Origin of the sequence: Bacillus cereus group sp. MYBKT14-1, assembly GCF_051915185.1 — a bacterium.
Classification (GTDB): Bacteria; Bacillota; Bacilli; order Bacillales; family Bacillaceae_G; genus Bacillus_A; species Bacillus_A cereus.
This window is the reverse complement of sequence record NZ_JBQAEF010000015.1, coordinates 1-100,822: the sequence shown is the minus strand read 5'-3', so window position 1 is coordinate 100,822 and position 100,822 is coordinate 1. Positions and strand designations below refer to the sequence as shown.

Genomic DNA, 100,822 nt, shown 5'->3' with positions numbered 1-100,822 from the left:
ACGCTTCTTTCCGTTCAGCTAACATTCTGTTATACACGAAACGTACACAACCGAAGGTTTTACGCATAAGATGTGCTTGGTCTTCTGTTGGATACAAACGGAATTTATATGCTTTATTCTGCTTTGTCATATCATTTCACCTCACTTTTCACTTTGATTTTCAATATATGTTTTTACTACGTCTATTGGCGAACCACCAGTAGTTAGCAAGCAAAAACTTCTTGACCAAAACATCTCTTTCCAAAGTTTCTTTTTCACTTGTGGAAAGTCTCTTTTAATAAGTCGAGAACTTGCACTTTTATAAGCATTGATGAATTTTGTCATTTCTGTATTAGGGTGTGCCTTGAACAAAATATGAACATGGTCTACATCATGATTCCATTCAACTAACGTGATGTTATAGTTTTCAGATAGTCGAACAAACATATCTTTTGCATAGTCTGACATATCATCATTAAACACATTTCTTCTGTATTTTACGACCAACACAAGGTGATAATACAACAAGAATACTGAATGATTATTACTATCTAATTTCATTTATATACCAGCCTTTATAATTTATAAGACTGATTATATCAGAGGCAAAATAAAAAGGAAAACCTTTTGGCTACGCTAAACTGAAATTCATCTCCCACCTACCGTTGGGCTACGCCCTTCACACGCTTGAGGAAGGAGAATTCTTTCGGGAAATTCGTTAAAAAAAGTAAGAGAATATTGATGTATACACAAGAAAACATTTTATAAAAAATTAATAGAGACACAAAAGGAAAAACAAATTTTCTAATCAACGGAGTTAGAATACCTGGAATCATTATTACTGTAGATAAATTTTCAGGGCTGATCCCCCCAGCAATAGAAATCAACAATTCCCTTATAATCAAGCAATTTCAATAGTTGTTGTATAAACTATCTTAAACTCTAGTGGCTCATTATTAATATATGAGGCACTAAAAAAGGAATCCTTATTAAAAGGATTCACCACAGAAAGATATACATCAATAAAAAGAATTAATTATAATATAAAAATAAAAGAAATATATTGAGAAATATATAATAAAATTGAATATTCTTTCTTTTTATCGTAAAATCAATATGAGTCAAGTGACAACATCTCTCTAACTCTCCTAAAAGAATCCTTTATGACATGGGGATTCTTTTGCTTTGGACAAAGTATTCTTATTTTAACATTTGCAAAAAACCTCTTTTTAACCAACTACTCAACAAATATAAGTAAGGATTTAGTTTTATAAATATTTTTTTGATCTAACCAACAGGTAATAGTCTTCAATATTTGTTAGATGTAAAAATATCCTAAAAAATAAAAAGATGCTCTATCAATACTGTAAGAAGACTTGCTGCTAAACATGCATTTTTTCATTGTACCTTTTATAATCTGAGCTTTTTAACACTAAAGAATTAAGTATAGATTTATAGCCATGAATTCTTCTATTTGTACATATAATATTCTTTATATCTCTCAAAATTTGTTTTTTTTGTTCGTGTTGATGTTATGGGTGATTTTAATGATTTAGATACTGCTACCTGCTTTGGGGTTTGTAATGTGCCCCGTTTCTTAAGTTCTCTATACAAACTACTCACATTGCACCTCAGATTTTTTGCAATAGTTGGATATTCCTCTCCTTGATTAAATAATTGTACTGCTTTTTTACATTTTATGTCCCATTTTTCTTCTGACGTTTGAAATTTTTGAGTTCTTTTTTTAACTCTATTTTTTTCTAAATTAATACCCTCTCTTTCTATTTTACATCGCTTGGAAGAATACTGTTCTGCGTCTGCCTTACGCCCGGAATGCTCCTCCTGTAAACGTATCATTTGTACTTTTTTCGCAATTTCTCTCAAGTTAAAGTCACCTCATTTCGTTTGATAAATTCTATCAGTACTTGATCACCCTATTGTCTGTATCCCCAATCATCGTTTATAAATAAGCTATAAATACTCAAATTCCCCTTATAATAGTTTTCAATCTAATATTTACGGAAAATTATAATCAATTCTATCTTTACACAATTGGAAACTATAGTAAATTGATAATGTTGACACAGAATATTCTAAACTTTAATTCAAACTATACAAATCAGTAAACTAAACATTTTATTTGCTTAAAAAGTCAAAAATATCGTTTTCGCTTAGCAAAACACGGTATTCCCTATTCAGAGTCATGCAAAACAAAATACTTTATCTACTGTAGCTATGGCACAAAGAAAAAGAATGCAGACATGTACTGCACTCTTTTTTAGTAACCCCTATATCAATTTTTCACCGCAGTCAGCTCCTCCATTATTAGAAGAACTAGACTTTACGCTTGTGAATTTATTATTCTGCAGTACATCAGCTTTTGCAGCTATATTTAACAACACTCTTACTATCATCCTATTTCAAGTTAAATTTAAAGACCTAATACTCCGACAATCTGACATGCCTTAGAATTCACAATATGATAATACATCTCTAATCCCCTTCTTTCTGAGCGAAGAATTTTCCCACGCATTTTAGATAAATGCTGAGATACGGTAGATTGAGGCACATCTAATAGCTCTGTTAACTGTGTTACATTACAAATTTTGTGGCGTTCTAGCTCTTTCACAATTTGTAATCTAACTGGATGGGCCATGATTTTTAATAGTTCTATATCCGCCTCTGGAATTTTGTACATTTCATTACTAACTTGCATTGTTGTCATTTTTTATTTCTCCTTTTTTAACTCTTTTTATTTTTTATCTATTTATAGGTATTTTGTGTTTATTCGAACATATTGTTCATAATCACTGTATTGTTTAATCTTTTGTCTCTCTCAGGTTTAATATATAGAAGTATTATGATAGCTAAAAATCCAACAAAAGATAGCATAGGTATCAAGATGAAACCGAATAAATTTAAGTAATCTTTTGTGCAAGAAACTCCTACTGAACAAATCTGCATCTCACTATTAGGAAACGCTTGAATTGTAATTTGATATACAGATAACATTAAACCAATACACGCAAATGGAAATGCATACGTGCTTACGTGCGAATCTTTTCTATATATCCCTATCCCCAATATTAATACTAATGGATACATGGCCATTCTTTGGTACCAGCACAAATCACATGGCGGCAGCTTCATCCATTCACTAAAAAATAAACTAATTAACATTGCACTAGTAGCTATCGTCCAAGCAATTACAATGTGATACTTTTGAATGATCAACATCTTATTTTCATCTCACCTATTTTTTTAAATACAAAACATTTGCTAATATATGACTAGTTTATTTCCTTGTTTCGAGTACCCTGTTTCAATAGAAAGTATCCAATCATTGATATCTTCCCAGTCATATCCCCTCTCTTTTAATTCTAGAGGGAAAAGATTTTCAAAATCACCACGCATTTCGTACATGGTTTCTAATGCTTTTTCTAGCGGACCAAATCTATATACGATGTGTGTATGTACTTTTTTGTATTTCTTTTCTGCTACAACTAAATATACATACCGTCTTTCATTCGCTAAAACAAACTTTAAAAATCCAGGTACTTGACTCACCTTTCACACTCCTTTTCGGTTTTCCTTACCAAACTTAAAAGAATATGAGTAAGGAAAACCATTTAGCTTTAATTACTAATTTAATAAATGTTCCGTTTTTTTGCTTTGAAAATACAAGAAAACGCTCATCATCACAATATTTATTACACCAGCTGCAGCACCAATTTTTGAGATAACATACACATATTCATTATTACTAACTGGCAATAGACTCGCGAAAATAAATAAAATTGAAATGATAAAGGATAAGAGCATATTTCTTTTGTTTTCATTCATTCAAAAAACCTCCATTTTGCACAAATATTTGTATTGCAATGGGTTAGGGTGTTAATCTGCATCATTACGGTTATAATGCCGGTTCTTTTCATCTACAAAGACTTTAATGCTCCATACGCCAACCTTTGATTCTTTTGCTTCGTTTTCTGCTTCTTTCATTTCATATAGAAATGTAATATTAGGTCTAGAAATATAGGCTATAATCCCATAACCCGACTTGACCATTAATTCGTAGATGTGTATTCCATCGCAAAATACATAAGCCAATTTCCTATGGTATTTGTCTTCTTTTGGTCCCCGATCATAAACAAATAATAGCTACATCTAATAAACAAACGGACTCTCTATTGTATTTACTTCTCGATAATTACAACATAGGCAAAACTCTATCCATTTTGGATAATCATTATAAAGTGCTCTAAATGAGCGTTTCTTACAATTCGGACATATTGACACTATGTTTTTTTCATTTTCTTCCTGACTTTTCAATTTTTCAAAAGAAACATTAGTAGATGCTATATTACTGGTACACAATATACATCCCTCTTTTGAGTCTTGAAATCTTAAAAACAAATAAAAAAGGACACACCTATCGCATATGTATGCGTAGGTGTGTCCTTTTGCAAGATAGTTTTAGAAGTATTTTGTTACTTTCATCATATCACAATTCTCATTAATTTTATATATGAAATTTAAGATTTTACGATATTATTTCTTTTTCTTATGTATAAACATAATGCGTTGTTTTTGTATAACATAGCTTAATTTTGCATCAAGTTTTTCTCCTTTATTCCTATTTTCAAAACTTGAAATTGTATTGGTCATATTCTTTTCTAATAACCTTTTTTATTTCGTGCTAGTTATTTTCTTTTTCAACATAATGTTATTTTTCTTTTATTTTGGGTAAACAAATATTACAGGTAGAAAAACGTCTCTTATTCTAAAATAATTCCCTCCACACAAAGATACTGTCTCGGACAAGCATACAACTTAATAAATATATTTTAGGAAGGTTAGAAAAAATGGATATTTTATTAGCGATTTTACCAGCCTTATTTTGGGGAAGTATTGTACTCTTCAACGTTAAACTAGGAGGCGGTCCTTACAGTCAAATACTTGGAACTACCCTTGGCGCTCTTGTTTTTTCTATTGTGGTTTATATTTTTATAAAACCCGTTTTGACGCCCATGGTGATAATTATCGGGATTATATCAGGCCTATTTTGGGCATTAGGACAAGCCAATCAATTAAAAAGTATTAATTTAATTGGGGTTTCTAAAACAATGCCTATTTCAACAGGGATGCAATTAGTTTCGACTACTTTATTTGGGGTCATTGTATTTCATGAATGGTCAACAACAACATCTGTTGTATTAGGTGTTCTGGCACTTCTTTGTATCATAATCGGAATCGTTCTCACATCCCTCCAAAGCAAAGAAGAAAAAAACGATAAACAAACAGGGAATTTCAAAAAAGGGATTGTGATTTTATTAATTTCAACTCTTGGTTACTTAGTATATGTGATAATTATCCGCCTATTCAGTATAGACGGATGGTCAGCGCTATTACCACAAGCCATTGGTATGGTGTTAGGTGGAATTCTACTAACCTTTAAGCATCAACCATTTAATAAATATGCGATTCGCAATATTATTCCTGGTTTAATTTGGGCAGCAGGAAATATGTTTTTATTTATTTCCCAGCCGCGTGTAGGGGTGGCAACAAGTTTTTCCCTTTCCCAAATGGGGATCGTGATCTCAACTTTAGGTGGAATTTTTATATTAGGTGAAAAGAAAACAAAACGACAATTTATTGCGATTGTCATTGGAATTATCTTCATTATTGCAGCTGGCATTATGTTAGGAATTGCTAAAGGATAAAAAGGAGGAAAAAATTATGTATACAGATTTAAAAGGGAAAGTTGTTGTTATTACAGGTGCATCCACAGGATTAGGAAAAGCGATGGCAATTCGTTTTGGAGAAGAACAAGCCAAAGTTGTAATTAATTACTATTCAAACGAATCAGAAGCAAATGAAGTAGTACAAGTAGTTAAACAAGCAGGTGGAGAAGCGATTGCGGTAAAAGGAGATGTAACAGTTGAATCAGATGTTATCAATCTCGTTCAATCTGCTGTGAAAGAATTTGGTACACTGGATGTCATGATTAATAATGCGGGTATTGAAAATTCAGTACCTTCACATGAAATGTCATTAAGTGATTGGAATAAGGTAATTGCTACGAATTTAACAGGGGCTTTCTTAGGAAGCCGGGAAGCAATTAAATATTTTGTTGAGCATGATATTAAAGGTAGTGTTATTAATATGTCAAGCGTTCACGAGCAAATTCCATGGCCATTATTTGTACACTATGCAGCAAGTAAAGGTGGCGTTAAGCTAATGACAGAAACATTAGCACTAGAATATGCACCAAAAGGAATCCGTGTAAATAATATTGGGCCTGGTGCTATGAATACGCCGATTAATGCTGAAAAATTTGCGGATCCAGAAAAACGTGCCGATGTTGAAAGTATGGTTCCTATGGGATATATCGGAGAACCGAAAGAAATTGCAGCGGTAGCAGCATGGCTTGCTTCTTCACAAGCGAGCTATGTAACAGGTATTACACTGTTTGCTGATGGTGGTATGTCACTATATCCATCTTTCCAAGCTGGACGTGGTTGATTAATATATAACTAAATTAGTTATTTTCAATATGTTTAAATGCGGCAGTTAGCTTTTTTATTGAATAACTTTTTAATTATTCGTGACATCACATACATTTTGTAAGAAATACACTTTTCTTTCTGTAGAATTATAGAAAAGGATAATGTTATTTTATTTTAGGTTTACAATTTCGCTTTAGTTAAATGTCGATGGGTAAAGAAGCCCTATAATAAATTTAATATTATAATCAAAAAAAGGAATACCTTATAATAAAGGATTCCTTTTTTTTGATTATATAGCTGCTATTTAAAAACAAAAAATGTTATACAAGCGATCTTAATCCAAGACTTCATCGTATTAACTATTAAAAAATTTAGATGTTAGCTATATTTCTGAAGTATACAATGTGACCATTCCATGTGTTCTATTTTCACTTGATATAATTAATTTGGTAATATTCTTAGGCGTAAATCGATATATAGAAATAGTTGGACCAGGATTATTAGATTTAAAGTGAATAACTTCTTCATTATCAATAAAACCTTGAATATAGCTTTCACTTCCTTCAAAAAATTGAAAATGAGCTGACACTGATATAATCTCGCCAGTGTTCTCAAATAAAATTATTGAATTTCTATATGTATCAAAATTAATAAGTTTCATTTTTGACATAATTAGGATGCTCCCTTCTATGAAAGCATGATGATTAAAGCATACTACCATTTAAAGCAATTCTTTTATTACCATGTGTAAGTTCTAATGTTTTATTGAGAAAATACAAGCCATCTTGCTGATGTGAAATCATAATTAATATATTACAAAGATTGTAATTTTGAAGTATCTCATACATAAGATTTCTTGTATCAATATGTAAATTAGATGCTGCTTCATCTAATATTATTATATCCCTTTTTGTGAGGATAGCCCTTAAAAAGGCTATGAATTGTGCTTGACCTCCTGAAACACTGGAACCATCTTGTACAATTATAGTATCTAATCCATTCTCAAATCTGTTGAGATGTGATGTTAAATGATACCTTTTCATTAACTTAACTACATCTTCTTTCGTTTTATTTGTTTGTCCATATAATATATTATCTAATATAGTTCCTTTAAACAAAAATATATTTTGTGAAACTATACCTATTCTATCTCTAACACTTTCTTTATGTATTAAGTTATAGTCAATATTATTTATCAATATCTTTCCACTTTCAGGTTGATATAAACCTGTTAATAATTTTATAAAGGTAGATTTTCCTGATCCATTTATACCATCAATTAATAACTTGTCACCCTTTTCAATTTGCACGTTTAAATGATCAAATATCAAATCACTATTTCCATTATATTTAAAACAAACATCTTTAAATTCTATTGAATTAATTGGTTCTTTCATTATATTTGTACCTAGTGTATTTTCAACATCTAAATTGAAGAACTCCTTAATTCTCTTAATACTAATACACACGGGTTTTAGAGTTATATCTAAGCTGCCTAAAGCTTGGGTAGTCGCAAGGAGTTTAGCCATATAAATTGAAAATGAAGTATACACCCCTATAGTAAGCTGGTTTTGTAAAATTAAAATACCTGATACCAGTAATACTATTACTGTAACAAAGTTATTTGTTACTATTAAATTTTGCATAAAGAAAATAAAATGTAAACTTTGTTTTAGCGCACTTTTAATTACATTATTTAATTTACTCTTAATCTTATTGGTTTGTATATTTTTACCGTTTAATAATTTTATATCCTCTATTCCATTTAAGGTTTCATACATTTCTGCGTTTAATACTGCCGATGACTCGTATACGTTTGTGGTACTTTTTGATATCATTTTAGAAGAATGTTTGGATATTATAAAATATATTGGGATAATAATTACTATGATACCTGTAAGTTTAACACTTAAATTAAACATTATAAATAAAGCAAAGAAAAAATCGAATATACCTGAAAAAACCCTTAATAAATTTGGAGAAAATAATGCACTTACATTACCAGTTTCAGCAATTCTGCTAAGAATGTAACCTTTCTCCTTCTGATTAATATAAGAAAGAGGCGCATCTATAATATTACTTATCATAGATAATCGAATTTCATTAACTACATTTTGTTGTACACGAGTAAATAAATACTCATAACCTATCGATATCAAATAGTTAATACAATAAATTAATAAGAGTATAAGAGTTGTTTTTAATAATTGATCGTAGCTTTTGTTTAATAGTATAACTTTATCAATAATGTAGCCAATAATATATGGTATCGGTGCGATAATCAAAGAAGCTATAACCATCCCAATTAAACCAAAAGCTAACAAAGTTTTTGTATTTTTCAAATACGGATATAAAAATAATAATTCTTTATAAGAAATTTGAATTTCATCTTGTTTATTTATCTTCTTATTCACCCTCTTTCTCCTCCTTTGTCTATTTATTATATTAATTTACGAATCAATATAATGAGGTTTATATAATTCCATAGATATCTTGAGACCTTATCCCGACGCATTATCTATGGAATTATATTGGTTTATCCTCAGAAACTTAACAATATTCATCTCATCCAATCATACTAATTTTGCCCTACCATTAATGGCTCCTTAATTATTTCAGGGACATGATTTTTAAACCATTTACATTTATCGCCAATTTCTTGTGCTTTTATAAAGCTTCTTAAGAAGCATGTACTACAAAAACGTTTATTTTCACACTCTTTACATTCCTCAGAGTCCATTTGAGGTGCTTGTAAGTTAAAAAATGCATTAATGTATTTGAATTTTTCATCATAAATATCTTTAATATTCTGTTCAAAAACATTACCTATACTGTTTTTCAAATCATCTAAACTATGCATAGTACACATTTTAATTTCACCATCAGGCGCAATCACAATATGTGATGTTATTGCACCACAATTCCTAATCTCAGCGCGCGCACCTTCATATAATGAAACAAATTTAGGATATTTTTTATTTATTTTCAACAATGCTTCACCATATGTTTTAACATCCTCTTCATTTAAATAAAGATCACTACATCCTAAGGCTCTTCCCATGGGTATTACTGGAGATACCCCAATACTATCAATCCCTAAATTATGTACCCATTCAGCTATATCTTCTACCTCGTGCACATTCAAATGTGTAACTATTGTGGCGATCCGCAAACGAACATCATTTTCGGCTAATTTCATTATGTTATTTTTAATTTTATGAAGTGTATTAGGAACTTTAAAGAACCAAGTCAAATAATTATCATCTAAGCTATGCATATCAATTTGCACAAATGTTTTCGACTTATTTTTTATTATTATGTCCATAACTTTATCAGAAAGAGCTATACCATTGGTCAACATTGTTATTTGAGAAAAATCCAAGTTAAGTGCATATAACAATATCTCTTTTAGATTTGGATGTACTGTTATATCACCGCCCGTAAGTTCAATTAATTTCACTCCTATATTATTTAAGTCATCTAATAAGGATTTTATTTGATCTAAGCTCATTACTTTTGGCTTTACTGCTCCAAAATCTCCATAGCAATGACGACATCTTACATTACATCTGTTTGTGATTTCAATTGAAGCCACTTTTGGATATATAGTCTGTTCTTCAATTAAATTAACTGGTACATTTATAGGTTCTTCTTGCGTACCAATGTTCATATTGTAAACTTTGGATACATTATTTAAAAATGCATTTAATTTCTTTTCAATACTTATTGGATCTTCACTGTATTTTAAAGACAAGAAAGATACAACTTGTCCATATGTTTTAGTACCATCAATTAACTCAATAATTTCAGTGGCGGTTTTATTTATCGTAAATGTATTTTCGTTTTTGAGTGTGGGAGCGCTTTCGTTTGGGTTTTTATGAACTACCAACATAGATTCATAATTAGATGTGAATTTTCTTATTTCTAGCTTTTCTTTCCAAAATAAATAGCCATTCACTTTAATCATCTCCTATAAAATTTAAATTTGTTTTTAGTTTATGTATTACAAAAATCCCATACTCGTTTTCGATAAATTTATAGGACTTATTCTTAACATAACTGTTTGTCATTAGAATAAGTCCTAATTTAATTTCACCATAAACACTCTCACATTTTTAAATTTTAACTTGCAGTACTAGCTCCGGTTGCCGCAGTAACTAGATTTAATAACTCTACAGAACATGCTGCACATACTAAGCAACTCCAACAAGTCCAATCCCTTGGTTGTACTACTGGTGTTTCCATTTAGAACATCTCCTTTTTGGTTATTTATTTTTCTTCTAGAAAATTCATTTGACCAAAAGTGCTCATTCTCTTAGTGCCTTTAACCAAAAAACTTCTAAAAGGATATTAGCTTGCAGTACTAGCCCCTGTTGCCGCAGTAACTAAATTTAATAATTCCACAGAACATGCTGCACATACTAAGCAACTCCAACAAGTCCAATCCCTTGGTTGTACTACTGGTGTTTCCATTTAGAACATCTCCTTTTTGATTATTTATTTTTCTCCTAGAAAGTCTAATTTGACCAAAAGTGCTCATTCTCTTAGTGCTTTTAACCAAAAAACTTCTGAAAGGATATTAGCTTGCAGTACTAGCCCCTGTTGCCGCAGTAACTAAATTTAATAATTCCACAGAACATGCTGCACATACTAAACAACTCCAACAAGTCCAGTCCCTTGGTTGTACTACTGGTGTTTCCATTTGACCTACCCCCTTTTCTGTATTGTGTGGTGCGACTAAAGTATAACTCCCTATGTTTTCTAAAAACAATCAAAAAATTTCAAACATTTTGTGTGTGTTTCTTTAATATTTTGTGACATATATTTACAAAACTTTCTTTTTGGTTTATTTAAAATAACAAATATCTTTATTAACTGATACTAAAAATTTTATTTATGAAAAGTTATTTAATCGCAGTATATCTTGTTAAACTGCTTTTTATAATTTATAATGTTAACTGTGTATGGTGTGTATGGTGTGCATTACATAACATAACACTCATCGATAGAGAGGTTGTTTAATGAAAATAGTCTTAAGTAATGTATCAAGTCTGCCTTTATATCAACAGATAAAGGAGCAAATTAAGGAATCCATATTTAACAATGAATTAAAAGAGGGTGAACAATTACCATCAATCCGCTCACTTGCTAACGACTTACATGTAAGTGTACTTACTACAAAAAGAGTTTATGCAGAATTAGAAACAGAAGGCTTTATTATTACAAAGGTTGGAAAAGGGACCTATGTAGCTCCTACAAATTTAGAGTTGTTAATGGAGTCCAAACGCCGGATGGTAGAAGTTAAACTTACTGAAGTTTGTCAAATGGCTCGTAGTATAGGTATTCATGCAGATGATCTCCATTCAATTTTAGATTTAATTTTAGAGGAGGAGAATGAAAAATGAATGTTGTGTTAGAAGTAAATAATTTAAATAAATCTTACGGAAATTTTTCGTTAAAAGATGTTACCTTTTCACTTAATACAGACTGTATAACAGGATTTATCGGTACAAATGGTTCTGGAAAGACCACTACAATTAAAGCGATTTTGGGTCTTATTTTAAAAGATTCTGGGAAAATTAATTTTCTAGGAAAAGATATGGATAAGCATGAAAGAAAGTCTAAAAACAAAATTGGTATTGTGCTAGACGAGGGCTATTTTTATGATGAATTAACAGTAAAGGAAATGAAAAATGTTATTGCTCCATCCTACACTGAATGGGATGAAACAGTTTTCCAAAATTATATTAAAAAGTTTAACTTAAATCTAGAACAAAAAATCTCTACTCTATCCAAAGGAATGCGAATGAAATTTGCAGTTGCATTAGCCCTATCCCATCATGCAGATCTATTAATAATGGATGAACCAACAAGTGGCTTGGATCCATTAGTACGGAGTGAATTAATGGATATTCTCCTTGATTTCATGAAAGAGCCGGGGAAAAGCGTATTTTTTTCCACTCATATTACATCTGATTTAGATAAAATTGCTGATATGATTATTTTAATTGATGATGGGAAAGTTTTAGTAAATGATGAAAAAGATGTTTTAATAGATACACATGCATTGGTAAAGGGCGACAACCGCTTAATTAATAAACAAACAAGACCTCTTTTTTTAAATTTACATCAAACTCACTATGGATTTGAAGGGATTACTAATAAAAAAGATGATGTACGTCGACTCATGCCTGATGTATTAATAGAAAGACCAACTATTGAGGAGATTATGCTTTCATATATTGGGGGGAACATCCATGTTAATTAACCTAGTGATGAAAGACTTTTTGTTAGTCAAAAAATATTTTCTAATCTTACTCGTTTTTGCTGCTATAGCTCCTATTTATCTTTCTTCACAATTACAATTAAACGATGGCGGTCTTGTTAGCTTTCTTTTAACCGTTATTTTGATGGAATATATTTTGTTCGGAACGGTATCCAAATTTGAGGATCAGTACAAGGGAGCGGCTTTACTTTGTGCTACCCCATACACACGAAGCGCATTTGTAAAAGCGAAGTACCTTTTTCTTTTTGTAATTTTTATTTGTGCAGCTATTATCCGTATAATCATTTCAGTTGTCGCACCATCGGGTATAGAAAGCCTGAGCGCTAGCGCTCTTGGAATAACTTTTTTAACTCTAAGTATTTTATTTGGTGTACTACTTCCTGTTCAGTTTAAATTTGGTTATGACAAAACCAAAATCATATCACTTTTAACTGCTTTTTTAATACCTTTTGTTGCTCCTACTCTTATAAGGGGACTACAATCAAGTGATATTGATTTCAAAAGTATTTTTCCATTCTCACCAACTGTCCTAACATGGATGCCTTGTTTCATCTCAATTATTATTGGTTTTATATCAATGATAATATCTCTGAAAGTATATGCAAAAAAAGATTTATAATTTAAATTTGAAATCATAGGAATGAGTAATTAAATACTTTATATATTTAATTACTCATTCCCTTTTATTTAATTCTCTTCTCTAATGAACTTATTCCTAAAATACATTTTATCGATATCAAAGTGAATAAATTTTTCAAATCACTAATTCCCTTAACATCTCTTTTCATTAACGATTTAGTAAACTAAGGATTATACATAATATATCAAGAGGTGATTTTATGAAAAAAATAATTAAATTCCTTTTGTTAATTAACTTGATTTCCGGAACTTTCATACCTATTACTACAGTTCATGCTGAAAGTAAATCACAATATTACACTATAATGTTGAAGAATTATGAAAATAACCAAAAACTAGCTAGTAAGTTTCAAAAATATGATATGCAAGTAGTCTATAGTGTCCCAGAGATTGGTGTTATACAAGTGAAAGCTACCGAAAAAGCAATGAATATTGTTCATTCGGATCCTAATATAGATTCATATAATAAGTCATTACAATCGTTTAATTCAAGAGAAGTAGCAACCAATGTCTCTTCCCCTCTACCCTTAAATGAAATATGGGAGAATCAATGGGATATGCAACAAGTAACCCATAATGGTGATAGCTATAGACTATATCCAGGAACTAAAAATGTAACTGTTGGTATCATTGATTCAGGCATTGATATAAATCATCCTGATTTAAAAGATAACATTTCACCTGGATCTAAAAATTTAGTACCTAAAGGCGGATTTAGAGAGCAAGAATCTCAAGAAACAGGTGAATTAAATCGCCTAATAGATCTAAGAGGACATGGAACTTTTACTGCTGGACAGGTTGCAGCTAATGGTTTTATGAAAGGGGTTGCTCCTGGTATTGGAATTAAAATGTATAGAGTGTTTGGTAATGGAGCAGGTGAGGCTATTTGGGTTATTAAAGCCATAGTTGAAGCTGCGAAAGATAATGTTGATGTTATCAATTTAAGTTTAGGCGAATACCTCATCAATGGTATAGTATCTTCTTCAGACGGTGAATCTAGTGAGGAATTATCCGAAATTAAAGCTTATAGAAAAGCCATTAAATATGCTAAATCAAAGGGAAGTATTATAGTTGCTGCGGCTGGTAATGATGCTCTTGATGTTACTAACAAGCAGGAAATGAATGATTTTTTCAGAAAAAAAAATAAAAATACTGGGATAACATTTACTGGAGAAGTATTAGATGTTCCTGCTGAGTTGCCAAATATAGTAACAGTTTCATCTGTTGGTCCATCTAAATTACTCTCCTTATTTTCAAATTATGGTGAAAGTTTTATAGATATTGCTGCACCTGGAGGAGATAATAGATTATTTCAGCAATATGGTTTAGAACAGTGGGTAAAAAATAAGTTAATGTTAAAAGAACTAATATTAACTACCGCCCCTGGTGGTGGCTATGCTCTCTCTATAGGGGTTTCACTTGCCGCTCCAAAAGTGTCAGGTGCTTTAGCATTAATTATTGATAAAAATAATTTTAAAAAAAATCCAGATAAGGCCGTGAGATATCTTTATAAAAATGGAGTTAGCAATGATACCCCTACTAATAAAAGTTTTTTTGGTAATGGTTTGCTTGATGTCTATAAAGCGATTTCCCAATAAAATATATACACTTCAATTTGGTTTTAAACTAACAATTGATAGTGATTTGTTGATGGAACCTTTATTTAAAGCAAGTCTAATTGCCTTAAATAAAGGTTTTTTATTATATTGAATTAAATTTTTCCATATCCATCTATTAGATTCCCTATTTAGTCATTCTTGGATCCCACTTTTACTAATAACCTTAACAAGTGGTTATTTGCATAATTAGACTATTGTATCCAAAATTAAAAAACACTATTCTTCCTTTATATTTCCACAGAGAGAAAGGCGTTTTCCCCTCAGATATTTCTCTAAACTTTTGAGAGAGATATTAATGGAAGATTGTTATTCCCTATGTTCCTCTACCACCTTATAGTAATCAATTTTTTCTTCAATAAACATTATACTACTCGGAGTATACCGAGTGTATTTTTGTAAATAATAAGATTGTTAAATGTTAAATCGAGGAGGGTTTGTATGCAAGATCGTAAAAAATCTATAAAAAGTCCTGGTTCTGTTATGAAACCAGATTTTGCTGAAACAGATGCACAAAAAGTGAAACAAGAAATTCAAAATGATGTAAGAGCAGGACAAGGAGCAATGACTTCCCGAGAGGCAGGGGCAATGCGAGATTAAGAAAACACTCCTTACTGTTTTTTTCTTCTCTAGAACTTTAACTAGTAAGGAGTTATTCCAGAACTATTTTAGCTTTTTACGTTTATCATTTAGAAACATATTGCGTTTCTTTTGTAGATCACAGGTTAATTTTAAAGCAAATTTTTCTCCATTAAATCTCTTTTTTCAAACTAAGATTATTTTCTTTTAGATAATTTATTGCATCTTTGTTCACCGTTCGTAAATCTATACCTTGTTTCTCTGCTGCAAATGAACATCCACAATAACACTGACGGAAAACATCATATTCATTACACATTTCAATTGAACGTTGATATCCATTACTTTTTTTGAAATCACTTGGTAAATAACGCGGATCATAATTTTTTTGCACACCGATTCCAAGTTCATTTATTAATTGACTATTTTTATTTTTAGAAAGAGTAATGGCACTCCCAAAGTAATCAAAACCTTTTTCTTGTGCTACCTCAGCTGAACGATCCAATCTCATATCAAAACAAGCTGAACAACGAAGCCCGCCTTCTGGCTCTTCTGCCAAACCTTCTTCTTTTACCATTTTAAAAAATACATTTGAACGGTAGTCATCCTCAAGAAATCCTACTGTGTGCCCAGTACGATCATTGAACTTTTCTACAAAGATCTTTTGTTCATTAGAGCGTCGCATGTACTCACTTTTCGGATGGATATTCGAATTCGAGAAAAAAATCGTAATATCTGCATGTTCTGCAAGAAATTCTAAAGAAGCAGTACTACAAGGAGCACAGCATGAATGAAGTAACACCTTTGGTCTTTCGTTCCTTGCTTCCCAATCATTAATCATTTTTCTTAATACTTTATCATAATTTATTTTCTGATTCTTCATTTTCTTTAAATACGTTTCTACATCTAACACTTCTTTCACAACTAAACCTCCTGTTTATTTTTATTTATTTTATCACTTAAATTCATTAATAAAATATAGTAATGTATGTATTTATCGATCGTAAAACGGTTCTTATGACCTTTGATGATGGCTAAAATACTATATGTATTCTATTACCTCTATTTCTAAAATAAATCCTTAATCCTTCTTTTTCATCACAAAATCTTTTGGGTTACCTTTTAACTGGTAATACTTCACGTTAAGACGAATAACTACTACGATGATTACCAAAAATCCTATTATATATAACATTGTTCCTTTCTCCGTTTCTTATTGTTTAGCGAACTTATTCTGTAAATACTTCACTTGTTTATTTTCATTATTTTTATGAGTAATATTTGCTTGCAAAATAGTTTGGTAAATATGCTCGACCTCGTCTTTTGTTAATTTCACATCAATATAGGATTCGATACATTTTTTTAGATCGTTATAATATAGGACATGTTTATCTTTAGAATGAACATTTACTCTTTTTAGGCTGCATTTTGGATGAAACACTGCAATAGAAATACACGGCAGCTGCTGTTCCATCACCCATTCAATTGCTTTCATGTGTTTATAGTTTTGTCGAAATGGATTTTGAAAAGAGTGTTTCTTTCTAAAAATACCTTGTGTCCATCTTGCTGCCTTCTCACTTCCATAGATCCAGCCCTCATAGTTCTTCGTCTCTATAACAAATATACCTGTTTCTGCGATTACAATATGGTCAATTTGAGTTGTATCACCATACTCTGTATGAACCGTCACATCATGTAACACCCGATACCTTTCGTGATCTAATTTGCTTAATTTACGTTTTATCATCTTTTCTCCGGCTTTCCCTTTCCATTTTGGTACATGTTTTTTTACCATAATATTTATCGGTATCAGAAGCACAATTAGAATTAATTCAAATATTAATACTTTCATAATATAAGCCTCCTTTTCACACTCTTGTATTTCTACGCATTAAACGATATACATGAGTTTCTAATCCTAAAATATAATATGAGATACATAAACCTTTTATCACCATCTCTATGAATCCTAATGCTAATGAAACAATGAGTCCGCCCCGAAATTGAAACGGTCTTGTCACCCTCCGATTCACTGGCTTTTCAATTACTCCAAAATTAGCCCAGGTTGGCAAACGCTTTTCTACATTTTTTACAGTGCCCATTAATCCATATTTCAATGACAAAATGAAACATCCAATTAGTAAATATACAATAGAAGAAAAAAAGATAGATAGGCCCATAGCGATAATTGTGAGCAGCCAACCTATCAAGATAGAATTTCGTAAAGCGGCATATTCTTGATTTCTTTTCAAAACAAGCAATCCTTTCAAAATAAATTAAGGCATTTTTAAACAGGTGAAATACTTTTCTAAGTTAAATATTATTTTAGTTTCTATCTTCCTCGTCTGTTTTGTAGGCATACCAGCTCTACTACAAGGAGTGTTCATTCTACAAATAGAAATCCTTTACAACAAAAAACGATTAAAAATCGAACGAATTATCCCCTATATCAGAGGAGATATTTGCAGAATACGAAAGGAAAAATCAGATGGGTAGATAAAAGGTACTGAATGAACATTCAGTACCTTTTGCATCTATATATATTTCTTTACATATTCGCAAATAACCATGGAGCCAGTAAGGCTAACATACATAGTAAACAAGATCCCGTTATAACGCGATTAGACCAACGATAATACTCAGGTTGTTTTGTACTCTCATGAATTCTTCGTAAACGAATTCCTGCAATTAACATAAAGGGTGTAAAAATAAGTGCTGTTGCTTTAAACAGGTCTAAAAAATCCGTGAAAATGTTCATAAACGAAAATACATCCGAACTAAATAAGAAATATACACTTAATCTCATTGTCATCATACTAACGAACGAGAAAATCATACTCCCTGTTGCCCATTTCATCCATTGACCATTCTTTGTAATTAACGCCATAACCATGACAATAACACCTAATATGAAAGAGATAGAAAAGATATTTACCCCTACTTTAAAAGCTGGTGCATACATACCCTCAACTTTTTGTATAATTGATGACCCAAATGAATCGTCTTTCTCTGTCGTTTTTGTTCGATTGTTTAATCCTTCGTTAAAAGATGAAGAAACATCATTTCCTTTCAATTCATTAAAATCCACTTTTACAGATGCATGAGCTGTATGTAAAGGTATGAGTACTAGGATCATAAAAACAAATGTACATAAAACTCCAATCATCCCTTTTTCTCGCTTCACAACACATCACCCGCTAATTTTGGCTTAATGCTCTTTAATTTGATTTCATTTCCTTCTGCAACATAACGGAGATCTGCGGAATAATAGATATTGGCTTTTGTATATGCCCCCATAATCGCATTTGCAATTTCTTCTTTTTCTACTGCTACATATGTTTCATTTTCATTATAAAACTCTATTTCAATTCGATTAATATTATTATTTAATACTGTTATATGTAACTCTTTTAAGCTATTCAAACGATTTCCTAAACCACACACTAGCTTAAATACCTTACTCGCAAGTGTAGGTGGCTTAACATACGTCGTATTAAAATGAATCGTTTCATCATCTATAACACCATCTTCCTCAACTGCGCACGTCATAATGAAAGAATGATTTTGTTTTTCAATTTCTTGTTGATTTAACTTGCGATCAATGACATATTTCAGACTTGTTGATAGATTTTCTATATATTCATCCAGTTCAGTATTTGAAATTTTAACCTCTGAGAATTCTGGGAAAATCATGTAAGCGTGCATATTAGAACTACTTTTACTTACACGTAATACCTGTACCTGTTTCTTTTCATAGCGCACCGTTTGTTCCAATTTTTTTACTACATTGTTGCTTATATGATCTATTATCATATTTCATCAGCCTCCAGTAATTTTAATAAAATAATTTTTACAATCTCATGTATATAAAGCATTGCAATATTTTGCTGAGGTCTCGAAACTCATATTTTATGACTAATAATCACTTTAATCTTAAAACATCTTAATATTACAATGACGTACAGTGTTTCATTATAGTCGAATATTCTTATATGGTGAATCGTTCTGTTTCACTCATTTGCATAAAAATAAAAGGCTATTTTATCCTTATACAAATGAGTGAGAACATACTGTATTTCATGCTATTTATCTAAGAAAATTTAACTGGGAAATGGATGTTATACACTCCCTAGTCATCTATTATTTGATTCAACTAATGTATAGAAAATAGGTGGATTCACCTCAAATTTTATATACATTCATATATTTTCTGGTATTATCCCTCCTTCTGTATAAATCCGATAGCACTTCTTATTAGATATCTTTATAAATAATGTTAATCCTTGTTCTCTTTCTGTCACTTTTGCAGTCCACTTTAACGCTTGTGCCTCTTCTACTTCTGATTTTCACTATTAACAAAAAGCACAATTGTTCAAGTTTTAGAAATGTCATTCATGTTCTCACTTAGCATTTACTTCTCCATCCAAATTCTTTTAGACCGATGTAACAAATAAATTGTAAACACTGACAGACCCTTTTCTAATGTAATTTCCTTTGTGAGAGTAGTAATACGCTCTTACTCCTTACTAATCATCCTGCATTCCCTTGGCCAGCAAGAAACAAGACGTTTCACCAATACATTTCCCCTCTCAATTATTTAAATGAATCGTACTTAAACTAGCCCTTTACGAATTTGTTTTTTCCTTTTTCTTCTATGTATTGAAATTAAATAAAATTTTTCCGCTAAATCATTTTTATATGCATAATCATCTACCAGATTTCTAACTGCAATAAAAAAGGAAGCTCCAAGTATTCATATCACTTAGTTCTTCCTTTTCCCCTGTATAAACTACCATCACATGATTTATATCGTAGTTCTTCATTTGCACTCCCTAATAACTTATCTATATCAATCAATATATCATCCGGCTCTTTAGATTACTCTTTTAGATCAACTAATACTATTCAAACATTATTTTATTTCATTTTGTTATGAATCATAAATAATCCCACCTGCAACTTGAAAACAACATAAAAAGGACTTCTTCAAGTCGATTAAAAATGTGCATAACAAAATAAGCTATATATGCACTAATCGGCTCAAAGAAGCCCTTTCAAAATTGAAACAAGAACACAACTTGCTTCTGCAACTCAACCACAACACATAAGGCGTGGGAATAAACGGAATTCAACAAATAACAATATACCTATATATTATACAATTTAGATTTTTGTATCAAGAATTTTTTTATTATCTTTAGTCATTTGTCAGATGTTATACAATCAATAGCATTATCTAATAAGTTAATTCCAAGATCAAATATTATAATATTAATAGTAATCACCAGTGAAGTTTTACTAATAATGATAAATAAAAGACGCCAACTAGCGTCTTTTATTTAATCTTCCATATTTTGATTTTTCAATAATTCAAATTCCTATCTATGAAATATACTCCTCGTACTATTTAGCTTTTTTAGTTTACACTTTACACTCTTTTTCTTCATCTCACTCTTGTATTTCTTCGTACATACGCTGCCTTTCTTTGTTAACAGCTCTAATTTGATCGTAATCAATTAATTCCTGTTCTTCGCCCCTAATTTGTCTTTTTCGCTCTTCTCTCTTTTGTTGTAGTTGATATCTTCTATATGCCTTCTTACCAGTAATTTTTTCACAGTCGTGCGCTAGCTCCTTCGTTTCGTCATGTCCATGTCCGCAAAAATCGTTTGGAATTATAGCACTAGATTTCTTAACAGATTCAGGATTAGGGTCTTCATGTTCTTTGTTCGCCTTCTCCTCTTTAACTACAGTATTACTAAGACCATCTTGCTCTTTGTTCGTTACATTTCTATTAGAATCAAACTTTATTGTCATCGAACCGTGTCCACCGTGACCTAAATATATGTAGATAGAGAACAATTTAGTTGTTTCGCTGGATCCAGGCTTTCCTGCTATCTCTATAACTTTGTCCGCAGACATTCCAACCTTGATTTGATTATACTGTTCTAGTGATACTGTTGATGCGTCATCATGTACATCTTTATAATGCGGATATTTGTCATTAATTTCCTCATCTTTATTCTTAGATTCCTCCACTTGTTGTACCTTTTTTTTCTTCTTAGGTTCTTCTGTATCCTCTTTGACCTTAGGCAGAGTGGACTTCTTCTCTATAATCTTAGGGGGATTAGACTTCTCCTCTTCGACCTTTGCGACTTCTATAGAGTCTTGTTCCTTATATGGCTTGTAATCCCCATCTTCCTTTGCAGAGCAGGCACTGAAAATTGATACAGACGTTGCACTTAATACAAGTAATTTCTTTAATAATTTCGTATTAAATTTCATAATATTATTCCCCCGTTACATATATTAAATTGCCCCCTCATGCTTCCTCCTATAAACGTTATCCTTTCCCTTCGCACATAGACTCACATATAACTTTGCGTCAGCCTCTTCGATATTCATTACAGATCACTTTTTGGCTGTAGTACTTGTACACCCCTATAACATTTCAAGTTGATTAATGTAACCCACAAGTCAGCATCTTTCTCATTATTCGCACTCTATTTCTATCAAATGTCTTAATTACGTATCTTATGCTGCGGAAAGAATTGTATATTAAATGTACTTCGTTATTTACCTTACTCCATTAATCAACGGCTAAGCGTTCAATTAGTGATATGTAAATTTTTTATCTTTCTATTATATAAATTACTGTATATTTAATTATTATAATATTATTTTAGCAAATATTGTTAATCTATTCAACGTTGATTTAAAGGTGTTAAAAAACGAATAAGTGGAATTCTTAACGAATAGAGATGAAATTTCTTTTGCTAATTCACGTAATTTTCACACATTAAAACGCTGCATGTTAATATTTGTTATATAATGAAACCAAGCCTTAAGTAAGATAGTTTCCCTGTTACGAGTAATGAGATAGTTTGTTTCACCTTTTTATATTATCTAAAAAAGAACTTGTAGTGATGCCTACAAGTTCTTTTTGCATTTTTTATCATTTTAACCAAGGAGACACCTAACAAAATGAAGGTGAATCAAATGATGATTAATAAAGCCTATAAATTTTGAATCTACCCACATCTAGCACGAGCAATTCTAGGCAACAAAGTTAATGTTATCTCTTTTCTATCAAGCGAAGGTTTTATAGTACCCTCAGAACGAAATTTTGTGCTAACTTTTACCCATCCAGCTCATTTTTTCGTTTTAAAATATTTCAAAATATGAGCTGGATGGGTACGTATAGTGACCTTCACTTAATTATCAGAAAAACCTTAGCCTTTAATTGCGTACACGCTAATTACGATGATTTCCCAATACCAGCACCATAATGAATCTCTCCTTCTCCCCTTTTTATCAATATTGATAGGTAATAGAGGGGCCAGACACAAAAACAGGTTGTGGAGAAAGTCTTCTTCACAACCTGAGAGTAAGTTATATATCCAAATATGACTTGTTCTTTTAACTATTAAGTCTTTTATAATCTGTTATAGTCGATATAACTAGAGTCATAATAAATCCACTGCCCTGTTCCAATTCTTAGCCAGCCGTTCTCTTCTTCATATACTGTAACTTTTTCGCCTTTACTTGTCTTTCTAACAATAGAATAGTTTGTACCCGATCCGCTTCGAACATTTACGCCAATACCATTAATTTGAGCCGTTCCAATTACCTTTTCAACACTACCATTTTCAATTACTTGTAGCATATTTAGAATGAATGTTGCTGTTTCACCACGAGTTGTTGTTCCTTTAGGGTCGTATTGATTGTCACCCTTACCTCTTACAATACCTAGGCCATACAGTCTTTGTACGTCTTCTTTATAAATAATTTGGTCTGTGTCTGAGAATGGTAGGTTTACAACTGGTCCCCATATACCTTTATACTGTAAAGCCTTGTTTACAATAATTGCTGATTCTTCTCTTGTAATAGGTGTGTTTGGGTCAAAATAACCATCTCCTCTACCTTGAATGATACCTGCACTTGCAGCACGTTTAATACCATCTCGTAAAGTTGAGTTTGCATCGTTTAGGTCTTTAAATGAAGTATCTCCAGCTGGCAGGTTTAGAGATTTAGAGATTAGTTGAGCAAATTCGGCTCTTGTTATCGCTCTATTAGGTGCGAAAACTCCGTTTCCTTCCCCTATCATAATACCCCTTCTATTTAACTCTCGTATAGCTTCTTCATACCAACCTCCAGTAATGTCATCTTTTGGTTGATAAAGATTATTATAATACCCACCAACACCATTTACGAATGCATCCCATTGTCCATTATTAATCATATTAGCAGGGCAGATTTTACCACTCCATTTTTGGTGTTTTACAATGTTATTTAACGGTACACCAGTTTCTTTCATTAAATAAGCTACAAGTTTCTTAGCATTATCTACCGCTTTACTATAGTTACCGTCACTGTTAACTGCGATTTCAATTGCAATAGATTCTCTATTACCTGGACCATCACCGTCTCCTGCGTGCCATCCGTTCTCGTTTAATGGTAGATGTTGATAAATTTCTTTATCGTCTACTGTAAAATGCCACGATGCAGCTCGGTCTGTGTTGCCTACTGCTTGGTTATATAGGTATTGGGCGTGGTTTCTAGCACCTGCTCCTACACTTGTATTATCAGTCTCATGAATTGTAATGTACTTTGGATTCATATAGTTTTGAGGACGAATATTATCGTTACCTGCTGGAACAATCCATTCAGTGAATGGAACACCATTTATTGTACTAGAGGTGCTAGGTGATATGGGAGACAGACTACGTTTTGTTCTGTTTGAATTGTTAGGAACAGTTAGTGTACCCGTTTCTTCATGAATACCTTCTGAACGTTGAAGACTATCTACTTTCTTATTGTCGACAGTACCTCCACCACGTCCATCTACCCCTTCAAAACTAGCTTCAATACTTTTTAAAGCTTGTTCATCTGATGTTGTTTTACTTTGTTCTTGAACGTTTGTAGGTTGCTTATTGTTTACTAATTGTTGTTCCTCTGCAAACGATACCAATGGTGAAGATAATACCGTTAATCCTGCCGTGAATGCTACTACTTTTTTATTAAATTTAATGTTCATTTCTAATTTGGTATACCTCACTGTTTTAATAGATATACCTTCCTCCTTGTACTTCTTTTAGTGTGAATGTTAGTTTAAATAATGGTAGTCTGAACCTTAAAAATAACGGATTGATTTTACATTTCATATGTCAAACCGACATCTATAAGTCCTACATGAAATATCAGTACTTTAGAAGTATAACACAGCACGGTTGCAGTCATCCCAGGACTCTTACAAGTAATCTCCTAATCTTGGACATACTGATAGCATGAGTCTAAAAAAAGGGCATTATCACATCGCTATCAATCTAAGGTTTTACACTACCCATAAAGCAAAAATACGTTATCCTTTCTGTAGAATTATAGGAAAGAATAGCGTATTTTTCATTTGAGGATAATTTAATTTCGTTAGATTAATAGCAATTTAGCGAGATTATAACACAATCATCTCTAAAGTATAAATCATCACCAATTCAGTTAACTTTTTGATAGTAGGTATCGCTGCAATTAATCAATTATTATACAGTAGTTAGTATTTTATTTTTAGTCTCAGGTTGAATCATGTATGTAAAATCAAGGATGATTAAAGAAGATTCTTTATTTCAATAATTGGGTAATTGCTGCTTCAAAATCACATTTTCCATATCCTGCATCAATACCTGCTTTCATCTGATTTTCCATAACTTCACATACACTGGTATCAATGTTATTATCCTCTAATGTTTTCATTACCGTTTGGAGTCCATGCGTATGAACATCCAAAGATGCGACGATAGCATCTTGGAATTTGCCAGTGTAATTTTCTAGATTATCAGGCAAGTGGGTAACCAGTTGGTGACCCACCACTGGAAGTGCTGCCTTAATATGTTTGCAATACTCGGAGATAGGTAATTTGTTTCGTATACAAAGCGCTGAACCTAGTAGGGCAAACCAATAAAGACCAAATTGCAGAGCTGACGTGCTCATCTCAATTATTTCTGCAAAGCGAATGTCTGTCCCAACAAAATGTGGCGAAGAAAGTGCCGAAAGTTGATCTTCAATTTGGTCAAAAGCCTCCTTGGGGCCAGAATATACAAGATATGCGCGATGTGTGCCAATATCGTGAGGATAACAAATAATCACACTTTCAAGGGCGATAGCGCCTCTGTCTTTAATCATTTGCTCAAAAATTTGGGCTTGAGTTGGGGTTGTTGTAGTAGTGTTTACAATTATTTTTCCTTTGATAGCTTTCGATTTGCATTGTTCAATAACCTGCATTGCTATCTTATGATCTGGTAAGTTTAACAGAACGAAATCGCAATCTAGAGCTTCATCCAATGATAATTTAAACGTAGCTCCTTCAGCTACAAATGGCTTGGCTACCGTGGGATTTTTATCGACAATGGTAATAGTATGACCTGCTTTCATAAACGCGCGAATCAGAGCGCTTCCCATAACACCACAACCAACTACAGTAATTTTTGACATAATCGACCTCCAATATGATTTATTTAGTCCGCTTGGACTAAATAAATCATATTACTCACATCAAATTTTGTCAAAGTTTTTTGAATAATAAAAAAATCAAAGCGTAATATTTGCTAGCACAGCATCTATTCTTGACTCATCTATCTTTTCGTGAAGTGAATAAATAAGAAGCCCATCGATAATGATTAAAACTGCTTCTGCCTTATATACCATGTGGCCATCCTCGCCTCGATAAATCTCTTCCAAAACACGTATGATGGACTCTCTCCAATCGTTATAAACATTTTTGATTGCAGACCTTATTTCCGTATTGTATTGACCCATAGTGCTTATTTGCGTGAAAGCCCACGATTGGTTTTGATGACTTATCAAAACCATATCTTTAATGAAATGTTTTACTATCGTTTGTGAACTTTCGTTGAGATTGGCGTTATTTTGTTTATACTTTATGTACCAATGCTCAATCTCCGTTTTATATGAAATAGCAAAAAATTCGATATAAGCCAGTAGAAGTTTCTCTTTTGTATTAAAATAATAGTTGATTTTTGAATGAGCAATTTTGGCCTTTGCTGCGATATCTCGCATAGAAACCTTTAGAAGAGGCTTTTCCTCTAAACATTGCTGAAGTGCATGCAGTATTTCTTGCCGTACCTGTTCTCTGTCAACAATAAGTGGCATATCCTTCCTTCTCCTTTTCTAATTTAATGTGCCTGATATCTTTTTCCTATCGATACCTCAACACATGAGATTATAGCACATTATTGACCTGTTTGATCTTGAGCATTTTTGCTTTTAGATCCCCATCAATCCAAGATTATCTAACTTTAATTTCACGTAAGTTTTTCTTTTTTTAATATCAGTCCGTTTTATTTAAAAATAGGAAAATCCCCATCACCATCCACTTAAGAAATTGATTGTTGTCCAAAACTAAAGAATTGAGCCTAATTTTCATGAATAATTGTAAAAAGTTGAAATTTTCGTTATGGGAATAATTAAAACACCTTAGGTTGATGGGAATTGGGCGGTACTCCTTAAAGGCTGAAACATAGCTGCATAACTATTGAAAATAAACATAAGAAAGACGTTCTACTCCATATAGATAGAACGTCTTTTCACTTTATCTCATAACATATAAAGATTTTTTACTTACTTAAATCGCATTGTACTTAAAAAATCGATAAATTCATCTTCATTTACAGGTTTACTGTAGTAATACCCCTGAATTAGATAACATGCATTACGCTGTAACACTGTTAATTGTTCCTTCGTTTCTACCCCTTCTGCGATCACTTTCATGTTTAAAGTATGTGCTAGTGAAATAATGGTTTGTATAATTTCATTTCCATCCGTAGAAGTTCCGATCCTGTTAACAAATTCTCTTGGAATTTTCAAGGTATCAATTGGATACAAAGAAAGATACGCTAATGAGGAATATCCTGTACCAAAATCGTCAATTGATAAATGTACACCATATGATTTCAATGCTTTTAACTTCGATAAGGTTTCTTTTTCATCTACCATTGCTATTCGCTCTGTTAATTCCAAATCAATCGAATTGGCAGGTACTCCTACCTCTTTTATGGTAGATATGATTGTTTGAACAAAACCTTTCTGTTCAAACTCTATAGCTGATAAGTTTATCCCCATCTTTAGATTTACATAGCCCGCTGAATGCCATTCTTTCAGTTGTCGACACGCTTCCTGTAACGTCCATTTCCCAATTGAAATAATCTGCGAAGTTTCTTCCGCGATAGGTATAAACTCAAAAGGTGAAATTAGCCCTAGCTCTGGATGTTGCCAACGTATTAAAGCCTCTGCACCAATAACGATACCCGTCTTACTATCAATTTGTGGTTGATATAATAAAAATAACTCATTATTTTCTAATGCATTCGGTAAATCCTGTTCTAATCGCAATCGTCTTGTTATTTTTTTTGATAATGTTTCGTCATACATGCAAACAGCATTGTTACCTTTTTCTTTTGCACTATACATAGCAATATCAGCATGTTGTAAAAGTGTAGTAGTATTTATTCCTCCAAACGGATACACTGCTATTCCTATACTAAGAGTTAAGTAAAAACTATGTTGATTAACTAAAAATGGTTCTTCAGTTATAGAAAATAGAGTTTCACATAAATCCAATAGCTGTTGCTCTGTGCGGTTATGGACAATGATCGCAAACTCATCTCCACCTATTCTTGCTAGAGGAATAGTCGGTGACAGACACGTCCTAAAACGTTTGGCAACTTCTTTTAAAACCCTGTCACCAATCGAATGACTCAGTGTATCATTAATAGTCTTAAAGCGGTTTAAATCAATATACAGGAGTCCAAACTTATCCTGTGATTTTTGTGCATGCTTAATGGATCTATCTAATTCTTGTTGGAAGAATGTTCGATTTCCAATCTCCGTCACCGTATCATGGAATGCTAGATAATTTATCTCATCCTGTTGCTGTTTCATCTTCGTTATGTCTTTTACCATTACATAACTTCCAAAAGCTTGTCCTTCTATCATAATAGGAACAATTGTGACATACCAAAAATGTATGTCCTTCACATTGTTATTTTTTACACGTAACTGTAACGAAGACGAACTACATCGTCTCCCCTTCTTTATAGCCGCCTCCAATTCAGATTTATCTTCATCTAAAAAAATAGAGAAGCACTCTTTTCCTATTAATGCAGCACTGTCTCCGCCTAATAACATACTTCCAGACTGGTTTATATTTAATACGATACCATTTGAATCAATTGTTAATATAGGATCTGGATGATACTCATATAAAGACTTAAATCTCTCTTGATTTTTTACCAAATCATTAGATTTGTTTATTAAATCCTTTGTTCTTTGAGATACTGTTTGTTCTAGTTGATTATTAAACACTTTTAAGGTCTCGGTTAAATCTTTGTTTTGCATTCGTACAATTGTATGACGAATCAGTACAAATACAAAAGCAATACAATTCCCCGTAATCAATGTAGCTGAAGAAGTTTGCTCTTTCAAAGTAAAGCCAATTAAGACTGCAACTGCAAGATAAGGGAATATGACAAGGAGTTTCTTTCCAAATATCGGATTTATAATAAAATAATTTCTTTTAGAAACAGCATCCTTTGGGATTGTAGCAGCAATGGCGATACATAATAGGAAAACTCTATACAAGCACCTTAATAATATAACGGAACGGTCTGACAAATCATCTTGTAAGTAGAAATACAGATAGTCTGTAATAGCCAATCCAGTTAATACTAGGATAAAAATAAACAATTTACTTTTTGCATTGAAAATAGCGGGTCGAAAGATTAAGGTAAATCCAAGTAATAGAAGCAATAAATCTATAATCGGAAAAATAAATGAGAGAAAAACATCTCCAATTGATAAGAATAAGATATTTGCAGAAGGTTTATTAAATAAATACCACTCTAATGTAAAAATAGCAGTAACAACAATACATAAATCACAAAGTAAATATGCTTTCTCCCATTTGTTACATTCCATCATGATTTTATAAAAGAACGCAAAGAGGAAGAAAAATAAGAAAAACAGTAGAAACACATCAGAAATATTAAAATTTTGTATTGGTAATTCTACATTAAGTACTTGAAAAGCGGATATGAAATTCCCTATCAAAAAACACCCTATTGCAATAGTAATGCAAACCCAGAATACTCCTAACTTAATTTTTTTGGATAATATAGAATACAGTAATGAGATAAATACAGTAGTTTCAACGACTAAAGATGATAGTCGGATATTAAAATCTGATATGAAATAATGATTCGGAAAAACAAATAAAAATATAAAGCAAAAGCTTATATAAGCTATTAAAGCCAATATCAATACATAAAATTGCACATATACATGTTTACGCAATAAGCTCACCTTCTTGATTTTTTCTATACTTTTATTAAAAAATGGCTTGATAGTGGCACAAGTCCTACTAATTAAAATGTGTGCACCTATTATCCATATTATGACCTTTTTAAAAGATTTCTTTCTACATAAAACAGTCTTGTTAACTTTTTGTAGATGTTTACAATTTTTAATACTGAGGATTCCAAAAAGGATAAGTTGAGAAATGGAGTTTTTTTAGTATTTGGGTATCTTGAATTTGGATGGTTCAACTTATCTACTCTTTAAATACGAGATAGAATATAATCCTCTATTGGATTATAGTTAGTTGCTAACTGTCACACTTAAAAAGGAATGAAAATATACTATCAATAACATAGAAATTTGAGTTAGTTTACGAAACCAACTGTAACTATTATAGTTACAACGTAAATTGATGTCAATTTCATATTACTCCCCTTTTTATGGATAAAAGACACCTTTGAACTTTACAAGAGACAAAAAAAGAAGAGGGATTTCTTCCCTCTTCACCAATAAAATCGAACATATTTACAATTAAGGAAGGGCATACATCCATCAAAAGATGAAAGGAACAACAATAGTTCACCTAGTGAATTATAACACAAAAATACTCCCATTAATAGATAATATTAACATTTACGGAATAGTTGTGACGGAATTGTTAAACATCAAAATATTAAAAGGATTTATATGAATATAAATTCCCCTGAAGCTGAGCAAATAGTACCTCCTTACTGCTCTTTTTGTTTTTATTGTCACCCTTTCAAATCATCTTCATATGTTGTATATAGATATCTCCTTTTGGATTGTCAATGATGCCTCTTTCTAGTCCTAATGTATGCCTTACAAAGAGCACTTTTGACAAGTGCTCTTTGTCCTTTGTAATACACTCAATCTATAATAAAGTAATTTTAATGTATGAATAATTTACAGCTGCCTTATTGTATGAATTGTAACTATTTGCACACACTATAATTGGAAAGCTTGAATCATTGTCATTAAAAAATGTTCAGCACTTCCGCTCCTTAAGAGAACAGTCTACGCAACTGTTCTCTTTTCCTTTTTTACAAAAAAAACAGAACAAGCACAGTTAACTACGCTACGATTAATTGCATTGCAACATTCTCAACGTTCCCTCAACAATTCCTCAATATTTTTCATGGACAATAGCACACTTCCTCAACGTTAATAATATCTTAATATTAAATACTGCAAGGAGGTGCTAGAAAATGACTTGGTTCATTATTTTAGGATTTATGCTTATTTTAAGTATAGGCGGCTTTCATACACATAGTATTCATATCATTTTCAAAATAGATTCAGATACAAAAGCTATGCCAAGTTGGTCTTTCGTTAATAAAATAAACTTTCGAACATTTAAAGAGTTGTTAAAAAAACCAAACAGGAATAAACTCAAAAGCCTTACAATAGGAGAACTGTTTATCCCTTTAAGTCTATTCAATAAATTATTTGGCAAAACATTAATTTTTCTAATCCTATTCTTCTATTCTCAATTCTTAAACTAAATATAATATAAGATGAGTAAAAGAATAGCAGTCGCCGACCATAACAAACAACAGACCGCCCATTATAGACGGTCTGTTTTAAAACAAATTGACTACCGAAACAGATTTGTTTCGGACTATTCTCGTTACTATAATTGTACGTAGAATGATAGACTAGAACTTCCACTTAGTCTTGTTCTGTAATTACTTCTCTTTTTGAAGGAAGGCCTTTAACTTTTTTAAATAATCAATTTCCATACGTAAACATTCATTTTCATCTTTTAATGTCTCTATAACCCCTTCAATAGTTGCATTATTTAACTTTGATCTTGTCTTTTCCATAGCTGGACCCCCTTTCTTCTTTTTATATAGGAATTCCACGCCTTTTAAATCATGTATTTCCCTTCACCTACGAACTATTGCAATACATTCTTTAACACAAAAAATCCATTTATTTCATTTGTTTGTATTTTATTTCTCAGAATTTGAGATATATCTTTTGAAAAATCCCCTGTTTTCCTTCTATATTTATCTCTCCTAAATAAATCGTAATACATATTATACCCAACAAATTTGTAAGCTTTAATCTTATTTTTAACAAAGCATTCTTAATTTTAAATAGACATAACACTTCATACTGTCAACTCCCCCTATATTGATAAATACGAATCATCTAATTTATTTGACATTCCAATGAATTATGACAGGAAAATATATACATTAAATTAAACCTAATGTATCTTTGGTTTGTAAGTCGTAGTTAGTTGGCCAACTTTCAATACAATTTAATAATTAAGAATAAGGGGGATTTAAAAATGAATCAAGTATTAAGGAAAAATAAGAAAAAAATGATGTATCTAGTCGGTTCACTTCTAATTTCTCTATCAATGTTTTCAACTACAAGTTTTGCAGCTACAGAAGGTGCTATAAAAAGTGTTACAAATAGTAGTTATACTGGAATTGCAGCCGATATAAATCTACCAAAATCAGTTGTTGTTAAGGATGGATATGTAAATTGGTATTTAGGTATTGGAGCATCTAAAGTTGAAGGTGGTATTTCAAAAACACCAAGTGGATATAAAGTATTTCTTAATTCAGGATATAATGAATCAGGTCAAAACAATAAGTATTGGAACACACAATATGATACATTAATTAAAGATGGTGATCGAGTAAACCTTAAAATAATTAATAACGGCAATGGTACGGTTACTATGTATGTAAATGGAATTCCTAGATATGAAAATCAGCCTGTATATGGCTCATTTTCTCAATACGAACCAGTAAAAATGGTTCAAGGCGTTGAAGATACTGGACGTAATTCTTTTAGCCAAGCTAGCTTTTCAAATGTACTTCTAAGAGCAGATACATCTGGATCTATCTACAAAAGTTGGAACGGTTCAATTTCTTCCTCATTTTCTAAACACGGTACTTATAGTAACAATTTCACAGTTTATTCTCAAGTACCATTAAGCGCAAGTTTACGCTAAGATTGTTCTTGTATTCGGATGTTTTTGTAAAAAAAGATAGCTGTACTTTTGTACAGCTACCTTTTTTCATATGGTGAATTTTTTAATAGATATTCTATCAGCCATAAGTTACGTTCTTCATATTTTAGCTTCTTTGGATTCAATAGTACTTGATCAACATGTCTTATTCCTCCACTTAACGTATCGAGATTCAGCTTATAGCAACTATAACACGCTTTATTATTAATAATACTACTCTTCTTATTTTAACTTTAATTCCATTGCATTGATTTTTTAATAATAAATATACAACTTAGTAATGATAATAGATATACAATAAGAATAATATACAACTGTTTTGGTTCAATGCTATCGATATAAAGACTCATAATTGGATATGACCAAGGAAATAGTATCCAATAGTTTGTATGAGAGATAAAAAAGCTACCCAACCCGCCTATAACCCCTACTAATAATGAAAGTAACGGAATTTTATAAAATATTATATTTATTAAAAATTGTAGATTCACAATAGTTAAAGAGCTAATCACCATAAAAAGTATAGAAAAAATTAATCTTTGATAAACAGTCCCAAGATTATCAACCGTTAATACTATAGGTATACTAGTTATGACTAAAGCACATATTAAATAACCAAAAGTAATTATTAAGCAAAACAAAAACTTATTACTTAATATAGTTTTTAAAGTGATTCCATGATAAATAGCAGACATATATCCTTTTCTTCTGAATTCGTTTACAAAAGAAAATGACACTAATAGACCTATCGCAATAGGTAAAAATAATCTACAAAAAAGGCTTAGAATCGCTATATGCATGAAAACTCCATCTTTTAATTGAGGTGATACAGTTAGAAAGATTTGAAAACTTATTGGTATCAACAGAAACAATAATAACAGAATATACAATCCATTATGAAGACTTTTTTTATATTCACCTAATATACCCACTTATTTCACCCTTTATTATTCATATGTATAATATTTAAAACTCATAGTCAATAACATAATTCCTAAAATATAGATTGAAGAACTTGCAAGATATAGTAAAATAGTTGGTTCTTTCATCATTACGTCACTTACTATATTCAATGCATAAAATATTGGAAATGTCTTTGTGAATACTGCAGGGAATAATCCATATGTTACGCTAAAGAAAATCCAAATAACTGACAAGGATGCCGCAAGAATTCCCTTTTTTATAATTAAATGAAAAAGTAATTGAGAATATGGTATTGCTAAAGATAGACTTGTACAAAGCATCAACATTTTCAAAAAATAAAGTATAGGTATTTCATATCCATTTATAAAAATATAGATACCCATAACTGAAAAATTTAAAATATTAAAGATTAAATAAAACAGTATAAACAATAAATTTTTAGCTACCAATAATTTAAACTTTGAAATTGGCTTTGTATAAATAATGGCCCAAGTGCCATATTTATTTTCAGAAGAAATGATAAAATACCACATACAAGCAGAAAAAATGCTTAATGTTAGTGTATTAAAGTTTACTGTAATTGCTATAAGATTCGTAGATTGAAATATGTCGGGATTATTCTTGTTAAAAATAAAATAACTTATACACAAAAAGCTTGATAATAATGAAAAAAACAAAGAAAATAATAATAATTTTCTCCCACCAATTTTCCTCATCTCACTATTCACACTTTTAAAGATAAATTGCATTATGATAGTAACTCCTTTTGTTTAGTTAAAGATAAAAATACTTCCTCTAATGTTAGCTTTTTAGGGCTAACTTCAAAAATATCTATATCATTTTTAATTAATATTCTGGTTAAATTAGGAACACTATTTTGATCTATCATTAGTTTGAATACCCCTTCTTTTTCTAGGCTATAAGGTATATCCTCTGTATTTAAAATCCTTTCTGTGGCAGTAGTGTCATTAACATGAACAATATATTCTCTAGAAGTAATAATACTGTTTAAATTCCCTTCATAGAGTAAGTTACCCTTATGTAGTAATGCTATGTGATCTGCTATCATTTCAATTTCAGCTAAATTATGACTAGAAATAAATATTGTCTTCCCCTCATTTTTTACTAAATGAAGTAATAAGCGCCTTATCTCGTGTACTCCCTCTGGGTCTAATCCATTTGTCGGCTCATCAAGAATTAGTATTTTAGGATCATTAAGAATAGCAAAGGAAATACCTAGCCTTTGTTTCATTCCTAAGGAAAAATCTTTCACTTTTTTATCTTTTGCTTTATATATTCCTGTAATTTTTAATACTCTTTCTATTTCATCTAAAGGCTTATTAATCATTTTTTGTACATAGGCTAAATTTTCATATGCTGTCAAATTAGGATAGTAGGTAGGTGAATCAATAAAACAACCCACATTTTCAAATAATTCTTCTTTCCATTCTTTGATATCTTTATTATTAAATAATATCGTTCCTTTATCTAATGGAATTAATCCTAATAGCATTCGCATTGTTGTTGTTTTCCCTGCACCATTTGGTCCAATAAAAGCATATAAACTTCCTTCAGGAACAGATAAGTTTAGATTTCTTACAATGGATTGATTATCAAAAGACTTAGTTAAATTTTTAGTTTGGATTGCTAATTTCATTTTGTTCCTCACTTTCTCATTCTCAAATAAAAGTAAGTATCTATTAAATTCTTGATCTATTAGATATTCTATTTACCCTTTACCTAATGTTTGCAATTGGGGTTTAGAAAATACTTCTCGTTGTTCTAATTTTTTATCAGTAAGTTCATAGACTTTATCTACGCGCTCTAAAATATTTTCATCATGAGTAATAATAATCTTGGTGGATGGCATGGCAAATATATTTTCAATCACAGTATTTGCTGTTTCCCTATCTAAATGATTAGTTGGTTCATCTAAGATAAGAATCGGATATTCTTTCATAAACAGACGTAACATAGCTAATCTTTGTCTTTGACCACCGGAGAAATTTGTTCCTCCCTCAGAGATAAAAATATCATTTATACTTTGAAATTGAATATAATTACTTAGATTTAATTTAAGTATAGCATTCTGGATTTTTGTAGGATCATAATTTATATCAAAGTAAGATAAATTCTCAGATAAACTACCTCTAAATAAAACTCCATCCTGAGTCATTAGTCCTACCTTTTTTCTTAGTTCCTCACTGTTCCAATCTTTAATATCTCTATTATCTATTAATATATTCCCCTTATCGGGAGTATGCAATTTTAATAATAAATTAGCCAAAGTGGACTTACCACTGCCACTTTCTCCAACAATAGCAATACTTTCGTTGTTTTTAATGTTCAAACTTAAGTTTTCTATTATTTTTTTGTCATCAAAACTAAACGAAACATTATTAAATTGAATTGAGCCTCTAAGAATGTTTACCTTAGTATCAAATCTATCTATCTCCAATTCCTCTTCCAAGATGTCTAAAGTTCTTAATAAAATTGGTTTAACTGAATTCCAATTTAAAATTGATCCTATAATTGTTGAAACCGGAGAAAATATAATACTAGATATGGCAATAAAGAAAAAAATATTACTTAAATCTCCTTCTCCTTTACTAAAATTATAAAATCCTACAGCAAGCATTATGATAATAAATATTGTTGATAGGGAACTATTAAATGATTCTAAAGCATTTTGTTTTAGCACTCGTTTATGCACCGTATCTAAGTATTTATTATAATCTTTTTTCCATACAGATTTAATTTTAGAAAAAATCCCCGTGGCCTTTACATAATACATTGCTTTTAATGATTCATTAATTTTACCTCTATGTTCCCCTAGGTAATACGTTTCGACTAAATTAGCATTATATATAAATTTCCCTAAGGAAATATTGATAAATAGGGAACTAGCAATAAAAAACATCAATATTAAAGTATAAAAAGTCTCAGTATATAATAGATACATCAATAATGGAATGATAACTACTATTGATATAATCATTTCAATTAGATCTTCTAAAATATATCCTCGTATTGACTCTAGACTCATAATTCTTACATTTAAATCTCCTGCATGACGTGAAGTAATCTTTTCTATGGGGATATTAAACATATGCTCAAAAACTTTTGTTGTACTTTTTCTATCAATTTCTTTTTGAAATCTTATTTTTATAATTGAAGTTATAGATTTTATCCCTATAACAACTATTAAACTCCCCAATATAATTAATAGATATCTTACATCCACTTCCTTTGAAGCATTCAAAATATCCATAAACTTTTTCAAAATAAACGGGAAAGTAAAAATTGAGATTTGTGCTAATAATGTTAGTAGTGCTAGTAAAATCATCTGACTAGGGGATACAAAATGATCAATATATCTAAGTAGTATATGTTTTTCACGCCTTTTAATATCTGGCTGTATATCTTCTTTGTTTTCTATTACTAAGATATAGTTACAGAACATCTCTTCAAAACTTCTTATATCAATTACCATGGGTCCTGCCTTAGGATCTACAATATAAAATTTATTTTCTTTAACCCTTTCAATAATTACAAAATGATTAAAGCCCCAAAATGCTATCATCGGCTTTTGTATCCTTTTTAAATCAGCTGGATTTTCTATTCTATATGCAGTTGCAGAGAGTCCGTACGATTTACTAACTTTTTTAATATCCAACAAACTCCATGACGATTTTTTATTGATAATTTTACTATTTCTAATTTCCGAAGCTTGTACTGCTAAACCATAATAATGCATAATCATCGCTAGACAACTAGGCCCACAATCAAAAGAGGTCATTTGCGGTATAAACTTAATTTTCTTTCTTAACATATTTATCACCTATTCTAGGCATTAAAGTATAAAATGCTATTTAGTTTATTATTTTCTAACCTTTGCAGAAAATACAAAATACTTCCTAAACCTGTAAATAATGCGATTTTATGAGGATTAAAATCTTCTATATCAAAATTATTCAAAAAGTTATTTGTTACTTTCATAACAATTTGTTTTTCATTTCGCTCTAACATACCTCTATTTTCTAACTCCAATAAAAAGTCTAGTTTCCCAATTAAACCATGACATAAACAATAATCACTGTTTACATGTAACGTACTTAAGATTTGATTTTTAAAAAAGATTAAATCTGATTGTATATCTTCATTTTGATATGATTCTAAAATTTTAATTCTTGATATTCCCATTCCACTAAACCCTTTACACCAGCTGTCTGTATATTCATATTCACTGATACTCATTTTCTCACTTTTATGTATACCATGTATTACTCTATCGTACTTATTGGTTTTTAATATGTCTTTTAACTTATAAAGTGCGAGAAGTTGACCTGATAATCCATGAACAAATCCCTTTAAAGAATCTTCTAAATTTAGAGTATCGTGAGCTTTCCAATATAAAAATTCGTCATTTGTTTGCATATTATTGACAATGTAGTCGCCGAGATTTTCAGCCACTTTAAGCAATATTTTATACTTAGGATTAACTTGATAGAACTTAACTGCAGTTAAAACTAAACCAGCTGAACCACCTAATATATCAAAATGTTTATCGTTATATCGGCCTTTTTCAATATCAGAGTTGATATCCATAAATATTTGCAATACTACCTTTTCATCAATATAGGCTTTTTCTGGAAAATTTGTTAAATAATAAGAAATGATAGCATTAACACCATTTACAAAACCATAATTATTTTTATTTCTGTTTAGTATTTCTTGCAATGCTTTTTGTTCGAGTTTATTTATAATTTCAATGTGATTAGGGTCAGCGTTATTTCTCAATAATGTACTTATTCCCAATACCCCATCATATATTCCATTATTCAAATGGTTTATCTCGAGCTCCCCTTGCCAATTTGTTTTTAATCCAATAAAATCTACATCACCGTCTTTTGATATATAACAACCATCAAGAATTTTCTCTGTAATTACCTCCCTTATTTTATTTGTAGGTAAATTAGTCTGAAAATTAATTGTTTCCTTTACTGTATTCAGCTTATATAGATTATCATTTTGATTAGAAAGAGACATTTCGATGATTTTTCTTTGTAATAAAAAGTCAGCATATGAAATTTTTTTGAATTTCATTTCTAAATCTATTTCATTACTTGATAAACTCTCGTAAGCCCCCCATTCATACTTATTAAAGAAATATGGAACATCATAAGATAATAGTGCCTCTATCTCTTTTTGAATAATATCTTTCCTAGTAGCCAAGTAGATATTTTTCTCAAGTATATTTTTTAAATACTTTATAGTCTTTGATTTATTCTCTAATAGATCTGGAACATTTAGTCTATCTAATAAAAGAGAATAAATTTTTGTATTTCGATATACTTTTCGATAATTCCATTTAGAAACACTATTTTTCAATATATACACATATTCCTTCTTATTTTTTAAGACTGTATTATATGCATCCTCAAAACCTTTAATAGTATCTTTTATATAATTATCATACTCGTATATATCACCGTTAAAAAACGGTAAATTCTGAACTGTATCTTCTACTATTTTCTCTTCTTTTATTTCAATAGGATTCGATGTAAATTCATTTTTTATTTTAATTGTTTTTACCAAATTCTTCATTAGTCTCCCAATGGCACTGTAATCTCTTATTACCTCTCTACCTCCACTAAACTTTATAGGTAACATTCTAGAATTTAATACTGAATTAGATAATATAAAACTACTGGTTTCTTCAGTAGTACTTGGATTTAATGTACTTCCTAATGTCTCAAAATCAATTATGACTGGTGAGGATTGTTTAGCTATGATATTTTCATTATGTATGTCACTTCCATTAATCAAATACATTACAGAAAGCACTACACCTAAATTATAATAATAATCTTTAATTTGCTCAGTAGATTCACATGATTCATGATTAATATATTCCATATATCCATAATTTCTCTTATTAACTACTTGCGGAATAAAGATATTAGTATTTAAATCCTTATTCAGTTGATTAATTAAACTATGATATAAGATAGAATTTTTCAAATCAACTGGTTTTAAGATTACCTTATTATTAAATTTATCTTCTAAAAGTATTGTTCTCTTTCCATTATTATGATAGTCACCTAGGTTAGTAACTTTTTCTACATGCATAATATTAAAAGCTGACATTTTATGAATTTCTTTTTGATCTTTTTCAAGAGCTCCTTGTAACCAAATCATATAATTTATTTCATTTTCAATGATTGTAAAAATTTTTTCATTTAATAAAGGTAATATCTCAAAAAATTTTATATAGAACCTTTTAAAATGAAAGAAGTTCTTTGTAAAATACTTATATTCTTCACCGCTATCCATTCCTATCAAAACGTTTTCTACTCTAAGTTTATTTATGTATACAATTAAGGATGGTCTTAAAACTTGGTATAGTCTTCTTTCTAAATCAAACATTATTGATTCAGAAACCCTCTCAACATTTCCAAAAAAATCAATTTTATTTTTAATCATATTTTTAAAGAATACTACATATGTTTGTATTATTTTTTGAAAGTTATAGTTTTCGTCATTCTTAATAATATCATTACATGAAAAATCCTCTAAAAAGATACCAAATTTTTTTTCTAGGCCTTCTTTTGTTACTAAAGAAGACCCATTATCTATTGTATTCAAAATTCCATGTGAATTATTTTTCATAATAACCTCTTCTTTTTATAGGTAGGAGAAACAGTTAGAAATTCATTATTATTAAAGAGAGTAAGGCCTTTCGCCTTACTCTCTTTAACTATTAGCGGCATTTTTTACAAATTGTTTGTCCCATAATTGTGACGCATGCTACAGGCATCTTCCAAGGACAATCTTTAGTTATAGTTTCAACCCAACCAGGTCCAATACCACCAACTAATTGTTCAAGCTCTTCATCTTCTACGACTTGTAAATATTTTTCATTCTCCATTTTAATACCTACCTTCTTATTTTTTGAAAATGATGTTATAAATTCAATAATTTACCACAACATTGTCTATAAACAATATACCATTAAATGTTAATGAAAAAAAGATGTGTTTTATAAAAAATAAAATAATAGGATATTTAACTATATCAATATAATAAAAATGAACTTACTTATTATATATTTAAATTATTCTTCTAATATCTGAATAACGATTAAGAATTGTAATTAAGCTTGTGAAAAAGATTAGATTTATAGAAGATATACCTTAAGGAGATTTTACCACAAAAAGGAATAAATGACTCTTTTTTTAATTGTATAATGCTTCGCCAGAAAATTTTAATCATGAAATAACTTTAATATATTTAAATTCTTTTACAGAATTACGCTGCCTTAAAGCCTCTGTAAGGATCTATTATCAATCTTGAATTGCAAAAAGCGTGTTAAAAATAAAAAGATGAAATTGCAAATATATTCACTCCACAATTCCACCTCTTTTAAAAATTGTATATCATCAAGTCTCTTGATCCTCGCTATTCTACCAAATTAATAGCAACACATTATGTAGGTATAGGTTTATATTATTCTACATTTAAATACATGTGATATTGCCTATACTTTGTTATTATCATGTGAAACTAATTCACTATATATCTCTTTCTCTATATTTTTCAAGAGAATTTCCAGCCTATTTTTTGTAGCTAGATTAAAATGTGGATTTAATTCTTTTATTATAAATTCAAGTATCTCAAAGCTTATGTACTCTCCTAATTCAAGTGAATATTGATCACCCAAGAAAGTTTTTAATTTTTTAGAGATCTCCACTTTATCTTTTTTGGTAATATTTACCCCATCCAATAACAAACCTCTCTTAGATTAGTCTTAAATACTAATTCAAAAAGTTTTTATAACATAATAAAAATATTTTGGAATTAATATAAATCATATAATGAAATTTTTACAAATAAATAAAAAATATACATCATAATCACTAAACAATTTATTAAGCATCATAAACATATATCGGCTCGTCATAAAGGCGTAAACATTTTGACCAATTTCCACATAACGCTTCCCATTCACCAGCAGGATATACTTCCGTACGCAATATATGAAGTGGTATACGTAAATTCAATAACCGACCACTAAGCGTCGTACGAGTAACTCCCGCTGGCATTAAAAACTTTGCTTCAATTACCTTTTTCAGTTCCATCAACGAGTATTCTGGATAACTCATCAATATTTCATTTGAATGAGGCCAGACCTCAGTATCATTTGAATGACGGCGTACCGTATACTCATGTTGATATAAGCCGACAATACGATGCCATATCTCTAAATGGGTAAATAAATCGCTATGTAAATCCCTTGCATATAAAAAATGTTCTTGTTTATTTGCTTCTGTAATTTTTGCAAGCAAACGTTTATTAGCAATACTCTTACCTGACCAAATTATTGTAGGTTCTTTCTTTAAATTATTTACCCATTCCCCCATTGGTAATAAATGATTCCAAGCACGAATTTTTATTTTTTCATCAGGTACTACCTGTACAGCAACGCGTTTACAACCTAATGCCATCATAGCCTTCATACGATGGGCACCATCAAGTAACAGATAATTACCATCACTAAGCTCAGATACTAAGGGAGGATTCCGTAAAACACCTTCGCTTTCCATTACACGACAAATTTGTTCCAATCTTTTGTGTTCATATGATTCATGAAAGCGAATTTGCTTGGGATGTAAGAGATCTAAGGCCGAAATAATTTCACTCATAAAAACAGCTCCTCAAATAATTACATAAATTCTAAGCTTATCAAATAACTAATTTTCTATAATGATTAGTCGTGTTTACCGATATTTAGAAGCTATTAAACAATTATTTCAAACTACGTTTTAATAATTTTACTAGTCTTCTAATAAAACACCAATTTCATTTTCCCTAGCCCTTTGATAGTAATAAGCAGCAATGGCTACATCAAATATGGCCATACCCATTGGATTAAATAATATTGCTTTGTCATAAGGGAAATTTTGCAGTGCTCCTCGGATTACAACGTCAGCAATTGATATTGTATCTTCTTTTTGTAAACCTCTTTCAAGGTGCATCCTTTCAACATCAGTTTTTTCACGACAGACTTCTTCCCAATTATCAACAACTAGGGATTTTGTATATTCTAAGATATCAGGCTTAAAATCACGAAGAGAAACATTGAGTAGTAGTGCTCCATCTTTAGGTTTCTTATCGATATAACCTTCTGCAGAAACAGTACAAGTAATAAAAATATCAGCATCATTATAGGCTTCTTCATATGCATTAACCTTTTGAGTTTTAGAATAAATTTCCTCAGGAATTAATTCGTCTTTAATTCCATTGATATCATATAAGTAAACACTTTCGATTTTATCGCCTAATAGGGCAGTTACCATCTTTAAATGCATCTGACCAATAGGCCCAAATCCAATAATTCCAACTTTAATATTATTTAAATCTCTTAATTTGGCAAACTCTCGAATCATTAACCCTGTAACAGAAGCTGTTCTTATTACACTAACCATTGCTGTATTAAGTGTCGCAAATGGTTTCCCAGTCATAGCATCATTTAATATAGTAACTGAATGAGCACGTTGAATACCTTTCTCAATATTCTTTGGAAAACTAGCTATCCATTTGATTCCTGAAACCTTAAATTCTCCTCCAATATAAGCTGGCATAGCAATAATTCTATTAGCCGGATCAGCGAAACGTAAGTATGGCTTAATTGGCTGAGAAAAATCTTCTGAATCAAGACTTTGTACTGCCTTTGAAATGACATTTATTGTTTCTTCCCAATTAACACCCATTTCATTGATATGTTTCGTATTTAAATACATCATAATTGCTTCCTCATTTCTATATCATTTTTATAAAGAAACTAACTGGTCTTCTACTGATTTTTGTGTATTAAGCCATTCTACCCATTCTACGTTGTAAATAGTAGATGTGTAAGCTTGACCATTATCAGGACATAAGAAAACAACATTAGGGGTATTTTGAACATCCCTATTTTCAAAATACTTTTGGATTGCATAATAAGAAGTCCCTGATGATCCACCGGCAAATATTGCATGTTTATTAAATAGCTCATAGCAACCTGCAACAGTATGAACCTCCGGTACAATAATTACATCATCAATCAATGCTTTTTTAACCATACCAGGTATCATACTGGCACCAATTCCTGGTATATATCGTTTACGAGGCTTATCACCAAAGATAATGGATCCTTGACTATCTACCGCAATAATTTTAATATTAGGGAATTTTTCTTTTAATCGTGTAGATACCCCAGCGATCGTCCCTCCAGTACTCACTCCAATGAAGGCATAATCTAACTGTTTAAAATCATTAGATATTTCTCCACCAATTCCTTGATAATGAGCTTCAAAGTTATCGGCATTATTATATTGATTTGTCCAGTATGCATTAGGAATAGTATTTAAAAGTTCTTTCACCTTATTTAAACGCGTTAATAAATAGCCACCTGTTTCATCTCGTTCATCCACTTTAGCTACTTGATAGGAAGTTGCTCTCAAAAAATTCTCATAACTATCATTAATATTTGGATCAATAACTGGTATGAAATTCAGACCAATATACCTACAAAGAGTAGCAAGAGCAACCGCAAAGTTACCAGATGAAGATTCGATAATTGTAGAATTTTCAGTCACTTCACCGCGACTTATTGCTGATTTTAAAATATGGTAAGCAGCACGTACTTTAACACTATTCATTAGATTGTAATATTCTAGTTTCGCATACAGATTAATCTTTTCATGCTCTAATTTAATCATAGGTGTGTTGCCGATTACCCTTTCTAAACTCTCTAATTTCTTGAGCATAATTTGCTTCCTTTCTTGATTAAAATCTAAAAAAATTAATTAAACATTTGCAAATTCAAATATAAATCACTTTTAAATAACTTATATTCAGGTTTACTTTAAATGTCCTTTCGAATGTAGCTCAAATAGAACTTATAGCTGAAAGACAATAAATGCTAGATTCTTTAGTATCGGTAAGCTAAGCACCATTCAAGTACTGCCATAGCACTATTTAGCTTGTTTTCGGCTTGGGTAAATACAATACTTTTCGGTCCATCAATAACTGTTGCTGCTACTTCTTCACCCCGGTGTGCTGGGAGGTCATGCATAAAAGTAGCTTCCGGATATAAAGTCAAAATTTCCTCTGTCACTGCAAATGGATTAAATGCATCTTTCCATAAAGGATCTATTTTGCTTGTCCCTGTTGTTTGCCACCTTGTTGTATATACAACATCCACTTCACTAGGTAACATTTTTATATCATGACATTCAATAACTTTAGCACCAGAAAATCGTGCATATTCTTTTGATTTTTCAAGTACACTTGGAGACACTCCATAACCAGCAGGTGTAAAAAGATATAACTCTGTACCTGGAAAACGAGATAAAGAAAGAGCTAGAGCTGCTGCACTGTTATTACCTTCTCCCATATATAAAACCCGTAATCCAGCTATTTCACCAAATTTTTGTTTCATTGTTGTTAGGTCTGTTAGTGCTTGTGTTGGATGTTCTTCCGCACTCATTGCATTAATGACTGCCATACGACTTTGAGATGCCAGTTTTTCCATTTCCTTTTGACTATCTGCAGTTCTTGCTACTAGTCCATCCAGCATTCGCGAAAGTACTTGAGTAGTGTCTTCTATAGACTCCCCTGTATTTTCTTGCAAATCATTTGGACCATACGATACAATTTGTGCACCCATCTTTAATGCTGCAACAGAAAATGCCGATCGAGTTCTAGTCGATGTTTTACGGAAGTAAATCCCAATTATATTTCCAGCTAATATTTGATTAGGTTGCGATTTACCTGTGGCAAACTCTACCCCACGAGTTACAATTTGGTTAATATCACTATCAGTAAGATCCTCAAGAGTAATTAAATGTTTTCGAATAGCCATTATTATATTACCTCCCTTTTGAATAAGTGCATGTAACAAAAATGTATTTACATATGTATGTAAATAAAAACTATTAAAACCGCTAAGGTAAAAAATAATAGATTACAAATATAATTCATGTGGATCCATTACCACACTTTTCTATATTTGTTTTTAAACTAATTTATAGCAGTTGACATATAGCCTGTATGAACTCCAATACTATTTTTACTCATAAATACTTAAATATAATTCTATTGTTAGTCTATATTGCTATTTTTTATGATATAGCTCTGCTGAATATATTACACACTACAACGCTAAAAATATACTCAAAATACTGAATTTTCAGCTTTCTCAATTCTTTTATCAATTTTCTGTCAATTTATACTTGTATTCTCTTTTTTACTAATAATATACATACAATGTTGGCCGTTTCTTTTATAGCCCCATCTCTAAAAAACCCATCCATTCAAAAGTATCGTTTTCCAGATTGTCAGTTAAAATGCAAATTACTGCTGCAGTTATTAAAGAGCCCTCTTTAAAAGAGATATACTCCTTCTACTGGCTCGCTATTAGTAGTTATGATAATCTCTTAATTGTTACAGCTACAACGTTAACAATTGTTATTGCAACTATTGATCTAAGTAAACAAACAATGAATGACATACTAATATATACAAAAAGTAATCTATTAAACGTAAAATAATTGCATATCCAGCAAGTTTAATTACTTATTCAGATCTTTACTTTTAGAATTTTCAAAATTAAATTCCCGAAAATTTTCTTTCCTTAGGGAAATATCGATCATTTTAAACTATGTAAGAATGCTTATCTTCTATAAAGTAATTACACAAATCAACAAAATCAATTTCAATTATTGATTCTGGAAAACTATCTAAAGAAGCACAACAAGAAAGCTTATAATCTTTACCAATAGTAAACTTTTTATAATAAACCTCATTAGATAGCATGTCACCATAAAATATTGTATTTTTATTAATAACAAAAGAGTTTAAAGGTATAGTTAGTCCTTTCCCTATCCATTTAACAAAACTTTCTTTTATAGTCCATAATTCATAAAACACATCTAATTGTTGTTCTACATTTAATGAATTTAAATAATTAAATTCTTCCTCAGTAAAAATATTTTTAATCATTGTAGTATCTATGGGCCGGACTTTTTCTACATCTATTCCTACTTCTTCCTCATGAATAGCTCCAACAACCCAACTTTCGGAATGTGATATATTAAAATGAAAATTATTTAACTCATCAACATAAGGCTTTCCGTATTCATTGTATTTATATTTAATATCTTTATTTTCTTTTGAGAAATTTGTAGTAATTAAATATCTTATTATAATATCTCCAATTAAGGCGCTATATTGGTCGGGCTTTCTTTTATATTTCTGTATTTTCATCTGCTTTTCTTTTGAGACCAAACGCATAAGTTTCTGCATAATATTATGTTCTATATTTCCTGGCACACGTACCTTATATATATTCATTATTTCCTTCCCACCTAACATCTTATATAAATTTAAAAACTCTCAATGAACAATTCCTATTTATTTTTGATAGTAAAAAACATTTTCAGGGGATAATATTCTATTTCACATTCATATTTTCCAACCTCTTATGTTTATTATTGAATGGGCTCAAAGAAAAAAGTCTCATAATATGTTATACACGAATTTATGAGACTTTTAGAAAACTAATAGTGTACAATTTTAAATAATATTTCACTTATTTACATGTGCTAATAAGAGCATTTGTTTAAAATTCATTTTTATACTCTTTACCAATTCATGAATATGCGGTTTCACTAACATACTCAGATGGGAACCTGGCACTTGCAAAGCGTATACTTCCCCTGATGTATATTCATTCCATCTGTTATAATCTACTAGTGGGTGAATGTCATTAATAGATGCATTAAATAGAAAGATATCTGCTTTTATTTTTTGTTTACAATTATATTTTAGGTATGCATATCTATTAGCTATCATTACTTTTAACTTATTCATCATTGGATCTTCAAAATTTTGCTGACAACTATTTTCATTCAATGTAAATTTTTTCAGTAAAGATTCTATTAATTGTTCTTCACTCATTTGCTCAAAACTATTTTTCTCAATCCCTAACTGATCATTGAATTTTTCCAATTCTTCAAACGCATTCCTAATATTTAAACTAAGAATCTCCTTACCTTGTTCAATAGGATGAACATCAAGTAAACCTAGAAAACTAACTTTATCACCTAGTTCTTCTAATTTTCTAGCCATTTCAAATGCAACTATCCCTCCAAAAGACCATCCTAATAAGGTATATGGCCCTTCCTTTTTTACTTGTTTAATCTCTTCTATATATCTTACCGCCATTTCCTCTACAGATAAGTTTGGAAATCTACCATCATCATATCCTATAGATTGTAACCCATATACAGTCTTATCCTCTCCTAATTCTCTAGCCAAATCATAATAGTTTAATATACCCCCGCCTTGCCCATGAACAATGAACCATTGACTATCCTTGTTTGTTCCATTTTGAATTGGAATTAAACACTCACTGTCTATTCCTTTATTCCTACTTATTACATCACTTAATTGTTCAATAGTAGCCTTTTGAAATAATAAACTTAATGGCAGTTGCACATTAAACATTCTCTTGATATTTTCGAATAACTTTAATCCCTTAAGAGAATGACCACCTAATTCAAAGAAATTATCATTTATACCAATATTATTTACGCCTAATATACTACTCCAAATATCAATTAAACTACTATCTATTTCATTTCTTGGTGGTACATAATTACTATTGCTCATTGTATTTAGCTTTGGTAACTTGCTTCTATCTATTTTCCCATTTTGTGTTAATGGTATATTGTGAATTGGTATGAGTTGTTGAGGTATCATATAATGTGGTAACTTTGTTGCCAAATATGCTCTTACCTCTGGAATACTAATATCTTTTTCGGTAACTACGTATGCACATAAATACTTTTCTCCATCTTCATCTTCTTGATCTATTACTACGGCCGTTTTGATTGTCTCATATTTTAACAAACTCGCTTCTATCTCACCTAGTTCTATTCGATATCCCCTTATTTTTACTTGATGATCCACTCGGCCCAAGTATTCAATGTTACCATCAGGTAGCCACCTTGCTATATCTCCTGTTTTATATAGTTTCTCACCAGGTTCAAATGGATGATCAATAAATTTATCTGCTGTTAATTCTTTTCGATTGATGTATCCTCTAGCTAACCCTATGCCAGAAATACATATTTCTCCTGGAACACCTATAGGTTGTATCCTGTGAAATGAATCCAATATATAAATTTTAGTATTTAACAATGGCGAACCTATCGGTACGTTTTGTGTTGTAATTTCTTTATCACTCTCATATCGATAAGTTGTACAACAGACTGTAGCCTCTGTAGGTCCGTATCCATTTAATATTTGGAGGTTCCCCCTAAATAGATGATCGTATTTTGCGAGTAATTCTGTTTTAATTGGTTCTACTCCTACAAGTAGCTTATTTAACACTATCTTCTGGTTATCTCTAACAAAATAATCATATATTTCATTTAATAAAGTAGGTGGAATATATGCTAACGTGACCTGTTCCTCAAGAATGACTTGTACAAGTTTTGGTACATCAAACTTCTCACCTTGATAAATAGTCATTCTTGCGCCATATACCAATGGGACAAATATTTCAAATATGGTAACATCAAAAGAGATGCTACTAGAGAATAGAACGTTATCAGATATCCCTATATCTTGAGAGAAATCTTCATACATTGCACACACAAAATTCGTTAAGGATCGATGTTCAATCATTACGCCTTTAGGTTTTCCTGTAGAACCTGATGTATAAATAACATACGCTAAGTTGTGAGGTTCTATCATCATTTGCATGTCTTCTCCTTGCCCTTCTTCAAAAGACATATCCATTAGATCTATTACATTACCTTGGAATTCTATCTCCTTTATAATAGAGTTTTGATGTACTAATACATGTGAACATCCACTGTCTATAAGCATATACTCCACTCTTTGTTTTGGTAAGTCAGTATCAATTGGTAAATACGCCCCACCTGCTTTTAAGACACCTAATATACCTATAACCATCTCGATAGAGCGTTCCATCATCACGCCAACAATGGATTCTCTTTTAACCCCTTGGTCTAATAACCTTCTCGCCAACCGATTAGCTTTTATATTTAACTCATTATATGTAATTCCTTTTTCATTACATACAACGGCTATTTGATTAGGGTTCCGTTTCACTTGTTCTTCAAACATTTTATGCACTAAAAAATGATTAGAATTTGAATTCTCTTTTTTGTTAAATTCATTCATTATACAATGTTCTTCTTCTACAGATAACATATTAATATTACGCAATCGTATTTTAGGGTTATTAGTTACTTCCTGAACTATATTTGTAAAATGTACCATTAACCTTTCTATTGTCTCCGCTTTAAATAACTTAGTACTATATTCTACTTTTAAATGAATGTTATTATCTATTTCCGTTGCTACTAATGACAAATCAAATTTTGAAACTGACTGTTTAAATTGATACGGTGTAAATTCTAATTCACCAATAGATATTGGATTCATATCCATATTTTGAAAAACAAACATGGTATCAAATAATGGATTTCTACTTGTATCCCTATGCAAGTCTAAATCTTCTAATAGTTCTTCAAAAGGATAGTCTTGATTTTCATAAGCTTCTAATGTATTAAGTTTTAATCTACTCAAAAACTCAATGAACTCATCGTCATTTTCTAGATAATTTCTCATTACCAAAGTATTAATAAACATACCAATCATATGATTAGTATCAGAATGAGACCTTCCAGCAATTGGTGAACCTACAATAATGTCTTCTTGACCTGTGTATCTAGATAAAAGTATGTTATAAATGGCCAATAAAATCATATATGGCGTGGTACCAGTTTCAGTTGCTAGCTTATTTACTTTAAAAGTTAAATCTGTTCCCAAATTAAAGGAACAAACCTTACCTTTAAAGCTTTGTATAGTCGGTCTTTGAAAATCGGTTGGGAAATTTAAAACCGGGAGTTTTCCTTTTAAAGTTGTTAACCAATAATTCTTTTGTTCACTAATTAGATTCTTATAGTAAGTTCCATTTTGCCACATCACATAGTCTTTGTACTGCACTCTCAATTTTGGAAGTTCATTTCCTTTATACAATTCTACAAACTCTTTTATTAATATCCCCATTGATAAACCATCAGAGATTATATGATGCATATCTACTACAAGGATATGTCTTTCTTCAGCTATCCTTAAAAGCAACACTCTTAATAATGGCGCTTTTGATAAATCAAATGGACTTATAAACTCATGTATTAAATAATCCGCATCTTTTTCATTTACATGAACGTATTTAATATTGAATTCTACATTAGGCTCAATTTTCTGCACTAATTCTCCATCTAAAATTTGAAAAGAAGTTCTTAATATTTCATGTCTTTGTATTAAAGATTGAAATATATTTTCAAACTTATCTTTACAAATATCCCCTTCTACTTTAAGTATTGTGGGCATATTATAAGTTGTATTTGTACCATCTTCGAATTGATCTACTATAAACATTCTCTTTTGTGACGTAGAAGCTAAATAATACTCTTGTTGTTTTATAGGTTCTATGGAAATATAATTACTTTTTTCCATTTCTAATATACATTTTGAAAAATCAATCAAAACAGGAAATTTAAATAGGATTTTAATAGATAATTGCACATCAAATTCTTTATTAACAATAGAAATTAACTTAGCAGCCTTTAACGAATGACCACCTATCTCAAAAAAGTTATCCTGTATTCCTACCCTTTGAATTCCTAAAACATCTTTCCAAATCTCAACTAATTTTCTTTCTGTAGAATTTGTCGGCTCTATATGACTAGATTTTAAATTATAAATAGGTTGAGGTAATTTTTTTCTATCTATTTTTCCGTTTTGTGTTAACGGTATGTTTTGAATGGGTATGATCTGTTGAGGTATCATATAATATGGTAACTTTGTTGCTAAATATGCTCTCACCTCTGGAATAGGAATATCTTTTTCGGTAACTACATACGCACATAAATACTTTTCTCCACTTTCATCTTCTCGCTGTATTACTACGGCGGTTTTGATTGTCTCATATTTTAACAAACTTGCTTCTATCTCACCTAGTTCTATTCGATATCCCCTTATTTTCACTTGATGATCAACTCGTCCCAAGTATTCTATGTTACCATCAGGTAGCCACCTTGCTATATCTCCTGTTTTATATAATTTCTCACCAGGTTCAAATGGATGATCAATAAATTTATCTGCTGTTAATTCTTTTCGATTGATGTATCCTCTAGCTAAACCTATGCCAGAAATACATATTTCTCCTGGAACACCTATAGGTTGTATCCTGTGAAATGAATCCAATATATAAATTTTAGTATTTAACAATGGCGAACCTATCGGTACGTTTTGTGTTGTAATTTTTTTATCACTCTCATATCGATAAGTTGTACAACAGACTGTAGCCTCTGTAGGTCCGTATCCATTTAATATTTGGAGGTTCCCCCTAAATAGATGATCGTATTTTGCGAGTAATTCTGTTTTAATTGGTTCTACTCCTACAAGTAGCTTATTTAACACTATCTTCTGGTTATCTCTAACAAAATAATCATATATTTCATTTAATAAAGTAGGTGGAATATATGATAACGTGACCTGTTCCTCAAGAATGACTTGTACAAGTTTTGGTACATCAAACTTCTCACCTTGATAAATAGTCATTCTTGCGCCATAGACCAATGGGACAAATATTTCAAATATAGTAACATCAAAAGAGATACTACTTGAGAATAGAACATTATCAGTTATCCCTATATTTTGAGAGAAGTCCTCATACATTGCACACAAAAAATTAGTTAAGGAACGATGTTCAATCATTACCCCTTTGGGCTGGCCTGTAGAACCTGATGTATAAATAACATATGCCAAGTTGTGAGGTTCCATCGTTATCTGCAAATCTTCTACTTGTTCTTCTTCAAAAGGAATATCCATTAGATTTATTACACTACCTTGGAATGCTACTCCCTTTATAATAGAGTTTTGATATGTTAGTACATGTGAACACCCACTATCTGTCAGCATGTATTCCACTCTTTGTTTTGGTAAATCGGTATCAATCGCTAAATACGCCCCACCCGCTTTTAAGATACCTAATATGCCTACAATCATCTCAATAGAGCGTTCCATCATCACACCAACAATGGATTCTCTTTTAACTCCCTGGTCTAATAACCTTCTCGCTAACTGATTAGCTTTTATATTTAATTGCTTATATGTAATTTCTTTTTCATTACATACAATCGCTATTTGATTAGGATTCTGTTTTACCTGCTCTTCAAATAATTGAGGAGCTGTTACAGTCTCACAAAGTAATGTTTTATGAACTCTAGTCGTATGATTGAAATCATATAATATTTGATTCTTTTCTGTTTTAGACATTACATCTAGATCCATTACAGATTTATTTGGATCTTTCATTAATATATCTAAAATATTATATAAATGATTAACTATTCTACTAACTAATCCTTCACTATATAAAGTTGAATTGTAATCTACTTGAACCTTTAACTGTTCTTCATTTTTCATAAACCTAATAACCATATCAGAGTTTATTTTATCTGTACTCTCATAACAATGAATACCATCTAACATTACTATTGTATTTAATAAGGGAAGATTATTACTCTCTCCACCTAGACTTAATAATTGAGTAAGTTTATTAAAAGGAAAATGACAATGTTCATTTGACTCTAAAATTGTTTCTTTAATTTTATATATTATTTCTTTGAAATTATCTTCTTGATTTATTTGAGTACGTAATAATAAAAAGTTGTTTTGAAAAACCGTCTCTTCTTGACCTTGCTTAAAAACTGGCATTCCAATTACTACATCATCCCTATCGGTATATCTACTTAAGAGATATTTCACACCTGATAATAAAATAGTGTACAGTAACATATCAGAATTATTGCTAATTGCTACAGCTCTCTTCGCAATATCCGATGGGAATTGACAATAATAACTTTCTTTAGAAGCCTGAATACTATTTAAAGACAGACAATCACAAGGAAATCTACTTAACTCAACATCACCTGATAACTTGTCTAACCAATATTCTTTTTCTTTTTTAAATTTTTCACTAGATAATAAAACCTGCTGGGTAAATTTATCAAGCATTTTTTCTTCCCACCATTCTCTATGATATTGATACTAAATACTACATATTTAGTGGTTATGTTCCCCATAGACCCATCCGTTTTATCATGAGGGGGCACAATCATACTCGTCATTGGGAGTTTTCTTCCTCGGTAATAAAACTCCCAATGACGACCAATTAGATTGCTACTTTAGCGATAGAAGTTTCAACATAAAGCATAGAAATGCACTTTTCTCTTACTCAGATACATCTCTTAATTTTTTTACTTCACAGATTTTACCCTATCTAGTATTTTCATAATTAACTCGCCCACGATGTCAGCTTGATGTAGTAAAAACATATGAGCACCATTCACTGTTAGAAAATGAACCTCATTGCCCCATTCTACCCACTTCTTAGCCCCTTTTACTGTATAATTGGAGTCTGTTGTTCCACTAATAATGTATAGGGGCGCTTTCAACAATGTTGTGTCATCATTTATATAATTCTCAATGGCGCGAAAGTCTGATCGAATGACTGGAAGGATATAGTTTAAAAGCTCCTGATGTTGTAATACTTCATCCGGTAATCCTCCCAAAGACTTTATATAATCTATAAAGTCTTTATCATCTAAATGATTTGTTTTTCTTCTTATTTCCGGTGGATTCATAGCTGAGATAATAACATTTTTAGGATTTATACCTTTACTTTCTAAAATTTGAGCCATACGGTGAACTATAATTCCTCCCATGCTATGGCCAAATAATGTAACTTCTCCCTCTAAAATTGGTTGCATCTCCATTAAATATAAATTAACAAGATCATCTATGTTATCAACTAGTGGAGAAAGATTGGGACCATGGCCTGGGGGATCAAATGAAATAAGTTTTATATCTTTCGGCAAATAATTCTTTAAAGGTAAAAAAGAATTCGAATAGCCCCCAGCATAAGGAACACAAACCAAATATTTGTTACTATTCAATCCTGGCGATAAATCTTTCATTAATTTTCTCAAGTGACTTCTCCTTTATTAAATAAAATTTTCATCAAATAGTTGTTTAGTCAAACAAATTATCAATTTCTTCATCACTAAGGTTTAAGGTTTCAAAATCTGATGAAGTAAATTCTTTTGTTTGCATTTGACAACAGGATTGGATATATATCTGTAGTCGTTCTAGATAATCTGAAAATAAATTTTCTACAAAATTCTTTTGAAAATGACTTGTACTAAATGTCACATGAATTTCTAAATTTTTATTCTTAACCATGGCCACAATATCTAATAATGCAGTAATATGATTATCTTTTGATTGTTCACTGCCACTTTGATAATCAACAATAGTAAACCATCCATCCCCGAGAGAATTATCTATCTCTCCTAAATAGTTAAAACGAATTGTATTTTGAGTTAAATCTTTACAAGAAGGAAACCTCTCTTTAAGAATTCCATATCCAATTCCCTTATTAGGTATTTTACGAACTTCTTCTTTAACACTCTTTATTTGATTAGCAATATTATGCGAAACTTGTAATACAATAGGATACATCGTCGTAAACCACCCTACTGTACGTGAAATATCAAGATGCTCAAATAATTCCTCTCGACCATGACCTTCTAACTCAAATTTAATTTGATCTTGGTTTGTATATTTACCTAAATTTTCTGTCAACACAGCAAGTAACAACTCCATTGGCTGTGTATTGTAAGGCACATTTGCAGTAGTTAATAGTTTTCTTGTATCATCTGCATTCAATGTAAAGGTAAGAGTAGTACAACTTTCAACAGTACTATTTTCTTTTTCTCTATTAATTTGAAAATTATTATCTAGCGTGTTATCTATGGATTCCCAATAATCTAATTCAGCACGTACTAAATTAACGCCTCGACTATTTAAAGCTTCAGACCAATCTTGGAAAGAGTTAGTTTTTAATGGTAGCGATGGAACTTCTCCTAAATACAAGCTATTCAAACATCGGTTTGCATCTTCAATTAAAATACGCCAGGACACAGCATCAACAATAAGATGGTGTGCAGTTAATAACAACAACTGTTGATCATTTGAAAGCTGGAATAAGGCCCCTTTAAATAATGGTCCTACATTCAAATTTAAACTTCCTTTTAACTCTTCACCTTTTATATGAACCTGATTCAAAGCCATTTCAATTGGAATTTCAGACAAATCAAACATGGTAACCTTAGAATCAACAATGGACATATCTTCGTCATAATAGAAGTAATCCTGCTTATTCTCATACCTTAACCGTAACAAATCATGATGATGCATGATCGTATTTAACATCTTATTAACATATTCTTCTTTAACCGGCTTCTTCAAAGACAGTAATACCGATTGATTCCAATGATGCGGGTTCTTAAACTGTTGATCAAGGAACCAACGCATAATAGGAGTAGGCTCTACCTTTCCTGTTACCAATGTTTGTGAGACTGTAACATCTTTTTGTTTAACTAACATTGCTGCCAATTCACTTACAACTGGATAATTTAGTACATCTTTAACTCTAACTTTCCATCCCAGTTCTTGTAATCTAGCGCTCACTTGGATCGCTTTAATAGAATCTCCACCTAAATGATAAAAATTACTATGCAATTCGATCCTATCAGTCTGTAATATTTCCTTGAGAACTTCACTAACCATTCCAGTAACATCTTCATCTACTTCTTCTAAATGAGTATGGTTAGAAGCGTTATTTAACATCGGATCTGGCAACGCTTGACGATCTACCTTTCCATTGATAGTAAGCGGTAGCTGATCCATATAGATAAAAAATGAAGGAATCATATAACTTGGTAGCATATGCGAAATAAAGCTGCGTATTTCTATATTTTGAACACTGTCTTTCAAAACAATGTAAGCGACTAGATGGTTTGAATTATCCTCACCTTGCCAATTCACCACTACTACATCTTTAACAGACTTGTGTTGTAACAGTGCATTCTCAACTTCCCCTATTTCAATACGATATCCTTTAACTTTCACTTGAGAATCCATCCGTCCTTGATACTCGATTAATCCATTTGGCAACATGACAGCTAAGTCACCACTTCGATACATCTTCTCACTCGAAATAAATGGATTGGATAAAAAACGTTGCGCTGTTAAATCCGGACGATTTAAATAACCTTTAGCTACCCCATCACCCGATATATAAATTTCTCCTTTTACACCAATAGGAACCGGCTGAAGATTCTTATCCAATAAATATATTTGAACATTATCAGCTGGTGTACCAATTGGTACGGATGCTCTTCGATCTAGATCTGGATCATAACGATGAATCATACATCCAACCACAGTTTCAGTTGGTCCATATTCATTAATTATTTCAACTTTACCGCTAAAAAGATCATATATCTTTTCGGCTACTGAGGTTTTCAAATCCTCTCCACCCACAATCAATCTGCGAAGAGATGAAACTCTTGGGGGTGAATAGTTATTTAACAATGCTAAATGTGAAGGCGTAACTTTCAACACTGTTACTACATTTTCCTTTAGGATTTTTGACAAAATAAACTCATCTTCATTATCATGATATATTACTAACAATAAACCACTTATTAAAGGAGTGAATATTGAAGTTACTGTTAAATCAAAAGAAACGGATGAATATAATGCGAAAACATCATTTTCACTACTAATATAGTTCTTTTTAGCCCAGGAAATATAGTTAACCAATCCACGTTGAGTAATTACAGTTCCTTTAGGATTCCCCGTGGTTCCAGAGGTATAAATTATATATATTGGATCATTTGGTGCAGTTACTAGGGTTAGATTGGCATTATCTCCTTCATAAAGTTTCTGATCACATATATTAATTTTCTCACCTAAATATTCTAAATTACCCTCATTTGTATAGTCAGTTAAAAGTAATGTTGTGCCGCTATCATTCAAAATATAACGAATTCGGTCCTCTGGGTAGGAAGGATCTATAGGCAAATATGTACCTCCAGCCTTAATAACTCCCCAAATTGCAATTACTATCTCAAGTGAATGTTTAGCTAGTATACCCACGACTTGACCATTTTCGACTCCTTTATCTCGTAACTTTCTTGCTAACTGATTAGATTTCTTATTTAATTCAAGAAAAGTCATTGATCTATCAGCATGTTGAATTGCTATTTTTTCTGGTGTCTGTTTTACTTGTTCTTCAAATAATTCTTGAATAGTTTTTTCTTTCGGATACACAATAGCTGTATTGTTAAATTTCTCTAACATAAACTTTTGTTCATCATCCGATAACAAAGATAATTCTTTTATCGATTGGTCTTCATTACGTAAAACTTGTTCTATTAAAGCTAAAAACCTCTCATGCATACAATTGATTTGATCTTCTTCAAAATCCGCGACTTTATAATCATATTGAATTTCTAAACCTTCATCTGCCCATTCCTTAATAACTAACTGCAATGAATAGGCTTGGTAGCCACTATAAAACTCCACGTTTTCTAAAGAAAATCCATCGATAGTATTTTTAAGTTTTGTATTATAATAATTCACACTATATTGAAATAAACCATCGTATCCTTTACTAGTCAATTGCAAGTCTTTTACCAATAAGTTATAAGGATAACGCTGGTGAAATAGACATTGTTTTATTTCATGATTTACTCTTTTAATGAAAGATAGAACACTCTCATCTTCATCCACATTTAACCGTAACGGCATTGTGCTAGTAAACATACCCACTATTTTCTTTTCTAGTACGCCGGAACGATTTAGTACAGGAGATCCAATAATTATGTCTGATTGATCATACATTTTATGAATATAAATAAGCATAAAGGTTGAAAATAATGTATTCATAGATATTCTATGTTTTTGTATAAAAGACTGTAGTGCAACCGATTTTTCTTTTTCAATTAAAAATATCTTTCGTTTCCCTTCTAGAGAATGAGATGTTTTTGATAAAAAGAAATCTGGCAGATTCATAAATTTCTCATTCCAATAATTCTTATTTTTTACGTATCGAGGGGATTCCAGATATTTCTCCTCTGCTTGTAAATAAGACAGATAAGTAGATTCAACCGTATCATTTATATGCTCATCATTCTTTAACTTAGAGTAAAAATCGATAATTTGACTCGTCATAAGTTGGATTGTCCAACCATCAGCTATAATATGATGAAACTTAACAAAATAGGAGCTTTCTACATCACTTATTTTCAAGAGCACAAATTCAAACAGAGGGCCTCCTTCAAGTGGAATTTGTTTTTGAAATTCATCCTGGGCCCATTTTCTAGCTTCTAAACTTGGATTATGGTGATTAGAAAAATCAATTAAACGTATTGGTGTAGGTTCAAATGGTGATATATATTGGTGGGGTTCTCTATGTTGTTGAAAAATCCGTAGACGTAAACCATCATTTTTCTTAATGAATAATTGAATTGCTTTTTCTAAAATTGTAAAATTAATTTCCCCATTAATAAGAACCATCCCTCCGATGTTATACATAGATGTGTTTGGATAAATTTGTTCATTATACCAAACTCTTTTTTGTGGATGCGTAAGAGAATGCTTTACAATTGTTTGTTGCATATTTCCACTTCCCCTCTATCCACATCCGTTGGTGTTTCCGGAAATTGTATATTAATATAGTGAGGATAAGGATTTATATTCTCAAGATTATGTTCTAAAATTAATATTCCATTTTCGTTGCTAGTTTCCTTAAATCCAGCTAATCGGTACGTAACAAACATCATACGGTTACGGTCAGTCTGTCGAAACTCAGCCAAAAAGCGTTTACCTGCCTGTTTTGTTCTTTCCATTAGATATGTGAGGAGTATAGTACCAACGCCACGGGACATTACACGACAAGACATGAGAAGAAGTTTTAGGCAGTCGGCTTCCTCCGTCCTTTTTACAAGTGTTAAACCAATCTTCCCATAGGAGCCATATTTATCTGATAACTCACAAACTAATAATAAATAATCTGGATGATTACGATAATAGTTTAATTCATCATAATCATAGGTAATACCAGTCGAATTTAATTGATTCGTACGTACTGTTAACTCCTCTGCACGCTGCAAATCTTCCTCACGAGCCTCACTAATCACAAAATTCATCCCAAGTGAAGCTAAAAATTCTTCTTTTGGGCCTTCATATTTTTCTTCATCCTTCGTTCTCTTAAGATTTTCTAAATACATCAGTCTTCGACGACGTGAGTCTTCTGTAATTCTTTTTGGTTGTAGTCGTGGCAAGTCTAATAACGACTTATATTCATTTACATGTATACACAGGATATCATTGTGAACACTCTGTACTTCCTCTAATTCAAAAGGTTGGTCATCAATGAACGCAAAAGTATCAATACCTATGTTTAAATTTTTACTAATTTTCTCAATGGAACTAGATTTAGAGTTCCAATGAATCTCTGGATATAAAAAGTACTCTTCTATTCCAAATTCCCGTAATTTAGCTATTGCATCTTCGTAATTATTTTTACTAGCAACTGATTGCAGTATTCCACGTCGATCTAATTCACATATAATTTCATAAATTCCAGGTTTTAAAGTAACTGTGCCACTCTCTAATAAAACACCATCCCAAATTGTACAATCTAAGTCCCAAACAACACATTTAATTTCCTTACTCATGATAATGCCTCCTTTGTTTTATTCATTTTCACAGTTCCCATCTCCATCACTAAAAGCTTATCTGCTAAATGAAAATATTGATCGTCGTGAGTAATAGCAATAATACATTTACCCTTCGCTCGCATTTGAGGTAACAATTCTTCATAAAAGAAGCGTCTATAACCAGGATCTTGATCCGCTGCCCATTCATCAAATAAAAGTATAGGTCGATCTTCCAAATACGTAACCAGCAATGCCAACCTTTTCTTTTGTCCAGTTGATAGTTGCGTAGTAGTAAAACGCCCATTCTCAATGCCAACCTTGTCACTCAGTTGGAGAAGTTCTAAATAATGATCGATTTCTGTTTTCATTCCTTCTGTATTAATTCCATATAGCCTATCAAAAACATGAAAATCACTCAGGATAGCTGAATAGTATTGATTCAATTCCTCTGAAGCTATTTCTTTTCCATTTAATAAAACGTTACCTTCATTAGGTTCATATAGCCCAGTAATCAGTTTTGATAAAGTAGATTTTCCACTCCCATTACCACCAGCAATAAAGACTATTTCTCCAGAATTAAACTCCATGTCTATTGGACCAATACCAAAACCAGTAAAATCTCCATCTTTATTCTTATACTTATAACTTACATTTTGTAGCTGCAAACAAATTGGCACATCTAAGTACTCTTTTGTTGTCGCGATTTGCTCATTTGCCTTTATATGATCTACACTCTTCACCATTTGTTGAATACGTTGCCAAGAAATACGTACATTTACGAGCTGAGGGATACCGCCCAGTATTTCATTAACTGGACCTGTCATATACAGAAAAACAATTACATAGTTACTTATCGTCTCTTTTGGCATATTAACAAAAATTTCTGGAAATACAAAAACTACAATACCAATAACAAAAATGAATAATAGTTCTCCCAGAACAAACACATTTGCAAATTTAATATCTCCTATCGTTCGTTTAACACGATAGTTATTACAGCTTTCATTCATAACTTCTCGAAAATCGTTTCGTTTTCCAGTATGAAGCCTAAGCTCTTTGAAACCATGCCTTAGATCACCAATCAAACGAAAATATACATTCTGAATATCTCTTGTTTCATTCCAAACTTTATCTGCTTGTCGTCCGATCAGAGAATATACCCCTGCAGTAATAAAGATGATACACAAGGATAGTAAAAAGGCATACATATTCATTACACCAAGATAGAGAAAACAAAACAGTAACGTTAATAAACTTGTTCCAGCAGTAACTAATAGATTGAGAGAACGAGAGATAACTTCCGTATCGTTATTTAATGTCGCCTCTATTCGGCCCTTCTCAATCAACTCCAATTTATAATAAGGAGTCTGTAACAACTTATCTGTTAATTCCATCCTTTTTTCATAAACTAGCTCGTTTGTATACGATACAATACTAGTTCTAATAATACGTTGTGAAAAGACATACATAACGATTCCAAGTACAAAGTAAAACAACAAGCCATTTTCCAAATTATTTGATCTAACAAACGTTTCATTAATCACAAAAATGAGAAAGGCATTACCAAATCCTGATATTAATCCCAAAACAATTAAAGTCAAAAGCGACTTTCCCTTTTGTCTTGGAAAACAAAGATTTAAGAATGTATGGATAACATAGGCCAAACCCACCCCAGCAATTGCATATATTGCAAGTACAACAGTTGAAGGAGCCCAAACTTTTATAAATGCCCACGGAAGCCCTCCAAACAAGAGATTTGGTAGTTGATAGAGTGCATAAATCATTAGCCCATATATCGCAACAACTAATACCATATGTAACCATGTTTTTCCCGTTGGTAATATAAATTTTCTTCTTCTAAAAATAATCTCTCTGATTAAATGAAATAACATGACCAATAACGTTAGTAAACACAAAGATGAGATCACAAATAAGGCTGTTCCTATTTGATCTGTTTTCTTATATTCATCATAGAGTAACGGTTTAACTTCTTTATCTATCATCATATTTAAAAGACTGCTACCGATATAGTAAGTGTAATTACTATTCAGATTTGCTAATACTACGACCCCTATCTGTTCCTCATCACGGAAACCAATATACGATGAATAATTTGGGTTACTTCCACCATGTGAAATTTCCCCTCCGCCACTTTGATAGACCTCCCATCCAGCTGCATATGAAGCTCCATTGCTATCTGGGGCAACCTTTCTATTCGCTTTATGAGAATCGTTAATCAATTCCTCCGGAAACATCCTAGGCTTTTCAACCCCAAGCTGTAATTTTAACCATCTTTCCATATCATTTATATTTGAAATAAAATATCCAGCCGGTGTATTCCCCCTATAATTAGGAGCGTCATAGGGTAATGATTGTAAGAAGTTACGCTTGTAACCCTGGGCCATATTATCTAATGGGGCCATCTCACGTCCAGCGTATGTACTCAATAAATCCAACTTTGATAGCACATGATCTTGAACATATCTTTCAAATGATTGATTAGTTGCCTTCTCGATTACTAAGCCTAATAGATCGTAGTTAACCGTAGAATATTCAAAACTGCTACCCGGCTCTTTGTTTAGTCCTATTGGCATAACATTTCTAATCGTTTTCTCAATAGGATCTTTGCCATTGGTTATAGGAATATATCCAATGGCCTTTTCCGGTATTCCACTAGTATGGTGTAATAAGTCATAAAGTGTAATTTCATAAGGTTTGCCTTTATACTCCATTTCAAACCATGAAACATATTTAGTTAAAGAATCACTAAGTTTAATTTTCCCTTCTTTTTCTAGCTGCAATACAGCTAATGCCGTAAAAGCTTTTGAAGTAGAACCTAGCTCGAAAAGCGTCTCATTCGTAACTTGACGTTTTTTGTCTGTATCGGCATAGCCATAATTCTTCTTATAAATCGTTTCGTTTCCTTTTACAATTACGACTGAAAGTCCAGGAATACCCGCTTGAGATATTTGTTCTTCTATATGCTTCTGTATTTTCTTCTCATTAAACTGTACCGTTTCCTGTGCTTCCACCTGTCGATAAGGGAGTACTATTAAAGTCATTAAAATGATAAACTTCAACCATATGTTTAACTTCATATTTTTAGCCCTCTTTTAGTTAACTTGGATTAACTTTTCAATTTTCTTTTTAAATGGTTGCACAACATTTTGACCAATACGTTCAATTTCATGCTCACTAATCTGAGAAGTAATAAGAAAATAATTTGCCCCTATTTCCCAAAAATCAGTTAACGTCGAGATGACTTCCTCATAGCTACCAACTATAGAAATTGAATTAGATGGGTTCACTAAACTTAGACCTCCCCAAAGATGATCATCTATCCACATGCTATCTTTTGTAATTAAATCTTTGTATCGGCGAAGTCCAACAGAATCTGCATTATCTAAAAATAGCTTAGTCATCCTCTTTAAGGCTGCTGGTGTTCTCTCAAGTAATTCATATGCCTCTTCATATGCTTCTTCCGAAGTCTCACGAGCAATGATGTCTACTAAAATAGCACCTGGAATTTTCTCGCGCCCATATTGCTTAGCGTAATTATTAACTGTTTGATAGTGTTCTCTAAGACTTTTGCGGTCTGTTGCATAAAGTATATAAGCATCACCATACTCTGCAGCTATTCTCATTGCCTCCTCGGAGGACCCCGCTACAAAGTAGCGGGCACTTCGAGAGAGATCTTCCTTTGGATAAATATCACTATTTTCTACTTGATAAAACTCACCTTTATAGCTAGTTACTCCTCGTCTTAATTGTTGTAACAGCTCAATATATTCTTTTGTCCTAGCATATCGAACATGGTGCGGTTCTGGTAATCCATCACGTGCAAGGACAAGCGAGGCACTACCAGTTACAATGTTAATATCCGCACGATTACCAATTAAACTATTTAAAGTATTCAATGCTTTTGCTGTTACGGTAGGAAGCATCTGGTTTGTATTTTGCGCAACCAAAATCTTTACAAACTCCGTATTCATTCCAATCATAGACGCTGCTATCATTGGATCAACAGAAGTTGGTGCAATCGAAACCAATACCGAGTCAAAGTTATTCTTCTCAGCTCTTTTAGCTTGATTAACATATTCCTCTAGAAGTTCTTTTGTTTGTGGCGTTGGAATAACAGGTAATCCCCAGCAAAACTCAACTTTTGACGGAACTACTTCTTTATTAATCATGTTGTTCCCCTCCCTTTACTACTTTCTACTTTTTAAAGCAGATAATGTATTTTTCATAACCGATTTCGCTTTCAATAACTCTTTTTTATTTGTTAAATTGTTATTTACTTCTTGATTACTTAAATATTTAGCAAGAGATTTAATTGACGTATGCTCATAAAGAACAACTATAGGTAAGTCTCGTTTAAAGGCCTCTTTTAATTTCACATTAATACGAACAAGATCTAAAGAACTCATTCCTAGATCGAAGAAATTATCGTAAATTCCTATTTCTTCGATTCCAAACATATCTTTTAATAATTCGTATAATTGTTGTTCAATTTCATTAGTTGGTGGTCTATACGTTGTTGAAACATCTGAACGATTCTGCTTTAATCTATTCTTACTTCCTTTTTCCAATAGTTCATTATAATAGTTGGCACCATTTAAAAGTTTCCAATGTAAATCTATTGGAGAAACCACAACTTGTTGTTGATTTCTATTGATAATACTACGGAATACTTTTAAGCCCTCTTCTACAGTTACACCATCATGTAATACACTTTCCATATCCATATTAAATTGCTTTGCCCATATTTCAGCAGACTTAAGTGACATACCCACCTCTTGCCAATCTGGCCAGTTAATAGCTACAGTGAACACTCCATCATGAGCCCGCTTATAAAATGCAAATGCATCTAAAAATTCATTCGCTGCATTATAACCACTCTGACCAAATTTCATATGATACGCCACATTACCAATTGATGAACATAGTACGAAGAAATCAATTGGTTCATCTTTTAATAAAGCATCGAGCACTAGTGTACCTTTAATTTTCGGAGCTAAAATTTTATTATTAGATTCTTTTTCACGATTCATCATAATACCTAGATAATCAGCGACACCTGCTGCATGAATTACGCCATTAATAGAACCAAAGCGAGATTTAGCCTTTTCAATTGCCTGTTTCATATCATCTTGATTGGAAACATCTGCACTTAGGATCATGTATTCTGCACCTTGAGACTCCATTGTTAACAAATCAGAAATAACTCGGCTTACACGCTCGGCTTTATTTTCTAGGTACTGTTTCCATTGATTACGAGGTGGGAACTCTGAGCGGCCAATCAATATAAGTTTGACATTTGGTACTCTATTAGCTAAATCTTTTGCAATTTCAAATCCAATTCCACCAAGTCCACCAGTAATTAGATAGACGCCACTCTCTCGTAATCTATCAATTTCTACATCTTCTTCCTCAAAAGGACTTTGAATAATCGTTTGCGCCCATCGATGACGTCCTCGATAAGCTACAACTATATCAGTAGAATCCACAAAACTCTCCATTAAACCCGCTTCTTCAAACATTTTTTGAGAATCTGTATCCATATCAATGGTACGACATTTTATATTTTGAAACTCAAGATTGCATATTTTTGAAAAGCCTAGAATTGTAGCTTGCTCTGGTTTTAAATTCAGCTCTGTACCTGTAACTTCAAACATACGGTCAGTAAAGATATTTAACTGTAATGCTCCCTCATAATTAATTTTCCCAATTGCTTGTGCAATATAAAGTAACGAATAATATCCTTCATCCATTGACCGTTCAATTCTCTCTTGATCGAGAATAACCTCATTAACTGGATTAAAGCTCCAAGCATGTATAATCTTATTTGGTAATAAATCTTTTTGTTCTAATTCTGAAAATAGCATTTCATAATGCATTTTTTGAGATGGACATATCGTATATAAACTGTCGGATTTTTCAGAGAAAATACCACCTGTTTTAACTTCAATTACATCATGACCTTCTCTTTTTAATTTTTCTATCAGTCGATTGAATCGATTTAGATGATCATTGAAAATAAGCCATTTATATTTTTGTTCTTTCTTTATTTGTATAGATTTTAATGTTTTGCGTTCCCAAGAAGGCAAATAAAACCAGTCTTTAATATTAGCCTGTTTATTATGGCCTCTTGTTTCCTGAGTTAAACTCTGAGATTGAGTATTAAAAAATGGATCAGCTTTAAATCGTTTTTTCATGAAAGGATACGTTGGTAAATCTAATAACCTTTTATTCTCACTGTTATTAAAAGTATTCCAATCTATAGTTCCACCTTGCATCCATAACCGTCCTATTTGCTTGCATAAATGCTCGAGGTCATTTGATTTATCCAGAGGATGACGTAACATGTTTAAAGCCAATTGATCTTTACTTCTATTTAAATGTTTTAATACAAAAGTTGATAATGCATTACCTGGGCCAATCTCAAGGCAAATTACATTTTTTAAATGAAAAATTTCAGATAATCCCTTTGAAAATTGAACAGTACTTCGTAGATGCTGTGCCCAATAAGAAGGTGATGTGGCTTGATTTGCTGTAATCATTTCACCTGTAACATTAGATATATAAGGTATTTTAGGACTTGATAATTTTACATTTCCTACAGCTTGCTCAAATGAATCTAGAACTTCATCCATCATTCGAGAATGGAAAGCATGCGAAGTAAATAGACGCGTTGTCTTTACTCCATGATTTAAAAGTAATTCCTCAATTTTATTGATTGAAAGTACAGTACCAGAAATTACTGAAAGTTGAGAGGAATTTACAGCTGCTATATCTACATCATCTGTTATATAGGTTTGTAATTCTTCAACAGATAAATTTACACTTAGCATAGCGCCTTCTGGTACGCTATTCATTAACTTCCCTCTAATCATTACTAAATGTAATGCATCTTCATAAGACATTACTTCTGCTAAACAAGCTGCTACAAACTCACCAATACTATGGCCAAACATTACCCTTGGATAAACTCCCCAATTCATTAGAAGCTTGGCTAATGCATATTCAATAGTGAATAGTAGAGGTTGCGTCATTGAAGTTCTATTTAACTGTTCAGTTGCTTTATCCTCTGTCTCCTTTGTAGGATACAAAATATTTTTCATGTCTATATCTAGCCAATTTGAGAGTAAGGCTAAACCTTGATCAACGTGTTCACGAAATACAGGTTCATTTTCATATAAATCTCTACCCATATTGATATACTGTGATCCTTGCCCTGAAAAAAGAAAGGCTAAAGGTCTACTCTCCATTGCGTTTGTTTTCTCTAGTCCTGTATCAACAAGTTTTTCTATGGCATCCTCTATTCCATTAGCAACTACAGCAGTTCTATATGGAAATTCACGACGACCTTTTTGTAATGTATAAGCTGTATCAGATAGTGATATCTCTGGATTCTCCTTCAAATACAATAATAGATCGTTAGTAGCTTTATCTAAAGATTCCTCTGTTTTTGCTGAAACAGTTAATAAGTTCCAAGATTGTTTTTCAAAATTCTTAGCATTGTCAGGAACAGACTCTAACACTATATGTGCATTAGTTCCACCCATCCCAAACGAACTAACACCCGCTCTTCTTACCTCTTCTTTCCATGGGATAAGTTCCGTATTTACACGAAACGGATTTTCCCCAAAATCAATGCTAGGGTTTGGGTTATTATAATGAAGGCTCGGCGGAATTTTCTTGTTTTTCAAAGCTAAGACCGTCTTTATAAATCCTCCAACTCCTGCTGCAGCATCTAAATGTCCAATGTTCGTCTTCACTGATCCAATTAAAACTCTACCTGGTTCTTGCTTACCAAAAGCTAACTTCAATGCTTCTACTTCTATAGGATCACCTAGTTGCGTACCAGTACCATGAGTTTCTATATATGAGATTTCTTCAGGCTTAACACCAGCTATTTTATGAGCCGATTTTATAACAGCAGCTTGTCCATCAACCCCTGGCGCTGTAAATCCAGCCTTATTGGACCCATCATTGTTTACTGCAGCTCCTTTAATAACTCCATGTATTAAATTTCCATCTCGAAGAGCGTCCTCTAATCTTTTCAATACTACAATACCAGCACCATTTCCACCCACTGTTCCTTGCGCATCCTTATCAAAAGCACGACAATGACCATCTGGTGAGAAAATCATACCATCTTCATATAAATATCCTGTTTTTGTTGGATAAGTTATACTTACTCCCCCGGCCAAGGCTATATCGCATCGTCCATCGATAAGATCTGCCCATGCATTTTGAATAGCAACTAAGGAGGTAGAACAAGCAGTTTGTACTGTAATCGCTGGTCCTTTTAGATTTAATTTATAAGCCAATCGAGTAGCAAAGAAATCTTTTTCGTTTAACAACATTGCTTGGAAATCTTCTAATGTATTAGAAGATTCACTAGCAATAGAACGAAGCCAGTGGAAATTTGGTGATCCTCCAACATAAACTCCTGTATTCATATGAGAAGAATTAACCTCACCTGCTTGTTCTAGTGCTTCCCATGCGCATTCATGAAGTATACGCAGTTGTGGATCCATCATTTCAGCTTCTTTTAGACTGTAATCAAAAAATTCATTATCAAATGCATCTACATCTTCTAAATACCCTTTAGATTTTATATAATTAGGCTTTTGAATCACTTCTTTTGGTATGCCCATCTCACTAAGTTCTTCATCTGTAAATGTTCGAATGGATTCTATCCCTTGTTCTAAATTTGACCAGAACTGCTTAAGATTAGAAGCGCCTGGCATACGCACCGCCATACCAACCACTGCTACATCATTTTTATTCATAGATAAAAGATTTTCTTTCTTAACTTCTTCAGGTTGGCGGTCCATATCATTATCACTTCTAAAGTAGGAAGCTTGATCATGAACCGTTGGGTATCGGAATAACATAGGCATTGTAAGTTCTTTTTCAAACTTGCTTCGTAAACGAGAGAACAATCGAACCATTTTTAAGGAGTTCCCTCCAACATCAAAGAAATTATCATACAATCCTACTTTTTCTACCCCCAAAACTTCCTTCCAAACATCAGCTACTGTTGTTTCAAGCTCATCTAGCAAATCATTTGGTTGTACTATCTTAGTAGGCTTAGGTAAAGCACGACGATTAACTTTTCCATTCGTAGTTAATGGCATTTCACTTAAAAGCACAAAATACATAGGTATCATATACGAAGGTATTTTGTCAGTAAGATAATAACGTAATTCATTTTGAGATATATCTTGATCAGTTAGTATATAAGCACACAGTTCTTGCTCCTCTCCAAAAGCAATAGATAAAACTACCGCTTCCTTCACATCCGCATGCTGTTGTAAATGATGTTCTATTTCTCCTGTTTCGATTCGATAACCACGTATCTTCACTTGATGATCACTACGACCTATATACTCCATCTCGCCATTTTCAAGAATACGAACTAAATCTCCTGATCTATATAATCTTTCACTTGGATTATAAGGATTCTGTATAAAACGTTCACTGTTTAGTTCAGGACGATTTAGATATCCCCGCGCAACTCCATATCCTCCAACATAAAGTTCCCCTTGCATTCCCTTAGGTGTAGGATTCATATGTTTGTCAAATACATAGCACGAATACGTAGGAAGAGGCACGCCTATAGCACTAAGATTACTGTGCATTTCTTTTTCTCCAATTTCCTTATAAGTAACATGTACTGTCGTCTCAGTTATTCCATACATATTTACTATGACCGTATTAGGTGAACGCTTAAACCAACTTTGCAGTAAACCCGGCTTCAGCATTTCCCCTCCAAATGTAATTAACCTAATTTTAAAAGCAAGTTTAGGCATCTCTTCAACTATTTGTTGAAAAACATAGAATGCAGATGGAGTTTGATTCAATACCGTTACTCCCTCATCTGCAATTAACTGAGCAAGTTTATACGTATCACGGATTGTTTCTTTTGTTGCCAGGACAAGACGTCCACCATAAGTAAGTGATCCAAATATCTCCCAAACTGACATATCAAAACAGAAAGAATGAAAAAGTAACCACACATCCTTACTAGAGAATTTAAAACTATTTGGTTGATGCATGACAAGTTGTATTACATTACGATGTTCAATCATAACCCCTTTAGGACGTCCTGTTGTTCCAGAAGTATAAATGACATATGCTAAATTATTTGGGGCAACATCTACTCTCTCAAAATCTTGCATCGGTGTCTCATTAAGTTCTTCAATAAAAAGCATTGTGCTATCAAATTTAACTTTATCCTCAAATAAATTTGAGGTTATTATTACACTTGAACCACTATCTTGAAGAATAAAATCAATTCGTTCCTGAGGATAATCAGGATCAATTGGAACATAAGCCCCACCTGCTTTTAAAATACCAAGTAGAGAGATAATCATATTAAATGAGTAATCCAACATTACAGCTACTGGAGAATCTAAAATTACACCTTCTTTTAAAAGAGCAAATGCCACTTTATCCGCACGCTCATTCAACTCTCCATAAGTCATCTCACTATTCTCAAATGTAAGTGCTACTCTCTCAGGATGCTTTTCAGCTTGCATCTCAATTAATTGATGAAGTGTTGTGTGTGGGAATGTAGCACTTTGATTTTGACCACCTTGAAGCAAAAACTTTTCTTCTGCCTCATCTAACATTTTAAGAGTTTGTATTGGTTGTCCTTCATCTAAAAGCATTGAATCTAATAGCTGTATGAAATGGTTAGTTATACTGATAATAATAGATTCATCAAATACATCTTCAGGCCACATCATTGCAAGTTTAATAGAATCGAAACACTCTATTGAGACAGTTAAATCATAGTTGGTCATTTCATTTACTTCATAACCTGAAATTCTTACACTTTCATCAATTTCTTTCAGCTTTTCTATATCAAGAGGGTAATTCTCAACTACCATAATAGTGTCAAATGACACGTTTAAATCAACAATTGGAGTCGTTTCATATTCAGTTCTTTTTTGGACATCACTTTGAATTCTTTGTAAAAGATCTGAAACAGTCATTCTCCCATTAGCACTTACACGAAGTGGTGGTGTATTTATAAATAAACCTACCATTTCACTCAGACCATGCATTGGAATTGAACGCCCGGATACTGTTGTACCGAATATTACGTCCTCTGAATTTTTGTACCTTTGTAATAATAGACCCCAGGCTGTATAAAATAATGTAGCCAATGTTACACCTTGATTACTTGCAAAACTTCGAAATCTATCACTTCGCTCTTTATCTATCTCTTTTACATATGTTTTTGCTTTTTTTAGTTGATTAGAATTTTTATTGGATAAATTTATTTGTTCAGTTAATTCATTTAAATATTGTTCCCAAAAAAGCTTTTGTTTTGATTTATCTTGTTTTTGTTGCCATAGTATATATTCTTTAAATTTCTTTTTATTTATAGATGATGGTACATCTCCCTTTATTAACTCTCGATATACCTTAATAAACTCTTGTAAAATAATACTATTACTCCAACCATCAAACAAAATATGATGATGACGTAAAACCATTTCATATTCGCCTTCGTTCAAATGGCACAGTTCGATAGAAAAGGGAACCGTTTGTAAATCAAAGCTTTCTGTATCATTAGAGACTTTGCCATCACTATAAATAATGTTCGGAGTATGCTCTTTTAGTATAAGTTGTACAGGCTGTTTAACTTTTTCCCATCGAAAAATTGTACGCAGCATTTCATTTTCCCGCGTTACATAATTCCACGCCTCTTCAAACTTTGGAATATTAATTTTTCCAGTTAAGCAAAGTCGAAGTTCTTCATGATATAGCTTTCCTTCGGGTTCTTTCAAATAATGATAAAGAATACCTTCCTGCACTGGTGTAAGGGCGATTACATCTTCAATATCTTCTTTATGAATCTTTACTGCTTTCCTCATTAACAGAACCTCCTACAAGTGTGGTATGGTGTGAATATTTATCGGAACCTAATAAGGCAAGTGCTTTTCTATCTATCTTTCCGCTATCCGTTAATGGCATTTCATTTACACGTACAAAACTGTTAGGTATCATATAATCTGGTAAAAATAAGCGAAGATATTTTTTTAACCTCTCTAACTCAATAGCATTTTCTGACTCATAGAAAGCTATTAACTTAACTACCATCTCAGATTCTTGTCTTACAATTACCGCACATTGTAAAACTCCTTCACAAGACATTAAACACGATTCTATTTCCCCTAACTCAATACGAAGCCCATTAACTTTAACTTGAAAATCAATTCTTCCATGAAACTCAATATTCCCATCCGATCTTATTAAAGCTAAGTCACCGGTTTTATATATACGGGTATCAAGGGAATATTGTACAAACTTTTCTGCCGTTAATTGCGGCCTATTTACATATCCACGTGCTAATCCTATACCTGAGATACATAATTCTCCTATATGGCCTTCCGGAAGTTTATTACCATATTTATCAACAACAAACATCTCAATATTCCTAATTGGTCGCCCTATTGGAACGCTCCCTTCTGTAATCTCATGTGTCGGACAATCATAAGCAGTCACATCAATGGTTGCTTCAGTAGGTCCGTACAGATTAGTAAGAAGTGTACCATTAGAGAAATTTAGCAGTTTGTTAAAACGATTTATATGTTGAGACAGTAGTGCCTCACCACTAACAAATACTTGTTTCAACGATTTTATTCGGTTAGTTTCACCTGTCACATCAAGATAGTGTAAAAATGCACTTAACATAGATGGTACAAAATGCATAATTGTCACGTCATTACTTTCAGTTGTCTCAATAATAGCCTGTGGAAACTTCTCCATCCCCGGCGCAAGAATACATACTTTGGCTCCAACTATGGCCCACCAGAACATCTCCCATACGGATACATCAAATGTATAAGGGGTCTTTTGTAATATAGTATCCTTTGAACTAATTGGATAAGCCTCTTGCATCCACTCAATTCGATTTATTAAGGCCGAATGCTCAATCATAACACCCTTAGGTTTCCCGGTTGAACCGGAAGTGTATATTACGTACACAAGATCAGAGGGTTTGTTAATACACTCTAGATTTTCACCCTTTCCTTCATAGGAAATCGAATCTAAAGCCAACATATCAGCTTTCAAACTATCTTGAAAACGATGTAGAATTTGCTTTTGCGTAAGTATTAATTTAGCACCGCTATCTTCTATAATGAATTGTAATCGTGATGATGGATGATTCGGGGAAAGCGGAAGATATGCTCCGCCCGCTTTCAATATCCCGAAAATTCCGACAACCATTTCGATAGATCGCTCTACCATAATACCTACAACTGTATCTGGACCAACTCCACCTTCACGTAAAAGACGAGCTAATTGGTTACTTTTTTCATTTAATTCCTTATAGGTTAATGTTTCTTTTTTAAAGATAACAGCAACCTCATCTGGCGTACGGACTACTTGTTCTTCAAACAGCTTTTGTATACATGTACTCATCCGGGTTGTATCACTCCTTTAGTTACAGATATTTTTTCAATGGCACGTTTCGCTTTTTTAGCAAATCCCTTACCAAGTAATAACTGATGAATCTGATTACTCCCCTCAACGATCTCCATTGTTTTAGAATCTCTAAAGCACCTTGATATTGAATAATTATCATTACAACCAAGTGCTCCCATAATCTGTACAGCATTCGTTGAATGCCTTGTACCTGAGCGCGATGCAAAATATTTTGCAATCATAATCTTTTCAGTAGCATCAGCTCGATGTTCATTTTTGGCCTTACAAGCTTCTAAACTAAGGAGTATAGAAGCTTCTAAATCTACTCCCATATCCGTAACCATATGTGAAATCATGCCATGATCAATTAGAGAGTTACCAAATGCGCTTCTATGTAATACATGATTCCCACAGATTTCTAAACAAGTACGTAATACACCAAGAGCAGCAAAGGCAATTGAAATACGCCCAAATTCTAAAGCATACGGTGCAAGGTAAGTAAAAGCAAACCCTGGTCTACCAATGATATTTTCTAAAGGTATTTCTACATTATTGAATTCAATTTCTGCCAAATATGCAGCTTTAAATCCAAGCATGTCTCTTATATGAGTAACATTGACACCCATACTATCTTTTGGTACTAAACAGGCAATTGGTTGTTCACCATTAAGCTTTCCAAATACCAAAAACACATCAGCAGCTGCACCAAAAGTGATCCACTTTTTCACCCCGTTAAGTATTAATTTATCCCCGTGTTGATCGAAGTTCGTTTTAATCATATTTAAATCTGATCCTGCTCCAGGTTCAGTAAGAGCTAATGCAGCTATTTGATTACCAGATGCAAGTAATGGTAACCACTGATTTTTTTGATTTTCTGTTCCCCATTTTAAAATCGTTTCTGTTACCATCGTATGGACATTAAATAATCCCGAAAGAGAGACACTACCTCTTGCTATTGCTTCAGTAAATAACCCATACGTTACATAATCCCATTCTAATCCACCATACTCTGCTGGAAGTGTTCCACCTAAATAACCATTTTTAGCACAAGTCTTTATTATGTCTGATGGAATGCCCTGTTCAATCTCCCAACTATTAGCGTAAGGTTCTATATTTTCACAAACAAAATCCAAAAAATTCTGATACATTTTATATTGAGATGGCTCTAAGTATTGTTTCATGTCCATTACCGAACCATTTGCTTATTTCTTATAAAATTACCAATAGAATTTACAGACTTATAGTTATCCATATCTAAGTCATCCATAGTTACCTTTATGGCAAATTCTTTTTCAAGAAAAGTCATCAATTGGATTGCAAATAAAGAATTAACTAATCCTTCTTCAAAAATCTCAGTATCATCATTAAATTCAATACCTACATGATCTTGAATATACATATGAATAATTTGTTCTAAATTTTTATCTTGCATTTTATACACCCCTATTTGTAATTTTTAATTTTAATAAGCGTAAAAACCTTTACCACTCTTTCTACCACATTCACCTGCATCCACCATCTTTTTAAGTAATGGACAACATCTAAACTTTGGATCTTGATATTCCTCATAAAGTACATTCAAAGAATGTAATACTGTATCTAACCCAATTAAATCTGCTGTTTCTAATGGACCCATTGTATGTCCAAAGCATTTTTTAAATATATCGTCTACCTGTTTAGGCGTTGCTACACCATCCATTACAACCCAAGCCGATTCATTCATGAATAAGTGGGAGATACGGTTAGAAACAAACCCAGTCTGATCATTAACCACAATTGCATCTTTATCTAATTGTTTGAGGAAAGATTGAGCTTTTTCGACCGTTTCATCTGAAGTTAAATACCCTCTAATAACTTCTATAGATGGTTTCATATATACCGGATTCATAAAATGCATTCCTATTATTTTATCTGGACGCTTTGTTACTCCTCCTACTTTTGTTATTGAGATACAAGACGTATTGACTCCAAAAATTGTATCCTTTTTACATATCTCATCTAATCTTCTATAGATCGGCTCTTTAATTTGCCAGTTTTCTGGAACATTTTCTACTATATAATCACATTCAGCCACTTCATCAAGATTAGTAGAGCTACTTATTAACGAAAGTACTTCTTCCTTATGCATTCTAGGAAATGCTTTATTAATTAGAGGAGCAAAGCGAACTGTCTCTAATATTTTCTCTTCCGCTATTTCTAACTGCTCTTCTGTAACATCAATTAATACCGTTTCTAGACCATGCAGCACTAAATCTACTGCCATGCCGATCCCCATTGTTCCAGCACCTACAATACCAATTTTCTTGAACATTTATCCATCATCGCTCCCTTAATATATTTATAATTTATATCTAAAAACTTTTACATTGAAGAACTCTTTGCAGGTAACGTTTTTGTTCTCTCTCTTTAATCTGTTTTTCAGTAAGTGCTGTTTTCATCATTTGGATTGCTTCTTCTACATCACTTTTCTCCACTGAATACCCCGAATTAATTTTTTCTTCCAATTGACTTTGGACCTTTTGAAATGGGAGTACTACCTTTTTCTGATAATCACTTAAATCTGTATTATAATTTTTTGTACTTACAACTACAGTTAAACACCCTGATATAACTTCTTCATAATCAGATTCTTGTAATGTAAAAGAATTTTTTGTATTTAGGATATCTTTCTCCCTTTCATAATTACATGTCGATATAGCAGGGTTAATAGCTTGCAGAAGATACTTCAAGACTTCCTTTGGTCCCATTTCAATAGCTTTCATAGACCCTTGATTCATTAGATAGTGAATCATGTCCAACCATTTCACAGGCTTTATTAATTGTAAGTAAAGGTTTTCTCTTATATTTTCCACACCTTTATACATTGAACTATCATGATTCGCTATGACAGGTACTAATGGCTGTTTCATATCTATATTTTCTAGTACACTCTTATATTTTTCAGCAGCAGGTTGCATCATAGGAGAATGAAATGGCCCACTTAATTTAAGGGGGATTGCAATTCCCCCATGCTCTACTACCATTTCACAAGCTAACTGAACCGCAGAGTTTGTACCAGAAATTGATGTTTTATTTGGAGTGTCATAAGCCGATATATATACTTCCTGTCCCTTGGTTAACAATTCTGAACAAATACCTTCAACAATTTCTGGAGCAAGATTGTTAACCCATGCCATAGTTCCATCTATAGTCAATGCATAGCTACTCAAAATCGTACTACGTTCTTGTACTAATTTTAAGGTATCTGAAAATGCAATTGCTCCAGAAGCACATAGAGCTGTATATTCTCCCAAAGAATATCCAATCATTGCCTCTGGTTTATTGCCTATTTCCTGTTCAAAAACTCGAAAAGCTGCCATGCTAGTTGTTACTAAAGCAGTCTGTGAATTTTGTAATTTTTCAAGGTCAGCTTTGTATGTCTTCTCCATACAAAGGGAAGCCATGTCTATTTTTAGAGTGTCACTTGCTTCTTCAAATATCTCACGTGCTACAGGGAAGTTTTCATAAAGGTACTTACCCATTCCAGAATAATGGGATCCTACGCCAGGAAACATAAATACAATATTCATCTTTTTATCTCCCTTATTTTCATCTTAAGCTATCTTCAACTCTATCTAATAAAGCTCGTCCCTCTTCAGTTTTTCTTAAATTCACTAAATCAACTACATAGCGAATATCTGATACATCATTCCATCCTAGATCTAGTGCAAGATTCATATGCTTTAACGAAAGATCGATTCTATCAATTAATGAATAACCACATGAAAGTAAAAAGTGATGCCATGCATTTAAATCTCCTATATTACGAGCTTTTTGTACAAACTCACTAGCTTTATTAAAATTTGAATAGTATCTTAATTGATGGTACGCGGTAAAAACGAAATTATCTAATTCGTTATAAGGAAACACATAAGCTGTATAGGTTTGAAGATTTGTGAATCCAACTTTTCCCGCTAGTTTAATAGATGGAATACGAAAATCCTCCGTCTTCCAATGTGGTGTTCTTCCTTGCCTTAAACAGTCATCCAAGAATGCTCTTGCAGCCAACCAAGCATACCCTTTACCTCGCTGGAATAAATCATAAGTATTAATTCCAATTTCCACATCAGTATCTGTTGCAAAAACCGATAAGCAACTAGTTACAACTTGTTCATGTACCATTACTACATAACCAAATCCATTTCGGATGAAATCCTGAGTTGACTCCCAAAAATCAACAATATCATCCCGTACCATTGCGAACTTTTTATCTGATAGCATGTCGATTGTAATACGTTCCACCGTTACCTCATCAGGCATATTAGGTTTAGATAACTTATTATAAGACTCCGGATCAAAAGTAAATGTTACTCGAGTGTAAGGTTTAGGAATAAACATTTGCAATTGTTCCTCGACAACCTGTTTCCATTTTGATTCGGGTAATAATTCAACCTGAAAAAAGTCATCCCCTATCTGCTGAGCCTCAGGTGCAATTACTTCTTTAATAAAAGTTGGTAGACTTGAAACAAAATTACTTGTAGGATCACCTAATAAATAAAAAATTTCTTGTTCTGCCCATACAAGTGCACATCTAGGGTTATTAGGATTATCCACATAAATATGTCCCTTATTGTAACCATGAGCTATACCATTAAGTATTGGATGGTTCTTATAATCAACGAGAAGTGGAGATATTTGTTTGAATTCATCCTTTTCTTTTACCAATTCATAAATCATATTCTTAAAAGTCCTCCCTTTTGAGAACAAGTGTGAAGTGCATGCTGCGCAATAATTGGCTGAAGTACCTGCGAGGTACCTTCAATAATTTCTAAAACCTTTGCTTCCCTAAATAAACGCTCAACAGGATATTCTCTTGAAAACCCGTTTCCACCAAACACTTGGACAGCGTCTGTGGCTACCTTCATAGCCATCTTTGAGGCAAAATATTTTGCAATGGTTGTTTCAATTACAGCATCAGTATGTCTATCCTGACGCTTTTTCCCAGCCTCTTGGCATAACGAACGAGCTGCTTTTATATTTACACTTGCTTCTGCTAAAATTGTTTGAATTGCTTCATATTCACATATATATTTATTTCCTTGTTTTCTTCTTCTTGAATAAGCTACCATTGCTTCTAGTGCTTCTTGAGCAATGGCTACTCCCGCCCAGGCAATACTATATCTACCATGATCAAGAGCTGTGTTAACTACATAACTCCATCCACCCCCAATTGGTCCTAACAAATTTTCAGCTGGTACCTTTACATCTTGCAAATGAATCTCAGCTATATGCGAGGAATTACTTGCTAACAGTTTACTCATTTTATTTGTAGAAACACCCGTCATTGACCGTTCAACAATAAAAGCGCTAACTTTTCCCTCACTAGACGCAAAAACTAAAAAACAATCCGCAATGTCAGCAAAAGAAATCCATTTTTTGTGCCCATTAAGAATAAAATGATCATTAACTTGTTTATAGGAAGTTCCAACAGCTTTTGCATCAGAACCAACCTCTGGCTCAGTTAGGGCAAATGAAAATAATAGGTTCCCCTTTGCCATCTCAGGTAACCATTTTCTCTTTTGCTCTTCAGTCCCCCACCTTTTAATTGACTCCCCTACTAAAGATACATGAACTGTAAGTAATTCACGAACCGAATTACAGGCTTTACCAATGATTTCAGTAAGACGACCATAATCTAAAGAATCAAGAGAAAGTCCCCCATATTCTTTTGGTATCGTTGCACCCAATACACCATACCTTGAGAGTTCTTGTATCACATCATAGGGAAGCTCTTCATTACTTTCAAACTCACTTGCTCGAGGCCGAAGCTTCTTTTCCGCAAACTCATCAACTACTCCCAGAATCTCTTCTGCATTACTCATACTGCGAAATTCCCATTCTTCTTTTTGTTAATTAGATCAACCATATTATTAATAGTAGAAAAGTTAATAATATCAAGTTCATCATTATCTACTACTATATCAAACTCCGTTTCTATGAAATTTAACATTTGCATAGCAAAGAGCGAATTTACATAACCTTTTTCAAATATGTTGTCATCATTAGCAACAATAGTTTCCTCTGCATTAAAAATAATAAGATTTTTTTTAATGTATTGACGTATTTTTTCATGATTATCCATGTAATTACTCCTTCTGAGACCTGGGAAATCAATTAACCAATATCCCAATTAAAATCGGTCTCTATTTTTATTTTTTCTTTCTCCTGAGTCGCAGATAAAACAAGTTCTTTTTCCTCACTTGTTAACATTTGAATATCTTTTAGACTAACATTAGGATGAGTTGTTATTTCTTCTAATAGAAGGTTAAATCGCCGTCCAAATTCTACTATTGTTGATTTATCAAATAAAGATGTAGCATATTCAAAAGTGAATTCATATATATCTTTATTTTCTTCAGCAATAAGAGTTAAATCAAACTTACTTGTTAGTGTATCTGTGTTTGTTTCCGTGCTAATTTCTAATCCATCCACAACTGTATGTTTTTCATCCGAATTTTGTAATACAAACATGACATCAAATAAAGCACTTCGGCTTAAGTCTCTAGAAAGATCTAATTTTTCCACTAACTGATCAAATGGATACACCTGATGTTCGAAAGCTTCTAACGTATCGTTTTTCACTTTTTTCAAGTGATTAATAAAAGATTGATCTGGATTTATTTGATAACGTAATGCAATTGTATTTACAAACAGCCCCAATAGAGGTAACAAATCAGCATGCGGTCTACCTGCAACTGGTGATCCTATAATGACATCCTTTTGTTCTCCATGCTTGTACAGAAAAATAGTGAAAGTAGCCATAAGTAACATAAAAGGTGTCGTATCAGTTTCTAGTGCTATTTTTTTTATTTTTTGAGTAATTTCCTTGTTTACTTGGAAATTGTATTGTTCACCCTCAAAACTCTTTACTGGTGGTCGACCTCGATCGTATGGTAATTCAAGAACTGGTATATCCCCTGAGAATAATTCCTCCCAGTATTTCTTATGGATATCAAATTCTTTAGAAGATAATAATTTTTGTTCCCACACAGCATAATCTTTATATTGCAAACGATTTTCCGGCAATGTTTCCCCAGCATATAGGGCCTTAAAATCATGCATAAGGATACTTAAAGACACGCCATCTGTTATGATGTGATGAAGGTCAATTACAAGTAAATAACTATTATCTTTTAGCTCCTTTAGTCCAGCCCGCATTAACGGAACCTTAGAAAGATTAAATGGTTGTAACCATTCTTTATAATCTCCCTTTATCATTTCTAGCTCAAATGTTACCTGTTCTAATACTCTCTGTACTAATTGATCCCCCTGCCACTCAAACTGTGTTCTGAGTATTTCATTGCGTTTAATAAGCTTTTCAAAGACTAATTCTATCCTTTTCCGGTCCACCGTTCCTTTAAGAATAAAACAACTTGGTACATTGTATGTCATCTGTACCCCATCCATCTCTTGTAATAACATCATTCTTTTTTGAGTCGATGAAACCGGGTATACCTCAGATTCCGGTACTATTTCTATCTCTTGCAACCTATTTTCTTTTGAATTTTTAATAAAATGACTTAAAGTTCTTATTGTTGGATACTCAAAAAGATTTGCTAATGATAATTGGACATTAAATTCTTTCCATATTTTAGCGTTGATTACAGTAGCATGAAGGGAATGACCACCAAGTGCGAAAAAATTATCTTCCACACCAATACAAGGATTACCTATAACTTCTTTCCATATATCAACTAGCTTTCTTTCCGTATTATCGAGTGGTTTTACATAATTAGTAGTCTCTTCTATCGATGGAGAAGAATCTATGATTATATTCTTTGAATTTCCTTCTATAACAGAAATAAGAAATGTCATTATTTGTTCAGCTAAATTTTGCTCGTATTCTGCAGCGTGGTGAATTTTATCTGAAATATTTACTATTCCTTCTTTAGTTACTGATTTTGTTAAGTGCATTTTTATCAATGATCCACGAATTACTCCCCAATTGGCAGCTGCTGCCTTCATAGATTCAGCGATAGTTTGGAATTCCGAGTGATAATGCTCACCAAGAAACGAAAGCATTTTTGAAAACTTTACTCGGCCATCTACAACTTGACCCAAATGTGAGAATAACGGAACATCATTAAAGTCTAAATATCCATCGGTCTCTTTATTCAAATCAAACTTACTTATTAGTTGCGTAGCAAAAAGGTGCATTTGTGAAAAAATATGTTTTTCATCTTTTATATGTTTTATCCAATTTGACAAATCGGTTGTAATCGATTGTATGTCTGTGATCTCATCTTCAGTAACTTTTAAAGTACTTACTTTTTGATAACCCTTATGAAAAAGTTCTGTTGAAAGTTGTGCATTTTTAACCATAAAATATGGATCGGTAATAATTAAACAGTCTTCTGCGGGCTCATATCCTACAATAACAAATGAATGAACAATATGATTTTTTAGATAATTCTCATCCCAAGGAAGCCAGTACGCATTCATGGTTACCACCACAGGAAATCCCGAGTATAATTGTTCTAATATAATTTCAAATCCTTCATCGGATGAATCTGTATCAAATATAGTACTTTTTATACCATGATATTTTTCTAAATCACTTACAAAATAACCAGACTCTGTATATAAACCATCCCCTAAATTTCCCTTATCGACAGGAGAAAAACCAAAATCCCATAATCTAGCGTACATTAAATAATGTTTACGCTTAAACCAATTAGCTAACGTAGCAATCACATCATCAATACAATTTTGTTCAGAGCTTTTACAGGGCTCTACATCATATAAGATTGAAGAAGCATAATTTCCCATTTACTCACCTCTATATTTTTAACAATAGGAAAAACTAGTGTAATTTGGTAATCTGGTTAATTTTCTTTACTAAGTTGACAAAGATATGTATATCTTCTTTAAAAAACGATCAATTATTATTAACACCTTTAATATGAAGAATCTTATTCCACGAATCACTTTTTTATTTTAATCACTTTTAAATAAGGGGAGAATTCCCTAACTCAGAATCACCAGAATATACACTATCATTCCAGAAATCTAAGAGGGAAAGCTCCTTTAATCCCACAGTGTAGCAAGTGTAAATTTAAACTCTTAAAAGTCGCTTTTACAATATAAAGTAATACTAATTATTTTTCTTTTCTGCTATATAAGCCGCTAGTTGTTTAATATTTCGCTTTGTATATGCGACTAAGTCATCCGTATTAAGATTCTCGTTTTCTAAAGCAAGATCAAGCTCAATAGCTAGTAGAGAATTTCCTCCTAAGTCAAAGAAATCATCCTCTACACCGACAGCTTCAATCTTCAATATACTTTTCCATATTTCAACCAAACGAGATTCTAACTCATTACTAGGAGACATCCTACTCTCCTCCTCATTCTTAGGTAAAGATCTAGGTGAAGGTAAGGAATGTCGATCAACCTTTCCACTTGGTGTTAATGGTATGTTTTCAACTTCAACAAAGAAAGTAGGCATCATATAACTCGGAACTAATTTCGCAAGATGCAATTTCAAATCAGAAATGGATACAAGTGATTTTGCTACGAAATAAGCTACAAGCTTTTTCTGCCCATCTTCATCTTGAATGTCTACTATCACGGCTTCTTTAATTGCATGGTGTGAAGATAAAGCATCTAAAATTTCACCTGGCTCAATTCGATATCCTCTAATTTTTAATTGTTCATCATTTCTACCGAGGAATTCTATATTCCCATCAGGTAACCAGCGTGAAAGATCTCCTGTCCTGTACATTTTCTCCCCTTTTACAAATGGGTCTGGTAAAAACTTCTCTTCAGTTAATCTCATTTGATTTACATATCCCCTTGCAAGCCCTTCTCCCGCAATATACAGCTCTCCTACCGCACCAATAGGCTGAAGTCTCTGTTTTTGATTAAGTATATAAAGCCTTACATTCGGAATAGGCTTTCCAATAGGAATAGTATTATAGTTTTCACTTTCTTGAAGTGAAAACGTACTTGCGATAACTGTCGCCTCAGTAGGACCATACATATTTTCTATTTGAGTCGATAGTCGATGCTTTTTAAACTTATTAACCACCTCATGTGTCAAAGCTTCACCCGCAAGTAATATATACTTTACTTTATTTAAAACCTGGCTATTTTCATTATTAAGTGTATTTACGAAAGCTCTAAACATAGACGGTACAAAATTTAATAATTTCACATCATATTTATCTATAGTTCTTAAAATTGCTCTTGGGTTTCGATGTTCCCCATTTTCCATTATTACTAATTTACTACCTACTATGGTCCACCCAAATAACTCTAGAACAGATACATCAAATATATAAGGTGTCTTCAGTAAATACGTATCTGATTCATCCATAGGATATAAATGAGACATTGAAAATAAGAAATTCACAATACTACAATGTTCAATCATGACTCCTTTTGGTCTACCTGTAGAACCGGAGGTGTATAAAATATAAGCTAAGTTATTTGGTTTTCCAGTAACCTCCAGGTTGCTTGTATCACCAACGTACAAATTTTCTTGCTTTAAATCAATAATCTCTCCTACAAATGGAATTTCACCTACGTATTTAGATTCTGTAAGTACAAATTGAGGATTACAATCCTCTAAAATATGTTCCATTCGACGCTTTGGATATTCAGGATCAATTGGTACATATGCAGCTCCAGATTTTAGCACAGCAAATATAGCTATAATCATTTCTACGGATCTTTCCACAACGATACCAATTCTAGTTTCCTGATCTACCCCTTTTTGTCTAAGAAAACGAGCAAGCTGATTTGCTCGATTATTGATATATGAATAATTGTACGAAACATCATTTGAAATAACTGCGATTTCTTCTGGTTTATTTTCAACCTGATCCTCAAAAAATTGATGAACTAATTTACCCTGAGTAAAATCTAATGTTGTATTATTAAGTTCATTTAACATCCTTGTGGATTCACTTTTACTTAAAACATTAACATCTTCAATTTTCGCTTCAGGATTAGCTACCATCCACTCTAGCGTATTTATAAAATGCATCATAAACCGCTCTATAGTTTGCGGATAATATAGTCCTGTCGCGTATTCCAATTCTAATCGTAGACCCTCTTCTTCCGGAAATACTTCTATACTCATATCTACCTTTGAAGCTTGATGCTTAATTTCGTAAGATTTAAATGTAATATCTTTTATTTTTTCTGATGTTCTTCCGATATTCTGCATCACTAACATGACATCAAATACAGGATTCCGGTTAGTATGATAAGCCATGTCTAACTTATTTACTAACTCATCAAATGGGTATTCTTGATATTGAAATGCTTCTAGCGCATTTTCTTTTACTTCATTTAAGAATTGAATTATTGTCTTTTCCGCTTTAGGATGATTTCTCATAGGTAGTGTATTTACAAACATACCTATGATAGGCTCAAGATCATGATGAATTCTTCCTGCAATTGGAGAACCTACTATAATATCTTCCTGTTGTGTATACACATGAAATACTATATTTAGTGACGAAAGAAGTACCATATATAAAGTAGCTTCTCTTTCATCCGCAAAGGATTTTAATTTATTAGAAAGTTCAGGTGTTAGATGGAATACTAATCTATCACCTTCAAAAGTTTGATTTAGCCCACGTGGCTTATCAGTTGGGAACATAAGAATTGGTAACTCACCTTTAAACTTATCTACCCAATACTCTTCAATTTCTTTCAGCCCTTCATCGTGTAAACGATTGGTTTGCCAATTGGCATAATCTTTGTATTGTATTTTAATAGGCTCTAAGGCTTTGCCTGAATATAAATCTATAAACTCTTTTTCTAACTTTGCTAAAGATACTCCATCTGCTATTATGTGATGAAGATCAAATAGTAGCAGATATTGATTGAATTCTAATTTCATTAAACCGACGCGCATAAGTGGAGCCCTATCTAGCTGAAAAGGACGAACAAATTCCTGTATTAACTCTTCAATTGTTGATCTATCAGATTTATATAAATGTTCAATTCTAATATCTAAACTATCATGAATAAATTGAACTGGTTCACCTTTAATAAATTGGAATGAAGTTCTTAATGATTCATGACGTTCCACTAATTCTTTGACACATTGTTCTGCCTTTATAAAATCAAACTCACCTTCAATTAACATTGCGCCTGGTATATTGTAGGCAGTTCCTATTCCAGCAAAGCGGTTTAATATATATAATCTTTTTTGTGAAGAAGAAGCTTGATAAAATTCTCTATCAGGTACAATCTCAATTTGAGAATAATTTTTCTTCCCTTCATATTTCTCTATATACTCCGCTAATAGCATAATTGTAGGCCTTTGAAACATTTCACGTATAGGTACATCTACACCTAAACGTTTATATATGTGTGAAACAACAGAAGTAATTTGTAATGAATTACCTCCTAATTCGAAAAAGTTATCATTCACACCTATTTTCTCTATTCCAAGTACTACTTTCCATATCTCAGAGAGCATTTGTTCAATTTCATTACGTGGTTCAATAAATAAAGCTGTGGATTGCTCCCAAATTGGATCTGGAAGAGCTTTCCGATCTATTTTACCGTTTGATGAAATTGGAAACTGCTCAATCGGGATGATGTATGCAGGAATCATATAAAAAGGTAAATACTCTCTAAGGAATTGGCGTACCTCTTCTACTTTAGCTGAAGAATTCATAACAACATATGCACATAAAACCGGAGCATCTTCTCCCTCTTTTTTACGTGTAATTACAATAGCTTCACCTATTTCAGGATATCGTAATAGTTGCTTTTCTATTTCTCCCAATTCAATTCGTAATCCACGAATTTTGACTTGATCATCCATACGGCCTAAATATTCAAGATTTCCATCTGGTAACCAGCGAGCCAAATCTCCAGTACGATATACCTTGTCATCTATAATAGAAGAACCCTCTTTGTTGATTTGTATAGGAACAAATTTGTCCATAGTTAACTTAGGTTGATTTAAATAACCTCTTGCTAATCCTTCTCCTGAAATACACAATTCCCCAGGAATTCCAACGGGTTGTAATTGTTGATTATCACCCATAATATAAACTTTTTGATTAGCTAGAGGTCTTCCTATTGGTAATTGATTCATAAATTCTAACTCAGCGTGCTGAACATGATAACATGTAGAATCTACAGTTGTCTCTGTAGGTCCATAAGCATTTGTTAAATTTGGTCGGCAGTTTTCATTAAATAAACCAAGGAATTTCCGTGCTAATTTCGGTGGTAATTCCTCTCCAGCAATAATAAAATGTTTAAATGAATATTCTATTTCTTCATCTATAAAATTAGTTAATAATCGAAGATGCATCGGCGTTCCATCCGCGATATTTATTTGCTTTTCTTGATAAAAATTAATTAGCTTCTGCCCATCAGTTCTTGCTTCCTCAGGTACTATAAATAAACTATTTCCTAATAGAAGCGCACCAAACATGTTTTGTACTGAAGCGTCAAACTCAAAAGGTGAAACTAACCCGATCCGCATAGAAGAACTATATTTATCATATATTTCATTTTTTAACCCAAATATTAAATTTACAACACTACGATTTTCAACCATAATTCCTTTAGGATTACCTGTAGTTCCAGAGGTGAAAATAACATATGCCAAATCGTAAGGTGTACTTACTGAAGGGAAACTAACCAACTCTGTTTCAAGTAGTTCATTAAAGCTCACCATACTACAATCCTGGATTTCTCTTGTAAAATCTTCACTAATAACCTCTGGTTTTACTATACAAAGTGGAGATTTACATTCTTTTAGCATCGCCTCTATCCGTTTATACGGCAAATATATGTTAATAGGTAAATAAGCAGCCCCACTTTTTAAAATACCTAGCATTGCAATGACTGCATCAATGGATCGATCCATCATAAGACCAACAATGTGTCCTTTTCCAATTCCTTTTTTATGTAGAGAACTGGCAACCAGATCTACCTTTTCTTTTAATTGAGCGTATGTTATTTCTCTTTTGTCATCAGAAACAGCAAGTTTATTTGGATTATGCATGACTTGTTCTTCAAATAACTGTATCACCGTTAAATGATGCGGGTAATCTAACTCAGTTTGATTAAATGCAATTAACTCTCTTATATCATTATCACTAACCCAATCTAAATCAATATGGGGCGTATTCGGTTGTAGTAAAGCTTGCTCTAACAAGTCTATAAAATGATGGCCAAATCGCGTAACAGTAGATGTTTTGTATAGACGTTCATTAAAATACATATCACCTTCTATACACCCATTTACTTGACGGAAAGAGAATATAATCTCAGCATTGCTCTCACTTAAATAATTTAAATCTTGAATTTCCTCTAGCAAAATTGCAGTACGGAATGGATAATTACGCCCCTCTGGAAGGTAGTTACTCAAAACCGGTTGTAAACTTTCCAATGGGAAATTTTGATGTTCTAAAGCATTAACCATTACTGTACTAACTTGCTGGAGAATTTGTCTAAATGTCATATGTTCCTCAAGATCATGTCTTAAAACTAACAAAGTATTAATAAGATTAGTATCACTGTCTTGTTTTAAAACAGGTGTACCAATGCATATATCTTGCAATCTAGTATATTTATTTAACAGCAAAGTAAATCCAGCAGTAAGAATCATGTGCAATTGAAGATCTGATCCATTTGCTAACTTTAAAATCTTCTCGGACAATTCCTCTTTTAGTTTTATGCTAACATTTGATAAATCCACCTGTTTGTTTGATGTCCGGTAATCATAAGGGAAATGGCAGTCAGCCAGTTCCCCTGATAAGTTTTCTAACCAAAATTCTCTTTCCTTTATTCGTTCATTTGCGGCAATTACTTTATCTTTATTCGCTATTCGTTCAACCATAGTTACTCACTCCTGACAATAATCAATTAAAAGTTAAAATCCCCAAAATCTACTGATACCTTAACTGGTTGCAGTTCTTGAATTTCTTGTTTAAATGAAATATCTTTTAATAAAATTTCAGGATGATCTACAATTTGTTCAAAAATCTCAACATAACGCTCACATAACTTTTGAACCGTGTCCCTAGTATATAAAGAGGTTGCATATTCCATAGTTAGTTCAATTGTATCTTCCAATTCAACCACTCTTAGCAATAAATCCATTTGCGCGCGCTTAAAGTCGTGATCATATGTCTTTAGTTCTAAACCATCGATAAACATATGATCTGCATCCATATTTTGCATAACAAATGAAACATCGAAAAGTGGGTTCCTATTATACGTTCCTTGAAGTCCTAATTGATTAACCAGGTCCTCATATTGACATTTTTGATGTTCAAACGCTTGTAAGACCTGTTCTTTTACTTCAAATAGGAATTGAGTAAAACTTTGTTCAGCTCTTGGATAATTCCTTATCCCTAACATGTTTACAAATACTCCTATAATATCTTGTAAATCCGCATGTGGGCGACCAGTAATTGGTGAACCAATAACAACATCCTCTTGGCCAGTATATTTACCTAGCAAAATATTATATACAGAGAGCATTAGCGTATATAATGTTGTTTCTTCTTTTGCTAATAGACGCTTAATTTTCTTGGTAACATTGGAATCAATAGTAAAGGATATTTTACTACCTTTCAGATCTATTATTTCAGGTCTTGTATAATCTGTAGGCATATTCAAGACAGGTACACCATCTTTAAACTGCTCTAGCCAATACTGTTCATGTTTGAGAGCAATTTCTTTTTCTTTTTCACTCTGCTGCCATTCTGAGTAATCCTTATACTGTATTTTTAAGCTTGGTAATTTCTCTCCAGAGTAAAGCGCAAATAGATCTCTAACGAAAATATCATAGGAAACTCCATCGGTTACTATATGATGTAAATCAATAATTAAAATATGTTTTTGTTCTTCCAATCTAATTAACCCTACACGGAAATATGGAGCATTATTAAAATTAAATGGGCGAATAAACTCATTAATTATTTGTTCCACTTCAGATTCAAAGCCCTCAATTTGAGTAATATGGAAATCAGCATGATCATGAATAATTTGTACCGGTTTATCATTTTTCATTTCAATAGTAGTTCTAAATATCTCATGACGCTTAATCAATTGAGTGAACGCCTTTTCTAAACGTTCAATGTTTAATTTTCCATTTAGAAGAATAACGGAAGTATCATTATAAGCTGTACTTTCTGGATACAATCGGTGTAATACATAAAATCTCTTCTGAGCTGAAGAAAGCTGATAATAAGATTTAGGTTCAGCTGGAACAATAACATCAAATTCACTCTTATCTGCCCTTGAAATATAATTTGCTAGTTTCTCAATATTTGATAGAGTAAAGAGTTCTTTAATAGGAACTTCAACATTAAACTCTTTATGAATTTTTGAAACAATAGTAATAGCCTTAAGTGAATCTCCACCTAGTTCCAGAAGATCATCATGAACACCAACTTCTGAAACTTTAAATATATTTCTCCAAATTTTTGAAAGCTTTTCTTCTACCTCATTACGAGGTGCTACATATTCAGTCAAGAGTTGTGGTCTAGAATGGTATAACGTAGAATCTAATTCTTCTTCCTTCTCATCATTGAAAGAATTTAATAACACCCATTGATCAATACGCGCTTGCAGTTCCCCTGGAGAATGAATCAGTACTTCCCCTTGTTTCCATGACAGTGCTATATTAAAGGCCTGAACTCCTTCTTCAGGTGTCATAGATAATTCATGTACACTTGCACCTATCTGCATATCTTTTTCTTCATCTTCCCAGTATTTCCAATCACTCCAATTCACACTTATCCAAGGCAGGTTGGAATAACGATTTATATATTGTGCAAAAACATCCATGTATATATTTGAAGCAGCATATGATACATAACCTAATCCACCTAAGACCGCTGAAATGGAAGACATTAGAACACAAAAATCTAAATCTTTATTTCGTAAGCACTCTTCTAAATTGATAAGACCATAAATTTTTGCAGAAAATTGTTCCTCACAGTCCTCTTTTTCAAGTTCTTGAATCAAATTAAAAGTCTTTCCACCAAGAATACCTGCACCATGAATTACACCATTAATCTTTCCAAATTTTTGTTCTGCCTTATAAATTGCTTCGTATAGTTGTGATTGATCTGTAACATCAGCAGCAAGTACAGAAACTTTAGATCCCGTTTCTTCTATCTCTAAAACTTTACGAATTCTGTCCGAATACATCGTATTTTCCTTCAAATGCATATCCCACTCATCACGATTTGGCAAACCAGTACGTGTAAGAAGAACTAAGTTGGCTTGTACAGTTTGAGCTAAATGTTTCGCAAGAATTGTACCAATACCTCCGAGTCCTCCTGTAATAAGGTAAGCTCCATTTTTTCGTAAAGGCAATTTCTCTTTAGCTGGCTGTTCTAGTTGTATAGGCTCATAAGTTTGAACAAATCTTTTATTTCCTCGATAAGCAATCATTTTATCATTCGTATTTGAAAGACATTCTTCTACTAATTGATTTATTAGCCTACTCTTCAATTCTTTGTTTAGAGGTAAAACAACATCAACACTTGAACAAGAAAGATAAGAATACTCTTGCGGAACAACTAATGACGTTCCAAGTACAGTTGATTTTTCTGGAATTAATTCTTCATCACCAAACACTTGTTGAACACCATTTGTAATGATTCGAATTGAGATTGAATCAGAGATATTCTTGTCTCCTAGTGCCTGAGCTAAGTAAAAAATTGAATAGAATCCTAAGTTTTGTTTACAATTTACATATTCAATTGAGGCTTGTCTTTCCTCATCCGTAATTCCCCACATATGAACTATTCTTGTAGGTAAACCACATATTTCTTGTACTTCATCCAATAACTTAACGTAATCTGTACGTTCTTCAGGATTTATAATGAAGCGATCGTTATTCTCCTTATTAAAACCAAAGCCAGGTTCTACTGTAACTACTCTCTGCCCTTTATTTAATAAGTCCTTAACTAGTTCATTACCTAATCCTTCTTGATCTACAAAAACAATCCATGTCTCATTCACATCATGATTTGGTTCAAACAATGTAGAACTTTTCCATTGTGGCGTATAGAACCATTCAGAAATGTTGTTATTCTTACTAATTTTAGATTGCTTACTATTAAGCTTTTGACCTAAATCATACGGATTACCTTGTAATTTATAAGATATTTTATTGAAAGAATACATTGGTAATGGGATACGTCTTCTCTTCTCATCTTTATAAAATTGTTCCCAATCTATAGAAATACCTGTTACCCACATTCGAGTGATGTGACTAAATAAGAAATACATATCTGATACATCTTGTTGAACGGATCGAACCGTATTAAATATTCTTTCATTACCATTTTCATAATCTAAAAGGCGACTAGTAAGCCTACTAAGATCATTTCCAGGACCAATCTCGATGAATAGACTTGTATTGTCCCTATTCAACTCTTGAATTCCATCAGAGAATCGAACAGTTCCACGCAAGTGTTTTACCCAATAAACTGGGTTTGTTGCTTCTTCAGGTCGTATCCAAGTACCAGTCAAGTTTGACAAATAAGGTATTTTAGGTTCTCTGAGTGTTAATGTACTAACATAGGAAGCATACTCGTCCAGAATTGAATCCAGTTCGTGTGAATGTGCTGCTCCTTCTATTGTTACTCGCATACACATTAAACGCTTTTTCTTTAATTCATTTTCAAAATCTACAATTGCTTCTTCTGTCCCAGAAACTATACAAGCTGGACCATTAACTACCGCTAAAGAAATGGTATGTTGATATTCTTTTTCAAAAGAATTAATCAAATGAATTAATTCCTCTTCTGGAAGTGGAACGCTAAGCATTACTCCTGCAGGAAGACTACTCATTAGCTGACCTCTTTTTACAACCAATTTAAGCGCATCTTCCAAAGTAAATACTTCTGCTAAACAAGCAGCCACATATTCACCAAATGAATATCCAATCATTGCTTCAGGTTTAATTCCCCAACCCATTAATAGTTTCGCAACTGAGTATTCAAACGCGAAAAGAATTGGTTGACTAAATTCCATTCTTTTCAATTTTTCCGTCGCCTCATCAATACTGAAAGTAGTTGGGTATAACACTTCTTTCATGTTTACATTCGTAACAAATTGTAGGATTGCAAAGCATTCATCCATAACTTCACGGAAAATTGCCTCTTGTTCGTATAATTCTAACCCCATGTTTACATATTGCGATCCGTTCCCAGAAAACAGGAAGTTAATTTTAGGATGTTCCTCTTTTACATTTGCATATTGTACTCTTCTTCCTTCTGGCTGGTTTAATTGTTCAATTCCCTCTTGGGTACTGGAACAAACTAAAGCTCTCCTATGCTTGAATTCCTTACGTCCAATTTGCAATGTATAACTAGCGTCAGCTAAATTCACATGAGGATTCTGTTCAAGGTGATTTCCTAAATTCAAAGTCATACGATCCAAAGCATCTTTCGATTTTGCCGAAATCATTAACATCTGGTATGGTCTACTATTTGAGGTTGCTTCAAGCTTTGGTGCCTCCTCCAAAATAATATGTGCATTTGTACCACCAATACCAAATGAACTTACACCTGCACGTAATGGTTTATTATCCTCTTTCCACTCATTTAAGTGTTGATTTACATAAAACGGTGTCTTTTCAAATCCAATTTGCGTGTTTGGTTTTGTAAAATTCACACTTGGCGGAAGAACCTGATCTTTCATCGCAAAGACCGTTTTAATTAGACCAGCAACACCGGACGCTGCATTTAGATGGCCCACATTTGCTTTAACAGATCCGATTGGTACAGATTGTTTTTCATTAGAGTTAAACACTTCACTAAGCGCCTTGATCTCAATGGTATCTCCTAGTTTAGTAGCAGTTCCGTGTGTTTCAATATAGGAAATGGACTCAGGTTCTACATTTGCTTCATGTTGCGCCATTTTAATAACTTCTACTTGGCCCTCTACACTAGGTGCAGTGTAACCAATTTTCCGATTCCCATCATTATTGATCGCTGTTCCTTTTATTACTGCATGTATAGTATCTCCATCATTTATAGCTTCCTGTAAAGGCTTCAGGACAACAATCCCAACTCCGTCTCCAAAAAGCATTCCATTTGCATTTTCATCAAAAGGACGACAATGACCATCTGAAGAAAACAGCATTCCTTCTTGGTAGGTATAACCTGCTTTTTCAGGTTGAGTTAATGTAATTCCCCCAGCTATAGCAATATCACAATGCCCCTGTAATAATGCTTGGCATGCATTATGAATAGCCACCAATGATGTTGAACATCCCGTAAAGAGATTCATACTTGGTCCTTTAAGGTTAAATTTGTAAGAAATTTGAGTACTAAGCGAGTCTTTGTCGTTAAGTAATGAAATTAAAAATTGCCCAGCTGGTTCATTTGCCTCTGAAAGAGTAGATAACACTTGCCAATATAAGTTAGGAGATGCCCCACTATATACACCAATTAGGCCCGGGTATGTCTCAATATTATATCCAGCATGTTCAAGGGCAGACCACGCACATTCATGAAATACTCGTAGTTGTGGATCCATTAATGATGCATCTTGAGGTGTATAATCAAAGAATGGAGCATCAAAATTATCAGTACCCTCTAAATACCCTTTCGCTTTAACGTAATTAGGGCTTTTTACTTCCATAGGATTCACACCAGATTCAATTAACTCTTCATCTGTAAAAAATTGAATAGACTCTGTTCCAGACTTTATATTATTCCAGAATTCATTTACATTCTGTGCTCCAGGAAAACGCCCATCTATTCCTATAATTGCAATATCGTTATCTTCTTTCGTTTTTCGATTAAAACGTTTTGTATGTTTAACTTGATTCTTTTGCTTATCTCCACTTAAGTATCTCGCTAAAGAACGAATACTTGGATACTCAAACATAACTCCAATTGAAATCTGTTTTTCTAATCTATTAATTAATCTCTCATGAATTTGAATTATATGAAGTGAAGTTGCACCAAGATCAAAGAAATTTTCATTTACATTTACAGTATCAACACTGTAAAACTCTTTCCAAATTCCTGTAATTATTTCCTCTACTTCATCTTGATTTCTGAACTTATCTCCCGTTTTCGTTTGAGTTTCCAATCCAGAAATTCGTTTACGAGAATTCAGATTAATCCATTGATCAAAACGTTTATTTAAATCTCCTGAAGAAATAATTACCTGATTTAAACCACTTAAACCAAGCACACATTGGAATGTTTTTTGTCCTTCCTCAGATGTCATTTCAAGCGCTTCTATACTTTGAGCATTGAATATTTTATTAACCTGTTGAGCTCCCGTGTACTGCCAATCTCCCCAGTTAATACTGGTCCATCGATTATTAGATGTATAACTCACTTTGTCTGAAAAACTATCTAAGTAAAGGTTTGCTGCTGAATAGGCTACAAAACCTAATCCACCCAAAATAGGTGAAAGTGATGAAACAAGATAACAAAAATCAAGATCATAATTACTTAATAGCTTATCAAGAACTAGCACACCATGTACTTTAGGAAGAAATTGCTCTTCACATTCAATCCTACTTATCTTTTCCATTGGACACTGAGCTGATTTAACACGTAAGACACCTGCTGCATGAATTACCCCATTTATGTGACCAAAATTAGCCTCAGCCTGATGAATCACGTTTCTCATCTGCTCTTCATTAGCTACATCTGCAACAGCTGTCATTACTTTTGCTCCCAATGACTCCAACTTCTGAATATGGTTAATACGTTGACATAATTGTTCATTTTCAATCTGTGATTGAAGAATTTGATCCCATTCTTCACGATCAGGAAGAGCTGTTCTACTAACTAATATTAGTTTAGCCTTTACTGTACGCGCCAAATATTCTGCTAATTTAAGGCCTACTCCTCCCATTCCACCAGTAATTAAATAAACTCCTTCCGATCGAATATTCGGAATTTTTGAAGCTGATTCATTTTCATTTATTACTAGCATTTCACTTACTTTTTCATCAGGTATAGGCTCATAGATTCGAATGTAACGAGTGTTATTTCGAATTGCTATTACAGTGTCAATAATGTCCGTTTGAATCTCAGAATATAAGTTTGATATTAATGCTTCTTCATTATCAGACAACATAAAATCTACACTACGGCATCTAATATTTGGATACTCTTGCGGAAATACTTTTATAGGAGCCAAAAGAGTAGATTTTTCTGCAATAATAGACTCGTCTCCTACTACCTTTTGCATATTATTCGTCATAACATTTATATTGATAGGATAAAGTAAATTAAATTTACTAATTGTCTTTGCAAGTGATATTAATGAATAGAATCCAGTATCTAAGGTCTCGATACCTAAATCCTTATTATCCACATTCCATAGATGAACAATCTCCTCTGGTAAACACTCTTGTTTTTGTAGCTCATTAAATAACTGATAATAATCTTCTTGTTCAGTAGGGCATATTGTAAATTCATTTAAACTAATCTTTTTATATGAAGGACCCACACCGACTGTTATAACACGATGTCCATCTCTTTCAAGTTTTTCTTTAAGAGCTAAGCCTATATGCTCGTTGTCTAAAAATAACAACCAACTTTTAGTAGATCCTTTAGTTACATCTACAATTTCTTTTTCCGTCCAACCTGGAGTATAGAACCACTCAGCTATATTAGAACGTTTCTTTATCGATGTTTCTTCACTATTAGTTATATTTTGCTGTTCTGCTGGATCTATCCAATATCGTTTTTTCTCAAAAGGATAAGTTGGTAAGGCAATACGTAATCTATATTCCTCTTCATACAGTTTACTCCAATTAATTTCTACCCCTAACTCCCACGCTTGTCCCAATACCTCTAACAAGTCGTTCTGTAAAATAATCTGATTATTATTAATTTCAGAATTTAATAACTCTCCAATATGTACAATCACAAAATTAGGATCTACATCCTTAACTTGTGTTAGAAGTTCTACTTTTTCTCCATGCGTCCATTCTGTCTGTAACTCTATATAGTTCTCAACTAATGGATTCAGGACATCTTCTGGCTTAAGAGATTTATTATAAATATCTGAAACCATTCCAGCTAAGCCTGTGCCAATAATGTTAGAAGGACGTACATCACATTCAATTAATACATCAATAATCGATTGCAAGCAGACGAAAAAGGTTAAATCTTCAACCAAGCTATCATCTGTTCCTTTAAAGAATGCTTCTTTCAATGCCTTTCCAGTATACATTTGGGCATCAGTCATATTACGCTCAAATACTTGTAAGAATAATGGTTCCTTTTGGTATAGTTCTTTTACATTCTCAATAATTGATGAGTATTCGCTAGGTAACACAAATACCAAATCTGGATTTTCTTGCGTTTTTACGTGAAAATCTTTAACTGTTTTTAAATTGTCTATAGCGCTATCTATATCCTTACATAAGACCGCTCTTCTATACGGAAATGGTCGACGGCCAGTTTGCAATGTGTATGCTACATCTGCTAATTCAACATCTTTATTAGATTCCAGATATTGGACCATATTTACTGTAGCATTATTTAAAGCTTCTTTTGACCTAGCAGAAAGAACCATTAACTTTTTCTCTCTAGTAGAAGCAGAACTTTTAACTTTAGGCGCTTCTTCTAATACAATATGAACGTTAGTTCCACCATATCCAAAAGCACTCACACCTGCTCGAAGGAGATCATTATCTTCACTTTGCCAATTCACCAAATCAGTATTGATATAAAATGGGCTATCTATAAAATCAATTTTCGAGTTAGGGCGCTTCACATTTAAAGTTGGCGGGAGTTGTTTATGCCTCATAGATAAAACTGTCTTTATAAGTCCCGTCACCCCTGCAGCTGTATCTAAATGACCTACATTACTCTTAACAGAACCAATTGCACAAAAAGATTTCTTGTCCACATCTTGAAACGCTCTCTTTAGAGCCTCTACTTCAATAGAATCCCCTAATGGCGTTGCCGTCCCATGTGTTTCTATATAACTAATTGTAGAAGGATCAACTTCAGCAAAACTATGAGCTGCTTGAATTACTTCAGCCTGTCCCTCAACACTCGGAGCAGTATAGCCTACTTTTCGACCTCCATCATTATTTGCTGCTGATCCCTTAATTACACCATATATCGTATCTCCATCAGCAATCGCATCTTCTAATCTCTTTAGTATTACCATACCTACACCATCACTAAAAACTGCACCCTGGGCTTCTGCATCAAAAGTACGTACTTTGCCATCAGGTGAACTTGTCATTCCTTCATGGTATTTATAACCATTCTTTTTAGGATACGTTATAGATACTCCACCTGCAGCTGCAATAGAGCATTCTCCAGTTAACAATGATCTACATGCAAGATGAATGCTCAAAAGAGATGTAGAGCATGCTGTATACAATGTAAAACTCGGTCCCTTAAGTCCCAACTTATAGGATGTAAGCGTTGAAATCGCATCTTTATAGGAAAGAGTACCTGCCTCTGAAAACTCAACCACACTATCACTGTTTAATAATGGCGTGTGCTTCATCCAATTAAAATTAGTAGATGCTCCTACGTATAACCCTATTAATCCTTCATAATCAAATGGATTATAACCTGCCATCTCTAATGCTTCCCATGTTGTTTCCTGTAACATACGGATTTGGGGATCCATTATTTTCGCTTCTCTAGGTGTATAAGCAAAAAAGGATTCATCAAAATATTCTACTTCCTCCAAATACCCTTTTGCTTTCACAAAATTAGGATGTTGTAAAACATCTAAATTAACACCTTCTTTAATTAACTCATCTTCAGTAAATGTAGAAATTGAATCAACACCATTTTTTAGGTTATCCCAGAATTGGTTTATTTCATTTGCACCTGGAAATTTACCTGCCATTCCAATAATCGCTATTTCCAAACCAGTTTTACTATCATCTTGATGCTTCATTTTCACTTTCCTCCTATTTTGTTTAATTCGTATTTTCTATGCTTTACATACTCTTAGCTACAATACTTAGAGCTAATACTCCTATTTCATAAACTTAAGCAAAAGAAAAAACACATGAAATTACCCATAAAGTAGCTAAAGTGATTTACATACCTGACAGAAAACAAAAAATTTTAATTACGATTTCTATTCCTGGATTTCAATGATATTTTGAGCACTCATTTTTATTCTAAAAACCTAATAATTTGGTAATAATTCTGTTAATATTACACTTTATGTAGTTAGTAACATATTCACAAGAAGTTTTCTTTAAGAAATTAATTTGTAGAGTAATAATTTTGTAGGGGTTTTATGTTATGAAATTAAGCATACTTTTTCCAATATCATATAGAAAAAAACAAAAAAGTGACATACAGTGAATATTGAGAAATAAAATTCATTTATTCCATATCTAACCAAAATAGAACGAATTTTCAATTTTAAATTAGATTTTCTTGCATTTATAATTGCATTCTCTATAAATAATCTATGGTGAGCTTTTAAACTTTAAACATAAATGAAATTATATGTGAATTTTTTAGTTTAGATGAGGATCTATACGTGAATCCATTCCAGAGGAATTACATATGCTACAGTCTTGTTTTACCCTTCCGTTCATGTTGTTGATTTTCCGTTACGTTTTGCTATTCATATACCATATTTTTCATCTTATATCCATAACGATTGTCCTGCAGACGTTTTAAATTATCTTCAAACCCACTATTTCACTAAACTGTAAAATTAAAACCACTAAATTTCCGAATAAACTGAAAACTTATGAGAAATTGACAAGAAATCTCAATAAGATCTTTTCAATATATCTTAACTTCAATCTCATGGAATCCGGACCCAATAATGATGCTATACGGGGGAATATTCTACTAAATAGAATTACTAAAAGAGATATCTATAGAGAACTCAGATGTTAAAGAGAATGCTTTGGATTTTGTTGAAGAAATAGCACAAAATATAGAAAGTGTTCAATTGAAGTTCAACAAAAAGCATTTGTTATTTATTCTATAACAAATGCTTTTTGACAAATTACATTCTTTTTTATAACCTAAAAAAGAATTGAGTGGTCGAGACTCAATTCCTTTGGTAAAGCTATTTTGCCAACGAACACCTGGTATGTGAATCCTTCATTAAACGTTGGATTCTTTTACTTTGTTTTCACCATAAAATGTAATACTGTATATGCCATTTTTCTTGCTAAGTTCATTCTTGAAATCCTTCCTTTTTCCTCTCGTTACAAACATGAGCAAACTTTGTGGCTTCATGCTACGACAGGTACTTTACTTAGCCCTGAGGACTTAAATACAAAAGCGGTTTTGTTTTTACAACATATTTTTCTTTACTGTTACAACAAAAAGTATGTGAACAAACGCAAATTTCTAACCATCTCTTCTCTTATTTTAGGCGGCGAATTCGCATCCTAAATGCCACATTATTTCAAGTGCCAAATGCTTTAGAGAATGTATATCAGGCTCTGGAGTATGTGCCCAAACAGCCGAAATCAAAATTCAATTAAAATATGATCTACACAGTGGGGAATTTCTCAATTTTCAAGTTGGACCTGGAAAAAATAATGAATATAGTGTTATTTGGGAGATTATTGATTGTGAAACAACCGATGAATCATCCGCATGCACTTGGGATGAACCAATCAAAATAATAAAACTAAAAAAGAGAGGATTAACTGGTCATCTCCCTGTCAAGTAGACAGTAATAAAAAGAGTATTATGCCACGGCCTTTTCCCGATATTCTATCGGGGAAAGGCCGTGAAGTTTTTCTTGGAATCTTTCTGTAT

General features: G+C 32.3%; 66 protein-coding genes and 4 pseudogenes. 13 read left to right on the top strand and 57 right to left on the bottom strand.

All coding sequences use genetic code 11. The features are described 5' to 3' along the window. Together ACTFO4_RS25175 and tnpA are read right to left on the bottom strand one after the other, a co-directional pair. Window positions 1-130, bottom strand: a 130-nt coding sequence (locus ACTFO4_RS25175) for a helix-turn-helix domain-containing protein (RefSeq protein ID WP_176342963.1), incomplete at its 3' end; no start/stop codon positions are given. A gap of 11 nt (window positions 131-141) precedes the next feature. Then, the gene (gene tnpA, locus ACTFO4_RS25170; protein ID WP_000762760.1) at window positions 142-540 is read right to left on the bottom strand and encodes an IS200/IS605 family transposase; all 399 of its coding nucleotides are present in this window, start codon (window positions 538-540) and stop codon (window positions 142-144) included. 180 nt (window positions 541-720) lie between these two features. Between tnpA and ACTFO4_RS25165 the strand changes: the two are divergent. Then, window positions 721-908, top strand: a pseudogene (locus ACTFO4_RS25165) (RNA chaperone Hfq). A 541-nt stretch (window positions 909-1,449) separates the two neighbouring features. Here ACTFO4_RS25165 and ACTFO4_RS25160 read toward each other — a convergent pair. The 7 genes and pseudogenes from ACTFO4_RS25160 to ACTFO4_RS25130 form a co-directional block, all read right to left on the bottom strand. Then, window positions 1,450-1,863, bottom strand: a complete 414-nt coding sequence (locus ACTFO4_RS25160; RefSeq protein ID WP_001206765.1) for a hypothetical protein — start codon at window positions 1,861-1,863, stop codon at window positions 1,450-1,452. A gap of 547 nt (window positions 1,864-2,410) precedes the next feature. Continuing rightward, entirely contained in the window at window positions 2,411-2,704 is a 294-nt protein-coding gene (locus ACTFO4_RS25155; protein WP_080495034.1) for an ArsR/SmtB family transcription factor, read from the bottom strand. 59 nt (window positions 2,705-2,763) lie between these two features. Beyond that, window positions 2,764-3,216: a disulfide oxidoreductase gene (locus ACTFO4_RS25150; protein WP_440014507.1), complete on the bottom strand. Its 453-nt coding sequence runs from the start codon at window positions 3,214-3,216 to the stop codon at window positions 2,764-2,766. A gap of 42 nt (window positions 3,217-3,258) precedes the next feature. Next, the gene (locus ACTFO4_RS25145; RefSeq protein ID WP_074644354.1) at window positions 3,259-3,546 is read right to left on the bottom strand and encodes a hypothetical protein; all 288 of its coding nucleotides are present in this window, start codon (window positions 3,544-3,546) and stop codon (window positions 3,259-3,261) included. A 75-nt stretch (window positions 3,547-3,621) separates the two neighbouring features. Further along, window positions 3,622-3,822: a hypothetical protein gene (locus tag ACTFO4_RS25140; RefSeq protein WP_001004897.1), complete on the bottom strand. Its 201-nt coding sequence runs from the start codon at window positions 3,820-3,822 to the stop codon at window positions 3,622-3,624. Between the two features lie 51 nt (window positions 3,823-3,873). After that, a pseudogene (locus ACTFO4_RS25135) lies at window positions 3,874-4,131 on the bottom strand (thermonuclease family protein); the annotation flags it as partial. 15 nt (window positions 4,132-4,146) lie between these two features. Next, entirely contained in the window at window positions 4,147-4,356 is a 210-nt protein-coding gene (locus tag ACTFO4_RS25130) for a hypothetical protein (RefSeq protein ID WP_074625805.1), read from the bottom strand. Window positions 4,357-4,844: 488 nt separating this feature from the next. On the opposite strand from ACTFO4_RS25130, the gene ACTFO4_RS25125 reads away from it, so the two are divergent. Both ACTFO4_RS25125 and gdh read left to right on the top strand, forming a co-directional pair. Next, a complete protein-coding gene (locus ACTFO4_RS25125) occupies window positions 4,845-5,702 on the top strand; it encodes a GRP family sugar transporter (RefSeq protein WP_119684324.1) in 858 nt (285 codons plus the stop codon). A gap of 16 nt (window positions 5,703-5,718) precedes the next feature. After that, window positions 5,719-6,504: a glucose 1-dehydrogenase gene (gene gdh, locus ACTFO4_RS25120; RefSeq protein WP_000287794.1), complete on the top strand. Its 786-nt coding sequence runs from the start codon at window positions 5,719-5,721 to the stop codon at window positions 6,502-6,504. Between the two features lie 366 nt (window positions 6,505-6,870). Here gdh and ACTFO4_RS25115 read toward each other — a convergent pair whose 3' ends face one another. The 6 genes from ACTFO4_RS25115 to tucA (ACTFO4_RS25090) form a co-directional block, all read right to left on the bottom strand. After that, the gene (locus tag ACTFO4_RS25115; RefSeq protein WP_086412017.1) at window positions 6,871-7,158 is read right to left on the bottom strand and encodes a hypothetical protein; all 288 of its coding nucleotides are present in this window, start codon (window positions 7,156-7,158) and stop codon (window positions 6,871-6,873) included. 34 nt (window positions 7,159-7,192) lie between these two features. Further along, the gene (locus tag ACTFO4_RS25110) at window positions 7,193-8,902 is read right to left on the bottom strand and encodes an ABC transporter ATP-binding protein (protein ID WP_440014506.1); all 1,710 of its coding nucleotides are present in this window, start codon (window positions 8,900-8,902) and stop codon (window positions 7,193-7,195) included. Between the two features lie 164 nt (window positions 8,903-9,066). Further along, window positions 9,067-10,455 carry a PqqD family peptide modification chaperone gene (locus ACTFO4_RS25105; RefSeq protein WP_119684325.1) on the bottom strand — a complete coding sequence of 463 codons (1,389 nt, stop codon included), beginning with the start codon at window positions 10,453-10,455 and terminating at the stop codon, window positions 9,067-9,069. Window positions 10,456-10,610: 155 nt separating this feature from the next. Continuing rightward, complete coding sequence (gene tucA / locus ACTFO4_RS25100) at window positions 10,611-10,733, bottom strand: subclass IId bacteriocin thuricin17 (protein ID WP_000449799.1); 123 nt, start codon at window positions 10,731-10,733, stop codon at window positions 10,611-10,613. Between the two features lie 105 nt (window positions 10,734-10,838). Further along, the gene (gene tucA, locus ACTFO4_RS25095; RefSeq protein WP_000449799.1) at window positions 10,839-10,961 is read right to left on the bottom strand and encodes a subclass IId bacteriocin thuricin17; all 123 of its coding nucleotides are present in this window, start codon (window positions 10,959-10,961) and stop codon (window positions 10,839-10,841) included. A gap of 106 nt (window positions 10,962-11,067) precedes the next feature. Next, on the bottom strand, window positions 11,068-11,190 hold the full coding sequence (tucA, locus tag ACTFO4_RS25090) for a subclass IId bacteriocin thuricin17 (RefSeq protein WP_000449799.1): 123 nt from the start codon (window positions 11,188-11,190) through the stop codon (window positions 11,068-11,070). Window positions 11,191-11,509: 319 nt separating this feature from the next. On the opposite strand from tucA (ACTFO4_RS25090), the gene ACTFO4_RS25085 reads away from it, so the two are divergent. From ACTFO4_RS25085 to ACTFO4_RS25065, 5 genes are all read left to right on the top strand, one after another. Further along, window positions 11,510-11,893 carry a GntR family transcriptional regulator gene (locus tag ACTFO4_RS25085; protein WP_000706800.1) on the top strand — a complete coding sequence of 128 codons (384 nt, stop codon included), beginning with the start codon at window positions 11,510-11,512 and terminating at the stop codon, window positions 11,891-11,893. After that, window positions 11,890-12,756 (top strand): ABC transporter ATP-binding protein, encoded by an 867-nt coding sequence (locus ACTFO4_RS25080; RefSeq protein ID WP_001103609.1) that lies wholly within the window; start codon window positions 11,890-11,892, stop codon window positions 12,754-12,756. Before ACTFO4_RS25085 ends, ACTFO4_RS25080 begins: the two co-directional genes overlap by 4 nt. After that, a complete protein-coding gene (locus ACTFO4_RS25075; RefSeq protein WP_000906771.1) occupies window positions 12,746-13,393 on the top strand; it encodes an ABC-2 transporter permease in 648 nt (215 codons plus the stop codon). Before ACTFO4_RS25080 ends, ACTFO4_RS25075 begins: the two co-directional genes overlap by 11 nt. Before the next feature lie 220 nt (window positions 13,394-13,613). Next, window positions 13,614-15,011, top strand: coding sequence for a S8 family peptidase (locus ACTFO4_RS25070; protein ID WP_119684327.1), 1,398 nt, complete (start codon window positions 13,614-13,616; stop codon window positions 15,009-15,011). Window positions 15,012-15,470: 459 nt separating this feature from the next. Next, on the top strand, window positions 15,471-15,629 hold the full coding sequence (locus ACTFO4_RS25065) for a hypothetical protein (RefSeq protein ID WP_001154000.1): 159 nt from the start codon (window positions 15,471-15,473) through the stop codon (window positions 15,627-15,629). A 151-nt stretch (window positions 15,630-15,780) separates the two neighbouring features. Here the strand turns inward: ACTFO4_RS25065 and ACTFO4_RS25060 are convergent, their stop codons facing one another. The 3 genes from ACTFO4_RS25060 to ACTFO4_RS25050 form a co-directional block, all read right to left on the bottom strand. Then, window positions 15,781-16,521: an epoxyqueuosine reductase QueH gene (locus ACTFO4_RS25060; RefSeq protein ID WP_425591467.1), complete on the bottom strand. Its 741-nt coding sequence runs from the start codon at window positions 16,519-16,521 to the stop codon at window positions 15,781-15,783. Window positions 16,522-16,821: 300 nt separating this feature from the next. Continuing rightward, window positions 16,822-17,460, bottom strand: a complete 639-nt coding sequence (locus ACTFO4_RS25055; protein WP_119684329.1) for a nuclease-related domain-containing protein — start codon at window positions 17,458-17,460, stop codon at window positions 16,822-16,824. 16 nt (window positions 17,461-17,476) lie between these two features. Beyond that, window positions 17,477-17,860: a hypothetical protein gene (locus ACTFO4_RS25050; RefSeq protein WP_119684330.1), complete on the bottom strand. Its 384-nt coding sequence runs from the start codon at window positions 17,858-17,860 to the stop codon at window positions 17,477-17,479. Window positions 17,861-17,906: 46 nt separating this feature from the next. On the opposite strand from ACTFO4_RS25050, the pseudogene ACTFO4_RS25045 reads away from it, so the two are divergent. After that, a pseudogene (locus tag ACTFO4_RS25045) lies at window positions 17,907-18,108 on the top strand (hypothetical protein); the annotation flags it as partial. Between the two features lie 48 nt (window positions 18,109-18,156). On the opposite strand, the gene ACTFO4_RS25040 reads toward ACTFO4_RS25045, so the two are convergent. The 7 genes from ACTFO4_RS25040 to ACTFO4_RS25010 all read right to left on the bottom strand — a co-directional run bounded on the left by ACTFO4_RS25040 (window position 18,157) and on the right by ACTFO4_RS25010 (window position 29,966). Continuing rightward, window positions 18,157-18,792 carry a hypothetical protein gene (locus tag ACTFO4_RS25040; RefSeq protein WP_119684331.1) on the bottom strand — a complete coding sequence of 212 codons (636 nt, stop codon included), beginning with the start codon at window positions 18,790-18,792 and terminating at the stop codon, window positions 18,157-18,159. Further along, entirely contained in the window at window positions 18,789-19,421 is a 633-nt protein-coding gene (locus ACTFO4_RS25035; protein WP_000582596.1) for a hypothetical protein, read from the bottom strand. The genes ACTFO4_RS25040 and ACTFO4_RS25035 overlap by 4 nt, the downstream gene beginning before the upstream one ends. Before the next feature lie 1,635 nt (window positions 19,422-21,056). Further along, the gene (gene bamE, locus ACTFO4_RS25030; RefSeq protein WP_440014505.1) at window positions 21,057-21,890 is read right to left on the bottom strand and encodes an outer membrane protein assembly factor BamE domain-containing protein; all 834 of its coding nucleotides are present in this window, start codon (window positions 21,888-21,890) and stop codon (window positions 21,057-21,059) included. 1,150 nt (window positions 21,891-23,040) lie between these two features. Beyond that, the gene (locus tag ACTFO4_RS25025) at window positions 23,041-24,642 is read right to left on the bottom strand and encodes an S-layer homology domain-containing protein (RefSeq protein WP_119684456.1); all 1,602 of its coding nucleotides are present in this window, start codon (window positions 24,640-24,642) and stop codon (window positions 23,041-23,043) included. A gap of 578 nt (window positions 24,643-25,220) precedes the next feature. Beyond that, window positions 25,221-26,090, bottom strand: coding sequence for an NAD(P)-binding domain-containing protein (locus ACTFO4_RS25020; RefSeq protein WP_119684333.1), 870 nt, complete (start codon window positions 26,088-26,090; stop codon window positions 25,221-25,223). Between the two features lie 96 nt (window positions 26,091-26,186). Continuing rightward, window positions 26,187-26,768 (bottom strand): TetR/AcrR family transcriptional regulator, encoded by a 582-nt coding sequence (locus tag ACTFO4_RS25015; protein WP_060852576.1) that lies wholly within the window; start codon window positions 26,766-26,768, stop codon window positions 26,187-26,189. 468 nt (window positions 26,769-27,236) lie between these two features. Next, complete coding sequence (locus ACTFO4_RS25010) at window positions 27,237-29,966, bottom strand: EAL domain-containing protein (protein ID WP_440014504.1); 2,730 nt, start codon at window positions 29,964-29,966, stop codon at window positions 27,237-27,239. Window positions 29,967-31,195: 1,229 nt separating this feature from the next. Between ACTFO4_RS25010 and ACTFO4_RS25005 the strand changes: the two genes are divergently transcribed. Further along, window positions 31,196-31,492 carry a hypothetical protein gene (locus ACTFO4_RS25005; RefSeq protein ID WP_088021233.1) on the top strand — a complete coding sequence of 99 codons (297 nt, stop codon included), beginning with the start codon at window positions 31,196-31,198 and terminating at the stop codon, window positions 31,490-31,492. 183 nt (window positions 31,493-31,675) lie between these two features. Here ACTFO4_RS25005 and ACTFO4_RS25000 read toward each other — a convergent pair whose 3' ends face one another. Then, window positions 31,676-31,813 carry a hypothetical protein gene (locus tag ACTFO4_RS25000; RefSeq protein ID WP_326235465.1) on the bottom strand — a complete coding sequence of 46 codons (138 nt, stop codon included), beginning with the start codon at window positions 31,811-31,813 and terminating at the stop codon, window positions 31,676-31,678. Window positions 31,814-32,286: 473 nt separating this feature from the next. On the opposite strand from ACTFO4_RS25000, the gene ACTFO4_RS24995 reads away from it, so the two are divergent. Then, on the top strand, window positions 32,287-32,961 hold the full coding sequence (locus ACTFO4_RS24995) for a hypothetical protein (protein WP_326235466.1): 675 nt from the start codon (window positions 32,287-32,289) through the stop codon (window positions 32,959-32,961). 251 nt (window positions 32,962-33,212) lie between these two features. Here the strand turns inward: ACTFO4_RS24995 and ACTFO4_RS24990 are convergent, their stop codons facing one another. From ACTFO4_RS24990 to ACTFO4_RS24940, 11 genes are all read right to left on the bottom strand, one after another. Continuing rightward, on the bottom strand, window positions 33,213-33,911 hold the full coding sequence (locus ACTFO4_RS24990; RefSeq protein WP_440014503.1) for an ABC transporter permease: 699 nt from the start codon (window positions 33,909-33,911) through the stop codon (window positions 33,213-33,215). Window positions 33,912-33,926: 15 nt separating this feature from the next. Further along, entirely contained in the window at window positions 33,927-34,652 is a 726-nt protein-coding gene (locus ACTFO4_RS24985; RefSeq protein ID WP_440014502.1) for an ABC transporter permease, read from the bottom strand. Next, complete coding sequence (locus ACTFO4_RS24980; RefSeq protein WP_326265053.1) at window positions 34,652-35,560, bottom strand: ABC transporter ATP-binding protein; 909 nt, start codon at window positions 35,558-35,560, stop codon at window positions 34,652-34,654. Before ACTFO4_RS24980 ends, ACTFO4_RS24985 begins: the two co-directional genes overlap by 1 nt. A 72-nt stretch (window positions 35,561-35,632) precedes the next feature. Further along, window positions 35,633-37,735 (bottom strand): peptidase domain-containing ABC transporter, encoded by a 2,103-nt coding sequence (locus tag ACTFO4_RS24975; protein WP_440014501.1) that lies wholly within the window; start codon window positions 37,733-37,735, stop codon window positions 35,633-35,635. Window positions 37,736-37,749: 14 nt separating this feature from the next. Further along, window positions 37,750-40,575 (bottom strand): type 2 lanthipeptide synthetase LanM, encoded by a 2,826-nt coding sequence (lanM, locus tag ACTFO4_RS24970; protein ID WP_440014500.1) that lies wholly within the window; start codon window positions 40,573-40,575, stop codon window positions 37,750-37,752. A gap of 91 nt (window positions 40,576-40,666) precedes the next feature. Next, window positions 40,667-40,834 carry a type A2 lanthipeptide gene (locus ACTFO4_RS24965; protein ID WP_000426725.1) on the bottom strand — a complete coding sequence of 56 codons (168 nt, stop codon included), beginning with the start codon at window positions 40,832-40,834 and terminating at the stop codon, window positions 40,667-40,669. A 609-nt stretch (window positions 40,835-41,443) separates the two neighbouring features. After that, window positions 41,444-41,695, bottom strand: coding sequence for a DUF2164 family protein (locus tag ACTFO4_RS24960; RefSeq protein ID WP_000923221.1), 252 nt, complete (start codon window positions 41,693-41,695; stop codon window positions 41,444-41,446). A 139-nt stretch (window positions 41,696-41,834) separates the two neighbouring features. After that, window positions 41,835-42,608 (bottom strand): ParB N-terminal domain-containing protein, encoded by a 774-nt coding sequence (locus tag ACTFO4_RS24955; protein ID WP_326265666.1) that lies wholly within the window; start codon window positions 42,606-42,608, stop codon window positions 41,835-41,837. 132 nt (window positions 42,609-42,740) lie between these two features. Continuing rightward, complete coding sequence (gene sbnB, locus ACTFO4_RS24950; RefSeq protein WP_326265664.1) at window positions 42,741-43,709, bottom strand: 2,3-diaminopropionate biosynthesis protein SbnB; 969 nt, start codon at window positions 43,707-43,709, stop codon at window positions 42,741-42,743. A 27-nt stretch (window positions 43,710-43,736) separates the two neighbouring features. Then, complete coding sequence (gene sbnA / locus ACTFO4_RS24945) at window positions 43,737-44,714, bottom strand: 2,3-diaminopropionate biosynthesis protein SbnA (RefSeq protein ID WP_326265663.1); 978 nt, start codon at window positions 44,712-44,714, stop codon at window positions 43,737-43,739. A 164-nt stretch (window positions 44,715-44,878) separates the two neighbouring features. Further along, on the bottom strand, window positions 44,879-45,811 hold the full coding sequence (locus ACTFO4_RS24940; protein WP_001007707.1) for an ornithine carbamoyltransferase: 933 nt from the start codon (window positions 45,809-45,811) through the stop codon (window positions 44,879-44,881). A gap of 484 nt (window positions 45,812-46,295) precedes the next feature. Between ACTFO4_RS24940 and ACTFO4_RS24935 the strand changes: the two genes are divergently transcribed. Then, window positions 46,296-46,499, top strand: coding sequence for a hypothetical protein (locus tag ACTFO4_RS24935; protein WP_153582165.1), 204 nt, complete (start codon window positions 46,296-46,298; stop codon window positions 46,497-46,499). A gap of 103 nt (window positions 46,500-46,602) precedes the next feature. Here ACTFO4_RS24935 and ACTFO4_RS24930 read toward each other — a convergent pair whose 3' ends face one another. The 19 genes from ACTFO4_RS24930 to ACTFO4_RS24840 all read right to left on the bottom strand — a co-directional run bounded on the left by ACTFO4_RS24930 (window position 46,603) and on the right by ACTFO4_RS24840 (window position 98,975). Continuing rightward, on the bottom strand, window positions 46,603-47,301 hold the full coding sequence (locus ACTFO4_RS24930; protein ID WP_074625121.1) for a 4'-phosphopantetheinyl transferase family protein: 699 nt from the start codon (window positions 47,299-47,301) through the stop codon (window positions 46,603-46,605). A gap of 234 nt (window positions 47,302-47,535) precedes the next feature. Beyond that, window positions 47,536-54,072 carry an amino acid adenylation domain-containing protein gene (locus ACTFO4_RS24925; protein WP_440014499.1) on the bottom strand — a complete coding sequence of 2,179 codons (6,537 nt, stop codon included), beginning with the start codon at window positions 54,070-54,072 and terminating at the stop codon, window positions 47,536-47,538. A gap of 242 nt (window positions 54,073-54,314) precedes the next feature. Beyond that, complete coding sequence (locus ACTFO4_RS24920) at window positions 54,315-55,046, bottom strand: thioesterase II family protein (protein ID WP_440014498.1); 732 nt, start codon at window positions 55,044-55,046, stop codon at window positions 54,315-54,317. Window positions 55,047-55,089: 43 nt separating this feature from the next. Next, window positions 55,090-59,586 carry an amino acid adenylation domain-containing protein gene (locus ACTFO4_RS24915; RefSeq protein WP_440014497.1) on the bottom strand — a complete coding sequence of 1,499 codons (4,497 nt, stop codon included), beginning with the start codon at window positions 59,584-59,586 and terminating at the stop codon, window positions 55,090-55,092. After that, window positions 59,568-60,647, bottom strand: coding sequence for an HAD-IIIC family phosphatase (locus ACTFO4_RS24910; protein ID WP_440014496.1), 1,080 nt, complete (start codon window positions 60,645-60,647; stop codon window positions 59,568-59,570). Before ACTFO4_RS24910 ends, ACTFO4_RS24915 begins: the two co-directional genes overlap by 19 nt. Continuing rightward, window positions 60,644-63,727 carry a cyclic peptide export ABC transporter gene (locus ACTFO4_RS24905; RefSeq protein ID WP_440014495.1) on the bottom strand — a complete coding sequence of 1,028 codons (3,084 nt, stop codon included), beginning with the start codon at window positions 63,725-63,727 and terminating at the stop codon, window positions 60,644-60,646. The genes ACTFO4_RS24910 and ACTFO4_RS24905 overlap by 4 nt, the downstream gene beginning before the upstream one ends. A 15-nt stretch (window positions 63,728-63,742) precedes the next feature. Continuing rightward, window positions 63,743-64,819: an LLM class flavin-dependent oxidoreductase gene (locus ACTFO4_RS24900; RefSeq protein WP_000608545.1), complete on the bottom strand. Its 1,077-nt coding sequence runs from the start codon at window positions 64,817-64,819 to the stop codon at window positions 63,743-63,745. Window positions 64,820-64,837: 18 nt separating this feature from the next. Beyond that, window positions 64,838-72,526: an amino acid adenylation domain-containing protein gene (locus ACTFO4_RS24895; protein ID WP_440014494.1), complete on the bottom strand. Its 7,689-nt coding sequence runs from the start codon at window positions 72,524-72,526 to the stop codon at window positions 64,838-64,840. Beyond that, entirely contained in the window at window positions 72,501-74,078 is a 1,578-nt protein-coding gene (gene zmaJ, locus ACTFO4_RS24890; protein WP_440014493.1) for a zwittermicin A synthase ZmaJ, read from the bottom strand. The genes ACTFO4_RS24895 and zmaJ overlap by 26 nt, the downstream gene beginning before the upstream one ends. Beyond that, on the bottom strand, window positions 74,075-75,268 hold the full coding sequence (locus ACTFO4_RS24885; RefSeq protein WP_440014492.1) for an acyl-CoA dehydrogenase family protein: 1,194 nt from the start codon (window positions 75,266-75,268) through the stop codon (window positions 74,075-74,077). Before ACTFO4_RS24885 ends, zmaJ begins: the two co-directional genes overlap by 4 nt. Further along, complete coding sequence (locus ACTFO4_RS24880) at window positions 75,268-75,513, bottom strand: acyl carrier protein (protein ID WP_001152970.1); 246 nt, start codon at window positions 75,511-75,513, stop codon at window positions 75,268-75,270. The genes ACTFO4_RS24885 and ACTFO4_RS24880 overlap by 1 nt, the downstream gene beginning before the upstream one ends. Before the next feature lie 30 nt (window positions 75,514-75,543). Further along, entirely contained in the window at window positions 75,544-76,392 is an 849-nt protein-coding gene (locus tag ACTFO4_RS24875) for a 3-hydroxyacyl-CoA dehydrogenase family protein (RefSeq protein WP_000473347.1), read from the bottom strand. A gap of 40 nt (window positions 76,393-76,432) precedes the next feature. Beyond that, window positions 76,433-77,650, bottom strand: coding sequence for an ACP S-malonyltransferase (locus tag ACTFO4_RS24870; protein WP_326235168.1), 1,218 nt, complete (start codon window positions 77,648-77,650; stop codon window positions 76,433-76,435). A 19-nt stretch (window positions 77,651-77,669) separates the two neighbouring features. Continuing rightward, window positions 77,670-78,797, bottom strand: coding sequence for a GNAT family N-acetyltransferase (locus ACTFO4_RS24865; protein WP_440014491.1), 1,128 nt, complete (start codon window positions 78,795-78,797; stop codon window positions 77,670-77,672). Continuing rightward, on the bottom strand, window positions 78,794-79,942 hold the full coding sequence (locus ACTFO4_RS24860) for an acyl-CoA dehydrogenase family protein (protein WP_326265659.1): 1,149 nt from the start codon (window positions 79,940-79,942) through the stop codon (window positions 78,794-78,796). The genes ACTFO4_RS24865 and ACTFO4_RS24860 overlap by 4 nt, the downstream gene beginning before the upstream one ends. After that, complete coding sequence (locus ACTFO4_RS24855; protein ID WP_440014490.1) at window positions 79,939-80,202, bottom strand: acyl carrier protein; 264 nt, start codon at window positions 80,200-80,202, stop codon at window positions 79,939-79,941. Before ACTFO4_RS24855 ends, ACTFO4_RS24860 begins: the two co-directional genes overlap by 4 nt. A gap of 32 nt (window positions 80,203-80,234) precedes the next feature. Next, window positions 80,235-82,889 (bottom strand): condensation domain-containing protein, encoded by a 2,655-nt coding sequence (locus tag ACTFO4_RS24850; RefSeq protein WP_440014489.1) that lies wholly within the window; start codon window positions 82,887-82,889, stop codon window positions 80,235-80,237. Window positions 82,890-83,214: 325 nt separating this feature from the next. Continuing rightward, window positions 83,215-88,938, bottom strand: coding sequence for an amino acid adenylation domain-containing protein (locus tag ACTFO4_RS24845; protein ID WP_440014488.1), 5,724 nt, complete (start codon window positions 88,936-88,938; stop codon window positions 83,215-83,217). A gap of 26 nt (window positions 88,939-88,964) precedes the next feature. After that, window positions 88,965-98,975, bottom strand: coding sequence for an SDR family NAD(P)-dependent oxidoreductase (locus ACTFO4_RS24840; protein WP_440014487.1), 10,011 nt, complete (start codon window positions 98,973-98,975; stop codon window positions 88,965-88,967). A 1,310-nt stretch (window positions 98,976-100,285) separates the two neighbouring features. Here ACTFO4_RS24840 and ACTFO4_RS24835 point away from each other — a divergent pair. Further along, window positions 100,286-100,631 (top strand): annotated as a pseudogene (locus tag ACTFO4_RS24835) (transposase); the annotation flags it as partial. Between the two features lie 120 nt (window positions 100,632-100,751). On the opposite strand, the gene ACTFO4_RS24830 reads toward ACTFO4_RS24835, so the two are convergent. Continuing rightward, window positions 100,752-100,822 (bottom strand): IS3 family transposase (locus ACTFO4_RS24830; RefSeq protein WP_325782447.1); only part of this gene is annotated, 71 nt, incomplete at its 5' end.

Coding starts and splice junctions, on each gene's coding strand:
- ACTFO4_RS25025 (WP_119684456.1), bottom strand. CDS start 24,642: ATGAACATTAAATTTAATAAAAAAGTAGTAGCATTCACGGCAGGATTA.
- ACTFO4_RS25150 (WP_440014507.1), bottom strand. CDS start 3,216: ATGTTGATCATTCAAAAGTATCACATTGTAATTGCTTGGACGATAGCT.
- ACTFO4_RS25155 (WP_080495034.1), bottom strand. CDS start 2,704: ATGACAACAATGCAAGTTAGTAATGAAATGTACAAAATTCCAGAGGCG.
- ACTFO4_RS24850 (WP_440014489.1), bottom strand. CDS start 82,889: ATGGGAAATTATGCTTCTTCAATCTTATATGATGTAGAGCCCTGTAAA.
- ACTFO4_RS24845 (WP_440014488.1), bottom strand. CDS start 88,938: ATGGTTGAACGAATAGCGAATAAAGATAAAGTAATTGCCGCAAATGAA.
- ACTFO4_RS24965 (WP_000426725.1), bottom strand. CDS start 40,834: ATGGAGAATGAAAAATATTTACAAGTCGTAGAAGATGAAGAGCTTGAA.
- ACTFO4_RS24900 (WP_000608545.1), bottom strand. CDS start 64,819: ATGATTAATAAAGAAGTAGTTCCGTCAAAAGTTGAGTTTTGCTGGGGA.
- ACTFO4_RS25105 (WP_119684325.1), bottom strand. CDS start 10,455: ATGATTAAAGTGAATGGCTATTTATTTTGGAAAGAAAAGCTAGAAATA.
- ACTFO4_RS24870 (WP_326235168.1), bottom strand. CDS start 77,650: ATGAATATTGTATTTATGTTTCCTGGCGTAGGATCCCATTATTCTGGA.
- ACTFO4_RS24840 (WP_440014487.1), bottom strand. CDS start 98,975: ATGAAGCATCAAGATGATAGTAAAACTGGTTTGGAAATAGCGATTATT.
- ACTFO4_RS24935 (WP_153582165.1), top strand. CDS start 46,296: ATGCAAATTACTGCTGCAGTTATTAAAGAGCCCTCTTTAAAAGAGATA.
- ACTFO4_RS24910 (WP_440014496.1), bottom strand. CDS start 60,647: ATGAGTAAGGAAATTAAATGTGTTGTTTGGGACTTAGATTGTACAATT.
- ACTFO4_RS25085 (WP_000706800.1), top strand. CDS start 11,510: ATGAAAATAGTCTTAAGTAATGTATCAAGTCTGCCTTTATATCAACAG.
- ACTFO4_RS24975 (WP_440014501.1), bottom strand. CDS start 37,735: ATGTTAAGAAAGAAAATTAAGTTTATACCGCAAATGACCTCTTTTGAT.
- ACTFO4_RS25125 (WP_119684324.1), top strand. CDS start 4,845: ATGGATATTTTATTAGCGATTTTACCAGCCTTATTTTGGGGAAGTATT.
- ACTFO4_RS25080 (WP_001103609.1), top strand. CDS start 11,890: ATGAATGTTGTGTTAGAAGTAAATAATTTAAATAAATCTTACGGAAAT.
- ACTFO4_RS24940 (WP_001007707.1), bottom strand. CDS start 45,811: ATGGCTATTCGAAAACATTTAATTACTCTTGAGGATCTTACTGATAGT.
- ACTFO4_RS25075 (WP_000906771.1), top strand. CDS start 12,746: ATGTTAATTAACCTAGTGATGAAAGACTTTTTGTTAGTCAAAAAATAT.
- sbnA (WP_326265663.1), bottom strand. CDS start 44,714: ATGCTCAAGAAATTAGAGAGTTTAGAAAGGGTAATCGGCAACACACCT.
- tnpA (WP_000762760.1), bottom strand. CDS start 540: ATGAAATTAGATAGTAATAATCATTCAGTATTCTTGTTGTATTATCAC.
- ACTFO4_RS25005 (WP_088021233.1), top strand. CDS start 31,196: ATGACTTGGTTCATTATTTTAGGATTTATGCTTATTTTAAGTATAGGC.
- ACTFO4_RS24875 (WP_000473347.1), bottom strand. CDS start 76,392: ATGTTCAAGAAAATTGGTATTGTAGGTGCTGGAACAATGGGGATCGGC.
- ACTFO4_RS25015 (WP_060852576.1), bottom strand. CDS start 26,768: ATGCCACTTATTGTTGACAGAGAACAGGTACGGCAAGAAATACTGCAT.
- ACTFO4_RS24865 (WP_440014491.1), bottom strand. CDS start 78,797: ATGATTTATGAATTGGTAAAAGAAAAGGATGAATTCAAACAAATATCT.
- ACTFO4_RS25020 (WP_119684333.1), bottom strand. CDS start 26,090: ATGTCAAAAATTACTGTAGTTGGTTGTGGTGTTATGGGAAGCGCTCTG.
- ACTFO4_RS25065 (WP_001154000.1), top strand. CDS start 15,471: ATGCAAGATCGTAAAAAATCTATAAAAAGTCCTGGTTCTGTTATGAAA.
- gdh (WP_000287794.1), top strand. CDS start 5,719: ATGTATACAGATTTAAAAGGGAAAGTTGTTGTTATTACAGGTGCATCC.
- ACTFO4_RS24895 (WP_440014494.1), bottom strand. CDS start 72,526: ATGAGGAAAGCAGTAAAGATTCATAAAGAAGATATTGAAGATGTAATC.
- sbnB (WP_326265664.1), bottom strand. CDS start 43,709: ATGATGTATTTAAATACGAAACATATCAATGAAATGGGTGTTAATTGG.
- ACTFO4_RS25000 (WP_326235465.1), bottom strand. CDS start 31,813: ATGGAAAAGACAAGATCAAAGTTAAATAATGCAACTATTGAAGGGGTT.
- ACTFO4_RS24930 (WP_074625121.1), bottom strand. CDS start 47,301: ATGAATATATATAAGGTACGTGTGCCAGGAAATATAGAACATAATATT.
- ACTFO4_RS25140 (WP_001004897.1), bottom strand. CDS start 3,822: ATGAATGAAAACAAAAGAAATATGCTCTTATCCTTTATCATTTCAATT.
- ACTFO4_RS24985 (WP_440014502.1), bottom strand. CDS start 34,652: ATGCAATTTATCTTTAAAAGTGTGAATAGTGAGATGAGGAAAATTGGT.
- tucA (WP_000449799.1), bottom strand. CDS start 10,961: ATGGAAACACCAGTAGTACAACCAAGGGATTGGACTTGTTGGAGTTGC.
- lanM (WP_440014500.1), bottom strand. CDS start 40,575: ATGAAAAATAATTCACATGGAATTTTGAATACAATAGATAATGGGTCT.
- ACTFO4_RS24995 (WP_326235466.1), top strand. CDS start 32,287: ATGAATCAAGTATTAAGGAAAAATAAGAAAAAAATGATGTATCTAGTC.
- ACTFO4_RS25055 (WP_119684329.1), bottom strand. CDS start 17,460: ATGAAAGTATTAATATTTGAATTAATTCTAATTGTGCTTCTGATACCG.
- ACTFO4_RS24905 (WP_440014495.1), bottom strand. CDS start 63,727: ATGAAGTTAAACATATGGTTGAAGTTTATCATTTTAATGACTTTAATA.
- ACTFO4_RS24980 (WP_326265053.1), bottom strand. CDS start 35,560: ATGAAATTAGCAATCCAAACTAAAAATTTAACTAAGTCTTTTGATAAT.
- ACTFO4_RS25070 (WP_119684327.1), top strand. CDS start 13,614: ATGAAAAAAATAATTAAATTCCTTTTGTTAATTAACTTGATTTCCGGA.
- ACTFO4_RS24885 (WP_440014492.1), bottom strand. CDS start 75,268: ATGGACATGAAACAATACTTAGAGCCATCTCAATATAAAATGTATCAG.
- ACTFO4_RS24855 (WP_440014490.1), bottom strand. CDS start 80,202: ATGGATAATCATGAAAAAATACGTCAATACATTAAAAAAAATCTTATT.
- tucA (WP_000449799.1), bottom strand. CDS start 11,190: ATGGAAACACCAGTAGTACAACCAAGGGACTGGACTTGTTGGAGTTGT.
- ACTFO4_RS24915 (WP_440014497.1), bottom strand. CDS start 59,586: ATGCAACAAACAATTGTAAAGCATTCTCTTACGCATCCACAAAAAAGA.
- ACTFO4_RS25035 (WP_000582596.1), bottom strand. CDS start 19,421: ATGATAATAGATCATATAAGCAACAATGTAGTAAAAAAATTGGAACAA.
- ACTFO4_RS24955 (WP_326265666.1), bottom strand. CDS start 42,608: ATGAGTGAAATTATTTCGGCCTTAGATCTCTTACATCCCAAGCAAATT.
- ACTFO4_RS25115 (WP_086412017.1), bottom strand. CDS start 7,158: ATGTCAAAAATGAAACTTATTAATTTTGATACATATAGAAATTCAATA.
- tucA (WP_000449799.1), bottom strand. CDS start 10,733: ATGGAAACACCAGTAGTACAACCAAGGGATTGGACTTGTTGGAGTTGC.
- zmaJ (WP_440014493.1), bottom strand. CDS start 74,078: ATGAGTACATGTATACAAAAGCTGTTTGAAGAACAAGTAGTCCGTACG.
- ACTFO4_RS24880 (WP_001152970.1), bottom strand. CDS start 75,513: ATGCAAGATAAAAATTTAGAACAAATTATTCATATGTATATTCAAGAT.
- ACTFO4_RS24860 (WP_326265659.1), bottom strand. CDS start 79,942: ATGAGTAATGCAGAAGAGATTCTGGGAGTAGTTGATGAGTTTGCGGAA.
- ACTFO4_RS24925 (WP_440014499.1), bottom strand. CDS start 54,072: ATGCTTGATAAATTTACCCAGCAGGTTTTATTATCTAGTGAAAAATTT.
- bamE (WP_440014505.1), bottom strand. CDS start 21,890: ATGAAATTTAATACGAAATTATTAAAGAAATTACTTGTATTAAGTGCA.